Source organism: Pseudomonas sp. QD4 (assembly GCF_049199125.1).
Lineage (GTDB): Bacteria > Pseudomonadota > Gammaproteobacteria > Pseudomonadales > Pseudomonadaceae > Aquipseudomonas.
The window spans coordinates 1,375,626-1,486,868 of sequence record NZ_JBLZOM010000002.1; the positions used below are offsets into that span (position 1 = coordinate 1,375,626).

Annotated in this window: 109 protein-coding genes (2 of these 109 running past the window's edge); 61 read left to right on the forward strand and 48 right to left on the reverse strand. The window is 62.7% G+C overall.

Going from position 1 to position 111,243, the window contains the following annotated elements; genetic code table 11:
* Together ACOZJV_RS17290 and ACOZJV_RS17295 are read right to left on the reverse strand one after the other, a co-directional pair.
* Positions 1-815, reverse strand: the 5' portion of a protein-coding gene (locus ACOZJV_RS17290) for a CaiB/BaiF CoA transferase family protein (RefSeq protein ID WP_421548109.1). The gene continues 406 nt to the left of window position 1, outside the view; only the first 815 of its 1,221 coding nucleotides appear in the window; it begins with the start codon at positions 813-815; its stop codon lies off the left edge, out of view.
* 13 nt (positions 816-828) lie between these two features.
* Positions 829-2,010 carry an acyl-CoA dehydrogenase gene (locus ACOZJV_RS17295; protein ID WP_020296247.1) on the reverse strand — a complete coding sequence of 394 codons (1,182 nt, stop codon included), beginning with the start codon at positions 2,008-2,010 and terminating at the stop codon, positions 829-831.
* Positions 2,011-2,168: 158 nt separating this feature from the next.
* Here ACOZJV_RS17295 and ACOZJV_RS17300 point away from each other — a divergent pair, with 158 nt between their 5' ends.
* The 17 genes from ACOZJV_RS17300 to ACOZJV_RS17380 all read left to right on the forward strand — a co-directional run bounded on the left by ACOZJV_RS17300 (position 2,169) and on the right by ACOZJV_RS17380 (position 23,673).
* Positions 2,169-3,068, forward strand: coding sequence for a LysR family transcriptional regulator (locus ACOZJV_RS17300; protein WP_078470235.1), 900 nt, complete (start codon positions 2,169-2,171; stop codon positions 3,066-3,068).
* 451 nt (positions 3,069-3,519) lie between these two features.
* Positions 3,520-4,641, forward strand: a complete 1,122-nt coding sequence (locus ACOZJV_RS17305) for a Re/Si-specific NAD(P)(+) transhydrogenase subunit alpha (RefSeq protein WP_078470236.1) — start codon at positions 3,520-3,522, stop codon at positions 4,639-4,641.
* Positions 4,642-4,656: 15 nt separating this feature from the next.
* Positions 4,657-4,977: an NAD(P) transhydrogenase subunit alpha gene (locus tag ACOZJV_RS17310; protein WP_003187417.1), complete on the forward strand. Its 321-nt coding sequence runs from the start codon at positions 4,657-4,659 to the stop codon at positions 4,975-4,977.
* Positions 4,977-6,413, forward strand: a complete 1,437-nt coding sequence (locus ACOZJV_RS17315; protein ID WP_201128819.1) for an NAD(P)(+) transhydrogenase (Re/Si-specific) subunit beta — start codon at positions 4,977-4,979, stop codon at positions 6,411-6,413. The genes ACOZJV_RS17310 and ACOZJV_RS17315 overlap by 1 nt, the downstream gene beginning before the upstream one ends.
* Before the next feature lie 180 nt (positions 6,414-6,593).
* On the forward strand, positions 6,594-8,087 hold the full coding sequence (locus ACOZJV_RS17320) for an acetyl-CoA hydrolase/transferase family protein (protein WP_078470238.1): 1,494 nt from the start codon (positions 6,594-6,596) through the stop codon (positions 8,085-8,087).
* 319 nt (positions 8,088-8,406) lie between these two features.
* Positions 8,407-8,622: a DUF1127 domain-containing protein gene (locus ACOZJV_RS17325; RefSeq protein ID WP_020296242.1), complete on the forward strand. Its 216-nt coding sequence runs from the start codon at positions 8,407-8,409 to the stop codon at positions 8,620-8,622.
* A gap of 455 nt (positions 8,623-9,077) precedes the next feature.
* Positions 9,078-9,395 (forward strand): DUF2388 domain-containing protein, encoded by a 318-nt coding sequence (locus ACOZJV_RS17330; RefSeq protein WP_421548110.1) that lies wholly within the window; start codon positions 9,078-9,080, stop codon positions 9,393-9,395.
* 122 nt (positions 9,396-9,517) lie between these two features.
* Positions 9,518-9,811 carry a DUF2388 domain-containing protein gene (locus ACOZJV_RS17335; protein ID WP_274522637.1) on the forward strand — a complete coding sequence of 98 codons (294 nt, stop codon included), beginning with the start codon at positions 9,518-9,520 and terminating at the stop codon, positions 9,809-9,811.
* A gap of 28 nt (positions 9,812-9,839) precedes the next feature.
* The gene (locus tag ACOZJV_RS17340; protein WP_020296239.1) at positions 9,840-10,160 is read left to right on the forward strand and encodes a DUF2388 domain-containing protein; all 321 of its coding nucleotides are present in this window, start codon (positions 9,840-9,842) and stop codon (positions 10,158-10,160) included.
* Positions 10,157-12,118: a DUF4105 domain-containing protein gene (locus tag ACOZJV_RS17345; RefSeq protein ID WP_078470242.1), complete on the forward strand. Its 1,962-nt coding sequence runs from the start codon at positions 10,157-10,159 to the stop codon at positions 12,116-12,118. The genes ACOZJV_RS17340 and ACOZJV_RS17345 overlap by 4 nt, the downstream gene beginning before the upstream one ends.
* 215 nt (positions 12,119-12,333) lie before the next feature.
* Positions 12,334-13,791: a hypothetical protein gene (locus tag ACOZJV_RS17350; RefSeq protein WP_421548111.1), complete on the forward strand. Its 1,458-nt coding sequence runs from the start codon at positions 12,334-12,336 to the stop codon at positions 13,789-13,791.
* Positions 13,779-15,254 (forward strand): hypothetical protein, encoded by a 1,476-nt coding sequence (locus ACOZJV_RS17355; protein ID WP_078470244.1) that lies wholly within the window; start codon positions 13,779-13,781, stop codon positions 15,252-15,254. Before ACOZJV_RS17350 ends, ACOZJV_RS17355 begins: the two co-directional genes overlap by 13 nt.
* 32 nt (positions 15,255-15,286) lie before the next feature.
* Complete coding sequence (locus ACOZJV_RS17360; protein ID WP_078470245.1) at positions 15,287-15,703, forward strand: hypothetical protein; 417 nt, start codon at positions 15,287-15,289, stop codon at positions 15,701-15,703.
* Positions 15,704-15,816: 113 nt separating this feature from the next.
* Positions 15,817-19,494, forward strand: a complete 3,678-nt coding sequence (locus ACOZJV_RS17365) for a tubulin-like doman-containing protein (protein WP_421548112.1) — start codon at positions 15,817-15,819, stop codon at positions 19,492-19,494.
* A 22-nt stretch (positions 19,495-19,516) separates the two neighbouring features.
* Positions 19,517-20,488, forward strand: coding sequence for a hypothetical protein (locus ACOZJV_RS17370; protein ID WP_421548113.1), 972 nt, complete (start codon positions 19,517-19,519; stop codon positions 20,486-20,488).
* A 37-nt stretch (positions 20,489-20,525) separates the two neighbouring features.
* Positions 20,526-21,239, forward strand: coding sequence for a hypothetical protein (locus ACOZJV_RS17375; RefSeq protein WP_421548114.1), 714 nt, complete (start codon positions 20,526-20,528; stop codon positions 21,237-21,239).
* A 67-nt stretch (positions 21,240-21,306) separates the two neighbouring features.
* Positions 21,307-23,673, forward strand: coding sequence for a tubulin-like doman-containing protein (locus ACOZJV_RS17380; protein ID WP_421548115.1), 2,367 nt, complete (start codon positions 21,307-21,309; stop codon positions 23,671-23,673).
* Here the strand turns inward: ACOZJV_RS17380 and ACOZJV_RS17385 are convergent.
* Positions 23,670-24,071: a GFA family protein gene (locus ACOZJV_RS17385; RefSeq protein WP_421548116.1), complete on the reverse strand. Its 402-nt coding sequence runs from the start codon at positions 24,069-24,071 to the stop codon at positions 23,670-23,672. The genes ACOZJV_RS17380 and ACOZJV_RS17385 overlap by 4 nt on opposite strands.
* Positions 24,072-24,389: 318 nt before the next feature.
* Here ACOZJV_RS17385 and ACOZJV_RS17390 point away from each other — a divergent pair, with 318 nt between their 5' ends.
* The 9 genes from ACOZJV_RS17390 (at position 24,390) to ACOZJV_RS17430 (ending at position 34,564) form a co-directional block, all read left to right on the forward strand.
* A complete protein-coding gene (locus ACOZJV_RS17390) occupies positions 24,390-25,697 on the forward strand; it encodes a CitMHS family transporter (protein ID WP_020297740.1) in 1,308 nt (435 codons plus the stop codon).
* Positions 25,698-25,774: 77 nt separating this feature from the next.
* The gene (locus tag ACOZJV_RS17395; protein WP_078470251.1) at positions 25,775-26,542 is read left to right on the forward strand and encodes a TerC family protein; all 768 of its coding nucleotides are present in this window, start codon (positions 25,775-25,777) and stop codon (positions 26,540-26,542) included.
* Between the two features lie 212 nt (positions 26,543-26,754).
* A complete protein-coding gene (locus ACOZJV_RS17400; RefSeq protein WP_078470252.1) occupies positions 26,755-28,413 on the forward strand; it encodes a Na/Pi cotransporter family protein in 1,659 nt (552 codons plus the stop codon).
* Positions 28,414-28,469: 56 nt separating this feature from the next.
* Positions 28,470-29,843, forward strand: a complete 1,374-nt coding sequence (locus ACOZJV_RS17405) for a M16 family metallopeptidase (protein ID WP_421548117.1) — start codon at positions 28,470-28,472, stop codon at positions 29,841-29,843.
* Positions 29,844-29,951: 108 nt separating this feature from the next.
* Positions 29,952-30,995 (forward strand): DUF5924 family protein, encoded by a 1,044-nt coding sequence (locus ACOZJV_RS17410; protein ID WP_078470254.1) that lies wholly within the window; start codon positions 29,952-29,954, stop codon positions 30,993-30,995.
* Between the two features lie 54 nt (positions 30,996-31,049).
* Positions 31,050-32,198: an ABC transporter permease gene (locus ACOZJV_RS17415; protein WP_078470255.1), complete on the forward strand. Its 1,149-nt coding sequence runs from the start codon at positions 31,050-31,052 to the stop codon at positions 32,196-32,198.
* The gene (locus ACOZJV_RS17420) at positions 32,192-32,998 is read left to right on the forward strand and encodes an ABC transporter ATP-binding protein (RefSeq protein WP_421548118.1); all 807 of its coding nucleotides are present in this window, start codon (positions 32,192-32,194) and stop codon (positions 32,996-32,998) included. Before ACOZJV_RS17415 ends, ACOZJV_RS17420 begins: the two co-directional genes overlap by 7 nt.
* A 1-nt stretch (position 32,999) precedes the next feature.
* The gene (locus tag ACOZJV_RS17425) at positions 33,000-33,938 is read left to right on the forward strand and encodes an MlaD family protein (protein ID WP_020297733.1); all 939 of its coding nucleotides are present in this window, start codon (positions 33,000-33,002) and stop codon (positions 33,936-33,938) included.
* Positions 33,935-34,564, forward strand: a complete 630-nt coding sequence (locus ACOZJV_RS17430) for an ABC-type transport auxiliary lipoprotein family protein (protein ID WP_078470256.1) — start codon at positions 33,935-33,937, stop codon at positions 34,562-34,564. Before ACOZJV_RS17425 ends, ACOZJV_RS17430 begins: the two co-directional genes overlap by 4 nt.
* Positions 34,565-34,612: 48 nt before the next feature.
* On the opposite strand, the gene ACOZJV_RS17435 is transcribed toward ACOZJV_RS17430, so the two are convergent.
* The 5 genes from ACOZJV_RS17435 to ACOZJV_RS17455 form a co-directional block, all read right to left on the reverse strand.
* Positions 34,613-35,842, reverse strand: a complete 1,230-nt coding sequence (locus ACOZJV_RS17435; protein ID WP_020297731.1) for a nucleoside recognition domain-containing protein — start codon at positions 35,840-35,842, stop codon at positions 34,613-34,615.
* 151 nt (positions 35,843-35,993) lie between these two features.
* Positions 35,994-37,322, reverse strand: coding sequence for a glutamate/aspartate:proton symporter GltP (gene gltP / locus ACOZJV_RS17440; protein WP_421548119.1), 1,329 nt, complete (start codon positions 37,320-37,322; stop codon positions 35,994-35,996).
* 736 nt (positions 37,323-38,058) lie between these two features.
* Complete coding sequence (locus ACOZJV_RS17445; RefSeq protein WP_078470258.1) at positions 38,059-38,523, reverse strand: inhibitor of vertebrate lysozyme family protein; 465 nt, start codon at positions 38,521-38,523, stop codon at positions 38,059-38,061.
* A 2-nt stretch (positions 38,524-38,525) separates the two neighbouring features.
* Positions 38,526-38,690 (reverse strand): DUF1328 domain-containing protein, encoded by a 165-nt coding sequence (locus tag ACOZJV_RS17450; RefSeq protein ID WP_003170804.1) that lies wholly within the window; start codon positions 38,688-38,690, stop codon positions 38,526-38,528.
* 81 nt (positions 38,691-38,771) lie between these two features.
* The gene (locus ACOZJV_RS17455) at positions 38,772-39,059 is read right to left on the reverse strand and encodes a hypothetical protein (protein ID WP_421548120.1); all 288 of its coding nucleotides are present in this window, start codon (positions 39,057-39,059) and stop codon (positions 38,772-38,774) included.
* Positions 39,060-39,487: 428 nt separating this feature from the next.
* Here ACOZJV_RS17455 and algB point away from each other — a divergent pair, with 428 nt between their 5' ends.
* The gene (gene algB / locus ACOZJV_RS17460) at positions 39,488-40,834 is read left to right on the forward strand and encodes a sigma-54-dependent response regulator transcription factor AlgB (protein ID WP_201128799.1); all 1,347 of its coding nucleotides are present in this window, start codon (positions 39,488-39,490) and stop codon (positions 40,832-40,834) included.
* 10 nt (positions 40,835-40,844) lie between these two features.
* A complete protein-coding gene (locus tag ACOZJV_RS17465; protein WP_201128797.1) occupies positions 40,845-42,632 on the forward strand; it encodes an ATP-binding protein in 1,788 nt (595 codons plus the stop codon).
* Between the two features lie 6 nt (positions 42,633-42,638).
* On the opposite strand, the gene ACOZJV_RS17470 is transcribed toward ACOZJV_RS17465, so the two are convergent.
* The 7 genes from ACOZJV_RS17470 to ACOZJV_RS17500 all read right to left on the reverse strand — a co-directional run bounded on the left by ACOZJV_RS17470 (position 42,639) and on the right by ACOZJV_RS17500 (position 50,055).
* Positions 42,639-44,258, reverse strand: coding sequence for an EAL domain-containing protein (locus tag ACOZJV_RS17470; RefSeq protein ID WP_078470262.1), 1,620 nt, complete (start codon positions 44,256-44,258; stop codon positions 42,639-42,641).
* 76 nt (positions 44,259-44,334) lie between these two features.
* Positions 44,335-45,114 (reverse strand): N-acetylmuramoyl-L-alanine amidase, encoded by a 780-nt coding sequence (locus ACOZJV_RS17475; protein ID WP_201128789.1) that lies wholly within the window; start codon positions 45,112-45,114, stop codon positions 44,335-44,337.
* 105 nt (positions 45,115-45,219) lie between these two features.
* Entirely contained in the window at positions 45,220-47,397 is a 2,178-nt protein-coding gene (locus ACOZJV_RS17480) for a diguanylate cyclase (protein ID WP_421548121.1), read from the reverse strand.
* Positions 47,394-48,272: an endonuclease/exonuclease/phosphatase family protein gene (locus tag ACOZJV_RS17485; RefSeq protein ID WP_078470265.1), complete on the reverse strand. Its 879-nt coding sequence runs from the start codon at positions 48,270-48,272 to the stop codon at positions 47,394-47,396. The genes ACOZJV_RS17480 and ACOZJV_RS17485 overlap by 4 nt, the downstream gene beginning before the upstream one ends.
* Before the next feature lie 12 nt (positions 48,273-48,284).
* Positions 48,285-48,914: a thiol:disulfide interchange protein DsbA/DsbL gene (locus ACOZJV_RS17490; protein ID WP_421548122.1), complete on the reverse strand. Its 630-nt coding sequence runs from the start codon at positions 48,912-48,914 to the stop codon at positions 48,285-48,287.
* 198 nt (positions 48,915-49,112) lie between these two features.
* Entirely contained in the window at positions 49,113-49,718 is a 606-nt protein-coding gene (locus tag ACOZJV_RS17495; RefSeq protein WP_020295041.1) for a c-type cytochrome, read from the reverse strand.
* A 46-nt stretch (positions 49,719-49,764) separates the two neighbouring features.
* Positions 49,765-50,055: a c-type cytochrome gene (locus ACOZJV_RS17500; protein ID WP_078470267.1), complete on the reverse strand. Its 291-nt coding sequence runs from the start codon at positions 50,053-50,055 to the stop codon at positions 49,765-49,767.
* Positions 50,056-50,246: 191 nt separating this feature from the next.
* Here ACOZJV_RS17500 and yihA point away from each other — a divergent pair, with 191 nt between their 5' ends.
* Positions 50,247-50,888 carry a ribosome biogenesis GTP-binding protein YihA/YsxC gene (gene yihA / locus ACOZJV_RS17505; RefSeq protein WP_020295039.1) on the forward strand — a complete coding sequence of 214 codons (642 nt, stop codon included), beginning with the start codon at positions 50,247-50,249 and terminating at the stop codon, positions 50,886-50,888.
* A 326-nt stretch (positions 50,889-51,214) separates the two neighbouring features.
* On the opposite strand, the gene polA is transcribed toward yihA, so the two are convergent.
* Entirely contained in the window at positions 51,215-54,013 is a 2,799-nt protein-coding gene (gene polA / locus ACOZJV_RS17510; protein WP_078470268.1) for a DNA polymerase I, read from the reverse strand.
* A gap of 74 nt (positions 54,014-54,087) precedes the next feature.
* Between polA and ACOZJV_RS17515 the strand changes: the two genes are divergently transcribed.
* Both ACOZJV_RS17515 and ACOZJV_RS17520 read left to right on the forward strand, forming a co-directional pair.
* Positions 54,088-54,375, forward strand: coding sequence for a DUF2782 domain-containing protein (locus ACOZJV_RS17515; protein WP_020295037.1), 288 nt, complete (start codon positions 54,088-54,090; stop codon positions 54,373-54,375).
* A 61-nt stretch (positions 54,376-54,436) separates the two neighbouring features.
* Complete coding sequence (locus ACOZJV_RS17520) at positions 54,437-55,387, forward strand: homoserine kinase (protein WP_078470269.1); 951 nt, start codon at positions 54,437-54,439, stop codon at positions 55,385-55,387.
* Positions 55,388-55,489: 102 nt separating this feature from the next.
* On the opposite strand, the gene ACOZJV_RS17525 is transcribed toward ACOZJV_RS17520, so the two are convergent.
* Positions 55,490-56,419 carry a zinc ABC transporter substrate-binding protein gene (locus ACOZJV_RS17525; protein ID WP_421548123.1) on the reverse strand — a complete coding sequence of 310 codons (930 nt, stop codon included), beginning with the start codon at positions 56,417-56,419 and terminating at the stop codon, positions 55,490-55,492.
* 57 nt (positions 56,420-56,476) lie between these two features.
* Here ACOZJV_RS17525 and zur point away from each other — a divergent pair, with 57 nt between their 5' ends.
* From zur to ACOZJV_RS17545, 4 genes are read left to right on the forward strand one after another with little or no spacing between them, the layout of a single operon-like run.
* On the forward strand, positions 56,477-56,959 hold the full coding sequence (gene zur, locus ACOZJV_RS17530; RefSeq protein WP_020295034.1) for a zinc uptake transcriptional repressor Zur: 483 nt from the start codon (positions 56,477-56,479) through the stop codon (positions 56,957-56,959).
* Positions 56,959-57,747: a zinc ABC transporter ATP-binding protein ZnuC gene (gene znuC, locus ACOZJV_RS17535; protein ID WP_020295033.1), complete on the forward strand. Its 789-nt coding sequence runs from the start codon at positions 56,959-56,961 to the stop codon at positions 57,745-57,747. The genes zur and znuC overlap by 1 nt, the downstream gene beginning before the upstream one ends.
* Positions 57,740-58,528 (forward strand): zinc ABC transporter permease subunit ZnuB, encoded by a 789-nt coding sequence (gene znuB, locus ACOZJV_RS17540; protein ID WP_020295032.1) that lies wholly within the window; start codon positions 57,740-57,742, stop codon positions 58,526-58,528. The genes znuC and znuB overlap by 8 nt, the downstream gene beginning before the upstream one ends.
* Positions 58,529-58,565: 37 nt before the next feature.
* Positions 58,566-59,285, forward strand: a complete 720-nt coding sequence (locus ACOZJV_RS17545; protein WP_078470271.1) for a PA5502 family lipoprotein — start codon at positions 58,566-58,568, stop codon at positions 59,283-59,285.
* Positions 59,286-59,362: 77 nt separating this feature from the next.
* On the opposite strand, the gene katE is transcribed toward ACOZJV_RS17545, so the two are convergent.
* Positions 59,363-61,501: a catalase HPII gene (gene katE / locus ACOZJV_RS17550; protein ID WP_078470272.1), complete on the reverse strand. Its 2,139-nt coding sequence runs from the start codon at positions 61,499-61,501 to the stop codon at positions 59,363-59,365.
* Between the two features lie 270 nt (positions 61,502-61,771).
* Here katE and ACOZJV_RS17555 point away from each other — a divergent pair, with 270 nt between their 5' ends.
* Genes ACOZJV_RS17555 through ACOZJV_RS17565 form a run of 3 tightly spaced genes read left to right on the forward strand, consistent with a single transcriptional unit; the run spans position 61,772 to position 64,265 of the window.
* Positions 61,772-62,779, forward strand: coding sequence for a methionine ABC transporter ATP-binding protein (locus tag ACOZJV_RS17555; protein ID WP_078470577.1), 1,008 nt, complete (start codon positions 61,772-61,774; stop codon positions 62,777-62,779).
* A complete protein-coding gene (locus ACOZJV_RS17560) occupies positions 62,779-63,444 on the forward strand; it encodes a methionine ABC transporter permease (protein WP_078470273.1) in 666 nt (221 codons plus the stop codon). Before ACOZJV_RS17555 ends, ACOZJV_RS17560 begins: the two co-directional genes overlap by 1 nt.
* Before the next feature lie 47 nt (positions 63,445-63,491).
* A complete protein-coding gene (locus ACOZJV_RS17565) occupies positions 63,492-64,265 on the forward strand; it encodes a MetQ/NlpA family ABC transporter substrate-binding protein (protein WP_078470274.1) in 774 nt (257 codons plus the stop codon).
* A gap of 88 nt (positions 64,266-64,353) precedes the next feature.
* Here the strand turns inward: ACOZJV_RS17565 and ACOZJV_RS17570 are convergent, their stop codons facing one another.
* Genes ACOZJV_RS17570 through ACOZJV_RS17590 form a run of 5 tightly spaced genes read right to left on the reverse strand, consistent with a single transcriptional unit; the run spans position 64,354 to position 68,253 of the window.
* On the reverse strand, positions 64,354-64,986 hold the full coding sequence (locus tag ACOZJV_RS17570; RefSeq protein WP_020295026.1) for an SCO family protein: 633 nt from the start codon (positions 64,984-64,986) through the stop codon (positions 64,354-64,356).
* Positions 64,983-65,882 (reverse strand): heme o synthase, encoded by a 900-nt coding sequence (cyoE, locus tag ACOZJV_RS17575; protein ID WP_020295025.1) that lies wholly within the window; start codon positions 65,880-65,882, stop codon positions 64,983-64,985. Before cyoE ends, ACOZJV_RS17570 begins: the two co-directional genes overlap by 4 nt.
* Positions 65,870-66,949, reverse strand: coding sequence for a COX15/CtaA family protein (locus ACOZJV_RS17580; protein ID WP_421548124.1), 1,080 nt, complete (start codon positions 66,947-66,949; stop codon positions 65,870-65,872). Before ACOZJV_RS17580 ends, cyoE begins: the two co-directional genes overlap by 13 nt.
* A gap of 10 nt (positions 66,950-66,959) precedes the next feature.
* Complete coding sequence (locus ACOZJV_RS17585; RefSeq protein WP_078470276.1) at positions 66,960-67,547, reverse strand: hypothetical protein; 588 nt, start codon at positions 67,545-67,547, stop codon at positions 66,960-66,962.
* Complete coding sequence (locus tag ACOZJV_RS17590) at positions 67,513-68,253, reverse strand: SURF1 family protein (protein WP_421548125.1); 741 nt, start codon at positions 68,251-68,253, stop codon at positions 67,513-67,515. The genes ACOZJV_RS17585 and ACOZJV_RS17590 overlap by 35 nt, the downstream gene beginning before the upstream one ends.
* A gap of 71 nt (positions 68,254-68,324) precedes the next feature.
* On the opposite strand from ACOZJV_RS17590, the gene ACOZJV_RS17595 reads away from it, so the two are divergent.
* Complete coding sequence (locus tag ACOZJV_RS17595; RefSeq protein ID WP_020295021.1) at positions 68,325-68,528, forward strand: twin transmembrane helix small protein; 204 nt, start codon at positions 68,325-68,327, stop codon at positions 68,526-68,528.
* A gap of 7 nt (positions 68,529-68,535) precedes the next feature.
* Here the strand turns inward: ACOZJV_RS17595 and ACOZJV_RS17600 are convergent, their stop codons facing one another.
* The 4 genes from ACOZJV_RS17600 to coxB all read right to left on the reverse strand — a co-directional run bounded on the left by ACOZJV_RS17600 (position 68,536) and on the right by coxB (position 72,905).
* Complete coding sequence (locus ACOZJV_RS17600) at positions 68,536-69,423, reverse strand: cytochrome c oxidase subunit 3 (RefSeq protein ID WP_020295020.1); 888 nt, start codon at positions 69,421-69,423, stop codon at positions 68,536-68,538.
* Positions 69,424-69,457: 34 nt separating this feature from the next.
* Positions 69,458-70,015: a cytochrome c oxidase assembly protein gene (locus ACOZJV_RS17605; protein ID WP_020295019.1), complete on the reverse strand. Its 558-nt coding sequence runs from the start codon at positions 70,013-70,015 to the stop codon at positions 69,458-69,460.
* 84 nt (positions 70,016-70,099) lie between these two features.
* Entirely contained in the window at positions 70,100-71,695 is a 1,596-nt protein-coding gene (gene ctaD / locus ACOZJV_RS17610; protein ID WP_078470278.1) for a cytochrome c oxidase subunit I, read from the reverse strand.
* A gap of 82 nt (positions 71,696-71,777) precedes the next feature.
* A complete protein-coding gene (gene coxB / locus ACOZJV_RS17615) occupies positions 71,778-72,905 on the reverse strand; it encodes a cytochrome c oxidase subunit II (RefSeq protein WP_078470279.1) in 1,128 nt (375 codons plus the stop codon).
* 371 nt (positions 72,906-73,276) lie between these two features.
* Here coxB and ACOZJV_RS17620 point away from each other — a divergent pair, with 371 nt between their 5' ends.
* Positions 73,277-73,927, forward strand: coding sequence for a hypothetical protein (locus ACOZJV_RS17620; RefSeq protein WP_078470280.1), 651 nt, complete (start codon positions 73,277-73,279; stop codon positions 73,925-73,927).
* Positions 73,928-73,973: 46 nt separating this feature from the next.
* Here the strand turns inward: ACOZJV_RS17620 and ACOZJV_RS17625 are convergent, their stop codons facing one another.
* From ACOZJV_RS17625 to ACOZJV_RS17635, 3 genes are all read right to left on the reverse strand, one after another.
* A complete protein-coding gene (locus ACOZJV_RS17625; RefSeq protein WP_078470281.1) occupies positions 73,974-75,542 on the reverse strand; it encodes a SulP family inorganic anion transporter in 1,569 nt (522 codons plus the stop codon).
* Positions 75,543-75,632: 90 nt separating this feature from the next.
* On the reverse strand, positions 75,633-76,361 hold the full coding sequence (locus tag ACOZJV_RS17630) for a carbonic anhydrase (RefSeq protein WP_078470282.1): 729 nt from the start codon (positions 76,359-76,361) through the stop codon (positions 75,633-75,635).
* Between the two features lie 259 nt (positions 76,362-76,620).
* Entirely contained in the window at positions 76,621-77,679 is a 1,059-nt protein-coding gene (locus ACOZJV_RS17635) for a PA0069 family radical SAM protein (RefSeq protein ID WP_078470283.1), read from the reverse strand.
* Between the two features lie 137 nt (positions 77,680-77,816).
* Between ACOZJV_RS17635 and ACOZJV_RS17640 the strand changes: the two genes are divergently transcribed.
* Complete coding sequence (locus ACOZJV_RS17640) at positions 77,817-78,245, forward strand: hypothetical protein (RefSeq protein WP_078470284.1); 429 nt, start codon at positions 77,817-77,819, stop codon at positions 78,243-78,245.
* 5 nt (positions 78,246-78,250) lie between these two features.
* Positions 78,251-78,580, forward strand: a complete 330-nt coding sequence (locus ACOZJV_RS17645) for a hypothetical protein (protein ID WP_201128755.1) — start codon at positions 78,251-78,253, stop codon at positions 78,578-78,580.
* A 50-nt stretch (positions 78,581-78,630) separates the two neighbouring features.
* On the opposite strand, the gene ACOZJV_RS17650 is transcribed toward ACOZJV_RS17645, so the two are convergent.
* The 3 genes from ACOZJV_RS17650 to ACOZJV_RS17660 are packed head-to-tail and all read right to left on the reverse strand — an operon-like array spanning position 78,631 to position 82,478.
* Positions 78,631-79,935: a c-type cytochrome gene (locus ACOZJV_RS17650; protein WP_421548126.1), complete on the reverse strand. Its 1,305-nt coding sequence runs from the start codon at positions 79,933-79,935 to the stop codon at positions 78,631-78,633.
* Positions 79,936-79,947: 12 nt separating this feature from the next.
* Positions 79,948-81,732: a GMC family oxidoreductase gene (locus tag ACOZJV_RS17655; RefSeq protein WP_020295010.1), complete on the reverse strand. Its 1,785-nt coding sequence runs from the start codon at positions 81,730-81,732 to the stop codon at positions 79,948-79,950.
* Between the two features lie 2 nt (positions 81,733-81,734).
* A complete protein-coding gene (locus ACOZJV_RS17660) occupies positions 81,735-82,478 on the reverse strand; it encodes a gluconate 2-dehydrogenase subunit 3 family protein (RefSeq protein WP_421548127.1) in 744 nt (247 codons plus the stop codon).
* Between ACOZJV_RS17660 and ACOZJV_RS17665 the strand changes: the two genes are divergently transcribed.
* Positions 82,477-82,692 (forward strand): hypothetical protein, encoded by a 216-nt coding sequence (locus tag ACOZJV_RS17665; protein ID WP_201128750.1) that lies wholly within the window; start codon positions 82,477-82,479, stop codon positions 82,690-82,692. The two genes, ACOZJV_RS17660 and ACOZJV_RS17665, sit on opposite strands and share 2 nt — an antisense overlap.
* Positions 82,693-82,771: 79 nt before the next feature.
* On the forward strand, positions 82,772-83,428 hold the full coding sequence (locus ACOZJV_RS17670) for a tyrosine-protein phosphatase (protein ID WP_201128749.1): 657 nt from the start codon (positions 82,772-82,774) through the stop codon (positions 83,426-83,428).
* An 85-nt stretch (positions 83,429-83,513) separates the two neighbouring features.
* Here the strand turns inward: ACOZJV_RS17670 and ACOZJV_RS17675 are convergent, their stop codons facing one another.
* Complete coding sequence (locus ACOZJV_RS17675; RefSeq protein WP_020295007.1) at positions 83,514-83,804, reverse strand: YheV family putative zinc ribbon protein; 291 nt, start codon at positions 83,802-83,804, stop codon at positions 83,514-83,516.
* Complete coding sequence (prlC, locus tag ACOZJV_RS17680) at positions 83,801-85,852, reverse strand: oligopeptidase A (RefSeq protein WP_421548128.1); 2,052 nt, start codon at positions 85,850-85,852, stop codon at positions 83,801-83,803. The genes ACOZJV_RS17675 and prlC overlap by 4 nt, the downstream gene beginning before the upstream one ends.
* Positions 85,853-85,954: 102 nt before the next feature.
* Between prlC and ACOZJV_RS17685 the strand changes: the two genes are divergently transcribed.
* Complete coding sequence (locus ACOZJV_RS17685) at positions 85,955-86,500, forward strand: gamma carbonic anhydrase family protein (RefSeq protein ID WP_078470289.1); 546 nt, start codon at positions 85,955-85,957, stop codon at positions 86,498-86,500.
* A gap of 31 nt (positions 86,501-86,531) precedes the next feature.
* On the forward strand, positions 86,532-87,182 hold the full coding sequence (locus ACOZJV_RS17690; RefSeq protein ID WP_421548129.1) for an HAD family hydrolase: 651 nt from the start codon (positions 86,532-86,534) through the stop codon (positions 87,180-87,182).
* A gap of 143 nt (positions 87,183-87,325) precedes the next feature.
* Here the strand turns inward: ACOZJV_RS17690 and ACOZJV_RS17695 are convergent, their stop codons facing one another.
* Positions 87,326-88,402 carry an aminopeptidase gene (locus ACOZJV_RS17695; protein WP_421548130.1) on the reverse strand — a complete coding sequence of 359 codons (1,077 nt, stop codon included), beginning with the start codon at positions 88,400-88,402 and terminating at the stop codon, positions 87,326-87,328.
* Positions 88,403-88,461: 59 nt separating this feature from the next.
* On the opposite strand from ACOZJV_RS17695, the gene ACOZJV_RS17700 reads away from it, so the two are divergent.
* Both ACOZJV_RS17700 and ACOZJV_RS17705 read left to right on the forward strand, forming a co-directional pair.
* Positions 88,462-88,875 (forward strand): hypothetical protein, encoded by a 414-nt coding sequence (locus ACOZJV_RS17700; RefSeq protein WP_078470292.1) that lies wholly within the window; start codon positions 88,462-88,464, stop codon positions 88,873-88,875.
* A 42-nt stretch (positions 88,876-88,917) separates the two neighbouring features.
* Entirely contained in the window at positions 88,918-89,337 is a 420-nt protein-coding gene (locus ACOZJV_RS17705) for a hypothetical protein (protein WP_078470293.1), read from the forward strand.
* 11 nt (positions 89,338-89,348) lie between these two features.
* Here the strand turns inward: ACOZJV_RS17705 and ACOZJV_RS17710 are convergent, their stop codons facing one another.
* Both ACOZJV_RS17710 and ACOZJV_RS17715 read right to left on the reverse strand, forming a co-directional pair.
* Positions 89,349-89,582 (reverse strand): DUF1161 domain-containing protein, encoded by a 234-nt coding sequence (locus ACOZJV_RS17710; protein WP_020295000.1) that lies wholly within the window; start codon positions 89,580-89,582, stop codon positions 89,349-89,351.
* 184 nt (positions 89,583-89,766) lie between these two features.
* On the reverse strand, positions 89,767-90,198 hold the full coding sequence (locus tag ACOZJV_RS17715; protein ID WP_078470294.1) for an OsmC family protein: 432 nt from the start codon (positions 90,196-90,198) through the stop codon (positions 89,767-89,769).
* A 241-nt stretch (positions 90,199-90,439) separates the two neighbouring features.
* Between ACOZJV_RS17715 and ACOZJV_RS17720 the strand changes: the two genes are divergently transcribed.
* Positions 90,440-91,441, forward strand: coding sequence for an LLM class flavin-dependent oxidoreductase (locus ACOZJV_RS17720; RefSeq protein ID WP_078470295.1), 1,002 nt, complete (start codon positions 90,440-90,442; stop codon positions 91,439-91,441).
* A gap of 165 nt (positions 91,442-91,606) precedes the next feature.
* Here ACOZJV_RS17720 and ACOZJV_RS17725 read toward each other — a convergent pair whose 3' ends face one another.
* The gene (locus tag ACOZJV_RS17725) at positions 91,607-91,831 is read right to left on the reverse strand and encodes a DUF1161 domain-containing protein (protein WP_078470296.1); all 225 of its coding nucleotides are present in this window, start codon (positions 91,829-91,831) and stop codon (positions 91,607-91,609) included.
* Between the two features lie 133 nt (positions 91,832-91,964).
* Complete coding sequence (locus ACOZJV_RS17730) at positions 91,965-92,180, reverse strand: dodecin (protein WP_078470297.1); 216 nt, start codon at positions 92,178-92,180, stop codon at positions 91,965-91,967.
* Between the two features lie 157 nt (positions 92,181-92,337).
* Here ACOZJV_RS17730 and ACOZJV_RS17735 point away from each other — a divergent pair, with 157 nt between their 5' ends.
* The gene (locus ACOZJV_RS17735; protein ID WP_020294995.1) at positions 92,338-92,664 is read left to right on the forward strand and encodes a DUF883 family protein; all 327 of its coding nucleotides are present in this window, start codon (positions 92,338-92,340) and stop codon (positions 92,662-92,664) included.
* Here the strand turns inward: ACOZJV_RS17735 and ACOZJV_RS17740 are convergent.
* A complete protein-coding gene (locus tag ACOZJV_RS17740) occupies positions 92,661-93,554 on the reverse strand; it encodes a LysR family transcriptional regulator (RefSeq protein ID WP_421548131.1) in 894 nt (297 codons plus the stop codon). The two genes, ACOZJV_RS17735 and ACOZJV_RS17740, sit on opposite strands and share 4 nt — an antisense overlap.
* A gap of 127 nt (positions 93,555-93,681) precedes the next feature.
* Between ACOZJV_RS17740 and trpB the strand changes: the two genes are divergently transcribed.
* The 3 genes from trpB (at position 93,682) to ACOZJV_RS17755 (ending at position 96,304) form a co-directional block, all read left to right on the forward strand.
* Positions 93,682-94,917, forward strand: a complete 1,236-nt coding sequence (trpB, locus tag ACOZJV_RS17745; RefSeq protein ID WP_421548132.1) for a tryptophan synthase subunit beta — start codon at positions 93,682-93,684, stop codon at positions 94,915-94,917.
* Positions 94,917-95,729: a tryptophan synthase subunit alpha gene (gene trpA, locus ACOZJV_RS17750; RefSeq protein ID WP_078470300.1), complete on the forward strand. Its 813-nt coding sequence runs from the start codon at positions 94,917-94,919 to the stop codon at positions 95,727-95,729. Before trpB ends, trpA begins: the two co-directional genes overlap by 1 nt.
* A 119-nt stretch (positions 95,730-95,848) precedes the next feature.
* A complete protein-coding gene (locus tag ACOZJV_RS17755) occupies positions 95,849-96,304 on the forward strand; it encodes an anti-virulence regulator CigR family protein (RefSeq protein WP_078470301.1) in 456 nt (151 codons plus the stop codon).
* A 79-nt stretch (positions 96,305-96,383) separates the two neighbouring features.
* On the opposite strand, the gene ACOZJV_RS17760 is transcribed toward ACOZJV_RS17755, so the two are convergent.
* A complete protein-coding gene (locus tag ACOZJV_RS17760) occupies positions 96,384-96,710 on the reverse strand; it encodes a DOPA 4,5-dioxygenase family protein (protein WP_078470302.1) in 327 nt (108 codons plus the stop codon).
* Between the two features lie 82 nt (positions 96,711-96,792).
* Between ACOZJV_RS17760 and ACOZJV_RS17765 the strand changes: the two genes are divergently transcribed.
* On the forward strand, positions 96,793-97,446 hold the full coding sequence (locus ACOZJV_RS17765; RefSeq protein ID WP_421548133.1) for an NAD(P)-dependent oxidoreductase: 654 nt from the start codon (positions 96,793-96,795) through the stop codon (positions 97,444-97,446).
* Between the two features lie 20 nt (positions 97,447-97,466).
* On the opposite strand, the gene ACOZJV_RS17770 is transcribed toward ACOZJV_RS17765, so the two are convergent.
* Positions 97,467-98,417: a choline sulfate utilization transcriptional regulator gene (locus ACOZJV_RS17770; protein WP_421548134.1), complete on the reverse strand. Its 951-nt coding sequence runs from the start codon at positions 98,415-98,417 to the stop codon at positions 97,467-97,469.
* Positions 98,418-98,531: 114 nt separating this feature from the next.
* Here ACOZJV_RS17770 and betC point away from each other — a divergent pair, with 114 nt between their 5' ends.
* The 3 genes from betC (at position 98,532) to ACOZJV_RS17785 (ending at position 102,713) form a co-directional block, all read left to right on the forward strand.
* Positions 98,532-100,046, forward strand: a complete 1,515-nt coding sequence (betC, locus tag ACOZJV_RS17775; protein ID WP_421548135.1) for a choline-sulfatase — start codon at positions 98,532-98,534, stop codon at positions 100,044-100,046.
* 15 nt (positions 100,047-100,061) lie between these two features.
* Complete coding sequence (gene choX, locus ACOZJV_RS17780) at positions 100,062-100,991, forward strand: choline ABC transporter substrate-binding protein (RefSeq protein WP_421548136.1); 930 nt, start codon at positions 100,062-100,064, stop codon at positions 100,989-100,991.
* 153 nt (positions 100,992-101,144) lie between these two features.
* Complete coding sequence (locus ACOZJV_RS17785) at positions 101,145-102,713, forward strand: SulP family inorganic anion transporter (RefSeq protein WP_421548137.1); 1,569 nt, start codon at positions 101,145-101,147, stop codon at positions 102,711-102,713.
* A 172-nt stretch (positions 102,714-102,885) separates the two neighbouring features.
* Here ACOZJV_RS17785 and aroE read toward each other — a convergent pair whose 3' ends face one another.
* Entirely contained in the window at positions 102,886-103,707 is an 822-nt protein-coding gene (aroE, locus tag ACOZJV_RS17790) for a shikimate dehydrogenase (protein WP_078470308.1), read from the reverse strand.
* A gap of 18 nt (positions 103,708-103,725) precedes the next feature.
* Positions 103,726-104,643 (reverse strand): oxygen-dependent coproporphyrinogen oxidase, encoded by a 918-nt coding sequence (gene hemF / locus ACOZJV_RS17795; RefSeq protein ID WP_078470309.1) that lies wholly within the window; start codon positions 104,641-104,643, stop codon positions 103,726-103,728.
* Between the two features lie 168 nt (positions 104,644-104,811).
* On the opposite strand from hemF, the gene ACOZJV_RS17800 reads away from it, so the two are divergent.
* On the forward strand, positions 104,812-105,789 hold the full coding sequence (locus ACOZJV_RS17800; protein WP_201128724.1) for a quinone oxidoreductase family protein: 978 nt from the start codon (positions 104,812-104,814) through the stop codon (positions 105,787-105,789).
* Positions 105,790-106,398: 609 nt separating this feature from the next.
* Positions 106,399-107,436 (forward strand): hypothetical protein, encoded by a 1,038-nt coding sequence (locus ACOZJV_RS17805; RefSeq protein WP_153050227.1) that lies wholly within the window; start codon positions 106,399-106,401, stop codon positions 107,434-107,436.
* 108 nt (positions 107,437-107,544) lie between these two features.
* Here the strand turns inward: ACOZJV_RS17805 and ACOZJV_RS17810 are convergent, their stop codons facing one another.
* The 3 genes from ACOZJV_RS17810 to ACOZJV_RS17820 all read right to left on the reverse strand — a co-directional run bounded on the left by ACOZJV_RS17810 (position 107,545) and on the right by ACOZJV_RS17820 (position 110,381).
* On the reverse strand, positions 107,545-108,102 hold the full coding sequence (locus ACOZJV_RS17810; RefSeq protein ID WP_421548138.1) for an L-threonylcarbamoyladenylate synthase: 558 nt from the start codon (positions 108,100-108,102) through the stop codon (positions 107,545-107,547).
* A gap of 55 nt (positions 108,103-108,157) precedes the next feature.
* Positions 108,158-109,264 carry a DNA-processing protein DprA gene (gene dprA, locus ACOZJV_RS17815; protein WP_421548139.1) on the reverse strand — a complete coding sequence of 369 codons (1,107 nt, stop codon included), beginning with the start codon at positions 109,262-109,264 and terminating at the stop codon, positions 108,158-108,160.
* A gap of 88 nt (positions 109,265-109,352) precedes the next feature.
* Positions 109,353-110,381, reverse strand: coding sequence for a LysM peptidoglycan-binding domain-containing protein (locus tag ACOZJV_RS17820; protein WP_421548140.1), 1,029 nt, complete (start codon positions 110,379-110,381; stop codon positions 109,353-109,355).
* Between the two features lie 155 nt (positions 110,382-110,536).
* On the opposite strand from ACOZJV_RS17820, the gene def reads away from it, so the two are divergent.
* Both def and fmt read left to right on the forward strand, forming a co-directional pair.
* Positions 110,537-111,043: a peptide deformylase gene (gene def, locus ACOZJV_RS17825; protein ID WP_020294974.1), complete on the forward strand. Its 507-nt coding sequence runs from the start codon at positions 110,537-110,539 to the stop codon at positions 111,041-111,043.
* A gap of 69 nt (positions 111,044-111,112) precedes the next feature.
* Positions 111,113-111,243: the start of a methionyl-tRNA formyltransferase gene (fmt, locus tag ACOZJV_RS17830; RefSeq protein ID WP_421548141.1), read on the forward strand. It continues 829 nt past the right edge of the window; the window shows 131 of its 960 coding nt (coding positions 1-131); its start codon is at positions 111,113-111,115; its stop codon lies off the right edge, out of view.

The window sequence follows — 111,243 nt, forward strand, 5'->3', positions numbered from 1 at the left end:
GCCACTTCGGCAAACTTGCGGAACTGCCCGTCATTGCCCACGGTAAGGATGAAGTCGCCATCCGCCGTAGGGAAATCCTGATAAGGCACGATATTCGGATGAGCATTGCCCAGACGCTTGGGGGCAACCCCCGTAGTCAGATAGTTCATCGCCTGGTTGGCCAGACAGGCCACCTGCACATCGAGCAACGCCATATCGATATGCTGCCCACCACCGTCATGATCCCTATGGGCCAACGCCGCCAGGATCGCCACCGTCGAGTACAACCCGGTAAGGATATCGGTCAGGGCCACGCCGACCTTGACCGGCCCGGCACCTTCATCCCCCTCGGGGCGGCCGGTCAGACTCATCAGACCACCCAGCCCCTGAATCATGAAGTCGTAGCCCGCGCGCTTGGCATAAGGCCCGGTCTGACCGAAGCCGGTGATCGAGCAATAGATCAACTGCGGGTTCAGTGCCTTGAGCGATTCATAGTCCAAACCATAAGCCGCCAGGCCACCGACCTTGAAGTTTTCGATCAGGATGTCGGACTTGGCCGCCAGCTCACGCACCAGACGCTGACCTTCAGGCTGGGTGAAGTCGATGGTCACCGATTGCTTGTTGCGATTGGCCGACAGGTAATAGGCGGCCTCGCTGGTGTTCTCGCCGTAGGCGTCCTTGAGGAAGGGCGGCCCCCAGGCGCGGGTATCGTCACCATTGCCCGGGCGCTCGACCTTGATCACTTCGGCGCCAAGGTCGGCGAGTATCTGCCCGGCCCAGGGCCCGGCCAACACACGCGATAAGTCCAGTACCCGCAGATGCGATAACGCGCCCATGGTCGTTCTCCTATTAATAGAACGCCTGGAGACCGGTCTGCGCACGACCCAGAATCAGCGCGTGCACGTCATGGGTCCCTTCATAGGTATTCACCACCTCAAGGTTGACCAGATGCCGGGCGACACCGAACTCATCCGAAATGCCGTTGCCGCCGAGCATGTCACGCGCCATACGGGCGATGTCCAGGGACTTGCCGCAGGAATTGCGCTTCATGATCGAGGTGATCTCCACCGCAGCCGTGCCTTCATCCTTCATCCGCCCCAGACGCAGGCAACCTTGCAGGGCCAGGGTGATTTCGGTCTGCATGTCAGCGAGTTTTTTCTGGATCAGTTGGGTGGCAGCCAATGGGCGACCGAACTGATGGCGATCCAGGGTGTACTGACGAGCGGTGTGCCAGCAGAACTCCGCTGCCCCCAGGGCGCCCCAGGAGATGCCGTAGCGCGCCGAGTTGAGGCAGGTGAACGGACCTTTCAGGCCACGCACATCTGGGAAGATGTTCTCTTCCGGCACAAATACGTTGTCCATGACGATTTCGCCGGTGATGGATGCACGCAACCCCACCTTGCCGTGAATCGCCGGCGCGCTCAGGCCTTTCCAGCCTTTTTCCAGAACGAAGCCACGAATGTCGCCGGCATCATCTTTGGCCCAGACCACAAACACATCGGCAATCGGGCTGTTGGTGATCCACATCTTGCTGCCGGTCAGGCTGTAGCCGCCGTCGACCTTGCGCGCGCGAGTGATCATCGCACCCGGGTCGGAGCCATGGTTCGGCTCGGTCAGGCCAAAGCAGCCGATCCACTCGCCGGAAGCCAGTTTTGGCAGGTATTTCTGTTTTTGCGCCTCGGTGCCAAATTCGTTGATCGGCACCATCACCAGCGAGGACTGCACACTCATCATCGAGCGATAGCCCGAATCCACGCGCTCGACTTCACGGGCGATCAGGCCGTAGCACACATAGTTCAGGCCGCTGCCACCGTACTGCTCAGGGATGGTCGCACCCAGCAGGCCGATCTCGCCCATTTCGCGGAAAATCGCCGGGTCGGTCTTTTCATGGCGGAAAGCTTCAAGCACACGCGGCGCCAGCTTGCCCTGAGCGAACTGCTCGGCACTGTCGCGCACCATGCGCTCTTCTTCAGTGAGCTGTTGATCCAGCAGAAGGGGATCGATCCAGTTGAAGCTTGCTTTGCCGCCCATGAGTGAGTCCTCGTGAAGTAGGTCAACTATCGTGGGCTGATCCTAGGCCGGGTTGCCGTGAACGGCAAACGAGGATTCTGCATACTGTTGTGCTAATTTCTCACTCCGTAATCGCCATAAACGGCATCAGCAGGTTGCACTGAGTGAGGTAGCTGTACATGCGCAGAAAGATCCCCAGCACCGTCGCCCTGGTCAGCTTCGAGGCAGCTGCCCGCCATGAAAGCTTCACCAAGGCCGCCCAGGAGCTGTCGCTGACCCAGGGCGCGATTTGTAGGCAGATCGCCAGCCTGGAAGAGTTCCTCAGTGTCGAGTTGTTCCGGCGCTCACGGCGCGGGGTCAAGCTGACCGAGGCCGGGCTTTCCTACAGCCGCCGGGTGGCGACTCAATTGGATGCAGTTGAACGCGATACGCTGTCGGTCATGGGCCAGCAGGGCGCCAATGTGATCGAACTGGCCGTGGTACCCACCTTCGGCACCCAATGGCTGCTGCCACGGCTCAAGGACTTCCAGCAGCAGCACCCGGAGGTCACGGTCAACCTGACCAACCGCACGCGCCCCTTTCTGTTCGCCGACACCGACTTCGACGGCGCCATCTACTTTGGCGACGCCGACTGGTCCGGCACCCAGTCCCACCGCCTGATGGGCGAGAGTCCGCTTCCGGTGTGCAGCCCGGCCATGCTCGGCACCCAGGGGCAGTTAAGCGCCGCCCAAATTGCCGATCTGCCCCTGCTGCAGCAAACCACGCGGCCTTATGCATGGCGGCAATGGTTCAACGCCCAGCACATGAATATCCCTCGCGACATGACGGGCCCGCGTTACGAGCTATTCTCCATGCTCGCCCAGGCCGCCATGCATGACATGGGCATCGCCCTGATTCCGCCTTTCCTTATTCAGCGTGAACTCGCCGAGAAACGCCTGGTGATTGCCAACCCTCAGCGCCTCTCGAGCATCAAGGCTTATTACCTGATGATTCCCGAGCGCAAGGTCGAATCAGCGTCTTTACGGGCTTTTCGCGACTGGCTGATCCACCAGGCACACAGCTACAGCCTCGAAGAATAAAGGGATAGCGCCATTAGCTGACCCCGTAGTCAGTTTATTTAAAGCACTACAGATATAACTATTTGTCGCATTTAGACAGACTGTACCGACAAGCTGAACAATCGTCCTACAAGCGGCTAACCACGTGGCTTGTAGGGTTTAATTAACAGCGATAACCGAGCATTCACACCACCGATAGCAAAAATATCGTTTCCCCGGATAAATCCTTGAAAGGCACGGCCTGTAAGGGATCTAGCCGTACCATTGCGACATTCGGTCACGGGGTGACTTGTAGTTAATTTTCCGTCACGCGTCAGAATCCCTTGAAGGGTGCAAAGTTCGCCTGCAAAATGCCGCGCCCCGCCGTGATTTCGGTGGGATCGTGCTGATCGGCCGCCCCAGTCGCACCTTCCGCAGTGCGCTGGCCTTCTAAGAAAGATCGAAAGCAATAAGATCAAGCAGGAGATTTGACGTGCACATTGGTGTTCCTCTCGAAACCCAAACGGGTGAAACACGGGTTGCTGCAACCCCGGAAACCATCAAGAAGCTGATCGGCCAGGGTCATAAGGTCACTGTGCAAAGCGGCGCCGGCATTAATGCCAGCGTTGTCGACAGCGCCTATGAAGCGGCAGGCGCAAGCATTGGCAGCGCCAATGACGCCTTTGGTGCAGAGCTGATTCTCAAGGTCGTGGCCCCTAGCGACAGCGAGCTGACCCTGATCAAGAGCGGCACCGTGCTGGTGGGCATGCTCAACCCGTTCAGCAATGAAACCATTGCCAAACTGGCCGAGCACGGCATTACCGCTTTCGCCCTGGAAGCCGCGCCCCGCACCTCTCGAGCCCAGAGCCTGGATGTGCTGTCGTCCCAGGCCAACATCGCCGGTTACAAGGCAGTGCTGCTGGCAGCCCATCATTACCCACGCTTCATGCCGATGCTGATGACCGCCGCCGGTACGGTGAAAGCCGCCCGTGTGCTGATTCTCGGCGCCGGCGTTGCCGGCCTGCAGGCCATTGCCACGGCCAAGCGCCTGGGTGCGGTGATCGAGGCTTCGGACGTGCGTCCGGCAGTGAAGGAACAGATCGAATCCCTGGGCGCCAAGTTCGTCGACGTGCCCTACGAGACCGATGAAGAGCGTGAATGCGCGGTCGGTGTCGGCGGTTACGCCCGCCCCATGCCGAGCAGTTGGATGCAGCGCCAGGCCCTGGCGGTGCACGAACGCGCCAAGCAGGCCGATATCGTCATCACCACCGCGCTGATTCCGGGCCGCAAGGCTCCGACCCTACTGAGCGCCGAAACTGTCGCACAGATGAAACCCGGTTCGGTGGTCATCGACCTCGCCGCAGCCCAGGGCGGCAACTGCCCGCTGACCGTGGCCGACCAGGTGGTGGTCGAGCATGGCGTGACCATCTGCGGCCCGACCAACCTGGCCGGCGCTGTCGCCGCCGACGCCTCGGCGCTGTATGCGCGCAACCTGCTGGACTTCCTGAAGCTTGTCTTCACCAAAGAAGGGCAGTTCGAAGTCAACCTCGAAGACGACATCGTCGCCGCGTGCCTGATGTGCCGCGACGGGCAAGTCATCCGTAAAAACGCCTAAGCAGGGATTCAGACGATGGAAGAGCTTATCTCCCCCGGTATCTACAACCTGATCATCTTCGTGCTGGCGATTTATGTCGGTTACCACGTGGTCTGGAACGTCACACCTGCACTGCACACCCCCTTGATGGCGGTGACCAACGCGATTTCAGCGATCGTGATCGTCGGCGCCATGCTGGCTGCGGCACTGACCGTGACCCCCCTGGGCAAGACCATGGGCACCCTGGCCGTGGCCCTGGCGGCGGTCAATGTGTTCGGCGGCTTCCTGGTGACGCGCCGCATGCTTGAGATGTTCAAGAAGAAAGCCCCGAAAGTAAAAGAAGAGGCGCCCAAGTAATGAGCATGAACCTGGTAACGACGCTCTACCTGATCGCGTCGATCTGCTTTATCCAGGCCCTCAAGGGCCTGTCGCACCCGACCACTTCGCGGCGCGGCAACCTGTTCGGCATGCTCGGCATGGCGCTGGCGGTGCTCACCACCGTGGGCCTCATCTATAAGCTGGGCGCTGAGCTGGCCACCGCCGGTATCGGTTATGTGATTGTCGGCCTGTTGATCGGCGGCAGCGCCGGTTCGATCATGGCCAAGCGCGTCGAGATGACCAAGATGCCGGAGCTGGTGGCTTTCATGCACAGCATGATCGGCCTGGCTGCGGTGTTCATTGCTATCGCCGCCGTGGTCGAGCCGCAGTCCCTGGGCATCGTCAAACAGCTGGGGGACGCGATCCCTGCCGGTAACCGCCTGGAGCTGTTCCTTGGTGCGGCCATCGGCGCCATCACCTTCTCCGGTTCGGTGATCGCCTTCGGCAAGCTGTCGGGCAAGTACAAGTTCCGCCTGTTCCAGGGCGCACCGGTACAGTTCGGCGGCCAGCACAAGATCAACCTGGTATTGGGCCTGGCGACCCTGGGCCTGGGCCTGGCGTTCATGTTCACCGGCAACCTCAGCGCCTTCGCGCTGATGCTGGCCCTGGCGTTTGTGCTGGGCGTGCTGATCATCATCCCCATCGGCGGCGCCGACATGCCGGTGGTGGTGTCGATGCTCAACAGCTACTCCGGCTGGGCAGCGGCGGGTATCGGCTTCTCGCTGAACAACTCGATGCTAATCATCGCCGGCTCCCTGGTGGGCTCCAGCGGCGCGATCCTCTCGTACATCATGTGCAAGGCGATGAACCGCTCATTCTTTAATGTGCTGCTCGGTGGCTTCGGCAACACCGCGGATGCCGCCGGACCTGCCGGTTCGAAAGAAGCGCGTCCGGTGAAATCGGGTTCGGCTGATGATGCAACCTTCCTCCTGACCAACGCCGACACCGTGATCATCGTTCCCGGCTATGGCCTGGCAGTGGCCCGGGCGCAGCATGCGCTGAAGGAGCTGACCGAGAAGCTGACACACCGCGGCGTGACCGTGAAGTACGCGATCCACCCGGTGGCGGGGCGCATGCCCGGTCATATGAACGTACTGCTGGCCGAGGCCGAAGTGCCGTATGACCAGGTGTTCGAGATGGAGGACATCAACTCCGAGTTCGGCCAGGCTGACGTGGTGCTGGTGCTGGGCGCCAACGACGTGGTCAACCCGGCCGCCAAGAACGATCCGAAATCGCCGATTGCCGGCATGCCGATTCTGGAAGCGTTCAAGGCCAAGACCATCATCGTCAACAAGCGCTCCATGGCCAGCGGTTATGCCGGCCTGGACAACGAGCTGTTTTACCTCGACAAAACCATGATGGTCTTCGGCGACGCGAAGAAAGTCATCGAAGACATGGTCAAGGCTGTCGAGTAAAACCTGCGCCAAGGCAATACCCCAAACCTCAGCCTTTAGTAGGCTGGGGTTTTTTATTGGCTGCACAATCCCGACAAAAGGCTCTAAATCGCGGCGCTGCATTCGACCATGGTAGCGCGCCGAATTTGTTCGAAATCACTAGACTGCGCATCTTGCTTCCGTTGCCCGAGATAACAATCCATGTACCGTGATCGTATCCGCTTGCCTTCGTTGTTGGATAAGGTGATGAGCGCCGCCGACGCTGCCGCTCTGATTCAGGACGGCATGACCGTCGGCATGAGCGGCTTTACCCGCGCCGGCGAAGCCAAGGCCGTGCCCCACGCGCTGGCCGAGCGTGCCAAAGTGACCCCGCTGAAAATTACCCTGATGACCGGCGCCAGCCTGGGCAACGACCTCGACAAGCAGCTCACCGAAGCTGGCGTGCTGGCGCGGCGCATGCCGTTCCAGGTCGACAGCACCCTGCGCAAGGCGATCAACGCCGGCGAAGTCATGTTTATCGACCAGCATCTGTCGGAGACCGTGGAACAACTGCGCAACCAGCAGCTCAAGCTGCCGGACATCGCCGTGATCGAGGCCGTGGCGATCACCGAACAGGGCCATATCGTGCCGACCACCTCGGTGGGCAACTCCGCCAGCTTCGCGATTTTCGCCAAGCAGGTGATCGTCGAGATCAACCTGGCGCACAACCCGAACCTGGAAGGCCTGCACGACATCTATATCCCGACCTACCGGCCGACCCGCACGCCGATCCCGCTGACCAAGGTCGACGACCGCATCGGCAGCACCGCGATTCCGATTCCACCGGAAAAAATCGCCGCCATCGTCATCACCAACCAGCCTGACTCGGCTTCTACGGTGCTGGCGCCGGACAGCGAGACCCAGGGCATCGCCTACCACCTGATCAACTTCCTCAAGCAGGAAGTGGACGCCGGGCGCATGACCAACAAGCTCGGTCCGTTGCAGGCCGGTATCGGCAACATCGCCAACGCGGTGATGTGCGGCCTGATCGACTCGCCGTTCGAAGACCTGACCATGTACTCCGAAGTGCTGCAGGATTCGACCTTCGACCTGATCGATGCCGGCAAGCTGAGCTTCGCCTCGGGCAGCTCGATCACCCTGTCGAGCCGGCGCAATGCCGACGTGTTCGGCAACCTGGAGCGCTACAAGGACAAACTGGTGCTGCGCCCGCAGGAGATCTCCAACCACCCGGAAGTGGTGCGGCGCCTGGGCATCATCGCGGTCAACACCGCACTGGAGTTCGACATCTACGGCAACGTCAACTCCACCCACGTCTGCGGCACGCGGATGATGAACGGCATCGGCGGCTCCGGCGACTTCGCCCGCAACGCGCACCTGTCGGTCTTCGTCACCAAGTCGATTGCCAAGGGCGGGGCGATTTCCAGCGTGGTGCCGATGGTCAGCCACGTCGACCACACCGAACATGACGTCGACATCCTGGTCACCGAGATCGGCCTGGCCGACCTGCGCGGCCTGGCACCGCGGGAACGCGCCCGGGTGATCATCGACAACTGCGTGCACCCGTCCTACCGCGCCGCCCTGAATGACTACTACACCGCCGCCTGCGCACTGGGCGGACACACCCCGCACATCCTGCGTGATGCCCTGAGCTGGCACATCAACCTGGAAGAGCACGGGCAGATGCTGGTGAAGTAAATGCAACAGTTGGCCGCTGACGCAAACACAGTTTCGTCAGCTGGTCAGCCGCCTGAATAGAACCGGTAAAAACTGTACTACTGTACCGGTGATTTTCCCGCCTAAAACCCCCTCCAATCTCAGCAAACCTTACAAAACGCACTAAATAAGTGCGCATAGGTACAGTTGCCTCATTTCCGAGCAGTACAGCCCCTATAAACAGTTAACTGGTCCCTCACAATACAGGTGAACTGTATCTACAGAGTCTTGCGTCAGAGGAGGATCATTGGCATCAGTTAAACCACTACCTGATCCCGCCACAAGCGGAAGGATGTCAACCATGGAACGTACAATCAGTTCCGAACTGTTCTTCGAAGAGAAAGCTGCAAAATCCCAGGCTTCCATGCCTCTGCGCGTTATCGCCAACCTGATGCTGTGGCAGCGCCGCATCTCCAGCCGCCATCAACTGGCTCGTCTGGATTCGCGTTTGCTGGCTGACGCCGGTATCAGCGAAGCACAACGCTACGAAGAGCTGAGCAAGCCGTTCTGGCGCTAAGTTAGCGTCGCTGGCCCTGACCCACCGGGTCCACCGCCAGCACCCCAGATTAAGAAAACAGAACCCGTCGCGGGCAATCGCGACGGGTTTTGTCGTTTAAGGGGACTCAGTTCCAGTGTGCAAAAGCGATTTGCGTCAGACAGGTACAGTTTTAATATTACATATATTGAACCAATACAGTTTTAAGGTTTGGCTATCTGTATCGGTAGCTCTGTGCCGAGCACCAGCGCGCTGCAACCCCCGGGATTGAGCCCACGCAAGGCCCCTACACTCCCGCCACCCATTGGCTTGAAGGGTGCGGGGCAGGCTGTTCGAAGCCTTGGCGCAGGCCTAATATCCCTGGATTATGTGGCGAGTAATCCTGAAGGCTCGTCTGATTTATCTGAACACCTCCACCCAGGCTGTCCGGTGCCCACTCAGCGCCCCCTTATCTGCTATTTACAGGAGCTTCATCCATGATCCGTCTTCGCCTGCTCAGCGCTGCTGCCTTGCTGGCCGTGGCTGCCAACGCGCACGCCACCAGCCTTATCGTGACCACTGATGCAATTGTCGGCGCACTCAAGGCCACCACCGACGCCACGTCCGATGCCACCTCGTCGCTGCGCGACAACAAGATCGTGCGCGCGGCCCGGGACGACGCCGCCAGCTTCGTCGCCACCGATGGCGCCATTCGCGGCGTGAAACTGGAAAGCGCGTTCGAGCACATCCGCCAACAGGTTCCGCAGCTGGACGTCAGCGACGCACAGTTGGCCCAGGCCATTCTGGCGATCTGATCACAGACCGATTCCGGCTCTGCCTCGCGCACCCGGAATCCCCGGCGCTGGCCCTCGCCCGGGCATTGCGCTAGCCTTGGCGCTGTTTTTTTTCAGCTGTCGAGAGTCTGGTTTTGTTCCGAATACCGCTTAGTGTGTTGCTGTTATCCATGGTCTGTGGGGTGGGCTCGGCTCAGGCTTTTGACCTGACCACCGAAGGCCTGGTCGTCACCGGTTACGCCACCAGCAAGGTGACCAGTGCCCCCTTCGACAGAAAACTGATACTGGCGGCCCAGGATGACGCCGCGGCCTTCGTTGCCAGCGATGGCGTCATGCGAGGCGCACAGTTGGAGTCGGCCCTGGAATACCTGCGGCGCAGCCAGCCAAAACTTCATGCAAGCGACCTTGAACTGGCGCAAGCAATTCTCGTCCAATAATCATCCCCTGTTATTCCGGAGTCGTTCCATGCGCAGCCCGCTGATTGCCGCCACCCTAGGCCTGTTGTTGTTGGCCGATGTGGCCCAGGCACACACCCTGGTGGCCACCAGTAACATCATCGTCCGCGCCTTTGGCCGCACGATCGATTTCACCTCGGACACCACCACCTCCATCCGCGACTCGAAAGTCGTGCGCGAAGCCCACGACGATGCCGCCAGCTTCGTCGCCAGCAACGGCGAAATCCGTGGCGCCCAACTGGAAGCCGCCTTCGACACCTTGCGCACCCGCGTGCCGCAAGCTCGCGACGCCAGTGACCAGGTACTCGCCGAAGCTATCCTCGCACTGTGAGGCCATCAGTCGCCTGGCTGCTGGCCGGGGCCCTGTCGCTACTGTGCGGCACGGCCCAGGCCGACCTGCAACTGCGCCTCAAGACCGACGGCTTGACCCCGGCGCAACAGCAGGCCAGCCAGGCGCTGCTGGATGAAGCGATGCAGGCCCTGCCGCCGCGTTTCATCCAGCAACTGGATCGGCGCATCGATGTCGGCTGGACCGACAAGATGCCCGAAAACGCCTACGGCCAGGCGTCGCTGGTGTCCGAGCTGGACCTCAATCGCAACCTGCTCGCCAGCCTCACCGACGGCTCGGCCGCGACCCAGAAGACCTATCGCCCACACGGCACCGTGCGCCGGGAAATGCTCGCCACCGTGCTCCACGAGCTGACCCACATTTATGACCGCTCGCGCTTGTGGTCCGCCGCAGAGCGCCCGCTGATCCAGCGCTGCGCCAGACAGAACGCCAACAGCGGCCTGGTCGGCCTGCGGGATGAGTGCCGCGGCCAGACCGAGCGCCGCTTCACCCTGAGCGATGACCCGCGCCTGCTGGACCTCGCCGGCTGGCCGCAATACGTCGGCCGCCGTGGAGCGCGCGAGGAACACAACCGGCAAGTGGCACGCAGCCCGGACATCTACGAGACGACCAACCCCAAAGAGTTCGTCGCGGTGAACATGGAGTACTTCCTCCTCGATCCGAGCTACGCCTGCCGTCGCCCCGGGCTGTACCGCTATTACCAGGAACACTTCGGCTGGGCACCGCCGGCCAAGGACAGCTGCGCCAAGTCGTTCGCCTTCCTCAATGCCGGCAACGACTTTGCCAAGCAGCCCCTGGGCCAGGTCGACCCCGAGCGCGTGTATGCGGTCGATTACCTGCTGGCCGAAGCCAACCAGAACTGGGTCAGCCGCTGGGGCCACAGCATGCTGCGCCTGGTGATCTGTGCCCCGGGCCGCCCGCGCGGACCCGATTGCCGGCTGGACCTGGATCAGCACCTGGTGCTGTCGTATCGGGCCTTTGTCGGAGACGTGCAGCTGTCGAGCTGGGATGGCCTGGTGGGCAAATACCCGTCACGGCTGTTTGTCCTGCCCCTGGCCCAGGTCATCGACGAATACACCAAGACCGAGCTGCGCAGCCTGGCCTCGGTGCCGCTGAACCTGTCGCGCACCGAGATCGAGCAGGTGGTGGAACACGCCGCGGAAATGCACTGGAGCTACGACGGCAACTATTACTTCCTGTCCAATAACTGCGCGGTGGAGAGCCTCAAGCTGCTGCGCAGCGGCAGCAACAATCCGCAACTGATCGGCCTCGACAGCATCGTGCCCAATGGCCTGCTGGAGGTGCTCAAGGGCAGGGGGCTGGCCGACACCAGCGTGCTCGACGACCCCCGTGAAGCCCTGCGCCTGGGCTATCGCTTCGACTCGTTCCGCGATCGCTACCAGGCCATGTTCGAGGTCATCAAAAAGCACCTGCCGATCAAACAGACCAGTGTCGAAGACTGGCTGTCCCTCAGCGCCGAGGAACGTCGCCAATGGTTCGCCCAGGCCGACCTGCGCACCAGCGCCGCCTTGCTGCTGCTGGAACAGGCCAGCTTTCGCCGGCAATTGCTGCTGGCCCAGGATGAGGTCAAGCAACGCTACCTGGGCGCCCGCGAACTGAAAAACGGCGGCATGGACAACGCCAACAAGACCCTGCAGGAAATCCTCGCCAACAGTGGCTTCCTCAGCCGCCCGGCGGAGCTGCTGGGCAGCAGCGGCTACGGCCTGCCGCAGCCCAGTGAATGGCAGCGCCTGGAAGCGGAGAGCAGCCTGCGCCAGAAACACCTGCAAGCCCTGACCGGCGACCTGGATAAAGAAGTCCGCGCCTTGCTCGAACCTGCACGGGCTGCCGAAATTGCCGCCAACGAAGCCAACCTGAAGCAGGTGGGGGAACATTTAAGGGCATTGCACAAGGCAGCAGGGGGGCTGGAGCTGCCTTGATCCTTTGGTATAAGCAGGACTTTTGACGCCATGGAATAGTTGACAACACCCATCAATATGCCACTATTCCGCGATCGAAAAAATGGTGCCATGCCAGGCTCTGCGCCGCGTTTTTCACGGTGATCGAGCGCCTCGTACGACAATAACCCCCCTTATCAGAAGTGCTTGCCGGAGAGATCGGGCGCGGACTTTTACGCAGGTATCAGCAGGATTATATGGAGATAGTCGGTAATCGCGGCGGGTACCAGTGGCAGCTTGGCGACCAGCAATGGCAACAAACAGCAGAAGGTGGTTTTTCGCTCTCCAGCGTCGGCGGGGTAAAACCGGCAGCGACCCTGGTCGATCTCGACTATCTGGTCGGTGCGCGGCTCACTGAATCCGATACCTATCTGCCATCATCTTTCGCGTTCTGCCCGAACAGCGGCGCCGCCCTCACAGCCATCGGCTACCAGGCGCAAAATCGCTGGCTGCCGCCCTATGGCGATGGCAGCGGATCGCGGGTAGTCAATGACGCCTGCCACCTGGACGGCGCGCAACAGACCGTCAAACAACTCTTCGAACGCCTGCAGAACTCCGCCGAACGCGATCTCAATGACAGCAAGCAGATCATTGAGCTGCCGCGCAAGAATGGCCTGAGCTTCTTCGCTGCCAACCTCGGCGGCCACCGTGAGGCGCTGTTCGCCCTGGGCCGTGAAGGCAGCCTGTTTCTCTGGCAGCGCGGTTCCGAGAAGTGGCTGGAACTGCGCCCCGAAGGCCATCCGATCGGCCGCAACCGCCTGGAGAACTGGGCCAACTCGGTCAGCCTGTGCCCGGCCGAACATGGCCAGCACCTGCTGTTGGCCGGCGATGAAGGCGCGGTGCTGGTCAAGGTCGATCCGCTGAACCTCAAATACCGCTGCCAACGCCGCGATGGCCGAGCGCTGGCCGGCCCCGGCGACCTTGAGGAGCAGTCGTTCCTGCCCCTGGTGCTGGAAGACGGCAGCGTCTGCCTGGTCAGCCCCAGCGCCAACGGCTGGGAGCGCTACCCGGTAGAAGGTGCCGACGCCGCGCAGATGACCCGCCTGTCGGCGCCGATTCGTGACCACGCATCCCGCCGCCTGCTGTGGATTGGCGAGCTTGGTTACCTGAGCATGCGCCAGGGCCAGGCCCTGCAAGCGCAGTGGCACCCGTGGCCCAACGGCGCCACCGCCATGCCCGAGCAGGGGCCGCCCTTCCAGGACGGCTACGGCCTGTGGCAACTGATCTTTACCGCCGAGGGCCAGAGCTATCTGCAACTGGACCCGGGGGCTACCGACCAGCCCAAGCCGATCAAGGGCTATCGCCTGGGCACCGGGCACCTGAGCTTCAAGTACAACATTCGCCTGGAACGTCCCTGGGACACCCACGACGAAAGCATCACCCCGACCACCCGTGAGGTGGTGTACCCGTTTATCGAGTTCAGCAGCGACAAGCTCCTGCTCTCGATGCGCGTGGAGCAGAACAGCACCCTCGACGATTTCTTCAAAAGCGAACAGCCGGTGGATGCGCAGTACCGCCTCGAACAGGTCGGTGGCCGCGGTTTCGGGCTCAAGGCCCACGTCAGCCGCCCGTGGAATGCCCAGTGGTTCTTTTTCGATAACGCGCTGTGGCTGTATATCGATTCTTCCGGAGCGCTTTACCGATGGAACGCCTGACCCTGATGCTACGCCGTGGCTTGTTGCTGATTCTGGCCCTGGGCAGCGCGGGCGCTGTCGCCGAGCCGATGCGCCAGGTGTTCCTGGTGCAGAACTCCGGCTGGATGGAGCCCTTCTATCTGGACCCGGCGTCGTCGTTCAAACCGCTGGTAATCAAGCTGGCCGCCGCGGCGGCGGGCAATTCGGAAGTGGTGATTGGCGGTTTCAACCAGGCCGATGCCCAGCACCCGTCGCCGGAGTGGACTTATCGCGGTCCCGGCACCCACGACAAGCTCGCCGCCAGCGTCAATCAGCTGAACCTGGTGCGCAAGGCCGGCGGCGCCTACGCCGACACCGACTTCAAGGAAGCGTTGCTGGCGGCCATCAAGACCGGGCTCGAGGGCCGGGAAGGGATTGTCTGGATCCTCACCAACAACAAGAACAGCCCCAACAACAGCAGCGAAACCTCGCTCAAGAACCGCGAGTTCTATGACCTGCTGCACAACGAGGCCAGCATCACCCGGATCGCCGCATTCCCGCAGAAAATGCCGGTGGCAGGCCCCAACTACCAAGCCAACGGCCTGATGATTTATGCGCTGGCCTACGGCGATAACGCCGGCAAGGCCCTGGAGCAGGTCCTGGCCCAGCCGGCCCTGGCGACCCTGCTCAAGGACAACCGGGTCCGGCTCAAGCCCCTGACCCAGTCGGCGGTCCGCTTTATCCCCACCGGCGTGCAGGACACCCCGGACGTCAGTGCCGAACTGGCCCCGGACCAGCAGACCCTGATCCTCAATATCAACGTCGACAGCTCGCCCAAAACCGCGGTGCTGCTGGGCAAGTTCGAAAACCAGTTCAACCCGTACCAGATCCACGACGCGAAGATCGAGATGAACCTGGACATGCCGGGCGAAGCCCTGCAATCGAGCATCTCCCTCGACCGCCTGACGGACCTGGAACCCGGTGCGCGCTCCAGCGAAGCCGCGATCAGCCTGCAACTGCCGCCCCTGCCGTCCCAATGGTCGAGCGAGGTGATCCTCTCCAGCGGTTACCAGCGCGCCGGGACCATCGAGGTGCGCCTGAGCGAGCAGCAACTGCGTATCTCCCAGGACTTCATCGCGAAGATGAACGAACTGTTCCCTGGCGATGCGCTGCCGGACGTGTTTATCCCGTCCAGCGAAGCCAGCACTTCTTCGACCGTACTGCCGATCGTGCTGCGCATCAGCTACCCGCTGGGGCCGGTGTTGTTGCTGTTCGGGCTGTTCCTGCTGCTGTTGATCGCGGCCCTGGTGGGCAAAAGCATGATCGCCGGCAAGAAAGCCGTGACCGTGATGGTGGAGGGCGTGGCCCAGCACTATCCGCTCAAACCCTTTAGCAGTGCCAACGTCTACGACGCCCAGCAGAACAAGGTCGCGACCATCAAGCGCGGCCTGTTCGGGGTCAAGCTCCTGGACAAGGCTCCCGACACTGCTGTGCGTCTCAAGTAACCCTCACTCAAGAATCCCCAAGGAAGTTGAACATGGCCCAGACCAGCACACTGCCAGCCCCGATTGAAAGCGAAGCACCGGCAGCACCGGCCAGCACCACCAGCAGCACCTTGAGCGTGCCATCGCCGATCGGTCTGGACCTGGGTCCGAAAAAAGTCGACAGCCGCGACGCCCTGATCGGGGTGGCGGTGCTGGTGGTCCTGGCGATCATCTTCTTCGTGATCAAGAACGCCTACGCCAACTGGCGCGTACGTGAGCGTGTGGCACCGAGCCGCGCCAATGCTTCCGGCTGGTTCCTGTTCCTCGGCCTGCTGATGGTTGCGACCATGGCGGTGCTGGCGGTGATCAACTCCGGCCAGTTCCTGGCTCCGCTGTACCTGGCGCCGCTGGGCGGCGTTGCAGCCATCTCCCTGGTTGCCTGGCTGATGACCTTCTCGGCCAAGCGCTGAGTCATCGCTGCCTGATGGCCGGGGGTGCGCTGCGCACCCGGCCCGTCTCACCCCAATAGCGGATCAATTGCCAAGTTCACTTGGCCAGCCCACCCGGGCTCATGGAGTTTCTGATGAACGAGAGTGCACAACCTTCCGGCCAGGCAGCAGCCCCGCAGGTCAGTGAAAAGATCCACCCAACCTTGTTCATCGCCCTCGGCGGCACCGGCATGAAGGTCAACATCCGCCTGCGCCGGCGCATCCTCAATGCCATTTGGGGTGGCAACAACCAGGTGCAGCAGATTTCCGACTTCCCCCTGGTGCAGTTCGTCAACTTCGACCTCGATTCGGGTGAAGTGACCCAGGACGGCAAGTCGATCAAGACCGACGTGCTGGCCGAGCAGGTGGCCTTCACCTCCGAAGAAAAGATCATCGAGCCGCTCAACCTGAGCAAGTACACGCACTCCATCGATGAGCTCAACCGCCATCGCGAAGTGGCCGAGTGGTTCCCCCTGACCCCGGAAAAGATCAAGAGCCTGGGCATCGATCCGTCCAAGGGCGCCGGGCAGATCCGCGCCCTGTCTCGGCTGTACTTCTTCGACAAGTACCCGAGCATCCGCGACAAGCTGCGCAGCAAGGTCGGGCGCCTGCTGAGCAACATCGGCGCCCAGGCCGACAAGCTGAAAAAGCTCGGCCTGGAAATCGACCCGGGCAAGATCCGCGTGGTGATCACCGGCTCTGCGGCCGGCGGCACCGGTTCGGGTTCGTTCCTGGACATGGGGTTCCTGGCCAAGGCCATCCTCAAGGAAAACAACATCGCCGGTAAGGTCGACCTGTTCCTGGTGCTGCCGGGCGGCTTCGGCTCCTACAACGCCGAGCGCGTCCAGGCCAACGGCTATGCGGCGCTGATGGAGCTGGAGACCTGCATGCGCGGCAACCCGCTGCTCAAGCACTGGGACGCCACCGACAACCTGTTTATCGACAACCGTCCCTACGACGACGTGTACATCATCGATAACAGCAACGTCGCCCAGGCCAAGACCAGTGACCAGGAAGACATCTACGAGATGCTCTCGGATGCGCTGTTCACCGACTTCACCTCCCAGGATTTCGCCAACAAGAAGCGCTCGATCGCGGTCAACCAGAACCAGCACAAGATCCGCTCCTACAGCGTGAGCCTGCCCCAGGACTACGGCAGCGACACCAAGCTGCACTTTCCGCGCTCGTACTCGTCCCTGGGCCAGGCGGTGCTCGACACCCAGGTCGACGCGCGCCAGCACGTTCGCCTCAATCGCCAGGTGCAGCAGATGCTCAAGGCGTTCTTCGGGGTGGCCAACGCCAATAACGCGGTCAACGACAATCGCCCGACCGACAAGGAACGCGACGAGTTCCTGCGCGAGCAACTGAACGTCACCCCACGGACCTTCACCGAGCTGCCGGACTTCCTGTCCCGCGTCGAGTTGACCCTGGCCACGGGCGAGTTCACCCACTACCAGATCGCCGACGACCTGTTGCAGGTCGAGGGCGACAACAGCATCACCGCGCAGATCGAGCAGAAAACCGAGAGCCTGTTCGAACGCCTGCAAAACGGCGGGGCAGACAAGGACCAGTGGCTGACCCACGTGCGGGAAATCCAGCAACAGCTGGAGCGCGACACCAAGGGCAGTTCGGTGGACAGCGCCGAGCGCAACCACGAAGTGCGGATCAAGGAAAACCGCAAGAAGCGCATCGCCGAACTGGTGCGTGAAGACGCCTTGCCCGAGAAGCTGTTCCGACGCCTGGACGATGACGAGCGCGGCGGCCTGGATTACACCCTGGCGCTGGTGGAAATGCTCAAGGACCGCCTGGAAAACGAAGGCACCGGGATCATCCCGGCCCTGGAAAAGAACGCCGCGCGCTTCAAGGAACTGTCGGAAAAACTCGAGTCCTCGGAGCTGGCCCGCGAGTTCGAACGCCTCAAGGAAACCACCGGTTCAGGCCTGCTGGCGCGCCTGAGCGGCAAGGACAAGCAAGCCGACACGGTGCTGGTCCAGGTCAAGGACACCCTGCGCGAAAGCCTGCTGTTCTACGTGCGCCATGTCGCCGCCCGTGAAGCCGCACAACTGCTGCGCGAGATCTCCGAGTGGCTGGGCCGCAAGGAATCGGTGGACCAGAACGGTCGCGCGATCTGGAACGGCTTTGTCGGCCGCCTGCAGGATGGCCGCAACGCGGTCGACAGCCTGCTCAAGCGCATCGACACCGACATCACCAAGATCGACGCCAGCATCAAGGAAAAACACGCCACCCTGATTCCCCTGGCGCCAGTGCAAGGCAACGAAGAGCCGGCCGCCAATGGCGCGGATGTGCGCGAGTGGGCCAAGGACGCGTTCAAGGATTTCGGCGGCTCGAAAGTGCTGTTCGGCAAGTTGCAGACCGAAGAGGGCCAGGAAGAGCTGCTGCTCAAGCTGCGCAATAAATCCGTGCAGCAACTGCCAAAGAACGCGCAGCGCATCGATCCGCTGATGAGCGCCCTGGCGGCCCTGAACCCGGAAGAGCAGCGCGAGAAATTCCGCCAGTTGCTGCAACGGGCCATGCCGTGGGTGCCGCTGAACCTCACTGGCGGTTTCGATATCGGCCAGAAGCTCTACACCTGCCTGATCGGCGTGCATGACCATGCCGAGTTCAAGCGCGTATACGGCGCGACCCTCGGCCAATGCCTGCCACAGGGTACGGCTATCAACGCCAGCGATATCCAGTTCGTGGAGTCGGGGATCCCCGGCAAACTGATCTGCTTCACCGAATTGAGCGGTTTCCCGCTGCCGGCGCTGACCCCGCTGTCGACCTACCTGGCCAGCTACCGCAAGGAAAGCGCGGCGATCCCGCTGCATGTGCACAAGCGCATCAGCCAGTTCGTGCAGCCGATCCAGTTCACCCAGGAGCAGTACCGCCAGTTCGCCGAGGACTTCAAACTCTACCTGCACGCGATTGCCCTGGGCGTGCTCAAGCGCCTGGACAACGGCCTGTACGAGTTCTTTATCGACAAGGAAGACTTCACCATCGGCGACGAATTCTCCATTCGTCAAAGCGGCCTGAAGCCGGTGCACCGCAGTGACATCGAAGCCCAGGTGCGTGACCGCACCCTGAGCCTCAACGAGGTCCAGATCGCGGCGCTGATCGCGCTGTTCGATGACATGAGCCGCAGCGCCTACAAGGCGCAGAAGCGCATCGACGAGCAAGGCGCTTCGGAACCGTTCCAGGCCTTCCCGTACAAGATTGCCGAGCTGCTGAAAAAAGAGTACCTGGCCCGCCTCAAGCGCCAGGCCGGTGACCGCGACCAGGAGCTGGTGAAGTTGGCCGAAAGCTACCTGGGGCGCTTCAGCCAGCGCGTGATCGGCTCCCGGGCCGACGTCTACGCCGATGAAGTGCACGCCGACCACGAAGAGAAGCTCAGCGTCGCCAAGGAGTTTTTCGCCGAGGGCTGGCTGGAGAACCTGCTCAAGCCGGTGGCGGCGCCGTTTGCCGGCCAAGCGCCTGCGGCCCCAGGCTTTGCCGCGCCACCGCCGATTGCCGGCGGCGCGCTACCACCACCGGTGGCGGCGGTGCAGTACAGCTATCACCTGAACGTCGCCGGGACCAATTACGGCCCCTACACCTCGGCGCAGTTGCAGCAGTACGTGCAGACCGGGCAAGTGACCCGCGACAGCATGCTGTGGCGTGAAGGCATGGCCGCCTGGCTCAGTGCCGGGCAGATCCAGGAGCTGGCCCACCTGTTCGCCCCGGCGGCAGGCAGTCCACCGCCACTGGGCGGCCCAGCCATGCCGCCACCGCTCTGAACCAAGCGAAGACGAGAACCCTATGTCAGCGTCAGTCAAAGCCGCCGAGTTTCCCGCTACCTGCGCCAACAGCGCCTGTGGCCGGACACTCTGCGGGCCGGTGAAACACTGCCCGTACTGTGGCGTCGCCGTGCAACCGCCGATCTCGGCCAAGGCCCCCGTGGCCGTGGCCGCCAAGGAGCCTGCCAGCCCGCCGCCGGTGGTCGAACCCAAGGCCGCCGCGCTGAAGTTCGAGCTGCCGGCTGCCCCTGCGCCAGCCGCGCCGCAGCCCGTGGCACCCGCGCCGGCCGCTCCGGCAGCCGCGCCGACCCCACCCGTGGCACCGCCTGCGGATAAACCCAAGGGCCTGCTGAAAAAAATCGTGATCGGTGCGCTGGTCCTGGCACTGCTGGCGTTCTATGGCATGAACCAGCTCGGCTCGCGCAACAGTCAGCGCGACCTGGAGCAAGTGCTGCTCGCTGGCCAGCAATGCCTGCGCCAGAGCGACTACAACTGCGCGCTGGATAAAGCCGAACAGGTCCTGCAGAAAAACAGCAAGGACCCGGCGGCCCTGAGCCTGTTGAATCGGGCCAAAGACGGCTTGAAGCAGGTTCAGCGCGATAAGGACCTGGCGGAGCAGGCACGGCAGAAGGAGCAGGACCGCAAAGCTCAGCAAGACGCTGCCGACCAGCGCAAGCGCGCCGAAGAGCAGGCCCGGCGCGAGCAGGAAGCCAAGGCCGCGGCGCAGGTCCAGTCGATCCCGGCACCCGCACCGCAGCCCAGCACGCCACCGCGTTCCACCACGCGCATCGAGCAGAACAACGGCGCCGCCAGCATGGTCGGCCGCTCGCTGAACGAGGCACGCAAGGCCTTGATCCGCCGCGACTACCAGAGCGCGATCACCGTCGCCCGGCTGGTGCTCAACATGGACCCGGGCAACCGCGAGGCGCAGAACATCATCAACCAGGCCACCCGCCAGCAATCCCAGGCCCTGAACCGGACCACCATCGAATGATGACGCCGGCCTCCCTTCGAACACTTGGAAGTCATCCATGACCCAGCACCCGCGTTCCCCCAATAAGCGTTTGCTTGCCCTGGGCCTCGTATCGATCTTCGGCCTGCAGAGCTGCGCCAACATCGACTCCAAGAGCATGAACCCGACCGGCTGGAGCGCCGGCGACTGGCTCAAGTGCGGCCTGGCCATCGCGGCAGGGGCGGCAGCAGGGGCAGCGGTCAGCGGCAAGAAGGATCGCGGGGTCGGCGTCGTAGCCGGCACGGCCGCAGGTATCGCCGTGTGCTTCGTGATCAACGCCAAGTCGGTGCAGACCCAGTCGCCCCAGGAAGTCGAGGCGCAGTACCGCAAAGGCGGCAAGAAGGCCCCTGCCGAGCCGCAAGTGGTCAGCTACCAGACCAGCATCCAGCCCGGCAGCACCATCAAGCGCGGCCAGCCGATCAAAGTGGTGTCCAACATCGTGGCCATCGATGGCAGCCGCCAGGCCGTCAACGAGATCAAGGAAGAAGTGCGCCTGTATGAACCGGGCGCCACCACCGCGTTCAAGGAAGGCACCAAGGTCGCCAACGAGAAGCCCGGCAGCGGCGGTTACGAAAACACCTTCACCATCACCCTGGACAACCAGGTGCCGCAAGGCGTGTACCGCGTCGACACGTCGGTGCTGCTCAACGGCAAGCCGGTCAACACCCGCAGCAACAACGTGCAACTGGTGATGATCGACGCCGACACCTATCAGATCGCCTACCTCGACTGAAATGCCTGATGGGGGGCGCCCGTCGGGCGCCCCTGGGCAAACCGCATGGATCGCTGGAGACACACCCATGACCGAATCCGGGTATGAGGTTCGCCCCACGCTTTTTATCGCGCTGGGCAACACCGGCCGCCGGGTCGGCCTGCACCTGCGCAAGCGCCTGCTGGCCACCTCCTGGCGCGAGGGGCAACGCATCGAGCGCCTCGCCGACTTCCCCCTGGCGCGCTTTATTCGGTTCCACCCGAGTGACTTCCAGGTCTGGGAGCGGGGCCTGGAGCCCGCGCAGCCCGAAACCTGTTTTCGGGTCGATGAAATCATCAGTGGCCCGTTCGACCCCGAGGCCGAGCTGGACTCGCCCGACGTCGCCAAATGGTCGCCCCTGACCTCGCAGACCATGAAGCACTGGGGAATCGAGCCGATGAAATACCATCGGCTTCGCGGTTTTTCCCGCCTGTACTGCCTGACCCAGGCCGACCAGATCCGCGCCAGGGTGCATCAGGCCCTGCACCACCTGCACACCTGCGACCCCACGCAAGACGCCGAGGCCCAGCGCCTTGGCCTCAAGGTGAGCCGGGACTGCATCAATATCGTGATAATCGCCTCGGCGGCGGGCAGCTACGGTTCGGGGTCGTTTCTGCAGATCGGCGATCTGGTCCGGCAAACACTTGCCGAACAGAACATCCCCGGGCGTGTCGCCTTGCATCTGGTATTGGCCGGCGGGGCGATGCACATCGAACCGGAGCGGGCACAGGCCCACAGCTACGCCGCACTGATGGAGCTGGAAACTCGCGGGCATGGTTATACGACCGCGCAGGACGACAACCCGGTGGGGCCGTTCGACGACCTCTATGTGTTCGACACCTGCAACCTCGCGCAACGTCGCTGTGAGGAGCCTGAAGACCTGCCGTTGATGCTCGGCGACATGCTGTTCAACGATCTGGCCAATCCGCCGCTGAGCGAGAAAAAATGGATCATGAGCAGCATCCATCGCCAGTACACCATCCGTAGTCATAGAGTGGAACTGCCGGAAGAGTTCGAAAATACCCCCGCCCTGCGGAACCCCATGAGCTATTCCAGCCAGGGGCATGCCGAGCTGTACGCGACGTACCGGCCCGACGGCCTGGCCGACCTGCACCTGAGCGGCCACACCCAGCCGCTGCTCAGCGGGTTGATGGCGCCACAGGAGGGCGAAGACCCACTGCTCGCCCTGTTGGCCGGCCTGACTGCGCAAGACCTGCGCCGGGTATTGAGCCTGTGGCTGGAACAGGCCATGCCCTGGGCCAACCTGGAGCTTGAACCCGGCCGCGGAACCAACCCCGACGCTTACCTGTGTCTGCTCAGCGTGCCGCAACCTGCCGAGTTCAGGCGCCTGTACGGTGAGTTGCTGAGTCAATGCCTGCCCGCACTGCCAGGCCTGCGCCCGAATGACCTGCAATTCATCGATTGTCAGGTCCCTGGGCGGCTGGTCGCCTCCATGCGCTTGAGCGGCTTTGCCCTGAATGCCTTGCGCGACCTGCCCGTCTACCTGGCCAACTACCGCAAGCAGGCACAGCAGCGTCCCTTGCACGTGAACAAGCACGCCAACTGCCATCCGCTGATCTTCGACCAGGCGCACTACCTGGCCTTGGCGCGCGACCTGCGCCTGTATCTGCAAGCCATTGCCCTGGGCGAATTGACCCGCAACCCGGGGCAGGCCTACGAACTCATCGACGAAGGCGAGGCCTTTGGCATCGGCACCGAGCCGGCCATTCGCCAATACGGGCTGCGGGCCCCTCATCGGCAACTGCTCTCGACGCGGGTGCAGGCGCGTTTGAGCCAGCCGCGCCCGGCACTGCTTGCCGCGCTGTGCGCGCTGTTCGAGCACTTAAGGCACGACGCTTACAAAAGCCTGAGAGTGGTCGATGAAAAAGGGATAGCCGAGCCGGCGTGCTCATTGCCCAGGGAGCTCAGCGCCATCCTCCGCAGCGAATCCTTCAGGCTCCTGCACGAGCAGGCGCCTGAACACGCCGAAGCCCTGATCGAGCAGGCGCGAAATCACTTGCCGGCGTTCACCCGTTCGATCAGCGGCTCCAAAGGCGATGTCTATGTCTCTGAAGTCGTCCCGCACCACAGCGAGAAACTCCAGCTGCGCCCGGAGTGCTTCGACCCTGGCTGGCTGGAGGCCTTGTTCAACCCAGGCATTCATGCAGCACAGGCCGCGGCGCAGCATGCCAGGGACAATCAGGCGCGCTATCACCTCAACGTTGGCGGCGTCGAATACGGCCCTTACAGCTTTCTTGAGCTGCAACACTACGTCAGCACCGGGCAGATCACGCGCCAGAGTTTGCTGTGGCGTCCGGGCTTGAGCCAGTGGTTTGTCGCCGAGACCCAGGCGGAGCTGGCGGGCCTGTTCACACCGCCTGCGGCGCCCCCCAGCGAGCCGCCGATGCCGGGCTAGAGCTGTTCTTGCGGCTCTTGCGGTAACTGCTCATCCAGGTGCAGCCAGGGCAGGCGGCTGTCGGTCCAGATATGCCGGTCGGCCGGGGCCTGTTCCGGGTGGTCGAGGGTGGCGATGGTCACGTCGATGCTGCCCGGGCTCAGCTGGGTCTCCAGCGCCAGCTGCGCACCGCAGTTGCCACAGAACAGGCGGGTGCAGCTGGGGGAGGAGCCGTAGCGCGCGGGCGTGCCTTGGGTCCATTGGAAGGCCGGGGCGGGCAGGGTGATCCAGGTGGTCACCAGGCCGCCGCTGACCCGGCGGCAGGTCGAGCAGTGGCAATGGGCGATATTCCGCAGCGGGCCACTGAATTGATAACGCAGCCGACCACAATGACAGCCCCCGGTGTGCAGTTCGCCCATGTGCCTTTCTCCCTTGCTGTTATGGCGGTCACTGTATGCCGCTCATCGGTTGCTTGAACATCCACCCATTCCTTTCACCGGCGAAAGGTAGCTGAAAGCTTCCCCGATTAGGATCGCCTCCACTTCCGGCAATAGACCGGTTGGCCACAGTGAGCGTTGCGACGCTTCCCGGCCCAATTAACAACAACAATGGTGATTCTGATGTTTGCTCCTACCCGCCTCGCTGCACCTACTCCACCCGTACGCCTCGCGCTTCCCGTTCTGCGCTGACCCCACCGGTTCGCCATTCCCTAGCCGCGCTACGCCTGGAGTATTCCCATGCTGACTTTCCTTGGCTTTGCCATGGTCATCACCTTCATGTTCCTGATCATGACCAAGCGCCTGTCCGCGCTGATTGCCCTGATCATCGTGCCCATCCTCTTCGCCCTGTTCGGCGGCTTTGCGCCGAAGATCGGCCCGATGATGCTCGAAGGCATCACCAAGCTGGCGCCCACCGGCGTGATGCTGATGTTCGCCATCCTGTATTTCGCCCTGATGATCGACTCGGGCCTGTTCGACCCGGCGGTGCGCAAGATCCTCAAGCTGGTCAAGGGTGACCCGCTAAAGGTCTCGGTCGGCACGGCGGTGCTGGCACTGGTGGTGTCCCTGGACGGTGACGGCGCCACCACCTACATGATCTGCGTGGCCGCCATGCTGCCGCTGTACAGCCGCATCGGCATGAGCCCGCGGATCATGGCCGGCCTGATCATCCTCGCCGGCGGGGTGATGAACATGACCCCCTGGGGCGGCCCCACCGCACGCGCCGCCAGTGCGCTGCACGTGGACCCTTCGGACATTTTCGTACCCATGATCCCGGCCATGCTGGCGGGCGTGGTGGCGATCCTGGCGATTGCCTATATGTACGGCAAGCGCGAACGGGCGCGCCTGGGTGAACTGCACCTGGTGGGCGACGAGATCGACCACAGCGAAATCAGCGTTTCGCAATTCCCTGATGCCCGCCGTCCGAAGCTGATCTGGTTCAACGGCGCGCTGACCCTGGCCCTGATGTGCACCTTGATCGCCGGCTTGCTGCCGCTGCCGGTGCTGTTCATGGTGGCCTTCAGTATCGCGATGATCGTCAACTACCCGTGCCTGCAACAGCAGAAGGACCGCGTCGCCGCCCACGCCGGCAGCGTACTGGCGGTGGTCGGGCTGATCTTCGCCGCCGGTATCTTCACCGGGATCCTGTCCGGCACCGGCATGGTCGACGCCATGTCCAAGAGCCTGCTGGCGGTCATCCCCGACGCACTGGGGCCGTACCTGGCGGTGATTACCGCGCTGGTGAGCATGCCGTTCACCTTCTTCATGTCCAACGATGCCTTCTATTACGGCGTGTTGCCGGTACTGGCCGAGGCGGCCAGCCACTACGGCATCACCGCGGTGGAGATGGCCCGTGCCTCGATCGTCGGCCAACCCGTGCATTTGCTGAGCCCGCTGGTACCCTCGACCTACTTGCTGGTAGCCCTGGCCGGGATCGAGTTCGGCGATCACCAGCGCTTCACCCTCAAGTGGGCAGTGCTGGTCTGCCTGTGCATAATGTTCGCAGCCTTGCTGATGGGGATCTTTCCACTGTTCAGCACTCTATAACTGCAATGACTCTTCGCCCGGGCCGGTTGGCTGATCAACCGCCCCGGGCGATCTAACACTCGCTCAAAGGAATACACATGGAATGGCTGACCAACCCGGAAATCTGGGTTGCCTTCTTTACCCTGACCGCCCTGGAAATCGTCCTGGGCATCGATAACATCATCATGATTTCGATCCTGGTCAGCCGCATGCCCAAGCATATGCAGGCCCGGACCCGGCTGTTCGGCCTGGCGCTGGCCATGGTCACGCGCATCCTGTTGCTGTTGTCGATCACCTGGGTCATGCGCCTGACCGCCGACCTGTTCGTGGTCTTCGGCCAGGGTATTTCCGGGCGTGACCTGATCCTGTTCTTCGGCGGCCTGTTCCTGCTCTGGAAAAGCTCCCAGGAGATGTACCACGCCCTGGAAGGCGAGGACGAGACGGCGGACGAACCCACCGGCAAGGGCGGCAACTTCCTCTACACCATCATCCAGATCGCGATCATCGACATCGTGTTCTCCCTGGACTCGGTGATCACCGCCGTCGGCATGGTGTCCCATGTGCCAGTGATGGTCGCGGCGATCGTGGTCGCGGTGCTGGTGATGATGCTCGCCGCAGGCACCATCAGCGACTTCATCGACAAGCACCCGTCGCTGAAGATGCTGGCGCTGTCGTTCCTGCTGGTGGTGGGTACCGTGCTGATCGCCGAAGCCTTCGAAGTGCACGTGCCAAAAGGCTACGTCTACTTCGCCATGGCGTTCTCCCTGGCGGTGGAAGCGGTCAACATCAAGATGCGCACCGCCATCGCGAAAAAGAAAAAACAGAGCGATCCAGTGAAACTGCGCAAGGATATTCCGGGTCAGTAACCCGAGCGCGGACTGAAAGAAAGGGGCTCTCGGGCCCCTTTTTCACGTCTGCAGAAAGCTGTTTTCATGACAGTTTTATTTCAATGCGCACTTTAGCTATGCGATGCTGGCGCCCAGACCGTTAGCCAACTACAGCTTAAGTACAGAACGTAGATCGTCGCGCGGCACCGTCAACTTGCCCCTTTGGGGCGATTCACCCCAGGGGACCCTTTATGCTGACCCTGCTCAATCTGCTGTCCGCCGTGACCCTGTTGATCTGGGGCACGCATATCGTGCGTACCGGGATCCTGCGGGTCTATGGCTCGAACCTGCGTCACGTCATCGGCCAGAACATGGCCAGCCGCCCGCTGGCCTTTGTCGCCGGGATCCTGGTCACCGCCATGGTCCAGAGCAGCAACGCCACGGCGATGCTGGTCACCTCGTTCGTCGGCCAGGGCCTGATGGCGCTGACCCCAGCCCTGGCGACCATGCTCGGGGCCGACGTCGGCACCGCGCTGATGGCACGAGTGCTGACCTTTGATTTGTCGTGGCTGTCGCCGCTGCTGATCTTCCTCGGGGTCATCTTCTTCCTCTCGCGCAAACAGACCCGTGCCGGCCAGTTGGGTCGGGTCGGTATCGGTCTGGGCCTGATCATTCTGGCATTGCAGCTGATTGTCGAAGCTGCCGCGCCGATCACCCATGCCCAGGGCGTGAAGGTCCTGTTCGCCTCCCTGACCGGCGACATCCTGCTCGACGCCCTGATGGGCGCGGTGTTCGCCATGGTGTCCTATTCCAGCCTGGCGGCCGTGCTGCTGACCGCGACCCTGGCCGGTGCCGGCGTGATCAGCCTGCCGGTGGCCATCGGCCTGGTGATTGGCGCCAACATCGGCAGCGGCGTGCTGGCCTTCCTCAGTACCAGCATGCAGAACGCCGCCGGGCGCCAGGTGGCCCTGGGCAGCCTGTTGTACAAATTGTTCGGCCTGCTGTTGATCATCCCGGTGCTCGACCCCCTGGCGCACTGGATGGACAGCCTGGATTTCAGCCCGCAAGAGGTGGTGATTGGCTTCCACCTGCTCTACAACACCTTGCGCTGCCTGCTGCTCCTGCCCACGGTCGGGCCCATGGCCAAGCTCTGCGCCTGGCTGTTGCCCGAGCGCCCGCAAGACAGCGGCCGGGCCAAACCGCGACACCTGGACCCCACGGCCCTGGTCACCCCGAGCCTGGCCCTGGCCAACGCGGCGCGGGAAACCCTGCGCCTGGGCGACCTGATCGACAACATGCTCGAAGCCATGCTCGACGTGCTGCGCGGCAAACAGACCGCCGTCACCCAGGAAATGCGCAGCCTGAGCGACGATGTCGAAGCGCTCTACAGCGCAATCAAACTCTACCTGGCGCAAATGCCCCGGGAAGACCTCAGCGACCAGGACAGCCGGCGCTGGGCCGAGATCATCGAGCTGGCAATCAACCTCAAGCTTGCCGGCGACCTGATCGAACGCATGCTGCGCAAGGTGCAGCAGCAGAAAACCTCGCAACGCCGCCAGTTCTCCGAAGTCGGCCTGGAAGAGCTGGCCGGGTTGCACGCCCAATTGATCGCCAACCTGCGCCTGGGGCTGTCGGTCTTTCTCAGTGCCGATCCGGAAAGCGCGCGCCAGTTGCTGCGCGAGAAGCGTCGCTTCCGCGCACAGGAACGACGCCTGGCGCACGCCCACGTCAGCCGCCTGCAACGTAAAATCGTCCAGAGCATCGAGACCAGTTCGCTGCACCTGGAGCTGATCGCCGACATGAAGCGCTTGAACTCGCTGTTCTGCAGCAGCGCCTATGTGGTCCTGGAAACCTCCGAAACCGGTGCCCTGGCGGCGGAAGATCTCGCTGACATCACCCATTCACCCTGAACGTCCATGGTTGACTGAAGTCTGTAGAACTTACGCACGCCGTAAGGAAGCTCGCTATGCGTTGTCTGTTGTTCGCCTGTCTGTTGTTGAGTTGCGCTCACGTGTCGGCCCTGGACCGCTTTCAGGTCGAGGGCTACATGCTGCCCAACGGCCTGCAGCTGTTGCTCAAGCCCGGGACCGAGCGCGGCCATGTGGCCATCCGCCTGGTGGTCGGGATCGGCCTGGATGACTTCGACTGTGCCGACAAGGAGCTGCCGCACCTGCTGGAACACCTGCTGTTCAGCGGTATCGATGGCAGCGGCGAAGGCGGCCTGGAAGAACGCATGCAGGCCTTGGGCGGCGAGTGGAATGCCTTCACCAGCAATGCCGACACCACCTTCGTCATCGAGGCCCCGGCCAAAAACCAGCGCAAGGTCCTCGACCTGCTGCTGGCCCTGCTGACCCGCACCCAGATCGACGACAACGCCATCACCGCCGCGAAACAGGTGGTGGAGCGCGAGGACGGCGGCCATTACTCGCACCTGCAGCGCTGGCTCGATCGTCAGGACCTGGGCCACAAGGCCGGCAATCAACTGGCGGTGGAACTGGGCCTGAAATGCGCCGAGCGCGCCGAAGTCGAACACCTCACGGCCGAGCAGCTGGATCAGGTGCGCAAGCACTGGTATGCCCCGAACAACATGACCCTGATCATCGTCGGCGACCTCGACCGCCTGCTCCCGGCCTACCTGGAGCGCACCTACGGCCAGCTCGAACCGGTGGAGCCCAGCGAACACTTGGCGCTGCCGGATATCCAGCAGCCGGCAGCGGCCGAGCGCAGCCTGATCAAGGGTTGGGTCGGCAACGGCGCAACCTTGCACTGGCTGTTTGCCGAGCCGGTGCTGGACGACGAGCACGACGCCACCTTCGACCTGCTCAAGGAGTACCTGGACTGGGCGCTCTACAGCCGGCTGCGGCTCGACCACGAATTGTCATACGGCCCCTGGAGCGACCGCGAGGTGTTCGGCGGTCAGGGCTTCCTCAGCCTCAACGCCGACCTGGCGCGCGATGACCTGGAGCAGGCGCAGCAAGTGATTCGCGAGCTCAAGGCGCAGTTGCTCAAGGACGGACTGGATGCCGCCACTTTCGAGCGCCTCAAGCAGGCCGCCGTTGCCCGCCAGGCCTGGGCCGTGCAGGGCAACAGTGCCCTGGCCGACTACTACTGGAGCGCCCTGGGCGATTACGCCGATGGCCGTTTCAACGACCCGGCCAAGCGCCTGCGGGCCGTGAGCCTGGAGCAGACCAACCAGGCCATGCGCCAATTGCTGGCGGAGCCGGGCTACCTGCGCATCGAAAAACCGCTGCTCAGTGACGAGCAGGTGGTGTGGCTGCTGGGCGGGCTGCTGGCGCTGGTGTTCTTGATCGCCCTGGGCTGGCGCCTGCGGCGACGATGAACCGGGGTCGCAGGCGCACGCGGTTTAATTGCCCGGGCGCCTCGCCACACCTGCGCGGCGACGCTATCCTGTCGCCGATTTTCCCCGCCATGACTGTGAACCCGCCCAATGCCTAACTGGACTCACCATATACAGCGCATCCTCGAACTGATGAAGCGCTACCCAGGGGTGATCGCCCTCGGCGGGTTCATTTCCGGGGTCGGCAGTTTCATCCTGGTGGACCGCCAGCAAGGCCTGGCCACCTGGATCGCGGTGATCATGCTGGTGAGCTGGGTCTGGCTGATGCTGGAAAACACCCTGACCCAACTCTTCACCCGGGTCTTCAAGCGCGAAATTCCCCAGCCGCTGTTGCGCTACGCGACGCAGATGATCCACCAGGAAAGCCTGTTCTTCGTCCTGCCGTTCTTCTTTATCACCACCGCCTGGAACAGCGGCCAACTGGCCTTTACCGGGCTGCTGGGGGCCGCGGCGCTGGTCTCGATCACCGACCCGCTGTACTACAAGTGGCTGGCACCGCGTCGCTGGCTGTTCCTGGCGCTGCACACCCTGACCCTGTTCGCGGTGCTGCTCACGGCGCTGCCGATCATCCTGCACCTGACCACCTCGCAGAGCTTCAAGCTGGCGCTGGGTATCGCCATGCTGCTGTCGTTTCCGAGCCTGGCCTCGATCTTCCCGATCCGCAGCCTGCGCAGCGGCCTGGCGGTGTTGAGCATCACCCTGGCGATTGGCGGCACCGGCTGGCTGCTGCGTTCCTGGGTGCCGCCGGCGACCCTGTGGATCACCGAAGAGGCCATCAGCACCCAGTTGCAGGACCGCACGCCCGGCGACAGCCTGGAAGACATCAGCGTCGCCCAGGTGCGCAGCAACGGCCTGTACGCCTACACCGCGATCAACGCCCCGCGCGGGCTCGACGAGCGGATTTATCATGTCTGGCAATTCAACGGCAAAGAGCTCGACCGCATTGCCCTGGATATCCATGGCGGGCGCAAGGAGGGTTACCGCGCCTGGAGCCACAAGCAGAATTTCCCCGGCGACCCGGTGGGCCGCTGGCAGGTCAGGGTCCTGACCGAGGACGGGCAGGTGATCGGTGTGCTGCGCTTCAATGTCACCGGCACAGATCAAGCCGCCCCGGCTCAGGGCGAGGCAAAATAACCGGGATCGTGCTATTACGTAGCACTGCGTAACAGCCAGACAAGCACGGAGCTTATGACCAGCAGCGCAACGGCCGGCAGTGCCCAACTCGATACTTCCCAGACCCCGCCCCAGCTGCGCATCAGCGGGGACTGGACGCTTGCCCACTACACCGCACTCAAGCACCTCACCCAGCAGTTGGCCAGCCAGTACGACGCCAACACCCCTGTCGACCTCAACGCCCTGGGCGCCCTGGACACCGCCGGCGCTTCGCTGCTGGTGGAGCTGCTGGGGGCCGAGCGCCTGGGGCATAGCGCCGAGCACCAGGATTGCACCCTGTCGACCGCCGACCGCGCGCTGCTGCGCACCGTCTACTGCTCCCTGAGCGACTTCTGCATCCCGGTCAAGGAGCCGGAAGTCTCGGTCGGCATCCAACTGCTGTCGCGCATCGGCCGGGCGGTGGATGCGATCTGGCAGGACACCCTGCAACTGCTGGGCTTTGTCGGGCTGATTCTGGAAACCATCACCCGTGGCCTGCTGCGCCCCAAGCGCTGGCGCATCACGCCGATGGTGGCCCATATCGAACAGACCGGCCTCGACGCAGCGCCCATCGTGGCCCTGCTGACCTTTCTGGTGGGCGCAGTGGTGGCGTTCCTCGGGGCCACGGTGCTCGCCAGTTTCGGCGCCAGCATCTTTACCGTGGACCTGGTGGCGTTCTCCTTCCTGCGGGAATTCGGCGTGCTGCTGACCGCGATCCTGATGGCCGGGCGCACGGCCAGTGCCTTTACCGCGCAGATCGGCTCGATGAAGGCCAACGAGGAAATCGACGCGATCCGCACCCTCGGCCTCGACCCCATGGAGCTGCTGGTGGTGCCCAGGGTCCTGGCGCTGCTGGTGGCCTTGCCGATGCTGACGTTCCTGGCGATGCTTTCGGGGATCATCGGTGGCGGGGTGGTTTGTGCTTTGTCGTTGGGGATTTCGCCGGCGATGTTCCTGTCCCTGCTGCAAACCGATATCGGCGTACAACACTTCCTGGTGGGCATGGTCAAGGCGCCGATCTTCGCCTTCCTGATCGCTGCGATCGGCTGCCTGGAAGGCTTCAAGGTCAGCGGCAGTGCCGAATCGGTGGGCGCCCACACCACGTCCAGCGTGGTGCAGTCGATTTTCGTGGTGATTGTGCTGGACGCCGTGGCCGCGCTGTTTTTCATGGAGATGGGATGGTGAGTCGTCTACCTCGTGCCCCCGCCGAGGCGGTGATTGAAGTCCGTGGGCTGTGCAACCGCTTCGGCAAGCAGAGCGTGCACGAGAACCTCGACCTGGACCTGTACAAGGGCGAGATCCTCGCCGTGGTCGGTGGTTCGGGCAGCGGCAAGTCGGTGCTGCTGCGTAGCATCATCGGCCTGCGCCAGCCCAGCGAAGGTTCGGTGCGGGTCTTTGGGCAGAACCTGCCCAGCCTCTCCGAGCATGAACGCTCGATGGTCGAGCGACGCTTCGGCGTGCTGTTTCAGAAAGGCGCGCTGTTTTCATCGCTGACCGTCACCGAGAACGTCGCCTTGCCGCTGATCGAACACGCCGGCCTGAGCCGCGTCGACGCCGAACACCTGGCGGCGGTCAAGCTGGCCCTGGCCGGGCTGCCGCTGTCGGCTGCCGACAAATACCCGGCCTCGCTGTCGGGCGGCATGATCAAGCGCGCGGCACTGGCCCGGGCACTGGCCCTGGACCCGGACATCCTGTTTCTCGACGAACCCACCGCCGGCCTCGACCCGATCGGCGCCGCGGCGTTCGACCAACTGATCCTGACCCTGCGCGATGCCCTGGGCCTGAGTGTGTTCCTGGTCACCCACGACCTGGACACGCTGTACACCATCACCGACCGGGTGGCGGTGCTGGCGCAGAAGAAGGTGCTGGTGGCGGACGCCATCGACAAGGTCGCCGAGACCGACGACGCGTGGATACACGAATACTTCCATGGCCCTCGCGGCCGCGCGGCGCTTCTGGCCGCTACACAGCTCAACGAGGTATGACATGGAAACCCGAGCCCATCACGTATTGATCGGCCTGTTCACCGTGCTAGTGGTGGTCGGCGCCCTGCTGTTTGGCCTGTGGCTGGCCAAGTCCAGCGTGGACAAGGAGTTCAAGGACTACGAGATCGTCTTCAACGAGGCGGTCAGCGGCCTGTCCAAAGGCAGCGCGGTGCAATACAGCGGAATCAAGGTCGGCGACGTGGTCAGCCTGCGCCTGGACCCGAAAGACCCGCGCCGGGTCCTGGCGCGGATCCGCCTGAGCGGCGAAACCCCAATCAAGGAAGACACCCAGGCCAAGCTGGCCCTGACCGGGATCACCGGCACCTCGATCATCCAGCTCAGTGGCGGCACCCCGCAAAGCGAGCCGCTGCGGGGCAAGGACGGCAAGCTGCCGATCATTGTCGCCTCGCCATCTCCCATCGCCCGCCTGCTGAACAACAGCAATGACCTGATGACCAGCATCAACCTGCTGCTGCACAACGCCAACCGCATGTTCTCCCGGGAGAACGTCGAACACATCAACAACACCCTGGCCAATCTCGAACAGACCACCAGTGCCATTGCCGAGCAACGGGGCGACCTGCGCCTGGCCATGCAGCAGGTGGCCAACCTCGGCAAGCAAGCCAGCGGCACCCTGGAGCAGACCACCGCGCTGATGCGCACCGCCAACGGCCTGCTCAACGACCAGGGCAAGCAGATGTTCGGCAGCGCCGAGCAGGCCATGCGCTCACTGGAACAAAGCAGCGCCACCATCAACAGCTTGCTGAGCAACAACAAAGACTCGCTGAACAACGGCATCCAGGGCCTCAACGGCCTGGCGCCGGCGGTGCGGGAACTGCGCGATACCCTGAGTTCGCTGCGGGCTATCACCCGCCGCCTGGAAGCCAATCCCGGCGGCTACCTCCTGGGTAACGACACGAACAAGGAATTCACGCCATGACGCCTATTTGCCGAGCCTTTGGCCACCTCGCCCTGATCGGCGGTTTTGCCCTGAGCAGCGCCTGCTCGATCCTGCCCAAGGGCGAGCCGGTGGATGTCTATCGGCTGCCAGTGGCCCAGACCGCAGCGAAGGGCACAGGGCAGGTCCAGCACTGGTCGCTGCGGGTGGCCAAGCCGGTGGCGGGGGATGCACTGAACAATGCGCGCATCGCCGTGCTGCCCGAGGGCAACCTGATCAGCAGCTACAAGAACTCGCGCTGGAGCGATCCGGCGCCGATCTTGCTGCGCAACCGCCTGCTCGACGGCTTTCAGCGCGACGGTCGGGTGCCGTTGCTGAGCACCGACGACAGCAACCTGCAGGCGGACTTCGAACTGGGCGGCGAATTGCAGGCGTTCCAGAGCCAGTACCAGGGCAGCGCGGTGGAAGTGGTGATTGGGCTGGATGCGCGGCTGGTGCGCGGTTACGACCAGAAGATCCTCGCCAGCAAACGCTTTGAAGTGCGCCAGCCGTTGAACGACCCGAAAGTCCCGGCGGTGGTGGCAGGCTTTGGCCAGGCCGGGGATACCCTCAGCCGCCAGGTGGTGGACTGGGCCGTAGCCCAGGGCAGCGCCCTGTACAAACCCTAGTCTGATGACGCTGCAGGGGCGTTCACCCCTGCAGCGCCTTGCCCGGACTCAGCCAAAGAACCAGTAGCACACCCCAATGGCCGCCACGACCCCGGCAAACTCTGCCAGCAGGGCACAGCCCACGGCGTGCCGCGCACGCTGGATACCCACCGCGCCAAAGTACACCGCCAGCACGTAGAAGGTGGTCTCGGTGCTGCCCTGGATAGTCGCCGCCACCAGGGCCGGGAAGCTGTCCACGCCCTGGGTCTGCATGGTTTCGATCAGCATCGCCCGTGCCGCACTGCCGGAGAACGGCTTGACCATGGCGGTCGGCAGGGCGTCGACGAAACGCGTGTCCCAACCCGCCCATTCCACCAGGTAGCGAATGCCGTCCAGGCCGAAGTCCAGGGCCCCGGAAGCCCGCAGCACACCCACCGCACACAGCATCGCCACCAGGTACGGCAGCAGGTTCTTGGCGACGTCGAAGCCTTCTTTGGCGCCCTCGACGAAGGCCTCGTAGACCTTGACCTTGCGCAGCGCGCCAATCACCAGGAACAGCATGATCAAGCCGAACAGGGTGAGGTTGCCGAGGATCGACGACAGGCTGGCCAGGGCCGTGGCCGAAAGGGTCGCCAACAGGGCCATGAAGCCGCCCAGGACCAAGGCGCCGGGAATCAGGTACGCCAGCACCACCGGGTCCCACAGGCGCAGGCGCTGCATCACGGCCACCGAGAGCAGCCCGACCAGGGTCGACGCGCTGGTCGCCAGGAGGATCGGCAGGAACACCAGGGTCGGATCGGCGGCGCCTTGCTGGGCGCGGTACATGAAGATGGTCACCGGCAGCAAGGTCAGGGAGGAGGCGTTGAGCACCAGGAACAGGATCTGCGCGTTACTGGCCACGGTCTGGCTGGGGTTGAGCTCCTGCAGCGCACGCATGGCCTTGAGCCCGATGGGGGTGGCCGCGTTGTCCAGGCCCAGGCCGTTGGCGGCGAAGTTGAGGGTGATCAGGCCGATGGCCGGGTGGCCGGCGGGCACCTCCGGCATCAAGCGGCGGAACAGCGGGCCCAGGACCTTGGCCAGCCAGTCGACGATCCCGGCTTTTTCGGCGATGCGCAGAAAACCCAGCCACAGGGTCAGGGTGCCGAACAGCAGCACCATCACTTCCACCGACAACTTGGCCATGGCGAAGATGCTTTCCACCATCGCCGCAAAGATCCCGGCGTTGCCGCCGATCAGCCACTGCGCCAGTGCCGAAACGGCCGCGACGATGAAAAAGCCAAGCCACAGGCCATTGAGCATCAGTTAATCCCCCGGAAGATGCGGCGAATGATAGCGGGGCGGGCAGAAACGACAAACCCCGGATTGACCGGGGTTTGTCGAACAACGCAGTGGTCGGACTGAAGCAGCGCGCCGGACGTGAGGACCGGCGCCGCCTGCGACAGCGGCTAGATCAGCGGCTGGTTTCGCCGCTTGGCAGCGGTTCCTTGCTGCGCCAGTGCGGCAGGGAATTCCAGTAGCGCTGGCCCTTGGCGTCGTCGTACATGCCTTCCCAGCGGGAGATGACCAGCACGGCCAGGGCGTTGCCGATCACGTTCAGGGCAGTACGCGCCATGTCCATGATGCGGTCGACACCGGCGATGAAGGCCAGGCCTTCCAGCGGGATGCCAACACTGCCCAGGGTCGCCAGCAGCACCACGAAGGACACGCCCGGTACACCGGCGATGCCTTTGGAGGTGACCATCAGCGTCAGCACCAGCAGCAGTTGCTGGCTGATGGACAGGTCGATGCCATACAGCTGGGCGATAAAGATCGCGGCGATGCTCTGGTACAGGGTCGAACCGTCGAGGTTGAACGAGTAGCCGGTCGGCACCACGAAGCTGCAAATGGCTTTCGGCGCGCCGTAGGCTTCCATCTTCTCGATCACACGCGGCAGTACGGTTTCCGAACTGGCGGTGGAATAGGCGAGCACCAGCTCATCCTTGAAGATGCGCATCAGCTTGATCACCGAGAAGCCGAACAGGCGTGCGATCAGGCCCAGGACCACAAAGGCGAAGAAGGCGATGGCCACGTAAACCAGGATCACCAGCTTGGCCAGCGGCAGCAGGGAGGCGAAGCCGAAGTTGGCGACGGTCACCGCGATCAGGGCGAATACGCCGATCGGGGCGTAGTTCATGATCATGTGGGTGACTTTGAACATGCTTTCCGAAACGCCCTGGAACATCTTCACCAGGGGTTCGCGCAGGTCCGATTGCAGGCTCGACAGACCGAGGCCGAACAGCACCGAGAAGAAGATGATCGGCAGCATTTCGCCGCGAGCCATGGCCGCGAAGATGTTCGACGGGATCAGGTTGAGGATGGTCTCGATGAACGCGTGTTCATGCTGCACTTCGGCGGCGGTCGCCTGGTACTTGGAGATATCCACCGTGCCCAGGGTGCTCATGTCGATGCCGGTGCCCGGGTGGAACACGTTCGCCAGGACCAGGCCAACGAGGATCGCGATGGTGGTGACGATTTCGAAGTAGACGATGGTCTTGAGGCCGATGCGCCCCAGTTTTTTCGCGTCGCCGACACCGGCGATACCGACGATCAGCGAAGAGATCACGATAGGAATCACGATCATTTTGATCAGACGGATAAAGATATCGCCCGCAGGTTGCAGGACGTTGCTGATCCACCAGGCTTTTTCCGCACTGAAGTGGTTGAGCAGCGCACCAATTGCTATCCCCAGAACCAGACCGATGAGGATCTGCCAGGCGAGGCTAAGCTTTGCCTTCTTCATATCATTACCCTTACTTGCGTTGGACTCGGGCTGATGCGCGAACTGGAACGCTCAATGGCGGAAAAGTCTGTGCATCGGCCCCCGTATAAGGTCACCCCGAGCGCGGATTCAGGGCTCTCGGCAGGCGAAAAAAGGCGCAACTATTCCGATGCAAGGGAAGCGCGTCTAATGCCGTAAACGCCTACCCTATGCCGAATCGGCATGAGATTTTCCAAACGAAACGAACGTCCCAACCGGTTCGAATACGCCATTTCGGCAGGCAATAATGCCGCGAAACGGCCATTTCAGGCGGTGTGCAGGGCTGTCGGGAAGGTCAGGAAAGAGCCTTGGAAACTTCTGGAATGCGCTGATTAAACAGCCTAAGACTGATCCGTATTTTTTGAGAAGTTTCTGGATATACGGTCGCAGAGAAACACCGTGAAACGTTTGATCGACGTCAACGGATGTTTTATCCCAAGGGCGATGCTGTCGAATTGAAGCCCATGGCCTCAGCGCGCGACGCGGCGCGTTCAAGCACGCCGCAAGTCCGTCAAGCCACGATTGGCTTGGGAACTTGCGCCGCCGCTCTTTCCTGACCCGGCCCTTGCGGAGGCACTCCCTGTACCCCTAGGTCACTCCGATCCTGAAACAATCAGAACGTCCCGGCCCCTTGGTCATGCCCAAGCCTTCCTCAGGCCGGGGCAAGAGTCAGAAGCGCCTGGGCCGGCGCCTCTGCCTGTCAGCAAAACCTCTGAACTCAGTACCAGTTCGGGTCTTTCTTGAGTTGCTCTTTCAACAGCGCCTGCATGCCTTCGTCCGGCTTGCCGAGGAAACGGTACTCGGCATGGCGGGTGGGCGACTTGTCTGCGGGCAGGCCCGCCGGCACTTCGACCAGCATGGCGTAGGCGTGTTTCTTGTCGAAGCTGACGGCGACGATCAGGCGCTTGTTCAGGCAGGTCTGCGCGGTTTCGCACAGCGGCCCGACCAAGTACTTGTCGCCGTCTTCTGCAACGGCGTTCATTTGCTGCGCATCACCCGAGAGGTTCATCACCCACTCCGGCAACCGCTCTTCCTTGTGCACAACCCCTTGCCAGGTCTCACGGTACTGCGGGTCCGAGCTGAGCAGCTCATTGACCCGCGCCTGGCCATCGTTGGCCGCCATTGCCAGGGTGCTGCCACCCAGCAACAGCGCGGCCGTCAATGTCTTGAACGAAAAGCTCATGGTCAGCCTCGGCCGCGACGGCCAAAGAAGAAGGAAGCGATAAACATCACCAGGAACACGACAAAGAGAATTTTGGCGATACCCGTGGCGGTGCCCGCGATACCACCGAAGCCCAGTACGGCAGCGACAATGGCGATGATCAGGAATGTGATTGCCCAGCTCAACATGGTGATTCTCCTTACTCTTCTATTGGGGATGCCGCTTGTGTTGCCAGCGCCGGTGCGCTGAATGCGCGCCGGGCCTTTTGCCTAGAACACCCAGCGCTGCTGAGCGGGCGCCTCGAGCGCAGGCTGAGCCTGGTCGACTGCCATCATCTGCATCGGCGCCGAGGCGGCAGATGCGCTGCCCGCCTGGCTGAAATGGGTCTGGGTGAATTGATGAGCCGGCACACGCAGCACTTGCTGCTGCTGGGCGTGCTGCCACTGCTGAAACTGCTGACCGCCAATCAGGGTCACCAGCAACGCGAGGCTGGCGAACAGACCCTGCTGCAAGTGCAGAGGCGAAATGCGCAATTGGGCAAGGCTTTGGCGGCTCATCCTGAAACTCCTCCCACACTGTGGTGATGTTATTAGCGGGGCCGTGCAAATCGCCCCTTGATACTGACTACATTGCAGCCCCCATGCCAGCTTCGAAAATGATTAAATAACCAATAAAATCAATAGGTTATGAAATACAAAAACACCTTGTTCGCACGCATCCTGCACGATGGCCCCCGGCACGCCGTGCGAAATGCACGATTCGTCGGGTTCTGGGCGCCGCCAATCACCCCCGGGGAACTTTGCTGGCCTTGGGCCAGACTGAACAACACCCCGGCAAAACCGCGAAAAATCCGCCAATTCAGGTCATTAGCTATTAGCTCGGGAGATAACTAACCTGCATGTCCTGGAATGGATCAGAATTAACATTGCAACTTGCCCGATTTTTCCGGGACTAAATAAGACAGTTCATTTAAGGAGAGTGGGAAATGGCATCAACGCCGGAAAAGCAAGGTCGTATCCTTCTGGTGGATGATGAGTCCGCGATCCTTCGCACCTTCCGCTACTGCCTGGAAGATGAGGGCTATACCGTCGCCACCGCCAACAGCGCGGCCCAGGCCGACGCCCTGTTGCAACGCCAGGTGTTCGACCTGTGCTTCCTCGACCTGCGCCTGGGTGAAGACAACGGCCTGGATGTACTGGCGCAAATGCGCACCCAGGCGCCGTGGATGCGCGTGGTGATCGTGACCGCGCATTCGGCAGTCGACACTGCGGTGGATGCGATCCAGGCCGGCGCCGCCGATTACCTGGTCAAGCCCTGCAGCCCCGACCAACTGCGCCTGGCCACCGCCAAGCAACTGGAAGTGCGCCAGCTCTCGGCGCGCCTGGAAGCCCTGGAAGGTGAAGTGCGCAAACCCAAGGACGGCCTGGACTCCCACAGCCCGGCGATGAAGGTGGTACTGGAAACCGCGCGCCAGGTGGCCAGCACCGATGCCAACATTTTGATCCTGGGCGAGTCCGGTACCGGTAAAGGCGAGCTGGCCCGGGCCATTCACGGCTGGAGCAAACGCGCGAAAAAGTCCTGCGTCACCATCAACTGCCCGTCCCTGACCGCCGAGTTGATGGAGAGCGAGCTCTTCGGCCACAGCCGCGGCGCCTTTACCGGGGCCAGCGAAAGCACCCTGGGCCGGGTCAACCAGGCCGATGGCGGCACCTTGTTTCTGGACGAAATCGGCGACTTCCCCCTGACCCTGCAACCCAAGCTGCTGCGCTTTATCCAGGACAAGGAATACGAGCGCGTGGGCGACCCGGTGACCCGCCGCGCCGACGTGCGGATCCTCGCCGCCACCAACCTCAACCTCGAGGACATGGTGCGTGACGGACGCTTCCGTGAAGACCTGCTGTACCGCCTGAACGTGATCACCCTGCACCTGCCGCCCCTGCGCGAGCGCAGTGAGGACATCCTGACCCTGGCCGATCGTTTCCTGGCGCGCTTCGTCAAGGAATACGCGCGCCCGGCCCGGGGCTTCAGCGACGAGGCGCGGGAAGCGCTGCTCAACTACCGCTGGCCCGGCAATATCCGCGAGCTGCGCAACGTGGTGGAGCGCGCGAGCATCATCTGCCCTCAGGAACGGGTGGAAATCAGCCACCTGGGCATGGCCGAACAACCCACCAACAACGCCCCGCGCATCGGCGCAGCGCTAAGCCTGGACGAGTTGGAAAAAGCCCACATCGGCGCAGTGCTGGCTACCAGCGACACCCTCGACCAGGCGGCCAAGACGCTCGGCATCGATGCTTCGACCCTGTATCGCAAACGTAAACAGTACAACCTGTGAGCTGTATTTCATGAAGTTAGCGATGAAACTGCGCACGCGGCTGTTCCTGAGCATTTCCGCGTTGATCACCGTGGCCCTGCTGGGGCTGCTGCTGGGACTGGTCAGCGTGATGCAGATGGCCAAGAACCAGGAATCGCTGATCCGCAGCAACTTCATCACCCTGGACCTGGGCCTCAAGCTGCGCCAGACCCTGGGTGATCAACTCATCATCATGCTCGGCGACAACCCCGACCTGACCGCCCTGGAAGCGTCCAAGCAGCACTACCTGGAACTGCTCGACCAGGGCATCGAGTATCAGCGTCAGGGCGATGCGAACGGCAACTTCCATCAGGCCCGCAGCGATTACCTGGGTTTTATGGAGGCCTACCAGAATGCCGAGCACGCAACCCTGGGGATCAAAGGCAATCAGCAACTGACCGACCGCTTCAATGCATTGCGCAGTGGTTTGATCAACGAACACAAGCAAGCCCTGGACAACATCAACCACATCGAGAGCAAGGCCCGTGATCGGGCGCTGTTGATCGCCGGCCTGCTGGGGCTGGTGGGCGTGGCGGTGCTGATCATCGGCTTTATCACCGCCCATGGCATTGCCCGGCGCTTCGGTGCACCGATCGAGGCCCTGGCCAAGGCGGCCGACAATATCGGACAGGGCAATTTCGAAGTGACCCTGCCGATCTCCTCGGCGGCGGAGATGAACCTGCTGACCCGCCGCTTCGGGATCATGGCCGAGGCCCTGCGCCAGCATCAGGCGACCAATATCGACGAACTGCTGGCCGGCCAGCAGCGCTTGCAGGCGGTACTCGACAGCATCGACGACGGCCTGCTGATGATCGACCGCCAAGGCCGCCTGGAGCACCTCAACCCGGTAGCGCAGCGCCAGCTGGGCTGGGACGAGGAACGCCTCGGCCAAGGCCTGGGCAGCGCCCTGGAACGCCCGGAGCTCGACGAACAACTGCAACTGGTGCTGCGCGGCGGCAACCTGGAGCGCGCGCCAGAGGACCTGGCCATCGAAGTGGACGGGGAATCGCGCCTGCTGACCTACAGCCTGACCCCGGTCAGCCATACTCAGGGGCATATTCTCGGGGCGGTGATGGTGCTGCACGACGTGACCGAACAACGGGCCTTCGAGCGGGTACGCAGCGAGTTCGTGCTGCGTGCCTCCCACGAATTGCGCACCCCGGTCACCGGCATGCACATGGCCTTCGGCCTGTTGCAGGAACGGGTGCATTTCGCCGAGGACTCCCGCGAGGCGGACCTGCTCAATACCGTCAACGAAGAAATGCAGCGCCTGATGCAACTGATCAACGACCTGCTGAATTTCTCCCGTTATCAGAACGGCCTGCAAAAACTCACCCTGGCGCCCTGCACCATCGAGAACCTGCTGGAACAGGCGCAACAGCGCTTCGCCGGCGAGGCCCGGGACAAGGACATCGAGCTGCTGGTGGAGATCCAGGCACCGCTGCCGCGCCTGAACGCCGACCAGCAACAGCTGGAGCGGGTGCTGGACAACCTGATCGACAATGCCTTGCGGCACACTGGCCCTGGCGGGCAGATCCGCCTGCAGGCCAGGCGCCATGGCGAACGGGTGATCATCAGCGTCGAAGACAATGGCGAAGGCATTGCCTATGGGCAGCAAGGGCGGATTTTCGAGCCCTTCGTCCAGGTCGGCCGCAAGAAAGGCGGCGCCGGCCTGGGCCTGGCGCTGTGCAAGGAGATTGTCCAACTGCACGGCGGGCGCATGGGCGTCTACTCAAGGCCGGGGCAGGGCACCCAGTTCTACCTGGCGTTGCCGCTCTAGCAGGTTTCAAGCTTCGTCGTCGATACGCCTTGGCGCCAGGCGCCGGCCGCGGGTGACCAATTCGATAAACTGCATCGCCGTCAGGGCGTGGGCGAACAGCCAGCCCTGGCCGTAGCTCACCCCCTCGCTGCTCAGCAGCAACGCCTGATCTTCATACTCGATGCCCTCGGCAATCACCTTGAGTTGCAGGGCGTGGGCCATGCGAATGATATGCGGGGCCACGCCACTGCTGGCGGCGTCGTGGCCCAGAGCGTCGATAAACGCCTTGTCGATCTTCAGGCAGTCCACCGGCAGGGTCTGCAAGTACGCCAGGCTGCAATAACCGGTGCCGAAATCGTCGATCAATACCTGATGCCCGACATCGCGCAGTGCCTGCAAGTTGTCGCGGGCCACCACCACATCGATCAGCCCACGCTCGGTCACCTCGAACGCAATCTGCCGCGCCGCCACGTGATGCAAGGCCAGCAGCCGGGCCATTACCTGGCCAATGCGCGGCACCATCACATCGCAGGCCGCCAGGTTGACGGAGATGTACAGCTGCGGATTGGCCCGCAGCAGGTGCCCCAACTGCTCCAACAGGCGCTGCAGGACAAAGTCGGTGATCTGGCGGATCTGCCCGGTGTTTTCCGCCAGGGGGATGAACAGGTCGGGGCTGGTCAGGGTGCCATCCGGGCGGCGCCAGCGCAGCAGGGCTTCGGCACCGACGCAGCGGCGGGTATTGAGGTCGAAGATTGGCTGGTACAGCACCTGCAATTCATCGCGGCGCAGGGCTCCGTGCAACTCCCCACCCAACGATTGGCTCTGGCGCGCCAGTTGATAGACCAGGCCGCCGATAAAGGTCGATAACAGCAGGCTGATGGGCAGCAGCCACCACCAGTCCTCCAGCATCTCGGCCTGCATGCTCGCGCGCGGGGTGACCAGCACCAACTGATACTCGGGCGTGCGGGTGGGCATGCGATAGATCAGGCGGGTCGGGGTCACCTGCAGGGCATCGTGATTGCCCGGCGGCACCGGTTCGGCCACCGGCCATGGCAGGGCCTGGCCAAGCACCGGGATGGCGCGGGTGCCATGGTCCACTACCACCATCAGGCTGCTGTTGGCCGGCAGGTCCACGACATCGGTCAGATGCCCGCGGGAGGTGGCGACTCGGAAGTTGCCACGCCCCAGCATCAGCGCCGCCAGGTTTTCGTTGGGTTGGGTCGAGGTGTTGAGCCAGTAGCTGTAGGTCGGGCCCCTGATATCCGGGGCACGGATCGCCGCCAGGCTGTCCTGGCGCGGCCAATTGGAGCAGGCCTGGGTGGCATCGATGTAGGCCGCCTCATAAATGAAGCGGTAGTTGAAGCTCACCTGCTGCAGCGCGGCGACCATATCGCCGCTGCATTCACGCAGGGGCTGCGCCTCCAGCACATCCAGGCCTTCGCGCAACTGGCCAAAGAGTTGCTCCAGACGCTCCAGGAAGCGCTCGCCCTGGGCATTCATCTGCTCGCTTTCGCGCTGTTCGACCTGATGCATGGCCACCCCGGCGCTTCCGAGCAGCAGCAACCCCGCGCTCAACCCAGCCGCCAGCACCGCCAATAACCACGGGCGATGGAACCAGGTGCGCAATAGCTCGCGAGCAGCGGGCATGATTGGATATCCGAAGGATTACCAATGAGTTATAGCAACTGATTGAGAAAACGCCCGGACCGTCTGGCGGGCGTCATTATTTTGTCTGGTTGAGTACCTGCAGGATTGCCGCGCTTTCGGCATCGGCGATGCCATCAAAGCGCCCCGGGCGGAAATGCATCTGGAATGCCGTCAATACATGCCGGGTCGCCACGTCGAACTCGCCGGTCTGGGGGGTGGTGTAGCCCAGGCGAGCCAATTCCTGCTGGAACCAGGTCGCGCTGGGCAACGCCTGGGCAAACACCGCCTGCTGTCGCGCGACCGACTGGGCATTGGGCCATTGGCCGAGGCCGGCATCCGCCAGGCGCTTCCAGGGGAACAGCGGGCCCGGGTCGAGCTTGCGCAGGGGCGCGATGTCACTGTGCCCGATGATATGGCGGGGCGAAATGTTGTTGCGCTTGCTGATGTCTTTGAGCAGCACGATCAGGTTCTGGATCTGCGCTTCGCTGTAGGGGTACCAGACGCGGCCGGTGGGGGTATCGCGAAAGCCCGGGTTGACGATTTCAATGCCGATGGAGCTGGAGTTGAGCCAGGTACGGCCTTGCCACTCGCTTTCTCCGGCGTGCCAGGCGCGGTAATTCTCGTCCACCAGCTTGAAGATGGTGCCCGCCTTGTCGTCGCCGATCAGGTAATGGCTACTGACCTGGCCATGGGTCAGCAGTGCCAGCGAACGTTCCAGGGAGGCCGAGGTGTAATGCACGACAATGAACTGCGCGCGATTGTCGAAGTTGACCGAAGGGTGGCTGGTGTCGATTCGTGGACCACTGGCGCAACCGGCCAGCAGTAAAAACGAGAGGGCAAACACAAGAGATTTCATGGCAGAGAGCAGTACGCGGCAGACAATAATGCAACAGTGTAACGTACTGCTCCGGGCCGGGCCGGCGAAAGCCGGCGTTTTACACAAAAATAGGACAAATCCGGTTTAGCCGATCTCCACCCGGTTGCGTCCGGCATCTTTCGCCCGATACAGCGCCTGATCGGCTCTTTTCAACACCTGCTCGCTGCGTTCGCCGCTTTTGAACGCACTCATGCCGATGGACACGGTAATGGTCACGCGCTCGCCCTTGAAGTGGAACGGGCAGGCTTCGATGGCGGCGCGCAGGGCTTCCACCAGCCGCGCACCGACCGCGACAGTGGTATCGGGCATCATCAGGACAAACTCTTCACCGCCGAAGCGGGCGATGAAATCACTGCCACGCAGGCGCTTGCGCAGCACGGTGGCAATGATTTTCAGCACTTTGTCACCGGCCAGATGGCCGTAGTTGTCGTTGATGCGCTTGAAGTGATCAAGGTCGAGCATCGCCAGCAACAGGGTGTTGCCGTGCTGCTGCCATTGGGCGATTTCATGCTCCAGCCGCTCGCTCCAGGCCGCGCGGTTAGGCAGGCCGGTCAACGGATCGATCAGCGCCTTCTGCCGCTGTTCTTCCAAGTGCTCGCGATAGCCCTGGGCTTCCTGCTCCATGCTTGAGACGCGCTCGGCCAGGCTTTGCAGGCGCGCGGCCACTTCCTTCTCGCGTTCGTCCCGTTGCTTCTGGTGATGGTCCATGGTCCCCAGCAGCCCCTCGAGGTGGCTTTCCAGCACCTGCTTGAGGTCTTCCAGATCGGCTGCTTCCTGAACGCTGCTCTGCAAGCCGTCGACCTGCTCGCGGATCTGCGTATCCATGGCCCGCGCTGCGGAGTGGCTGTCGGCATGCCCATCGCTGGCGGCCTGCAGGTTGCTCTGGAACGATTCCAGGCGCTCGTTCAACTGCTTGAGGTACACCTCGAACTCATGCTGACCGCTGTCGGTGATCGCCAGCATCAACACCGCCAGATCGTCGAGGATCGGCAGCAATTCATACCAGTTGAGCCCATGTTGCAGGCGATCACGCATGGCTTCGGCCTGGGGCCGATGGCGCTCGGGCAGGCTTAGGTCGTCCAGCAGGCCAAGCAGGGTGTGTTCGATGTGCTTGGCCACCGAGCTGTAGGACGGCTCGGGGGAATCAGGCAGGGCGTAGAGCACGTCCTCTTCGGGCTGCTCGGGGTCAATCGCGGCCAGGGCTTCGGCCATCACGGCCGGCAGGGGCAGGCTGTCGATCAGCGGTACGCTCGGCACGCTGTCTTCGAGCGCCACGGTCGGGGTCAATTCGTCCGGGTTGTCGGGCTCAGGGCTGGGCACCTCTGCGGCTTCAGGCGCCACAGCGCTCTGCGCTGGCGCTTCAACCACAGGCTCGACGGGCAACTCGGCTGCGGCTGCGGCAGGCTCGCCAGGGGAGGCCAGCACCGGCGGCACGAACGCCACGACCTGCGCGGCGGGCGGCAACTGCGACGGTTCCGGCTCTTCCGGGGTCTTGGTGACGTCGGGCTCCAGGGCCGCAACGGGCGGAGCGATTTCAGCTGCGGCGGCCGGTGCCACTGTCGGAGCTGGCGCCGGCTCAGGGGCTGCAGGCACCTCGACAGCAGCCGGCAGCGCCTGGCGCGGGGCTTCAGCCGCTGGCGCAGGCGACGCGCGCTCGACCTCGCTGACCACCGGACCCGCTTCCGGTGCCGCTAGTGCCAGGCTTTGCGGCGCGGGCTCTGTGCCCTCTGGCTGGGCATCGCGATGGCCAAACAGGCGTTGCAGCAGGCCCGGCCGCTCCGGCTCGGCCGGCGCATCCAACTGGCTCAGTGCCTTGCCCTGCAAATTGCTCAGCTCGCTGAGCAGCAATGGAATTTCCCGTGCCTGCCCAACCCGACCATCCAATTGCTTGGCGAACGCCTTCAGCGGTCGGCGAACCTCTCGGGGCAACGGCAGAGTCTGGAGTTGAGCGACCAAAGCCGTCAGAGCGCTGCTCATCTGCTCGACGCGGGTCTCGCGCCGCTGCTCGGAGTCGAGCACGGCTTTTTCCAAGCGCGGTAACAGGGCGGCCAGGGCCGCGTCCATATCGTCGCTGCGCACCACGTCGCGCATTTCCTTCATGCACTGATCGACCGCGCGATCCGTACCCTCCGCCGCCAGGGTGCTGCGCACCAGCCCACGGCGTAGCAAGTCGAGGCGGGCATCCCAGCGTCGCTCGAGCTTTTCCTGTTGTTCAATGCTTTTGAGGTACTTCTCTTTCCAGCGCTGTGCGTCGTCGCTCATTCATGGGATCCGCGAGGGGCAGGACTCAACGCGGGCAATGCATCAGCCGTGAGCGAACCCGGCAGACGAATCTCTACCGCGACCGGCAGGTGATCGGAAATCGGTTGGGCCAGGACCTCGACACGCTCCAGAGTGAGGCTGGGGCTGAGCAGAATATGGTCAAGGCAGCGTTGCGGGCGCCAGCTGGGAAAGGTCGCTTGCAGTTGCGGGGCCAGCAGGCCCAGGTCGCGCAGCGGAGAACTTTCCAGCAGATCGCTGGCGTGGGTGTTCATGTCGCCCATCAGCACCTGATGGCGATAGCCGCCGATCAACTCGCGGATATAGGCCAATTGCCGGGTGCGGGCACGAGCCCCCAGAGCCAGGTGCATCATCACCACCACCAACGCCTCGGGACCCTCGCCAAAACGCACGAGAATCGCGCCGCGCCCCTTGGGCCCCGGCAACGGGTGGTCTTCAATCGCCCAGGGTTTCAAGCGGCTGAGCACACCATTGCTGTGCTGGCCGAGACGCCCCAGGTTGCGGTTGAGCTGTTGATACCAGTAAGGGAACGCGCCCAGCTGAGCCAGGTGTTCGACCTGGTTGACATAGCCGGATCGCAGGCTGCCGCCATCGGCTTCCTGCAGCGCCACCAGGTCGAAGTCCCCCAGCAGGTTACCGATCTTTTGCAGATTGTCGGCACGCCCGGTGTGCGGCAGCAGGTGCTGCCAGCCACGGGTCAGGTAATGCCGGTAACGTTCGGTGCTGATACCGACCTGGATATTGAAACTGAGTAAACGCAGGCGACTGTCGGCCGGCAGGCCGGTCGCTGCCAGATGGTCTTCGTTGACCTGCGGGTCGTGCAGGCCAACGATGCGTTCAGTGCCCCAGCGCGCCATGGCAGGCGCCGCTTACTTGGCCGCTCGCTCTTTGGCGATCAGCTGGTCAGCGACGTTCAAGGCACCTTCTGGACCTTCGGCGCTGCCCAGGTCAAAGCGATACTTGCCGTTGACGACCATGGTCGGTACGCCGGAGATCTGGTAGGCCTGGGCCTTCTTCTTGGCGTCTTCAACCTTGCCTTTGACGGCGAACGAGTTGTAGGTGCTCAGGAACTTGTCCTTGTCGACACCTTCGCCGGCCAGGAACTCGGCCATTTCTTCAGGGGTCGCCAGTTTCTTGCCGCTATGGATGGCTTCGAACACGGCTTTATGGACGCTGTGCTCGACACCCATGGCTTCCAGGGTGATGAACAGCTGGCCGTGGACGTTCCAGATACCGCCGAACATGGCGGGAATGCGTACGAAATTGACATCGGCCGGCAGCTTCTCAACCCATGGGTTGATGGTCGGCTCGAAGGCGTAGCAGTGTGGGCAGCCGTACCAGAACAGCTCGACCACTTCGATCTTTCCAGGCACCGCAACCGGAACCGCGTTGCTCAGCTCGACATATTGTTTACCGGCAACAATCGGCTCGGCGGCTTGAGCGGTCACGCCAAACAGGCTGGCGGTGACGAGAGCGGCGCTCAGAATCAGATTACGCATGCTTTACTCCTGAACAAATAAGGGCGCCTCGCGCGACCTGAGTTCAGACAGGCCATGGCGGGCTTGAGTTCGCTAGTGTAGCGGCAGACGCCATAAAAAAGGGCGGCCTGAGCCACCCTTTATCTTTGCACCGACAGATTAATCGATCATTAACGCTGCCAACGGCAACCGCCCGGGCATCGTTCGATCGCGCCGGCCTTAGTGCAGGCCTTGAATGTAGCTGGACACCGCTTCGATGTCTTTGTTGCTGAGCTTGGCCGCAATGCTGCGCATGACCATGGTGTCGCCGTCGTTGGTGCGATTGCCTTCACGGAAGTCGGTCAGCTGCTTGGTCACGTATTGAGCGTGCTGGCCACCCAGGTGCGGGAAGCCGGCAGCTGCGTTGCCCGTACCGTTTGGCGAGTGGCAACCGGTGCAGGCTGGCATGCCCTGGTCCAGCTTGCCGCCGCGGAACAGTTCTTCGCCGCGAGCCACGACCTTGGGATCTGCCGCACCGACGCTGCCTTTCTGGCTCGCGAAGTAGGCGGCGATGTCAGCCAGGTCCTGATCACTCAGGTTGGTCAGCAGGCCAGTCATTTCCAGCACCTGACGCTTTCCGGACTTGATGTCGTGCAACTGCTTGTTCAGGTAACGCTCACCCTGACCCGCCAGTTTTGGAAAGTTAGGCGCCATGCTGTTCCCATCCGGACCATGGCAAGCACCACATACAGCGGCTTTTGCCTGGCCTGCAGCAGCGTCGCCCGCAGCATGGGCCACGCCCGTGATGCCCAAGGTCAACAGCAGACTCACGATCAATTTGTTCATCAGCTAATCCAACTACGGCTAAGGGTTAAAGAGTTATGGACCGGGATCACTCGCTCATCCAAAGGATGATGACTCGGTAATCCTCGGCACTGCATTCCATGCACAAACCACGCGGCGGCATCGCCTTGAAACCCTGGGTCACGTGTTGCACCAGCGTCTCCATACCTTGCGCCAACCTCGGCGCCCAAGCTGCCTTGTCACCCTTTTGGGGAGCGTTTGGCAGCTGTCCGGCATGGCAGGCACCACAAGCACGGTTGTACATGGCTTCCGGATCCTGTGTAGCCTGAGCGCTGTAAAGCGGCATCAAGACACCGGCAGCTAGCAGCCACTTCGTCATAAAACGACCTTTTCAGGGTTTGAGAGCGTTCTGCGTTCTAATGCGCAATCAAGGTCTATCGCTCTCGTGAACTTCATCCTACGCCGGGACAAAGCACACACAAAATCTGCGACATTATATACTGGCGCTACTGAAACGGAAATGAACTGCTTGCCGCACCCATTCTCGGCACCGCCCCTATCGGAAATCCCATGCAACTGAAAAACCCCATTCTCGGCCTGTGCCAACAGTCCACCTTCATGCTCAGCGCCGCCAAAGTCGATCAATGCCCCGACGACGAAGGCTTTGAAGTGGCCTTTGCCGGGCGTTCCAACGCCGGCAAATCCAGCGCCCTGAACACCCTGACCCACGCCAGCCTGGCGCGCACCTCGAAAACTCCGGGGCGCACACAGCTGTTGAACTTCTTCAAGCTAGACGATGAACGCCGTCTGGTCGACCTGCCGGGCTACGGTTATGCCAAGGTGCCGATCCCGCTCAAGCTGCACTGGCAGCGCCACCTGGAAGCCTACCTGGGCAGCCGCGAGAGCTTGAAGGGCTTGATTCTGATGATGGACATCCGTCATCCAATGACCGACTTCGACCTGCTGATGCTCGACTGGACCATGGCCAGCGGCATGCCGATGCACATTCTGCTGACCAAGGCCGACAAGCTGACCTACGGCGCAGCCAAGAACACCCTGCTCAAGGTCCAGGCCGATATCCGCAAAGGCTGGGGCGACAGCATCAGCATCCAACTCTTCTCGGCGCCCAAGCGCATGGGCCTGGAAGAGGCCTACACCGTACTGGCGGACTGGATGGAACTGGCCGACAAAGGCGCTGAAGTCGAGGCCTGAAAGGCCGGTGGGGGCTGCCTGTGAGGTAGACGGGCAGTTTCCTGCAGGCAAAAAAAACCCCGGACTTCGTATGGGGAGGGGGAAGTTCGGGGTCTAAGGTCTGGACCGTTAGGGCGGGGTCCAGATATCTGCCAACACTTAACACAACATAGGAGCATTGAAGGGCTTCACCAGCCATTCAGTAACTCTGAGTAGCGTTTCACTGAAATAGTTCCGGGAAGGCCAAAAAACTCTTGGCGATAACCGATGAAATTTTCGGCGCTAATAGCCCTTCGCCAGCTTTTGCCGCGACACTATGCCGCGGCAAAGCCCTCGAAAAACGCCCCTTAGTGGGCCTCATCCCAGTTGTTTCCCACCCCCACTTCCACCAGAAGCGGCACATCCAGGACCGCTGCACCGCTCATGTGCACCCGGATTTCCTGGCTGACCTGTTCCACCAGGTCCTCGCGCACTTCCAGCACCAGTTCATCGTGTACCTGCAGGATCACCCGGGCATCCAGCCCCGAGTCGGCAAGCCAATTGTCCACCGCCACCATGGCTTTCTTTATGATGTCCGCCGCCGTGCCCTGCATCGGCGCGTTGATTGCGGTGCGCTCGGCAGCAGCACGCTCCTGAGGCTTGTTGGAGTTGATCTCCGGCAGGTACAGGCGGCGACCGAAGAAGGTTTCGACGTAGCCTTGATCCGCAGCCTGGGCGCGGGTGCGGTCCATGTATTCGCGCACCCCGGGATAACGGGCGAAGTAGGTATCGATATAAGCCTTGGCCTGCTTGGTATCGACGCCGATGTCCTTGCCCAGCTTCTGCGCGCCCATGCCGTAGATCAGGCCGAAGTTGATGGCCTTGGCGCTGCGCCGCTGATCCGAGGACACATCCGTCAGCTCAACCCGGAACACTTCGGCAGCCGTGGCCGTGTGCACATCGAGGTTGTTGCGGAAGGCATTGAGCAATCCTTCGTCCTTGGACAGGTGAGCCATGATCCGCAGTTCGATCTGCGAATAGTCCGCCGCCAGCAGTTTGTAGCCGGCCGGGGCGACGAAGGCCTGGCGGATTCGTCGACCCTCGGCCGTACGCACCGGGATGTTCTGCAGGTTCGGATCGCTGGACGACAAACGGCCGGTAGACGCCACCGCCTGGTGATAAGACGTGTGAATCCGCCCGGTACGCGGGTTGATCTGCTCCGGCAGGCGGTCGGTGTAGGTGCTTTTCAGCTTGCTCATGGAACGGTACTGGGTCAGCACCTTGGGCAGCGGGTAGTCATCTTCGGCCAGTTTGGCCAGCACCTCTTCGGCGGTCGAAGGCTGGCCCTTGGCGGTCTTCTTCAGCACCGGCAGACCCAGTTTTTCGTAGAGGATCGCGCCCAACTGTTTGGGCGAACCCAGGTTGAACTCTTCACCGGCAATCTCGAAGGCTTCACGCTCCAGCGCGATCATCTTCTCGCCCAGCTCGATGCTCTGCACACCCAGCAGGGCGGCATCGACCAAAGCGCCCTGGCGCTCGATGCGGGCCAGGACCGGCACCAGCGGCATTTCGATATCGGTCAAGACACTGGCCAGGCTCGGGATCGCGGCCAGCTTCTGATGCAGGGCCTGGTGCAGGCGCAGGGTCACATCGGCGTCTTCGGCGGCGTAAGGGCCGGCCTGTTCGAGGGCGATCTGATCGAAGGTCAGTTGCTTGGCGCCTTTGCCGGCGATGTCCTGGAAGCTCACGGTGCTGTGGTCCAGGTACTTCTGGGCCAGGCTGTCCATGTCGTGCCGGGTGGCGGTGGAATTGAGCACGTAGGACTCAAGCATGGTGTCGAAGGCGACGCCGCGCACCGTGATGCCGTTGGCCTGATCGCCGCCGATGGCGCAATTGGCCAGGATGTTCATGTCGAACTTGGCATGTTGGCCGACTTTGAGCTTGGCCGGATCTTCCAGAATCGGCTTCAAGGCCAGCAGCACGCGGTCGCGATCCAACTGCTCAGGCACGCCAATGTAGGTATGGGTCAACGGAATGTAGGCCGCTTCATTGGCCTTCACCGCGAACGACAATCCCACCAGCTGCGCTTGCTGCGCGTCGATACCGGTGGTTTCGGTATCAAAGGCGATCAGCTCGGCATTGCGCAGTTTCTCCAGCCAGACATCGAATCGAGCCTGGTCGAGGATGGTTTCGTACTGCGCCTCGACGGTAACCGCAGCTTCGACTTCGGCAACCGGCGCATCGGTCAGCAGGTCCGTCTGGGCTGCGGCGCTGAGCTCGGTGCGCTTGGCATCGCGTTGCAGCTCATCGAGCCAGCTCTTGAATTCCAGCAGACTGTAGAGCTCGGCCAGTTTTTCGCGGTCCGGCTCACCCAGGTGCAGGTCGTCCAGGCCGATATCCAGCGGCACGTCGATCTTGATAGTCGCCAGCTGGTAGGACAGGAACGCCATTTCCTTGTGCTCTTCGAGCTTGGCCGGCAGGGTCTTGGCCCCCCGAATCGGCAGGGTCGGCACAATATCCAACTGCTCGTAGAGCTCTTTGAGCCCGCCATTGACCCCTACCAACAGCCCCGAAGCGGTCTTGGGGCCGATACCCGGAACGCCCGGAATGTTGTCGGAAGAGTCGCCCATCAGCGCCAGGTAATCGATGATCTGCTCGGGAGCGACACCGAATTTCTCCTTCACGCCCTCCACGTCCATGCTGCTACCGGTCATGGTGTTGACCAGAGTAATGTGCCCGTCCACCAGCTGTGCCATGTCTTTGTCGCCAGTGGAGATCACCACCGGGCGGTCGGCTGCCGCGCTGCTGCGGGCCAGGGTGCCGATCACATCGTCGGCCTCGACCCCTTCGACGCACAACAGCGGGAACCCCAGGGCAATCACGCTGGCATGCAAGGGCTCGATCTGCACCCGCATGTCGTCGGGCATGCTTGGGCGGTTGGCCTTGTACTCGGCGTACATGTCATCGCGAAATGTCCCACCCTTGGCGTCGAACACCACCGCGAACGGGCTGTTTGGGTACTGCTTGCGCAGACTTTTGAGCATGTTCAACACGCCCTTGACCGCGCCAGTCGGCAGGCCTTTGGACGTAGTCAGCGGGGGCAGGGCGTGGAACGCGCGGTACAGGTAAGACGAACCGTCCACCAGGACGAGGGGGGCTTGGCTCATGAGCAGGATCAACCTTTTCGGCGGGTCCGGCGCTAGAATAGCGGGACCGTTGACGACAAAGGGACAAGGTTATCATGCGCACACTAAATCGCTTGCTGCTGGCCAGCTTGATTGCAGTGACACCATTGGCAGTAATCGCGGCAGAGGACGCGCCATCAGCGGATCCGGACGTCACCATTCGCACGGAAGGCGACAAGACCATTCAGGAATACCGCCAAAACGGTTTCCTGTACGCCATCAAGATCACACCAAAGGGCGGAAAACCGTACTTTTTGGTACGTGCCGATGGCTCGGATGGCAACTTCATCCGCTCGGATCAGCCGGATATGCTGATCCCGGCGTGGAAAATTTTCGAGTGGTAAAACGCTCTCAACTTTAATCGGCGCTGGCTGCCCAGCCGCGCCCGTACTGGCAGTTTTAACCATGTCTGTGTTCACCCCCCTGGCTCGGCCCGAGCTGGAAACCTTTCTCGCCCCTTACGGGCTCGGCCGTCTGCTTGATTTCCAGGGAATCGCCGCTGGTAGCGAAAACACCAATTTCTTCATCAGCCTGGAGCAGGGCGAGTTTGTCCTGACCCTGGTCGAGCGCGGTCCTGTCCAGGAAATGCCGTTCTTCATCGAACTGCTGGACGTCCTGCACAACGCCGATTTGCCAGTGCCGTACGCGCTGCGCACCACCGACGGCCAGGCCCTGCGCGAGCTGGCCGGCAAACCTGCACTGCTGCAGCCACGCCTGGCCGGCAAGCACATCAAGCAGGCCAACGCCCAGCACTGCGCACAAGTCGGCGAACTGCTGGGGCATCTGCACCTGGCCACCAAAGACAACATGATCAAGCGCAAGACCGATCGTGGGCTGGACTGGATGCAGGAGCATGGCAATCAGCTGCTGTCCCATCTGCCGGACGATGCACGTGAACTGCTGCAGCGGGCGCTGGATGAAATCACCGAGCAGAAGGTAAAGATCCTGGCGCTGCCCCGGGCGAACATCCATGCCGACCTGTTTCGCGACAATGCGATGTTCGAAGGCACGCACCTGACTGGGCTGATCGACTTCTACAACGCCTGCTCAGGCCCGATGCTGTATGACGTGGCAATTGCCCTGAACGATTGGTGTTCGGACGACGAAGGCGTGATCGACGGCCCTCGCGCCCGGGCCCTGCTCGGGGCCTATGCTGCCCTGCGCCCGTTCAGCGCGGCCGAGGCTCAACTGTGGCCGACCCTGTTGCGCGTAGCCTGCGTGCGGTTCTGGCTGTCACGGTTGATCGCCGCCGAATCGTTTGCCGGGCAGGACGTGCTGATTCACGACCCGATGGAGTTTCAGCAACGCCTGGCGCAGCGCCAGAGCGTCGATACCCCTCTGCCTTTCGCGTTCTGAAGGCTGGTGGCACCGGGGCCCGCTCGGGCTCCAGTGCCGCGTGGCCTGGGCATGGGACTGCTCGGTCCAGCAGGAGCAAACTCCCTCGCCACAGGCCCGGCTTTACAGCGACTCCAGGCAACCCGCCAGGTCATTGCCGAGCTTTTCCAGCACCTGCTCATAACCCTGAGCCGTAGCCGGCGTGTAGCCGCCCAAGGCATCCAGCTCTGCCAGCTTCACCGGCAACCCGGCGATCAGGGTTTCCGCCAGCCGCGGGCGTAGCGGCGGCTCGCTGAATACGCAAGTCTTGCCGACTTCCTGCAAGCGCGTGCGCATCGCCGCGACGTGCTGCGCACCGGGCTGGACTTCCGCCGCGACGCTGAACACGCCTGTGTGCTTGAGGCCGTAGGCGTCTTCGAAATAATCGAACGCTTCGTGGAACACGAAATAGGGTTTGCCGGCGATACCCGCCAGGCGCTGCTTCAGACGTGCGTCCAGGGCGTCCAGGCGGCCTTCGAAGGCGCTGAGGTTGCTCTGGTAGCGCGCGGCATTGGCAGGGTCGGCAGCGCTCAGGTCGGCGGCCATGCGTGCAGCGATCACGCGGGCGTTGACCGGGGAAAGCCAGAGGTGGGCATCCAGGCTGCCGGGGCGATGATCGTGGTCGTGTTCGTCGGCATCTTCGGCGTGGGAGTGGCTATCTTCGGCAAAACGGCGAAGCTTGAGCCCGGGAATGTCCTGAAGCGCCACGGACGGCAGGGTCCGGCCCTTGAGCACCCGAGGCAGGAACCCCTCCATGTCCGGGCCAATCCAGTACAGCAGGTCGACCGACTGCACCTTGCGCACATCCGACGGGCGCAACGCATAGTTGTGCGGCGAGGCGCCAGGCGGCAGCAGCACTTCGGGAACGGCAACGCCGTCCTGTACCGCAGCGGCAATCAACTGCAAGGGTTTGATGCTGGTCAGCACCTGAACTTCGGCCTGGGCAGCGCCGATCACGAACAGGTTGACGGTAAAAGCGACAAAAAGGGCAAAAAGTCGGGACACGATGACCACTCGAGGAGGCGAGAACAGGTAACATAATAACGTCTCTCACAACTATCGTCGCCGCTCATGCCTAAAACACCGCTCGCCAGCCGTCCCCACGACCACTCTCATTGCGTGCACAGCGCACTGTCTGAGGCCGACGCCCTGTGCGCCCGGCAAGGCCTGCGCCTGACCGCCCTGCGGCGGCGGGTGCTGGAACTGGTGTGGCAAAGCCACAAGCCGTTGGGCGCCTACGACATCCTCGCCGTACTCAGCGAGCAGGACGGCCGCCGCGCCGCGCCACCGACGGTGTACCGCGCCCTGGATTTCCTTCTGGAAAACGGCCTGGTACACCGCATCGCCTCGCTCAATGCCTTTGTCGGCTGCAACCATCCGGAGCATGCGCATCAGGGCCAGTTTCTGATTTGCCGTGAATGCCACGCGGCCATCGAACTTGAACAAGCCAGCATCAGCGACGCGATCGTCAGCAGTGCCCGCGATGTCGGCTTTATCGTCGAAGGCCAGACCGTCGAAGTCGTCGGTCTGTGCTCGGGCTGCCAGGGGGCTTGATGAGCACTGCGCTGATTCGCCTCGATCAGGTCGCCGTGACCTTTGCCGGGCAGAACGTACTGGACAATATCCAGCTCAGCGTCGAGCCGGGACAGATCGTGACCCTGATCGGCCCCAACGGCGCCGGCAAGACCACCCTGGTGCGGGCCGTGCTCGGCCTGCTCAAGCCCGACAGCGGCACAGTCTGGCGCAAGCCCAAGCTGCGTGTGGGCTACATGCCGCAAAAACTCCATGTCGACCCGACCTTGCCGCTGTCGGTCCTGCGCTTCTTGCGCCTGGTCCCGGGGGTGGACCGCCCTCGGGCCCTGGCCGCGCTCAAGGAAGTCGGCGCCGAACACGTGATCGACAGCCCGGTGCAAAGCGTGTCCGGCGGCGAGATGCAGCGCGTGCTGCTGGCCCGGGCCCTGCTGCGCGAGCCTGAACTGCTGGTGCTCGACGAGCCGGTGCAGGGCGTCGATGTCGCTGGCCAGGCCGAGCTGTACAGCCTAATCACCCGCCTGCGCGACCGCCACGGTTGCGGGGTGCTGATGGTCTCCCACGACCTGCACCTGGTGATGAGCACCACTGACCAGGTGGTGTGCCTCAACCGTCACGTCTGCTGCTCCGGGCACCCCGAGCAAGTCAGCGGCGACCCGGCCTTCGTCGAACTGTTTGGCAAGAACGCGCAAAGCCTGGCGATCTATCACCACCACCACGACCACGCCCATGACCTGCACGGGTCGGTGGTCACCACCGAGGCCGCCGCAGGCCATGTTCACGTCCATGGAGAAAGCTGCAAGCATGGCTGATTTTCTGCTCTACGCCCTGCTTGCAGGTCTTGCTCTGGCACTGGTCGCAGGCCCCCTGGGTTCTTTCGTGGTCTGGCGCCGGATGGCGTATTTCGGCGACACCCTGTCCCACGCCGCCCTGCTTGGCGTGGCCCTGGGCTTTCTGCTGGATGTCAGCCCGACCGTCGCGGTGACCGTCGGCTGCCTGCTGCTGGCCGTGCTGCTGGTCACGCTGCAACAGCGCCAGCCACTGGCGTCCGACACCCTGCTGGGGATTCTCGCGCCCAGCACCCTGTCCCTGGGGCTGGTGGTACTAAGCTTCATGCATGAGGTGCGGATCGACCTGATGGCCTATCTGTTCGGCGACCTGTTGGCAATCAGCCCCGGTGACCTGGGCTGGATCCTCGGCGGCAGCGCCCTGGTATTGCTGTTGCTGGTCGCCCTGTGGCGACCGCTGCTGGCGGTGACCGTGCACGAAGAGCTGGCACGGGTCGAAGGCTTGCCGGTAGCCGCGTTGCGCCTGGTGCTGATGCTGCTGATCGCCGTGGTGATCGCGGTCGCGATGAAGATTGTCGGGGTTTTGCTGATCACCTCGCTGTTGATCATCCCGGCCGCCGCCGCCCAGCGCCACGCCCGCTCGCCGGAGCAGATGGCCCTCGGCGCCAGCCTGCTGGGCATGCTCGCGGTGTGCGGCGGGCTGGCGTTGTCCTGGTTCAAGGACACCCCGGCCGGACCCTCGATTGTGGTCACTGCCGCCGCGCTGTTTCTGCTGAGTTTTGTCCTGCCCCGTCGAGGGGTGTAGACTTGCTCGTTTTTTGCGCAATTAGAGAGTCGCAGGAATGAAGCCGTTCGCCTCCCGTTATCTGCTCCTTGTCGCATTTTCCCTGCTACTGGGCGCCTGCCAAAGCACGCCGCCGGCGGCCACCGAGGTCCCCGACGCACGGGCCGCGGCGATCGCGCAGCTGCAACAAAACATCGCCAGCAGCGAGCTGGCCACCGCCGAGGATCAACTTGCCGCGTTGCAGGCCCAGTCGCCCAACGACCCGCAGTTGGAGCCCTATCAACGGCAATTGGCCGAAGCCTATCTGCAGCGCAGCCAGATCGTGCTGCAAAAGGGTGATGTCAACGCCGCCGCCACCGCGCTGAGCCGCGCCCGGGCGCTGATGCCGAAGGCACCGGCCCTCACCGGCGGCGTCAACAACGCCATCGCCCACGCCCGCAAGGCCGAACTTGAGCAGGCCGAAGCCGCGCTGAAAGCCGCCGAAGCCAAACCTGCGGCCAAGGTGATCGACCCGACAGCCGAAAGCACCACCGTTGCGCTGAACTTGAAGGATATTCGGCAAATGCGGCGCCAACTCGACGCGATTGCCAGCGATGTGGTGAATTATCAGTGTGACGTGAGCATCCAGGCCCCGCGCACCGAAGATTACCCCTGGCTGGCGACGTTGCTGAGCAAACGGGTTAAGAAACTCGATGCCGGTTTCGATCTGAAGATCGAACGGCAGATCCTGCGCCACATCCCCGCGCAGATCGTCTTGAGCCCACGCAAGGCCCAATAACCTTAGGCGCCAACCTCAAGCGCCGACCCGGCGTCTCCTGCTGGAGTCGTCGGGCCGGCGATAGCGCTGCAGTCAGCTCACGCCGGAATTGCCTTGGCCTTGGGCTCGCGCGCCCAGACCCGGTGCTGGGCAATCGCCGCGAAAAACGCCTTGATCGCCTTGGCATCACCGCCGACGATCAAGCCCGCATCCGCCTCCAGCTTCAGCACATCCAGCAACTGCTTGGCCTCGCCACTCAGGGCAATCGCCTTGAGGTGCTTGTAGGCTTCCAGCAGGTAATGCAGGGCCACGCCATCGCCACTCAGGGCCTGGATCGACTTGGCGCCGCCGGGCACGAATACGGCGTCAAAGGCCACTGACGGCAAGCCTTCCATCGACGCATCCACCGCCAGGCTCTTGCCATCGGCCGTGGTCACCGGCGCCGACGTCGGGCCGAGCAATTTGGCGTGGGCACCGGCAGCCTCGAGGGCTTTTTTAATGGCGGCGATCGCCGCACCGTCGACGCCATTGGCCGCCAGAATCGCGACTTTCCGAGTTTTGATATCCCCTGACAGCAGGTTGGCCTGACTCAGGGCCGGCGAGCGATCCAGGGCCGGCTCGGGCACGCCGACGGTGCCGGCTTTAGGTGCCGGCAGGCCGAGGTTCTCGGCGACCCGTGCAGCCAGGCCCAGGTCGATATTGGCCAGGATCTCGTTGACCTGGCGCTCGCGGATCCACTGGCGCTCGACCTTGCCCAGTTCGAAGCTGTAGGCCGCAATGATGTGCTCTTGCTCGTGGGCGCTCATGCTCTTGAAGAACAGCCGCGCCTGAGAGAAGTGATCGCTGAAGGATTCGCTGCGTTCGCGGATCTTGTGCGCATCGATGCGCTCGTTATAGCTCTCGAAACCGCCATCCTGGGCCGCAGGTGGCGTCTCTCTCGGCCAGCCGCCGTCGATCGAGTTCGGCTCATAGGAGGCGCGACCCTTGTCGATGGTGGTGCGGTGCATGGCATCGCGCTGGCCGTTATGAAACGGCGTGACCGGACGGTTGATCGGCAGCTCGTGAAAATTCGGGCCACCCAGGCGGCTGATCTGGGTATCGGTGTAGGAAAACAGCCGACCCTGCAGCAGCGGGTCATTGGAGAAGTCGATGCCCGGCACGATATGCCCGGGACAGAACGCCACCTGCTCGGTCTCGGCAAAGTAGTTATCCGGGTTGCGGTTGAGCACCATCTTGCCCAGGGGCGTGATGGGCACCAGCTCTTCGGGAATCAGCTTGGTCGGGTCGAGGATGTCGAAGTCGAAATTGTGCTCGTCTTCCTCGGCAATGATCTGTACGCCGAACTCCCATTCCGGGTAGTCGCCGCCTTCGATCGACTCCCAGAGGTCACGCCGGTGGAAGTCGGTGTCCTTGCCTGCCAGCTTCTGCGCCTCGTCCCACACCAGGGAGCACGTGCCCGCAGTCGGACGCCAGTGGAACTTGACGAAGTTGGACTTGCCCTCGGCATTCACCAGGCGAAAGGTGTGCACGCCAAAGCCTTGCATGGTGCGCAGGCTTTTCGGGATGGCGCGGTCGGACATGGCCCAGATCACCATGTGCGCCGACTCCGGCTGCAACGAGACGAAATCCCAGAACGTATCGTGGGCCGAACCGCCAGTGGGTATTTCGTTGTGCGGCTCGGGTTTTACCGCGTGCACGAAGTCCGGAAACTTGATCGCATCCTGGATAAAGAACACCGGCATGTTGTTGCCCACCAGGTCGAAGTTGCCCTCGTCGGTGAAGAACTTCACGGCAAAGCCACGCACGTCACGCACGGTATCACCCGAGCCACGCGGGCCCTGCACCGTGGAGAAACGGACAAAGACCGGGGTTTTCTTCCCCGGGTCCCGCAGGAAACCGGCCTTGGTCAGGGCCGAATGGTTGTCGTAGGTCTGAAAGTAGCCATGGGCGCCGACGCCGCGGGCGTGGACGATGCGCTCCGGAATGCGCTCATGGTCAAAATGCGTGATTTTCTCACGCATGATGAAGTCTTCCAGCAGCGAAGGCCCGCGGGCACCGGCCTTCAGGGTGTTCTGGTTATCGGCGACCTTGACCCCCTGGTTGGTGCGCAGGGCTTGCTCGGTGGCGTCCGAGCGAAAGGGTTCCAGGCTTTGCAGCTTGCTGTTGGTGTTGCCCCGATCCAGGGTGTCGGTCCCAGCCAGCTGGCTTTTTGCTGGGTTTGGCTTCTTGGTACTCATCAGACAAAAACTCCTCGTTTTGCGAATCCCCAGCAGGCCTGGGTTTCATGAGCAAGGTCCCCAGGCACGGCACCTGGGAGCTTTCGAGTTGCTTAAGTAGTGACTGGCGAGCCGCTGTGGCCGTTCCTTTTTTATGACCTTTGATCGCGTTATTGCCAAATCGAAGGATGAATAAGAAATAAATGCTAAGAACCTCTATACGGACAGGCTAAAATGCGCGCCCGGCTAACCGCTGACCCTTTTTCCAACGCGCCCCACAAGGTTCGCTACGTGATCGAGTTTCAAGACGTCCATAAAACCTACCGGGTCGCCGGTAAGGATATTCCCGCCCTGCATTCGACCAATCTGCGTGTCGAGGAAGGCCAGGTGTTCGGCATCATCGGCCATTCCGGCGCGGGCAAAAGTACCCTGCTGCGCCTGATCAACCGCCTGGAAAACCCCAGCGGCGGCGAGATCATCGTCGACGGCGAGGCTGTCACCCTGCTCAACGCCTATGGCCTGCGGCGCTTCCGCCAGCAGGTCGGGATGATTTTCCAGCACTTCAACCTGCTGGCGTCCAAGACCGTGGCCGACAACGTGGCCTTGCCCCTGACCCTGGCCGGCGAAATGCCCCGCAGCGAGATCGACAAACGGGTCGCCGAGCTGCTGGATCGCGTCGGCCTCGCCGATCACGCCAAGAAGTACCCGGCCCAGCTTTCCGGAGGCCAGAAGCAGCGCGTCGGCATCGCCCGCGCCCTGGCCACCAAGCCGAAAATCCTGCTCTGCGACGAAGCCACCAGTGCCCTGGACCCGCAAACCACTGCGTCGGTCCTGCAACTGCTGGCCGAGATCAACCGCGAGCTGAACCTGACCATCGTACTGATCACCCATGAAATGGACGTGATCCGCCGCGTCTGCGACCAGGTGGCGGTGATGGATGCCGGCGTGATCGTCGAGCAAGGTGCGGTGGCCGATGTGTTCCTGCACCCCAAGCACCCGACCACCAAGCGTTTCGTCCAGGAAAACGAGCAGATCGACGAAAACGAACAGCGCGACGATTTCGCTCACGTGCCGGGGCGCATCGTGCGCCTGACGTTCCAGGGCGACGCCACCTACGCGCCGCTGCTGGGCACCGTGGCCCGCGAGACCGGAGTCGACTACAGCATTCTCGCCGGACGCATCGACCGCATCAAAGACACCCCTTATGGGCAACTGACCCTGGCCGTGACCGGCGGTGACATGGAAGCGGCCTTCGCCCGCTTCACCGCGGCCGATGTGCATATGGAGGTGCTGCGCTGATGGATGCTTTCTTCGCCAATATCGACTGGATTGAAATCTGGCTGGCCACCGGCGACACCCTGATGATGCTCGGCGGCTCGCTGCTGTTCACCGTGCTGCTCGGCCTGCCCCTGGGCGTGCTGCTGTTTCTGTGCAGCCCACGGCAGCTGCTGGAGCAGAAGTCGGTGTATGCCTTGCTGTCGCTGATCGTGAATATCCTGCGCTCGCTGCCTTTCATCATTTTGCTGATCGTGATGATCCCGTTCACCGTCCTGATCACCGGCACTTCGCTGGGTGTCGGCGGCGCCATCCCGCCCCTGGTAGTCGGGGCCACGCCGTTCTTTGCGCGGCTGGTGGAGACGGCCCTGCGTGAAGTCGACCGCGGCATCATCGAGGCCACCCAGGCCATGGGCGCCACCACCCGACAGATCATTACCAATGCCTTGCTGCCCGAAGCGCGTCCCGGCATCTTTGCCGCCATTACCGTGACCGCGATTACCCTGGTGTCCTACACGGCCATGGCCGGGGTGGTGGGTGCCGGCGGTTTGGGCGACCTGGCGATCCGCTTTGGTTACCAGCGCTTCCAGACCGATGTGATGGTGGTCACGGTGATCCTGTTGCTGGTGCTGGTTCAAGTTCTGCAGACCGTCGGCGATAAGCTGGTGGTGCATTTTTCCCGAAAATAACGCATGGCCGACGCCCGGCGACGGGCGCCTCACAAGGAGTTTGCTGGATGAAAAAACTACTCGTCGCTTTCGCAGCCGTTGCCGCGTTCTCCGCGCACGCTGCCGAAACCCTGACCGTGGCCGCCTCCCCGGTGCCCCACGCCGAGATCCTGGAATTCGTCAAACCGGCACTGGCCAAAGAAGGCGTGGACCTCAAGGTCAAAGTCTTCACCGACTACATCCAGCCCAACGTGCAAGTGGCCGAAAAGCGCCTGGACGCCAACTTCTTCCAGCACCAGCCGTACCTGGATGAGTTCAACAAGGCCAAGGGCACGCAACTGGTGAGCGTGGCCGGCGTGCACCTGGAACCCCTGGGCGCCTACTCCAACAAGTTCAAGAAGCTCGACGAACTGCCAGGCGGCGCCAACGTGGTGATCCCCAACGACGCTACCAACGGTGGCCGCGCCCTGTTGCTGCTGGATAAAGCCGGCCTGATCAAGCTCAAGGACTCGACCAACATCCTGTCGACGATCAAGGACATCAGCGAGAACCCCAAGGACCTGAAATTCCGCGAACTGGAAGCCGCCACCATCCCGCGCGTGCTGACCCAGGTCGACCTGGCGCTGATCAACACCAACTACGCCCTGGAAGCCAAGCTGGATCCGTCCAAGGACGCCCTGGTGATCGAAGGCAAGGACTCGCCTTACGTGAACATCCTGGTGGCCCGTCCTGACAACAAGGACTCGGTTGCCCTGCAGAAACTGGTTGCCGCCCTGCACAGCCCGGAAGTGAAGCAATTCATTCTCGAGAAGTACAAAGGCGCGGTACTGCCAGCGTTCTGATTGCTACCGATACAAAAACGGGGCGCCTTAGGGCGCCCCGTTTTGTTTTGGCCTCGGCAGCTGCTACAGAGGCTCGGCGGTCGAATGGCTAGCGCTTCAACATCACCGGCAGTTGGACCACGAGTTTCTGGTTGTTCAGGGGTGCACGGATGAAGCCGCGCTGGGTGCCGTCCGGGCCGATCACGGCCAGGTTGCCGCTGTGGTCGACGGTGTAGTTGGGCTTGCTGGTATCCGCCGGGATAAAGGGGATGCTCACCGCGTTGGCCAGCTTCTGCAGGTCTTCCACCGAAGCGGCGGTCAGGCCCTTGAACTCCGGGTCGAAGTAACCCAGATACTGCTTGAGCTGCTTGGGGTTATCGCGGTTCGGGTCGACGCTGACCAGAATGATTTGCAGGTTGGCCACCGCCTCCTTGGGCAGCTCGCTTTTGATCTGGCGCAGCTGGGCGAGGGTGGTCGGGCAGATATCGGGGCAGAAGGTATAGCCGAAGAACAGGAGGCTCCACTTGCCCTTCAATTGGTTGACCACCACCGGTTGGCCGTCCTGATCGATCATCTGCACATCCGGCAGGTTGCGGCTCTGTGGCAGCAGGATGATCCCGGCGTCGATCAGCGCAGTCGGATCACCCTGGCCCTTGCCGGACAGCACTTTATTGACGGTGAGCCCCAGGACCAGGGCCACCAGGGCAACGAGAATAAAGACGGTTTTTTGAGTTCGAGTCATAGGTTCAACACTAGGTAGTGGTCTACGAGAAGGGCGATAAACAGCAGGAACAAGTAGTAAATAGAGTACTTGAAGGTGTTGATCGCCGCGTGCGGCCGAGTGCCACGGTACAGCACCCAGGCCCATTGCAGAAACCGCGCGCCCAATCCGAGGGCGCACACCAGGTACAGCACGCCGCTCATGTGGATGACGAAAGGCAGCAGGCTCACGGCCAGCAGGGCAAAGGTGTAGAGCAGGATATGCACCTTGGTGTAATGCTCGCCGTGGGTCACCGGCAGCATCGGGATATCGGCCTTGGCGTATTCCTCCTTGCGATGGATCGCCAGGGCCCAGAAGTGCGGCGGGGTCCAGGCGAAGATAATCAGCACCAGCAGCAGGGGTTCGGCGCTGACATGCCCGGTGGCCGCCACCCAGCCCAGCAGCGGCGGTGCGGCCCCGGCCAGGCCGCCGATCACGATGTTCTGCGGCGTGGCGCGCTTGAGAAAGCCGGTATAGATCACCGCGTAACCCAAGAGCGATGCCAGGGTCAGCCAGGCCGTCAGCGGGTTGGTAAAGGTCAGCAGCAAGGCCTGACCGGCCAGGGCAAGAGCAAGGGCAAAGGTCAGCGCCGCCGCCGGCGACACCCGGCCTTCAGCCAGCGGCCGCTTGTGGGTGCGGGCCATCACTGCATCGATGCGTCGGTCCACCACGTGATTGACCGCCGCCGCACCGCCCGCGCACAGGCCAATCCCCAGGTTGCCGAACACCAGTACCGTCCACGGCACGCCGGCGCGGGTGGCGAGGAACATGCCCACCAGCGAGGTGATCAGCATCAGCACCACCACCTTGGGCTTGGTCAGCTCCAGGTAGTCGCGCCAGATCGCCTGGCTGTGACGCTCGCCGATCAAAGTCGCCATGGCATCTCTCCTTTTATGGTTATGGGCCCAACCGGCTGTTTACGCGGGCTGAGGCGCCAGCCCAGGGGCCATTGGCGCCGAGCCCGGACCAGGCTGGTACGGGCGTGATAGTTGACCAGCACCAGGCTCAGCAGCAGCGCCGCGCCGCCGGCGTTGTGGGCGACGGCCACCAGCAGCGGCAGGTGGAACAACACGTTGCTGATGCCCAGGCCGACCTGCGCCGCCAGCGCCACCAGCACCAGCCCGGCGAGGCGAGTCATGCCCACCTGCTTGAGTTGCCAGGCCAGACCCAGCAACACCAGGGTCACCAGCAGCGCGCCGATGCGGTGGGTCAGGTGAATGGCGGTGCGGGCATCGCTGTCCAGCTGCCCACCCAGGTAGTTGGGGCCGATGTGCTGGGTCAGATGGAAGCCATTGGCGAAGTCCGCATTCGGCCACCACTGGCCGTGGCAGGTCGGCAGGTCGATACAGGCCACCGCCGCATAGTTGGAGCTGACCCAGCCGCCCAGCGCGATCTGCCCGATAACCAGCACCAGCCCCGCCGTGGCCCAATACTGCAGGCGACGCGGCACGATCAGCGCCGGCAGGACCCCGGACAGGCGCAGAGTCAGCAAAAACAGCAGGCTCAAGGTGGCGAAACCGCCCAGCAGGTGCGCCGTCACCACCTGCGGCCAGAGCTTGAGGGTCACCGTCCACATGCCGAAGGCCGCCTGGGCGAAGACCACGAACAACAGGAACAGCGGCAGCTTCAACGGCTGCCCCGGATGGCGGCGATGGGTCCAGGCGCGGGCGGCCAGGGCCACGATCAGCAGGCCCAGGGTCCCGGCGAAGTAGCGATGGACCATCTCGTTCCAGCCCTTGTGGGCCTCCACTGGCGCATCGGGAAAGTGCAGTTCGGCATGGGCCAGCTGGGCCTCGCTTTTGGGCACGCTGATAAAGCCGTAGCAGCCTGGCCAATCCGGGCAGCCCAGGCCGGCGTGGGTCAGCCGGGTGTAGGCGCCGAGCAACACCACGATCAGTGCGAGCAGGGTGGCAAACAGCGCGAGGCGAAATCCAGGTTTGGCCATGACGGTGCCCTTATCCGATGTTCGACAGTTTCAACAGGTGGCGCAGGTCGTTGAGCAGGTCCTTGCCCTTGACCCGGGCGTCGTAGCGCAGCACCAGGTTGCTGTGCGGGTCGACGATCCACAGCTGCGGCGCGCCCTGGTCATTGGCGTTGCGGCTGAAGGTCGAGAGGTCCAGCGGGTAGCGTTGCAGTTGCGGGTATTCACGTTGCAGCTTGGCGCTGTACTCGGCGCTCAGGGGCTGGGCACTGGCCAACGCATGGCTGGCCCGGGAGGCATCACGGCCGAGGGCGACCTGGATCTGCCGCGCCAGGTACACCAGTTGCTGGCAATCCACGGCACATTCTTTGGGCGCGGTGACCAGAATCTGCCAGCGCTCTTCGTCGGCCTGCACCCCGATATCGGCCCGGGTCTGGCCATTGCCGATCAGCTCGCCATGGTAGCTGCGGCTTTCCGGCACCCAGAACTGCAACTTGTACATGCCGGTGGCGAGGATCATGGGGCCGATGACCATGGCTACGATCAGGATCAGTTGCCAGCGCCCGCGGCTTTTCGTGCGCGGTGCGTCAGATGTGTTGGGTGGATTCATGGCCGTTCCCATGGTTTTTCTCCCTTGCGTTGTGCCATCCGAGGTAGAGGTACAGAGCCAGCAGCGCCAGGGCCATGGCGAACCACTGCACGGCGTAGGCCAGGTGTTTTTCCGGGCCCATGGCCACCACCGGCCATTCGGTGACGTAGGTGCCGGGGCCGCCTTCTGCGCGCAGTTGATAGCTAAAGCCGCCACGCCCCAGCTCGCTCCAGAGCCTGCCCGGATCGACCGCGGTGACCAGGCGCGGCCAGTTCGCGCCTGTCGGGTCGGCATGCAGCTGGAAGGTCGCACCGGGGCTGACGTAGACCCAGGCCTCCAGGCTCAGGCTTGAGTCAGGGGTGCTGAACACCGGCGGGGTGCGGCGGTCGGGCCAGGGCAGCCAGCCGCGATTGAGCAGCAGCCAGAGCCCGCTGGCCTGGTCGAGAAAGGGTTGCAGCAGCTCCACGCCGACCTTGCCGTCATGCATGCGGTTATCCAGCAGGAGGCTGTGGGCGGCATCGAAATGCCCGTGCAGGCGCACCCGGCGAAACGCCGGATCCTCGGTGCCATGCAGTTCATAGAGCGACATCGGCTCGGCCACCCGGCGCTCGGCGTAGCTGGCCAGCAGCTCGCGTTTCTGTTCGCCGCGCGACAGCTGCCAGAAGCCCAGGCCCACCAGCACAGGCAGCAACGCCAGCACCACCAGGGTCGGCAGGATGCCCGGGCGAAAGCGCCTCATGCTTGCGCCACAGGGTCGAGAAATCGGCTAGCTATACTCAAGCGCATCGCAGTTCCCCCCGGAGTCCGACCATGCTCAAAGCAGCGATCGTCCTGATGCTGATAGCCACGGTAATCAGCCTGTTCAGCGGCCTGTTCTTTCTGGTCAGGGACGACAGTCACTCCAACCGCGTGCTCACCAGCCTGACCATTCGCGTGTGCCTGGCCGCGATCACCGTCGGCTTGATTGCCTGGGGTTTCTTCAGCGGCCAGTTGGTGTCCCACGCGCCCTGGTAGGCGCGCCTCAGAGCACGTAGACGAAAACGAACAGACCGATCCACACCACATCGACGAAGTGCCAGTACCAACTGGCCGCCTCGAAGCCGAACTGGTGCTCGGCATCGAAATGCCCCTTCATCACCCGCATCAGCATCACAAACAGGATCAGGGTGCCGATGGTGACGTGGGCCCCGTGAAAGCCGGTGAGCATGAAGAAGGTCGCGCCGTACACGCCGGACCCCAGGGTCAGGCCCAACTCGTGATAGGCGTGGATGTACTCCTCGGCCTGGAAGCCAAGGAAGGCACAACCGAGCAGCACGGTCAGCGCCAGCCATATTTTCAGCGCGCCGCGATGGCCTTTTTTCAACGCGTGGTGGGCGATGGTCACGGTGACGCTGGAGCTGACCAGCAGCACCGTGTTCAGCAGGGGCAGGCCCCAGGGGCTGATGGTGCCTTTGGGCGCCGGGAACAGTTTGGGGTCGGGGTTGTTCAGCAGCGGCCAGACGAACTCGAAGTTCGGCCACAGCATATGGGCGATGCCTTTATGCCCCTCGCCGCCGAGCCACGGCCCGGACATATGCCGCACGTAAAACAGCGCGCCGAAGAAGGCGATGAAGAACATCACTTCGGAAAAGATGAACCAGCTCATGCCCCAGCGGAACGAGCGGTCCAGCTGGGCACTGTAGAGCCCGGCGCGGCTTTCCTTGATCACCGCGCCGAACCAGCCGAAGAGCATGTAGGCCAGCAGCAGGCCACCGACGAAAAAGATCAGCGGGCCATGGGATTCCGGGCGCGCGGCCTTGAGGTCGTTGAACCAGGTGGCCAGGCCGAACACGGTGACAAACATGCCCACCGTGGCAATGATCGGCCATTTGCTCTGGGCGGGAACGTAATAGTGCTCATGAGTCGCCATTTATTGTTCTCCTTATCGGGCACGCTAGATCGTCTTAACCGCCGGAGGGGGTGGTTACCGCGACCGGTGGATGACGCGCGGTGATATCGAACAGCGTGTAAGCCAGCGTCAGGTGCTTCACATCCTTGGGCATGTCACGGTCCACGATGAAACGGACCGGCATCTCGATCTGTTCGCCGGGCTGCAGCACCTGCTGGGTAAAGCAGAAGCACTCGGTCTTGTGGAAATACATCGCCGCGCTGCTCGGTGAAATACTCGGCACCGCCTGCGCACTCATCGGGTGATTGCTCGGGTTGCGGGCGATGAAAATCATCTCGTTGACCGCCCCCGGGTGGACCACGATGTCATCGGACTTGGGGTAGAAATCCCAGACCATGTCGATGGCATTGGTCGACAGGAACTGCACCCGGACCTGGCGCGACGCATCCACCTGCAGCTCGCCCTGCTGGTACTGGCCACCGGTCTTGCCGTTGATGCCCAGGGCCTTGCACATCACGTCGTAGATCGGCACCAGGGCAAAGCCGAAGGCAAACATCGCCAGCACCACCAGCAGCAGCCGGGTGACCAGTTTTTTCAGCGAGACCTCAGCCATGACGGCAACCTCCCGCAGCCGGCGGGCTCACGCCGGCAGTGTGCTTGAGCCACGCACGGGCGCCGGGCCCCGCGGCCATGGCTTTCATTTGACTTCCGGGGGCGTGGTGAAGGTGTGGTAAGGCGCCGGCGACGGCACGCTCCACTCCAGCCCTTCGGCACCGTCCCAGGGTTTGGCCGGTGCCGCCGGACCACCACGAATGGTCTTGATGACGATGAACAGGAAGAAGATCTGCGTTGCGCCAAAGGTGAAGGCGCCGATGGACGACACCATGTTGAAGTCGGCGAACTGCAGGTTGTAGTCCGGGATCCGGCGCGGCATGCCCGCCAGCCCGACGAAGTGCATCGGGAAGAAGGCCATGTTCATGCCGACGAAGGACAGCCAGAAGTGCAGCTTGCCCAGGGTTTCGTCGTACATGTGCCCGGTCCACTTCGGCAGCCAGTAATAGGCCGAGGCGAAGATGCCGAAGATCGCTCCCGGCACCAGCACGTAGTGGAAGTGCGCCACCACGAAGTAGGTGTCCTGGTACTGGAAGTCCGCCGGGGCAATGGCCAGCATCAGCCCGGAGAAGCCGCCGATGGTGAACAGGATCACGAAGGCCACGGCGAACAGCATCGGCGTCTCGAAGGTCAGCGAGCCCTGCCACATGGTGCTGACCCAGTTGAACACCTTGACCCCGGTGGGCACCGCGATCAGCAGGGTCGCGTACATGAAGAACAGTTCGCCCACCAGCGGGATGCCGACCACGAACATGTGGTGCGCCCAGACGATGAACGACAGGAAGGCGATGCTCGCCGTGGCGTAGACCATCGAGGTGTAGCCGAACAGCGGCTTGCGCGAGAAGGTGGGGATGATCGAACTGACGGCGCCGAAGGCCGGCAGGATCATGATGTACACCTCGGGGTGGCCGAAGAACCAGAACACGTGCTGGAACAACACCGGGTCGCCGCCACCGGCCGCACTGAAGAAGCTGGTGCCGAAATGGATGTCCATCAGCATCATGGTCACGCAACCGGCCAGCACCGGCATGACCGCAATCAGCAGGAACGCGGTGATCAGCCAGGTCCACACGAACAGCGGCATCTTCATCAGGGTCATGCCCGGGGCACGCAGGTTGAGGATGGTGGCGATCACGTTGATCGCGCCCATGATCGAGCTGATGCCCATCAGGTGGATGGCAAAGATAAAGAAGGTCACGCTTTCCGGGGCGTAAGTGGTGGAGAGCGGGGCGTAGAAGGTCCAACCGAAGTTGGGCCCGCCACCGGGCATGAACAGGGTCGAGACCAGCAGCAGGAACGCCGCCGGCAGCAGCCAGAAACTGAAGTTGTTCATGCGCGGCAGGGCCATGTCCGGCGCGCCGATCATCAGCGGGATCATCCAGTTGGCGAGGCCGACGAAGGCCGGCATCACCGCACCGAAGACCATTACCAGGCCATGCATGGTGGTCATCTGGTTGAAGAACGCCGGCTCGACGATCTGCAACCCGGGCTGGAACAGCTCGGCGCGGATCACCATGGCGAACGAACCGCCCAGGAGGAACATGCAGAAGCTGAACCACAGGTAGAGGGTGCCGATGTCCTTGTGGTTGGTGGTCAGTACCCAGCGCATCAGGCCCTTGGCCGGGCCATGGGCGTGGTCATCATGGCCGGCGTGGCCGTGGTCATCGATAACAGCACTCATGCCCTGTCTCCTGCAAACGGGTGGGCTGGACGATCAGGGGCGATGCCCCGTGACCGGTTCCGGGAATACGCAATAGACCGGCTCATTTGCTTTCCGCCTGTTTCAGAGCCAAAACCTCTTTTGGCGTGACCATGTCGCCCTTGTTGTTGCCCCAGGCGTTGCGTTCGTAGGTCACGACCGCGGCGATATCGACTTCCGACAGCTGCTTGCCGAACGCAGCCATGGCAGTACCCGGTTTGCCGTGGAACACCAGGCTCAGGTGACCTTCCTTGGGCCCGGTGGCGATTTTCGAGCCCTTGAGTGCCGGGAACATCGGCGGCAGGCCCTGGCCTTCGGCCTGGTGACAGGCGACGCAGGTGGTGTGGTAGATCTTGTCGCCGCGCTCCTTGAGCTCGTCGAGTGTCCATTCCTTGCTGGTCAGTTCCTTGAGCTTGGCGGCCTCGGCTTTGCGCTCGCCGAGCCAGGTGTCGTAGTCGGCCTGAGTCTTGACCTCGACCACGATCGGCATGAAGCCGTGGTCCTTGCCGCACAGCTCGGCGCACTGGCCACGGTAGATGCCGGGCTTGTCGACCCGGGTCCAGGCTTCGTTGACGAACCCGGGGATGGCATCGCGCTTGACCGCAAACGCCGGCACCCACCAGGAGTGGATCACGTCCGCCGCCGTCACCAGGAATCGCACCTTCGCGCCCACCGGCAGCACCAGCGGCTGGTCCACCTCCAGCAGGTAATGCTCGCCTTTGACGGCCTGGTTATGAATCTGCTCGGCCGGGGTGGCCAGGTTGCTGAAGAACTCGACGTCCTGGCCCAGGTACTTGTAGTGCCACTTCCACTGATAGCCGGTGATCTGGATGTCCACATCCGGCTCACTGGTGTCGTACATCTTGATCAGGGTCGCGGTCGCCGGCACCGCCATGGCCACCAGGATCAGGAAGGGGATCACCGTCCAGAGAATCTCGACGGTCGTGCTTTCATGGAATTTGGCAGCCACCTGGCCGGTGGAACGGCGGTGAACCATCATCGACCAGAACATGGCGCCGAAGACGATGACGCCGATCACCACACAGATCCAGAAAATGGTCATGTGCAGGTCGAATACCGCGTGACTGATTTCAGTAGCTCCAGGCGCCATATTCACGGTCCAGGCAGCGTTTGCCTGGCTGAATATCGACCACAACAGGAGGCCCATCCAGACTTGTGGATGTCGCATCATTGCGGGTTCCCCTTATCGTTCTTGTTATCCCGCCGGCTTTCACCTGCGGCAAGGGAGCGGCTGCCTAGACTACGAACTTAAACCGCCGGGCCTCGCTGCATTTGCAGTCGGGCGTCATCAGCTAACTTCATACAAGGCCGAGTATAGACAGGGCCTGTGACCTCGCAACGCGACGGGGCAAATCAGCGAAAACACTTCGGCTCAGCCGCGAAGGCCCCGGAGGGAAAGGGGTTGCGGGATCAGTGATGGCAAATCGATATAACCTGGACGACTAAGCATGAAATAATTATGACAAATGCGTCTTAGCTGGTTTCTCAAGCAGGCTAACTTATGTCTTCCCTATTTAATTGCCCTTGTTCCCTGGAGTTTTCATGAACACCGCCGCATTGCGCGAGCAGATTCACCTTGCCCATCAACATGAAGCCAGCACTGGCCAACTGACGAGCCAGCTGGAGACCCAACTGCCCCATCTTCACCCCGCTATTTCGCTGCCTGACGTCGACGCCAAGGGCGTGATGACCCGTTTCGTCACGGCCTACATCGACCAGGTTCCCGATCTGCTGGACGCCGCCAACGCCGTTGCGCGTGAAGCCGGCATCGAATCCCAGATCAAACCGGTGCTGAAAATCGCCGAACACTTCTTCATCCAGCCGCCGGCAATCATGGAAGGCCATGTCGGCCTAGACAGCCTGCTGGACGAAGCCTACCTGGCCCACCGTCTGGTGGAGGAGGTCAACGATCTCTATATCAAGCACTTCAACCAGCCCCTGATCCCGCTGGACATGACTGTCGCCAACCTGATCGCGCACCAGCTGATCGGCGAAACCTTCGCCAACCAACTGGATGAGGCCGTGCACCATGCGGTGGACTCCATGCTCGATGAGGAAAGCTTTGCCCTGGAGTCGGTCGAGGCCTACCGCGAAAAACTCGCCAGCCCCGACACCGAAGCCGCCTGGAAACGCTGGCCGTGCCTGTCGCGCCAACTGGGGGTCGAGCTGGAGCTGGACCAACCCGCCGCCTGACCTGATAAGCAAAAGCCCTCGCTAGAGGGCTTTTTTCATGGCGCGCCTACCCTCGGTCGTGACCCGCCGCAACCAGGCTGCGCGCACTGCCCACCCCGCTCGCGGTGTGCAAGCGCCCCTCCAGTCGCCGCCTGAGGCCGCGCGCCTCGATCACCAGCCGCGAACCTTTCGCTGCATTGGCCCGGTCCCATTCTTCCAGTAGCTCAAGACACGCATGGTCGATATAGCCCAGGTTGCTCAGGGGCACATGGACCGTGGTTCCGGGGGGGATGCTGCCCAGGGCCTGGGTCAGCGCCGGCACCTTAAGGAAAGTCGCCGAGCCCACCAGGCGCAGTTCCATCTCGCCTTCGGCCGGCAGGTCCACCAGGCTGATCTTCAGGCGCGACGCCCCCCACGCCAGCTTCACCAGGGTCAGGCCAAAACCGATCAAGACCCCAGTCAGCAAGTCAGTGAAGACGATGGCCAGCGCCGTCACCCCATAGATCAGCATCGGCATCGGCCCATAGCGCCCCAGCTTGCGCAGCGACTTGAGGTCCACCAGCTTGAAGCCGGTGTACACCAGCACGCCCGCCAGGCTGGCCACGGGGATGCTCTGCAACACGCTGGACAGCAACATCACGAAAGCCAGCAGCCACAGACCATGGAAAATTGCCGACAGGCGTGTGGTGGCGCCGGCCTGCACATTGGCCGAACTGCGCACGATCACCCCGGTCATCGGCAACGCTCCCAGCAGGCCGCAGAGCATATTGCCCACACCCTGGGCCGACAGTTCACGATCGAAATCCGAGCGCTGGCCGCTGTGCATACGATCCACCGCGGCCGCCGAAAGCAGGGTTTCGGCGCTGGCGATAAAGGCCACGGCGAAGGCTGCGATCAGCAAGGTCGGATCCGCCAGGTTGAGCAGATCGGCGGGGCGCAGCCAGTCGATGGCCTCGGCCAGGTTGGCCGGCACCTCGACCCGTTTCACCTGCAACGCCAGCGCCAGGCTGATGCCCGTGGCCAGGCCCACCCCCAGCAGCGCGCCGGGAATGAAACGTAAACGATGGGGCCGCACTTTGTCCCACAGGTACATCACGCCGATGGTCAGCAGCCCGAGCAGGCCTGCCTGCCAGCCCAACCCACCGCCCAGGGTCGGCCAGGCTTCGACCACGGCCTGGGGGAAGCCCGCCAGGTTATCCAGGCCCGACGCCTGGGGCTTGGCATCGAGCATCACATGCACCTGGGAGAGCACGATCAACACCCCGATCCCGGCCAGCATGCCGTACACCACCGCTGGCGCGGTGACCCGAAACCAGCAGCCCAGGCGCAAGCGGCCGGCCACCAATTGCAGAAACCCCGCCAGCAACAGGATCGGCCCCAGCATGGCGATACCGTGCTGGCGCACCAGTTCGAACACCAGCACCGCCAGGCCCGCGGCGGGGCCACTGACCTGCAACGGCGAACCGGCCAGCCAACCCACCACCAGGCCACCGATAATCCCGGTGATCAGGCCCTTGGCCGGCGGCAGGCCCGAGGCAATGGCGATCCCCATGCACAAGGGCAGGGCGACCAGAAACACCACCACGGAGGCCAGCAGCTCCCGTGGCAAAACAGCTTTGAGTTGCGCTGCACGCATGATGACTCTCCCGCGACTTTCTTCAGGCGTGGCAAAGCCCGGCCGTATAAACGGCCGTCAGGGCAGAGCCAGGCTGGGATTTAGGAGGTTTTAGAAGCGCGCTTTAGGCGTCGCGACAGGCACCGGGTGTTTGCCGTCCAGTGGCAGGAAGATGCCCTGGTCGGCGTCGTAGGCCTTGATCTCGCAACTTTCGATGTCGTAGACCCAGCCATGGATAAACAACTGGCCGTTGGCCATGCGCGAAGCCACGGAGGGGTGGGTGCGCAAATGCTGGAGCTGGGCGATGACGTTCTCTTCGGTCAGCACATGCATGCTGGCGTTTTCGTCGGCGCAATCGCAGTTCTCGTGGACCATGGTCTTGGCCACTTCGGCGTGGCGCAGCCAGGCTTTGACCGTGGGCATTTTTTCCAGGCTTTGCGGGTTGAGTACCGCACGCATGGCGCCGCAATCGGAATGCCCGCAAACGATGATGTGGTGCACACCCAGCGCCAGCACCGCGTACTCGATGGCGGTCGACACGCCGCCGTTCATTTGCCCGTAGGGCGGCACCACGTTGCCCACGTTGCGGGTGACAAACAGATCGCCGGGGGCACTTTGGGTAATCAATTCGGGAACGATCCGCGAATCGGCGCAGGCAATGAACATCGCCCGGGGCCGCTGGGCGGTGGCCAGCTTCTTGAACAACTCTTCCTGCTGCGGAAAGACTTCATGTTGAAAATGCAAAAAGCCATCAACGATATGCTGCAGCGCTGCATCGGCGCTTTCAGTGGATTGGGCTGAAGCCGACGCAGCTAGCGGCTGTTTATCCTTGTCACTCATGATTCATTCTCTCTGACGGATTAGGCAAAATTTTCCAGTTTTATCCGGCGCGAAGCCAGCACTTGATCAATAAACAACCAGCACACTGACTGCGACCCATCGGTCACTCGATGAACACGGTAGCCATGGAAACTTAACTCAAACTGAATGGAGCGCTCTAGAACGCCACTATAGGCACGGCAAAACGTGACTATGTTAGCGAACGACCTCTCGCGGTACTACGCAACCATAGGCCAATTCAACCATAGGCCCGTTGCCCTTACAGCAACGACATCTGACCGCCCGGCGGACAAAACGCACTGCAGTCGAGGTTGTAGCCCTCCCGCCGATCAAGCCCCAGGCGCTTGATGGCCTTGGTAAAACGCTGCGCCAGCAGGTCGGCGAACGGACCTTCGCCGCGCATGCGCGCGCCAAAACGGCTGTCGTACAGTTCGCCGCCACGGCTCTGGCGAATCAGGCTCAGTACATGGGCCGCTCGCTGCGGGTAGTGCGCCGCCAACCATTCCTCGAACAGCGGCGCCACTTCCAACGGCAAGCGCAACATCATGTAGGCCGCGCTCTGCGCCCCGGCTTCAAAGGCTTCGGTGAGCAGGCTTTCCAGCTCGCTGTCGTTGATCATCGGGATCATCGGCGAACACAGCACCCCCACCGGGATTCCCGCTTCGCGCATCACCCGGATCGCCCGCAAGCGCGCCTTGGGCGCCGCCGCGCGGGGTTCGAGAATGCGCTTGAGCTCGTCGTCCAGGGTGGTCAGGCTGATCATCACCGCCACCAGCCGCTGCTCGGCCAACTGCACCAGCAGGTCGAGGTCGCGCAAAATCAGCGAGCCCTTGGTGACGATGGTCACCGGATGCCGGTAACGCAGCAGCACTTCGAGGGTGCGCCGGGTCAACTGGTGCTCGCGCTCGATCGGCTGGTAGGGGTCGGTATTGGAGCCCAGGTTGATCGGCGCACAGACGTAGCCGGGTTTGGACAACTGCTGTTCGAGCACCGACGCAGCGTTGGTCTTGGCGATCAGCTTGGTTTCAAAATCAAGCCCCGGGGACAGGTCCCAGTACGCATGGCTGGGCCGGGCGTAGCAGTAGATGCAGCCGTGCTCGCAGCCGCGATAGGGGTTGATCGAGCGGTCGAAGGGCAGGTCCGGCGAGGTATTGCGGGAAATAATGGTCTTGGCCGTTTCAAACATCACCTCGGTGCCCTGGGTCAGCGGGGCTTCCTGATACCAGCCATCGTCCTCGGCCACTGAACGGCTGGGGGCGAAACGGTTGTGGGGGTTGCTCGCGGTGCCACGACCGCGAGGCGGCAAGGGGGTGAACATGAAAGGCACTCCTCAACTGTATGCACATACAGTAATGGAGCCTGCGCCCGGCGCCTAGCGCCGCCGAGCCGAAAACCCCGCCCCGGGCGGACGCAGATCGCGGTATAAGGTCGCCCTGAATCCGAAGGAGCACAGGAATGCCCGCAATCCCCAGCGCGCTGGTGCGCTTGATCGAGCGCCAGCCAGGCAGCATCCACAGAACCCACGAGGGGCCGGTGATCGAGGAGCTCCAGGCCCTGGGCGTACCCCTGGACAGTGAGTTCGGGGTGTTTTTCCTCAACTACGCCATCACTTGCTACCGCGGCCACGCCAGCGATGTAGAGCTGGTCGACATCGATGACGGCGCCATCCGGTTCGGCACCGAATTCGTGCATGAGGTGTGGGAGCTGCCGCAGCACCTGATATGCCTCACCAGTTGCCAGGGCGAAGGCTGCTACCTGTATGACCGCAACAGCGGCGCGGTGCTGGACTTCAGCCTGGCCGACCGGGAGTTGTTCCTGGCGGGCAGCGTTGCGCTGAAGTGGGATGGTTTTTTCCAGTTTTTAACCTGGTACCTGGCGGAGTAAGCGACATGGAGAAAATTTTCTACGCAGCCGATGCCTACCTGCCGAGCTACGACCAGGGCGCCGACATGATCATGGTCAAGAGCAGCGCCGGAGCGCTGTGGGGCGTGTCGTTGGAGTTTGACATCTGCACCCGGGATATCGCCCTGGCGACGGTGCCACGCAACGCCACCTTCGATGAGCACGACCCGCGCTTCGCCCAGGCGCACTGGGTCGAGTACAGCGACGCGATCGGCCTTGTCCCCGCCGGTTGGGAGGACCTGATGCACGCCGGGCTATCGGACCACGTGTGCGGCTACCAGCTGGGCAGCGAACTGGGCATCCGCCGCTTCAAATAAGCCCCAAGCACCCCGCCAACCAGCGCTGGCGGGGGTGCCGCAGGTGATCCTCAGTGGCTGGTCACTTGCCCCAGGTCGTCACCGGACGTGCTCTGCATATCGTCCTTGCGCAGGTCGGCCACGTCCCCGGCCTTGACCTTGGAACCCTGGTTGCCCCAGCTGGTGCGGATGAAATTCACCACATCCGCCACTTCCTGGTCCGACAGGCGCCAGGCGAAGGCCGGCATGGTGAAGGTCGACGGCGCGGTATGGGTCGCCGGCAAAGTACCGCCCTTGAGCACGATGTGAATCAGCGAGGTGGCATCGTCCGACTGCAACACCGGATTGCCCGCCAACGCCGGGAACACCCGGGTGTAGCCATGGCCGTCGGTGCGGTGGCAAGCCGCGCAATTGTCGATGTACACCGCGGCCCCCGGCTTGCTGTCGTCGCCTTTCCACAGGGCTTCGGCCACCTGCTTGTCGTACTGGTGCGGCTGATCCGCGGGGTCGTTGGCCGGCAAGGATTTGAGGTAGCGGGCAATCGCGGTCAGGTCGTCCTCGGACATGTACTGCATGCTGTGCACCACCACATCGCTCATGCCGCCGAAGACGGCGCTGCGATCACTGCGCCCGGTCTTGAGGAACTGCACCAGTTGCTCTTCGCTCCAGCTGCCGAGACCGTCCTTGTGGTCACCGCGCAGGCTCTTGGCGATCCAGCCCTCCAGGGGCGCACTGCCGGACAGAAAGCGGCTGCCATCGTTGGCGCTCAGGGCCTTCTCCTGCATGGTCAGGGCCCGTGGCGTATGGCAGGCGCCGCAATGCCCCAGGCCTTCCACCAGATAAGCACCGCGGCTGACCACCGGGTCGGCACCGATGTTCGGCTGCTGGGCTTCGACCTTGGGCGCGAACATCCAGCGCCAGGCGGTCAGCGGCCAGCGCATGCTCAGCGGCCAGGGGATGTCGCTGTCCTTGTTGTCCTGGGCCACCGGCGCCACGCCTTGCATGAAGTAGGCATAGAGCGCCTGCATGTCGGCATCGCTGACCCGCGCATAGGACGGGAAGGGCATTGCCGGGTACAGGGTACTGCCGCTCTTGGCCACGCCATGGCGCACGGCCTGGTCGAAGTCTTCGAAGCTGTAGTCGCCAATCCCGGTCTTGTCCGGGGTGATGTTGGTCGAGTAGATCACCCCGATCGGGGTTTCCATCGCCAGCCCACCGGCGAACGGCTTGCCGCCCTTGGCGGTGTGGCAGGCCACGCAGTCACCGGCGCGGGCCAGGTACTCACCTTGTTTGACCAGGGCAGGCTGATCGACTTCGGCCGCCTGGAGGGAGGCGCTGCCGAGCAGGGCCAGGGTCGCGATAACGAGTGCTTTCATGGTCATCGCTCCTTAAGCCTGAACCAGCGGGCCGGGGTTTTTCAGGTACTGCTCGCGAATCGCCCGCGCCGACCAGTAGGTCAGGGCCGCCACCAGGCCAGTGGGGTTGTAGCCCAGGCCCTGGGGGAATGCCGACGCGCCGGGAACAAACACGTTGTGCACGTCCCAGCTTTGCAGGTAACGGTTCAGGGCACTGGTCTTGGGGTCGGTGCCCATGATCGCGCCACCGTTGAGGTGGGTGGTCTGGTAGGACGCGGTGTTGAAGTGCTCGCCGACCTTCTTGCCTAGCAGGGCGATGGCCTTGGGGTTCATGGCTTCGGCGATCTTGCTCATTTTCTCGACCATGAAGCGGTTCATCTTGATGTCGTTTTCCTGCCAGTCGAAGGTCATCCGCAGCAGGGGAAGGCCGTAGGCATCGCGGTACACCGGGTCCAGATCGAGGTAGTTGCCCCGGTAGGACTGATGCGCGCCGTGGGCGTCCATCGATACCTGGTGGGTGTAGTAATCGGCCGTGGCCTTCTTCCATGCGCTGCCCCAGGCCGGAGTGCCGGGTGGGTTGGAAGTGCCCGCAATCGGCCGGCTGCCGGCCTGGTTGACCCACATCGGCGAACCACCGACGAAACCGTGGGGGCCGTGGTCGAAGTTGTCGGCGTTGAAGTCGTCCACTGCTACGCCATTGCCGCCAGCGCCGATGAAGTTGTTGGTGTGCACATCCTTGTCGAAGTAGGCCTTGATGGTGGCCATGTTCTGGTAGGCGAAGTTCTTGCCCACCACGCCTTCACCGCTGATCGGGTCGTAAGGCTTGCCAATGCCGGACAGCAGCATCAGGCGCACGTTGTGGAACTGGAACGCGCCGAGAATCACCAGGTCGGCCGGTTGCTCGATCTCGCGACCCTGGCCGTCGACATAGGTCACGCCGGTGGCACGGGTCTTGGTGCTGTCGAGGTTGACCTTGAGCACGTGGGAATTGGGCCGCAACTCGAAATTCGGCAGCGGCTTGAGGGCCGGCAGGATGTTCACGTTGGGCGAGGCCTTGGAATACATGTAGCAGACGTAACCGCTGCAGAAGCCGCAGAAGTTGCACGGGCCCATCTGCGCGCCGTAGGGGTTGGTGTAAGGCCCCGAGGTATTGGCCGACGGCAGATTGTAGGGTTTGTACCCGACATCCCCGGCCGCCTTCTGAAACAGCTGTGCGGAATAGGTGTTTTTCTGCGACTCCAGCGGGAATGGGTTCGAGCGATCCGGGGCGTAAGGGTTGCCGCCCTTGCCCTCGCCGACCAGTTGACCTTTCACGGTCCAGGCCTGACCCGAAGTACCGAAGACTTTTTCGGCATAGTCGAAGAACGGCTCCAGCTCTTCGTAGCTGACGCCGAAGTCCTGGATGGTCATGTCCTTGGGAATGAAATTTTTGCCGTAGCGTTCTTCGTAGTGGCTGCGCATGCGCAACTCGATGGGGTCCACCCGAAAATGCACGCCCGACCAGTGCAGACCGGCGCCGCCGACGCCATTGCCAGGCAGGAACGCGCCCAGCTGGCGGTTGGGCAGGGCGATGTCGTTGACGCTGTGGCGAATGGTCACCGTCTCTTTGGAGATGTCCTGGAAAAGTTTCTTACGCACGCTGTAGGTGAGTTCGTCGATCACCTGGGGATAGTTGCCGTCGGGGTAGGTGTCCTGCATCGGCCCGCGCTCCAGCGCCAGCACGTTGAGGCCCGCCTCGGTCAGCTCCTTGGCCATGATCGCGCCGGTCCAGCCAAACCCGACGATCACTGCATCGACCTTCTTCATTACCGTTGCCATGCTCAAGCCCTCTCGCCGCGAATCGACACTGCCGGGAAGGGGTATTGCTCGTTGCGTTCCACCCAATCCATGAAATCGGCGCGGGCGCCGGGAAAGCCGATCAGGGTCCAGCCGACCATACCTTTATTGCCACCGTGGATCGGGTCGCAGAAGAACCCTTCCTTGGTGTTTTGCAGCAGCAGGTTGAAGAAAATCTTCGCCGGAACACTGTCGAACTGCGGTTTGCCGGCTTCGAGCTGCTTGAGCAGGTCGTCCCGGGTAGCGCTGTCTTGCTCGGCAAATAGTTTGCCGTTGAAGGCTTTGGACCAGGCATCCGTGGCGGCTATGCCCAGACGGTAGATGTCCTTGGGCACCAGCTTGCTCTGCCAGCCCATTTCCGGCGCGGCGTCGGCGTTGAACGGCCCTTGCATGTACCACAGGGCGCCAGCGGCGTAGGGGGTGTTCATCTGCCGGTCGATGTATTCCGGGACACCGGCTTCCAGGGCGCCAGGGCCTTGCTCGTCGGCCGGGATCAGGCGCTCGACGGCGGCCTTGATAAAGGCCCATTCCTCGGCAGTGAAGTAACTCGGCTCATAGGCCTGGCCGGCAGGTGCCGCCTTGGCGGGTTCGACCGGCTTGGCCGGCTCCGACGCCGCCATCAGCACGGAACTGCCCAGGCCGGTACTGGCGACGGTGACCACCGGGATCAAGGTCAGGGATTTGCGCAAAAACTCACGCCGCGGGTTGTCTCGATCTTGATCAGACATGGGGGGCACCTCATCAGGCATTGATGGATTGATCAGCGGCGTCATGGCGCAGCTTGTCGTTCTGGTCGCGGTACAGGCCGGGGCAGCAGCCCCAACCTCAGCAAAATTTGGTTACAACTGGGCAAATGGTAGCAGGCTAAGCATCCAGATAAGTCGCTTCAAGGTGGAAAAAACAGTTTTTTTAGCCAACAGCCGATGCTTCACGATTCTTTGACAAAGGCCTCACGGGGCTTTGACGCCCGCCAGAACAGGCTGTGCAGCATCATCCCTCCTTCCTGAGCGTCGGCCTGCGCATGTCAAACACTCGCCTCTTTCCCGCCCTCTGCCTGTCGCTGCTGACCCTGCTCGCATGGCCCCAGGCCTGGGCCGCCGATCTGCCCAGCAGCCGCCCGAGCCAATGGGCGCAGCCGGTAGACGCGCACTACAACCTGTACCAGATGTCGCCGACCCTCTATCGCAGCGCATTGCCCGACAGCCGAGCCTTGCCCCTGCTGCAACAGTTGCAAGTGGGCACCGTGATCAACTTCCTGCCCGAGGCCGACTCCCGCTGGCTATCGGCTCCGGGGATCAAGCAGGTGCAACTGCCGTACCGCACCAATCATGTGGACGACGCCGATGTGCTGAGTGCGCTGCGGGCCATCCAGAGCGCAGAGAGCCAGGGCCCGGTGCTGATGCATTGCAAGCACGGCTCGGACCGCACCGGGCTGATTTCAGCGATGTACCGGGTGGTGATCCAGGGCTGGAGCAAAGAGGACGCCCTGAATGAAATGACCCAGGGCGGGTTCGGCGACAGTTCCCACTTCAAGGACGGCATTCGCTACATGATGCAGGCCGATGTCGACAAACTGCGTACCGCCCTGGCCAATGGCGATTGCAGTACCAGCGTGTTTGATACCTGCTCGATGAAGAGCTGGCTCGAAACCGTGAGCAGCAACAAGCCCGCCATCTGACCGCAGCAGCGGGCCGAGCGAGCTGTTTTATTGACGATGGGAAAAACAGGCCGGCTCCTTGCGGAGCCGGTGGTATGACGGGGAGTTATTGCGGGTCGTCGGTTTTTTTCTTCAACTTGGGGTTGGGGAAAAACTGCACCGACTGCACCTTGGCATCCTGCACTTTCAACGCCGTGGTATTGACCCGGGTCCCCAATTCCTTGGGCACCGACAGCCCCTGTTCATTCAGGGTGTCGGAGTAGCCGCAGGCCACGCACTCGCGATGGGGCACGTCGCCCTCGCTCCACATCATCAGCCGGTCCGGCTCGCTGCACGCCGGGCAGACGGCCCCGGCGATAAAGCGCTTCTTGGTGATCTTCACGGAACCCTCACTCATGCCGCCGCGTCCTCACTCAGGCCGCTGTGGCGCAAGAGTGCGTCAATCGACGGGGCACGTCCGCGGAAATCGACGAACAGCACCATCGGCGCCTGGGAGCCGCCACGGGCCAGGATCGCCTCGCGGAACGCACGCCCGGTGGCCGGGTTGAGCACGCCTTCCTCTTCGAACCTGGAGAACGCATCCGCCGACAGCACTTCCGCCCACTTGTAGCTGTAGTAACCCGCGGCGTAACCGCCGGCGAAGATGTGCGCGAAGCTGTTGGGGAAGCGGTTGTAGGCCGGCGGACGCATGACCGAGACCTCGTCGCGTATCCCTTCGAGCACTTGCAGCACGCTGCGCCCGTCGCCGTGGGTGGCGTGCAGCTCGAAGTCGAACAGCGAGAATTCCAGCTGGCGCACCATCATCAGTCCGGACTGGAAGTTCTTCGCCGCGAGCATCTTCTGCAACAGGTCCTCGGGCAGCGGCTCGCCGCTCTCATAGTGGCCGGAGATCAGCGCCAGGCCTTCCGGCTCCCAGCACCAGTTCTCCATGAACTGGCTCGGCAGCTCGACCGCATCCCAGGCCACGCCGTTGATCCCGGATACGCCGGCATGTTCAACCCGGGTCAGCAGGTGGTGCAGGCCGTGGCCGAATTCGTGGAACAGGGTGGTGACTTCATCGTGGGTCAGCAGCGCAGGCTTGCCGCTGTCGGCCGGGGTGAAGTTGCACACCAGATTGGCCACCGGGCTCTGCAACACGCCGTCCAGGGTGCGGCGACGGTCACGGGCGCCATCCATCCAGGCCCCGCCACGCTTGTTGGCGCGGGCATACAGGTCGAAGAAGAAACGGCCGACGTGCTGGCCGTTCTCCTTGATTTCGAACAGGCGTACATCCGGGTGCCAGGTGTCGAAGCCTTTCTGCTCGGCGATCTCGATGCCATACAGACGCTGCACGATGGCGAACAGGCCGCCCAGCACCTTGTCGATCGAGAAGTAGGCGCGCAGGGCTTCCTGGGCCACGCTGTAACGCTGCTCACGGAGTTTTTCACCGTAGAAGCCGCTGTCCCAGCTTTGCAGGTCCGGGCAGCCCTGTTCGGCGGCGTAAGCCTTGAGCTGCTGCAGGTCCTGGGCGGCAAACGGCTTGCTGCGCTTGGCCAGGTCGCGCAGGAAACTCAGCACCTGGTCGCTGGATTCGGCCATCTTGGTGGCCAGACTCAATTCGGAGAAGCTGGCAAAGCCCAGGAGCTTGGCCAGTTCCTGACGCAGGTCGAGGATCTGCTCCATCACCGGGCCATTGTCGTTCTGCCCGGCATTCGGGCCCTGGTCCGAGGCACGGGTGCAGTAGGCGGCGTAGATCTCTTCACGCAGGGCACGGTCCTGGGCGTAGGTCATCACCGCGTAGTAGCTAGGGAATTCCAGGGTGATCAGCCAGCCGTCGAGCTCTTTGGCCTGGGCGGCGGCGGCCATTTGCGCCTTGGCCGAGTCGGTCAGGCCGGCCAGGGCCGCTTCGTCGGTGACGTGCTTGGTCCAGGCCTGGGTGGCGTCGAGCAACTGGTTGGAGAAGCGGCTGCCCAGCTCCGACAGTTTGCTCTGCACCTCGGCGTAGCGCTTCTGCTGCTCCGGCGGCAGGTCGATACCCGACAGGCGGAAGTCACGCAGGGAATGTTCGAGGATAGTCTTCTGCGCCACATCGAAACCGGCGGCTTCGGGGCTGTTGGCCAGGGCTTCGAAGGCCTGGAACAACTCGCGGTTCTGGCCCATCTCGGTAGAGTAGGCGCTCAGGGCAGGCAGGCACGCCTCGTAGGCTTCACGCAGTTCGGCGCTGTTGCACACGGCGTTGAGGTGGCTGACCGGGCTCCAGGCGGCGCCCAGGCGATCATTGAGTTCGTCCATGGCCAGCACCAGGCCGGCCCAGGTCGGCTGCTGGCCTTGAGTCTTGAGGATCTGCGCGATGGCAACCCGGTTATCCGCCAGGATCTGTTCGATGGCCGGTTGCACATGCTCGGCACGGATCGCCGAGAACGGCGGCAGGTCGTAGGACTGCAGAAGAGGGTTGTTCAGGCTCACGGTTGGCACCTTGGCTGGAAGAAACGTAGCGCCATCTTAATTACAATCGATGCCCACCGCAGCTATCGACCCCATTAATAAATGTCAGAGAGGCAACCCCACGTGGCCATTCGCACCTATCAGCAGCACACGCCGAGCCTCGGTGAACGGGCCTTCGTCGACCACTCGGCGGTGGTGATCGGCGACGTCGAGATCGGCAGCGACAGCTCGATCTGGCCACTGACCGTGATCCGCGGCGACATGCACCGCATCCGCATCGGCCAACGCACCAGCGTGCAGGACGGCTGCGTGCTGCACATCACCCATGCCGGCCCGTTCAACCCCGACGGCTTCCCGCTGCTGATCGGCGATGACGTGACCATCGCCCACAAAGTCATGCTGCACGGCTGTACCGTCGGCAGCCGGGTACTGATCGGCATGGGCAGTATTGTCATGGACGGCGCCCGGGTGGCCGACGATGTGATCATCGGCGCCGGCAGCCTGGTGCCCCCGGGCAAGCAGCTGGAAAGTGGCTTCCTGTATGTCGGCAGCCCGGTGAAACAAGTGCGGGCCCTGACCGACAAGGAGCGCGCCTTCTTCACCTACAGCGCCGCCAATTACGTAAAACTCAAGGACCTGCACCTGGCCGAAGGCTACCACCTGCCTTGAATGCCCTCTGACCCCTTGCCCAGGAAACCCCATGCATTACCAGACCGTTCTATTTGACCTCGATGGCACCCTGACCGACCCACGTGAAGGCATCACCCGTTCGATCCAGTTTGCCCTGAGCAAATTGGGCATCGACGAACCTGACCTGACCCGACTCGAACACTTCATCGGCCCGCCGCTGTTGCAGGCCTTCATGCAGTTCTACGACTTCGACGAGGCCCGGGCCTGGGAGGCGGTGAAATTCTATCGCGAACGTTTCAAGATCAGCGGCCTATATGAGAACCGCGTGTTCGACGGCGTTACACCTTTGCTCGAAACCTTGAGCGGCCAGGGCCGGCAGCTGTATATCGCGACCTCCAAGCCTTGGGTATTCGCCCGGGAAATCGCCCGCCATTTCGATTTCGCCAAGCACTTCAAGGTGATCTACGGCAGCGAGCTGGACGGCACCCGCACCGACAAAGTCGAGTTGATCGCCCATTTGCTGGAACAGGAACGCCTGGATCCGGCGAACACCCTGATGATTGGCGACCGCAAGCACGACCTGATCGGCGCCCGACGCAACGGCCTGGACGCGGCGGCAGTGGGCTACGGTTTTGGCAGCCACGAAGAACTGACTGCCGAAGCGCCGACCTATCACTTCCAGACCCTGGACCAATTGCACCAGGCGTTTTTGCGCAGCTAAGGCCACACCGCCACTTGGCCTGACACACCGCAGTGGCCTGATGACGGCCGCTGCGCAGCCGAACGGGAGCAAGCGCCCTCGCCACAAAAAGCCCAGGTGCGGACCACAGAATCCCGCCCCCTCAGTGCAAAGCCTCTGGCGCCTTAGAGTTGGGCCAAGCGCCGCAGCTCTGCCTTGCGCTCGGCCGGCGGGCGTTTACCCAGGGTTTGCACCGCATCGTAGAAGGCCGGCCAGTTGCCGCCCACCTGTTTGAACAGGGCGGCAAACGCTGGCACCCACTGGTCGTAAAGGCCGAAAGGCAGCAACCGGGCGTTGTTGATCGGGGCGTTGATCCAGGCGTCGTAGCGCTTGTCGCCGTGCCATTGGCTGTCGCGCAGTTGCCGATAGTCCTGACGCAGTTGCTCGAATTGCGCCGCCTTGCGCTCACGCATCTGCTCGGCAGGCAACGCCTGGGCGTACAGATGCTCCAGGCGTTGCCGGGTATCGAGGAGCAACTGGATAAATTGGTCGCGCTGCTGCACCTGGGCTTCGCTGGCCGGGGGCAAGCCGCGATAGGCGCGCCACTGCCGGGTGCCCTGCTGCTCGACGAAGGTGGCGAAGGACTCATTGAACTCGGTGTCGTCCTGCACGTAAAACCGCTGGTGCGCCAGCTCGTGGAAGATCAGGGTCGCCAGGCGCTCGTCGCCCCAATGCATCATCGAACTGATGATCGGGTCGTTGAACCAGCCCAGGGTCGAATACGCCTCGACCCCACTCACCGCCACATCCATGCCTTGCTGTTGCAACAGGGCCGCCGCACCGCGAGCAGCACCCTGGTTGTAGTAGCCGCGATAGGCCACGCACCCGGCAATCGGGAAGCAATGGGTTTGCGCCTGCAGGGAAAACTCCGGGGTGGCGAACACGTTCCACACCACATAGGGCCGGCCGATATCGGCATACAGGCGGTAACTCTGGTTGTCCGGCAGGTGCAGGTGCTCGCTGGCGAAGGCCCGGGCCTGCTGCGATTGCTCCAGGTGCGCCCGCAGTTGCGGGTCGCGGGCCGGGTCGGCGACCACCTCGGCCACCGGGGTGCGGGCCCGCAACAACTGCCATTGGCCGCTGGCGAGCTGGCTGTAATAACCGACGCTGGCGCAACCGTTGAGCAACAAAAGCATCAGGGCCGGAAACAAAAGGCGCAAAAGAGGATCAAGTAACCCATGGCTTGAACGCGGCCTAATCAAATCGAATCATCCGTCGAGAATCGGTTCGCAAGACTATCTCGCCTGCCTGGAGTTTCGCTATGCGCGTATTGCTGTTGACCACTGGCCTGCTTGCCCTGGGTGGCTGCGCCAGCCTGCCCGACCCGGATCCGGCACAAGCCTGGATCGACCTTCACCCCCACCGCGACACCACCCTGCAGGCCCTGGAGGTCGACGAAAAGGCCGCCGGTGACAAACGCTACTTCGAGGTGGCGCCCGGCAGCCATGAGCTGACCCTGCGTTATCAGTTCGCGGTGCAGCCGACCAATATCGGGCCGGACGCAGAACCGCTGTGGCGCGACTGCCAACTGAGTCTGAAATTCAAGGACTTCAACGCCGGCCAGCGTTATCAGGTGCAAGCCGGGAATATCGGCTTCCGGCCCTGGGCCAAGCTGTATGACGAACAACGCAAAGTCGTCGGCATGGGCCAACCGGCAGGCTGCCAGCGAACCTGATCGGCGCTATGCTTCAGGTCTTTCGCTGACGTGGCCACCCTCATGCGCCAACCTTTGCTCGCTCTCTCCCTGGCCAGCCTTTGTGCCTGTTCCAGCCCCTTGCCCAACGTCGACCCGCAACAGGCCTGGGTCGACCTGGCCGCCCCCGCGCCGGGCGGCAAGCTGGTGATGGCCGAGCGCCTGGACCAGCAGCGTTTGCCCGACGGGCGCTACTTCCAGGTCACCCCGGGCAGTCACGAGCTGACGGTACGTTTCGATTTCGAGATCTATTCCGGCGGCATGGGCATGATGACCGGCACCTCGGAGCGCCTGTGCTACCTGACGGTGCGCTACGACCACTTCCAGGCCGGCCAGCGCTACCGGCTGGAGGCGCGCTCCCTGGGCTTCAACGCCAGCGCGCGGCTATACGACGCCCAGCGTCAGCTCGTCGCCGAAGACCGCATGGTCAACTGCGTGCCCTGAACCTGAATGCTTCAGCGATCGTTCTTTTGATAGATGATCTTGCGGGTGCCGTTTTCACAGCTGCCGACCACCATGTTGTTGTCGTGGACTTCGTCATTGGTGACGATTTCCAGGGTGTAGGACGCCACCCCCTGGGCCTGGATCTTGGCCTCGATCTCGGCCTTGAGCTCATCGCAGGGCTTGGGTGCCGCCAGGGCCGATGTGGCCAGCGCGCAACAAACAACCGCCAAGGCAAAACGTTTCATGATGTGGAGCTCCCTTGCTGCAGCGCCCATGGTCATGGACTGAAGCCGCAGTCACTCATTCGACCACATTTCGCAGAACCGAGTTCTGACGCGGCGCACCTGCGGATCACTGCGCTGGCTGGCCAGGCCCGCCCCGGGGAGCGGCGCCGCGCATGCCGGCGCGCGACCCCGGGAGCGGCACAGGTCAGCTGATCAGCGTAGCGTCCAGGCTGATCTTGGCATTGAGCACCTTGGACACCGGGCACCCTTCCTTGGCCTTGCGGCTCAGTTCATCGAACTGCTGCTGGCTCGCGCCCGGGATCTTGGCCTTGAGAATCAGGTGCACTGCAGTGATCGCAAAACCACCATCAACCTGGTCCAGGGTCACCTCGGCGGTGGTGTCGATGGCATCCGCCTTGAGCCCGGCATCGCCGAGGATCATGGAAAAGGCCATGGAGAAGCAGCCGGCATGGGCCGCGCCGATCAGTTCTTCCGGGTTGGTGCCTTTGCCCCCTTCAAAACGCGCCTTGAAGCCGTAGGGCGCTTCACGCAAGACGCCGGTTTCGGTCGAAATAGAACCGATGCCGGTTTTCAGATCACCTTCCCAATGAGCCGAGGCTTTCTTTTTGATACTCATCTCTGTCTCCTCAAGATCGAGCGCGAGAATTCACGCCCAACGGGTTTGCGCTACACAGGGTTCTGAGGATAGAAGGCCGGACAAAGTTCATCCTGTCTGAATTCACCACCGATCAGAGCGGCAAATTCACGCTGGCTATTGAAACTCGGGTATATGCCCACATTGCATAGACCTGGCTTATTAAATTCGGCAGGTTTTGGTTCATGACAAAAGCCTGCACGCCCTTTGGAGAAGCAGGCTTATGAAACCACTGTCCGACGTCAAGTTTTCCACCCTCGACCTGGTACCGGTACGCGCCGACGGCAGCCCCGCGCAGTCCCTGCGAAACTCCCTGGATCTGGCGCAACATGTCGAGAAGTTCGGCTATAACCGTTTCTGGGTAGCGGAACACCACAACATGGATGGCATCGCCAGCTCCGCGACCTCGGTGCTGCTCGGTTACCTGGCCGGCGGTACTTCGACCATCCGCGTCGGTTCCGGCGGGGTGATGCTGCCCAACCATGCGCCGCTGGTGATTGCCGAGCAGTTCGGCACCCTGGAAAGCCTGTACCCCGGCCGTATTGACCTGGGTCTGGGCCGCGCCCCCGGCTCCGACCAGATGACCGCCCGCGCCCTGCGCCGCGAGCGCTCAGGCAGCGCCGACGACTTCCCCGAGGATGTGGCCGAGCTGATGGCCTACCTCGGCCCACGCACCCCGGAGCAACGGGTGATCGCGGTGCCGGGCACTGGCACCCAGGTCCCGGTCTGGCTGCTGGGCTCCAGCCTGTTCAGTGCGCAACTGGCCGGCGAACTCGGCCTGCCTTATGCCTTCGCTTCGCATTTCGCACCGCGCTACATGCATGAAGCGATTCGCGTGTACCGCAACCACTTCAAACCTTCGGCCGTGCTCGACAAGCCCTACGTGATGCTCGGCGTGCCCCTGGTGGCGGCCGATACCGACGAGCAGGCCGATTACCTGGCGACCTCGGTGTACCAGCGCATCCTCGCGCTGATGCGCGGGCAGAGCCTGGTGCAGCGCGCCCCGGTGAAAACCATGGACGGCCTGTGGCTGCCCCACGAGAAAGAAGCGGTGGCGAGCTTCCTCGGCCTGGCCATGGTCGGCAGCCCGGCGAAAATCCGCGCCAAGCTCGAAGTGCTGATCGAACAGACTGGGGCCGATGAGCTGATCTTCACCTGCGACCTGTATGAACACGCCGATCGCCTGCACTCCTATGAACTGCTGGCGCAGGTGATGAAGGGCTGAAGGGTCTTTTCAGGTAATGCGGCGGTGGTGCGCAAGGCCAGCGCTGCCTTCGGCAGTGGCTCCAGCAGGCGGCTGCGCTGACGCGACCCCGCCCCGCCCCTATCTCCCAGGCATAAAAAAACCGACGCCATGGCGTCGGTTTTCTCAATCTGCATCTACAACGTCTCAACCACGTTTGTAGACGATTTCCTTGGTCCCGGCTTCGCACGAGCCCACGACTTTGCCGTCAGCGGCTGCGCCCTTGTCCACCACTTCCAGCGAGTAATGCGTGGCGCCGTTGGCGTCGATCTTCGCGGCGATTTCGCTTTTCAGCTCTTCGCACGGCTTGCCTGCGGCAAGGGCTGTTCCCGCGAGGCTGAACAATGCTGCTGCCAATATTAGTTTCTTCATCGGTCACATTCCCTGGTCGGATCAAAAGGTAAGCATCTGCGCCAGCCTTTCTCAGGCTCAAGACAGCTGTAGCGCTTTGCCATTTCCTATGGCAATCGGCCAGCGCACAAGTTCAAGAGCCTAGTCCAAGCCCTCAACTGTTGGCAATACGAAAGCCAACCTTGAGCGTGACCTGGAAATGCGCAGCCTTGCCGTCCTTGATATGGCCCCGGGTTTCGATCACTTCGAACCACTCCAGGTGCTTGATGCTTTTGCTGGCCTCGGCCAACGCGTTATTGATGGCGTCTTCGATGCTGGAGGGGGACGAACCGACGAGTTCGACTTTTTTGTACGTGTGGTGGTCAGTCATGGCGTGCTCCTTAAGGTTTGAATACAGCCTAGCAGTGATTTTTTCATACCCCTTTTCGGTGCGTCGCATACAGCAAAGTTCAGATTAACTGCACTTTCGCCAAGCGCTGGAGTCGGAACCTACACATGCCACTCATCAACCATGCAGGAGAGCCGACATGGCTAACAACTCGTTACGTAAAGCCTCACTGGAAAGTATGGAAGCGGAGATCTCGAGCCTGCTCAAGTCTCTGGAAAGCCTCAAGGACGACGCGTCTGACGAGTCGCGTAAAACCCTCAAGGCCCTGAAAACCAACGCAGAGAGCGCGCTGAAACATTCCCGCAGCCTGCTCAGCGATGCCTATGAAGAAGTCAAAGTGAAGACCCGCGAAACCGGGATCGCCACCCGCGATTACGCCCAGGAACATCCTTGGACCACGGCCGGTGTCGCGGTCGGCGCCCTGGGCCTGCTGGCGGCTTATCTGTTGTGCAAACGCGGCGATTAAGTTGCCTGGCGCAGCTCATTCCTGAGCCACTGCGCCAGTTGCCGGGCGCGCCCATCCGCGGCGCGCTTGGGTAGCCACAACGCCAGTTGCCCCGAGGTTTCACCAAAACCCCACGGGGCAACCAGGCGACCCGCCCGCAAGTCTTCGGCCACCAACGGCTCTGGCGCAATCGCCACCCCCAGCCCGGCCACCGCCGCCTCCAGCAAATAATACAAATGCTCGAACCCCTGTCCGAACTTCAATGCCTGGGCATCGAGGCCGTTTTGCCGTGCCCAACTGGGCCACGCCTGGGGCCGCGACGTGGTTTGCAGCAAGGCCTGGTCAAGCAATGCGGCAGGCGGCTGTCGACGCAGCTGCTCGTAGCCGGCAAAACGTGGGCTCATGACTGGACCGATGCGCTCGCTGGCCAATTCGTAGACCTGCATGTCCGCCGGCCACGGTGGCTCGGCGAACACCAGCAGCGCATCCAGCCCCGGGCGCCGCGGATCGAGATCGCCTTCGCCGGCTGACAGGTGCAGACGCAGGTCCGGCAGGTCGGCGTTCAGGCGCCCCAGGCGCGGGATCAGCCAGCGCGCCAACAGGCTGCCGGAGCACCCAAGGACAAACGGCGCGTCGGCGCCACCCTGGGTCAGTTCGGCGCAGACCGTGCGCAGCCGCTCAAAGGCATCGCTGCTGGCATCGCGCAGGCGCACCCCGGCATCTGTGAGTTTAAGGCCACGCCCGTCCTTGACGAAAAGGCTCACCCCGAGGTGCTCTTCCAGCACTTTCAACTGCCGGCTGACCGCGCCATGGGTGACGTGCAGCTGCTCGGCTGCCTGGCTGACGCTGCCGAGGCGGGCGGTGGCTTCAAAGGCCCTGAGGGCATTCAGCGGAGGAAGGTCGTGGCTCATGGTATCTGTGAGTTTTCCTGACAGGTTGCGGCGATCTTATCGGTTTTCAGCCTGCCCTGTCAGGGGTAGAGTGAACGCCATTGTCTTCCCATCAATTCACTCTTTTGACCTTCACCGGGAGCTTCCGATGACCCAGACCCCTTTGCGCAACGGTCCTGACACCAACGGCATGTTTGGCTCGTTCGGCGGCCGCTACGTGGCAGAAACCCTGATGCCGCTGATCCTCGACCTGGCCCGCGAGTATGAAATCGCCAAGGAAGATCCGGCCTTCCTCAAGGAACTGGCCTACTTCCAGCGCGATTACGTCGGCCGTCCGAGCCCGCTGTACTTCGCCGAACGCCTGACCGAGCACTGCGGCGGCGCCAAGATCTACCTCAAGCGCGAAGAGCTGAACCACACCGGCGCGCACAAGATCAACAACTGCATCGGCCAGATCCTCCTGGCCCGGCGCATGGGCAAGAAACGCATCATCGCCGAGACCGGCGCCGGCATGCACGGCGTGGCCACTGCCACCGTGGCCGCGCGCTTCGGCCTGGACTGCGTGATCTACATGGGCACCACCGACATCGAGCGCCAGCAGGCCAACGTGTTCCGCATGAAGCTGCTGGGGGCCGAGGTGATCCCGGTCGTCGCCGGTACCGGCACCCTGAAGGACGCGATGAACGAAGCCCTGCGTGACTGGGTCACCAATGTCGACAGCACCTTCTACCTGATCGGCACCGTGGCCGGCCCGCACCCGTACCCGGCGATGGTCCGCGACTTCCAGGCCGTGATCGGCAAGGAAACCCGTGAACAGCTGCAAGCCCAGGAAGGCCGCCTGCCGGACAGCCTGGTGGCGTGCATCGGTGGCGGTTCCAACGCCATGGGCCTGTTTCACCCGTTCCTCGACGACAAGAGCGTCGAAATCATCGGCGTCGAAGCCGCCGGCTACGGCATTGAAACCGGCAAGCACGCCGCCAGCCTGAACGGCGGGGTGCCGGGCGTGCTGCACGGCAACCGCACCTTCCTGCTGCAGGACGACGATGGCCAGATCATCGACGCCCACTCGATTTCCGCCGGCCTCGACTACCCGGGCATCGGCCCCGAGCACGCCTGGTTGCACGACATCGGCCGCGTCCAGTACACCTCGGTGACCGATGACGAAGCCCTGGCCGCCTTCCACCAGTGCTGCCGCCTGGAAGGCATCATCCCGGCCCTGGAAAGCGCCCACGCCCTGGCTGAAGTATTCAAACGCGCGCCGACCCTGCCCAAGGATCACCTGATGGTGGTCAACCTGTCGGGCCGTGGCGACAAAGACATGCAGACCGTGATGCACCATATGGAAAGCTCTCAACAAGAAAAATCCCAGCAGGAGAAACACTGATGAGCCGCCTGCAAACGCGCTTTGCCGAGCTTAAGCAACAAAACCGCGCCGCCCTGGTGACCTTCATCACCGCCGGCGACCCGGGCTACGACACCTCGCTGGCGATCCTCAAGGGCTTGCCCGCCGCCGGTGCCGACGTGATCGAACTGGGCATGCCCTTCACCGACCCGATGGCCGACGGCCCGGCGATCCAGCTGGCCAATATCCGCGCCCTGGACGCCAAGCAAAACCTGGCGAAAACCCTACAGATGGTTCGCGAGTTCCGCGAAGGCAACAGTGAAACCCCGCTGGTGCTGATGGGTTATTTCAACCCGATCCACCACTACGGCGTGCCGCGTTTCATCAGCGACGCCAAGGCCGCCGGGGTCGATGGCCTGATCGTGGTCGACATGCCGCCGGAACATAACAGCGAGCTGTGCGACCCGGCCCAGGCTGCGGGCATCGACTTCATCCGCCTGACCACGCCGACCACCGACGATGCGCGCCTGCCGAAGGTGCTCAACGGCAGCTCCGGCTTCGTCTACTACGTCTCGGTGGCCGGCGTGACCGGGGCCGGTGCTGCGACCCTGGAGCACGTCGAAGAAGCCGTGACCCGTCTGCGTCGCCACACCGATTTGCCGATCAGCATCGGTTTCGGCATCCGCACCCCGGAGCAGGCCGCGGCCATCGCGCGCCTCGCCGACGGCGTGGTGGTGGGGTCGGCACTGATCGACCAGATCGCCAACGCCACCACCCCCGAGCAGGCCGTCGATGGCGTGCTCAGCCTGTGCGCCTCCCTGGCCGAAGGCATAGGTAAAGCGCGGGTCAGTTGAAGGTAAAGTTCCTGATACAGAGGAATTAGCACCCGAAGTCACAGACTAAATAGCAAGACCCAGGGGTAGGCAGCTCAGGTTGCCTACCCCTTTTTGTTGCTCGCTGTGAGGAAGACCTGATGAAAATGCCCAAACGCCTGATTGCCGGTCTCGGTGTGCTGATGCTCAGTGCCGGCCCGATGCTGAATGTCATGGCCGATCAACGGGGTGACAATGATCGCGGCGGTGATCGCGGCGGCCCGCAACAGGGCCAGCGGGACAATCGTGGCGAAGAGCATCGCGGTCCGCAGAATGATCATCGCGGCGCGCCACCCAGGGATTTCGGCCCGGTGCGCCAGACCATCCGCGATAACCACGGTTACTTCGTGCGGGGTGCGCCACCGCCACCGGGCGTGCACCTGGTGCGTGGCCAGCCGTTGCCACGGGGCTACTACGGCGAGCGCCTGGACAACCGCGCCCTGGCCCACCTGCCGTACTACCAGGGCTACGAATGGCGGCGCATGGGCGGTGACGTGGTGTTGATCGCCATTGGCTCAGGCATCGTCTACGAGATTCTCGATGGCGTACTCAACTGATCGTTTTTTGTCCAATCGCTGACGTCCATCCCCTGACGAGTACCTGCAAGCCGATGAGCGGCTTGCAGGCCTGCTGCGCCTAAAACCCCGACAGATCCAGCGGCCGCACCGCGCCCATCCAGATGGCATGGTCGGTGTGGTCCACCAGGTCATCGCCGGTGTCCGGGTGCAAAAACACCACCAGCCCCTTGCGGTTCAACGCCAGCCACGGCAGCACCACGCCCAGGTACTGCGGTTCGAAGGCCAACTGGCAGCTCCAGTCCGGGTGCGGACCCACCGGACGTTCATGAACCCGGCCCATCTTCAATGAAAACAACTGCGCCGCCTGTTCGCACAAGCTGCGCGCCTGATCGATGGTGCTGGCGTCAAAATAGACGTGAGCGTGATAGCCCTTGATTCGTTGCATCAAAACCCCTCGCGACAAAGTCGAACCCTTGCGACCCGCCACAGGTCACACCTCATACCTGTGGAAAGAAGGAAGCTGCGCCATGAAAAATGCCGAAACCCCGGTGATCAAACTGGTGCTCTATGGTGCCATGAGTAGCCTGGGCAGTGCGCTGATGGCCGAATTCCTGCGCCGCCAGCATGAAGTCATTGCCATCCTCGACGACCTCACCGCCCTCGCGCCGCGCCCCGGGCTGCGGACCAAGAGCGGCGACCTGTTCGACGCCGAACGGGTCAAGCAAAGTGTTGCCGGCGGCGATCTGGTGGTGTGCCTACTGGACGCGCCCGGCCTGCCTATGGGCAGTGAGCAGGTGGAAAAGCTGCGAATCTGCGATTCCCTGGAGCAGGTCCGGGCCATCGATGCCTTGATCGCCGGGATGCAGGCGACCCAGGTGCAGCGCCTGTTCGTGGTCGGCGACTTCGAGGTGCTCGACAACACTCAACCCCGCGACCCATTGCAGCATCACGCCGCCCAGGAAATCCTCGATGCATTGCAGACCAGTACCTTGCGCTGGACCCTGGTCAACGCTCCACGCGGCCTGCCGGGCCTTGGCATCGAGCATTTCAGCCAGGTCAGCAGCAGCCTGGAGCCCGGGCTCGCAGAACCCCTGCAGCGACTCAACAGCGTGGCGATCGGGATCGCCGATGAACTGCGGCTGAATCTGCACCTGCGTGAGCATGTGCAATTTGTCAGCTAGGGCAGGGCGCACGCCGGGCCTCACACCGCGATTGACGGCAGCGCCATACCGGTCAGTGACTGGGCGCTGCTGGCCTGCTCGAGCATCAGCCAGTCGACGAAGCGCTGGATCAGGGCCGCGCGCCGTTTGCGTTGCGGCAACACCACGTAATAGCCGTAGCGGGACATCACCGTTTCGCTGATGGGCCGACAGAGCAAGCCCTGGGCCAGCAAGTTATCCACAAGGTGCCGCCAACCGATGGCCACGCCCTGACCGCCGATAGCCGCCTGGATCAGCAGGGTGTAGTTATCGAAACGCAACTGCCCGGGAGCCGGAGGCGTGGCAATCCCCAGTTCGCGAAAGACCCCGCTCCAGTCGAACCAGTGGCTGCTGTTTTCCCCGCGCAGATGCAGCAGGGGCATCTCCAGCAACGCCGCCAGGGGCAAGGGCGCGGCCTGCTCCTTGAGCAGCAGCGGGCTGCACACCGGGAACACTTCCTCGCTGAACAGCCAATGGCTGGCGCCCTGTTTGAAACGCCCGTCGCCAAACAGCACCGCGACGTCGATATCGCTGCGCAGCATGGTGTGGCTGCGCTCGCTGGTCACCAGGCTGACATCGACCTGGGGGTTGGCCTGGTGGAACCGATGCAGGCGCGGCATCAGCCAGTAGGCGGCGAAGGCAAAGTCGGTGGCCACCTGCAGCACCTCATGCTGATGCTGGGTGCTGATCGCGCTCAAGCCGGCGTCGATGCTTTGCAAGCCTTCCTGCACCTGCTCGAACAGCGTCGCCCCGGCCTCGGTCAGCTCGATGCCACGGTAGATGCGGTCGAACAGCCGGGTGCCCAGTTGCTCTTCCAGGCGCTTGATCTGTTGGCTGATGGCCGGCTGAGTGGTGCCCAGCTCCACCGCCGCCGCGGTAAAGCTGCGCAGGCGGGCTGCGGTTTCAAAGGCGCGAAACAGATCAAGGGACAGGTCCCCGAGCGCTTCATACATAAGCTGTACTTATCCTAGTCATTGCCCGGCATGGGCTTTACCGCAAAATGCATGGGCTACATGCTCGATCGCAGCACTTTCGCATAACTGCTTACTATGGAATGCCGCGAATACATGAAGCGCAAGAACATTCTTTTCATCATGGCCGATCAAATGGCCGCGCCAATGTTGCCGTTCTACGGTTCCTCGCCCATCAAGCTGCCCAATCTCAGTCGCCTCGCCGCCCAGGGCGTGGTGTTCGACGCCGCGTACTGCAACAGCCCGCTGTGCGCGCCCTCGCGTTTCACCCTGGTCAGCGGCCAGTTGCCGAGCAAGATCGGCGCCTACGACAACGCTGCGGACTTTCCCGCGGATGTCCCGACTTACGCCCACTATCTGCGCCGCCTCGGCTACCGCACCGCGCTGTCGGGCAAGATGCACTTCTGCGGCCCGGACCAGTTGCACGGTTATGAAGAGCGCCTGACCAGCGATATCTACCCCGCCGACTATGGCTGGGCGGTGAACTGGGATGAGCCCGATGTGCGGCCCAGCTGGTACCACAACATGTCCTCGGTGCTGCAGGCCGGTCCCTGCGTGCGCACCAACCAGCTGGATTTCGATGAAGAGGTGGTGTTCAAGGCCCAGCAGTACCTGTTCGACCATATCCGCGAAGACGGCGACCAGCCGTTCTGCCTCACCGTGTCCATGACTCACCCCCACGACCCGTACACCATTCCCAAGGCCTTCTGGGACCTGTACCGCGACGACGACATTCCGCTGCCGGAAACGCCACCACAGAGCAGCCAGGATCCCCATTCCCGGCGCCTGCTCAAGGTCTACGACCTGTGGGACAAGCCGCTGCCTGTGGATAAGATCCGCGACGCCCGCCGCGCCTACTTCGGCGCGTGCAGTTATATCGACAGCAACGTCGGCAAACTCCTGCAGACCCTGGAGGACACAGGGCTGATCGACGACACCATCATTGTGTTCTCCGGCGACCATGGCGACATGCTCGGCGAGCGCGGGCTCTGGTACAAAATGCACTGGTTCGAGATGGCCGCGCGGGTGCCGCTGCTGGTCAGCGCTCCCGGTCAGTTCACCGCCGGGCGGGTCAGCGCAGCGGTCTCGACCGCCGACCTGCTGCCGACCCTGGTGGAACTCGCCGGCGGCGAGCTGGAACCGGGCCTGCCCCTCGACGGGCGCTCGCTGGTACCGCACCTGCAAGGGCAGGGCGGGCACGACGAGGTCTTTGGCGAATACATGGCCGAAGGCACCATCAGCCCGCTGATGATGATCCGCCGCGGCGCCTATAAATTCATCTACAGCGAAGACGACCCGTGCCTACTCTTCGATGTAGCCAACGATCCCCGCGAGCTCGAAGAACTCAGCCAGTCGCCGCAGCATCGGCCGCTGTTCGAGGCCTTCCTCGCCGAAGCCCGGGCCAAGTGGGATATCCCGCTGATCCGGCAACAGGTACTCGCCAGCCAGCGGCGTCGGCGTTTCGTCGCCAGCGCGCTGACCGTGGGCAAGCTGAAGAGCTGGGACCACCAGCCACTGGTCGATGCCAGCCAGCAATACATGCGTAACCACATCGACCTCGACGATCTGGAGCGCAAGGCTCGTTATCCACAACCCTGCCAAAACCAATAACGTAAGGGGAAGAGCATGCAAAGGTTATCCACAGCAGTCGCCATCGGCCTCCTGGCCCTGGGCAGTGCGTCGGCCCGGGCCGATCAGTGCGAAACCGTGAAAATGGCCGATCCGGGCTGGAGCGACATCGCCGCGACCAACGCCATCACCGGCTTCCTGTTGAGCGGCATGGGCTACAAGGCCAAGGTCGATACCCTGGCGGTGCCGATCACCTTTGGCGGTCTCAAGGACGGCCAGGTGGATGTGTTCCTCGGCAACTGGATGCCGGCGCAGCAGGGCTTCTACGACAAGTTCGTGGCCACCGGCGATGTCACCCAGCTGGCGAAGAACCTCGACGGCACCGAGTTCACCCTGGCCGTGCCGGATTACGTGTGGGATGCAGGAGTGCACGATTTTGCCGACCTGAACACCTACGCCGAGGCGCACCCCAAGGACGTCGAGAAGAAGATCTACGGCATCGGCTCCGGCGCGCCGGCCAATATCTCGTTGCAGGAGATCATCAAGAAGAATGACTTCAACCTCGGCCAGTGGAAGCTGGTGGAGTCCAGCGAGCAGGCGATGCTGGCGGAAGTGTCGCGGGCCGTGAAGAAACAGAAGTTCGTGACCTTCCTCGGCTGGACCCCGCACCCGATGAACGTGCAGCTGAAAATGCACTACCTCAAAGGTGGCGAGAAGTATTTCGGCGACACCGGCAGCGTCTACACCCTGACCCGCAAGGGTTATGCACAGGCCTGCCCGAACGTCGGCAAGTTGCTGACCAACCTGAGCTTCACCCAGGAAATGGAGAACAGCATCATGTCCGAGGTGGCCAACAAGAAGGTCAGCAATGCGGATGCGGCCAAGGCCTGGATCAAGGCCAATCCGGGGGTGCTGGACACCTGGCTGGAAGGGGTGAAGACCCTCGACGGCAAGGATGCGCTGGCGGCGGTGAAGGCCAAGCTGTAGTGGCCTGGATGGGGACGCTGCACCCTGAAGCGCCAGCGTCTCCATCCCAGCTATTGAAGGCTGGGCTGAAGCCCGGCGCGCGCGCCATCTTGGGCAAGCGCCTGGGCAATGCTTTACCCTGACGCCCTTGAATCAATCCACCCGCGAGGAACCATGGCCTGGCCCAACCGCCATTCACTCTTTCCCTTCCTGAGCTGGCTGCCTCGGCAAACCCGCGCCAGCATCGGACGTGATCTGTTGGTGGGGCTGAGCGGCGCCATCCTGGCCCTGCCGCAATCCATTGCCTACGCCCTGATCGCCGGCCTGCCGCCGGAGTACGGCCTGTATGCCGCGATAGTGCCGGTGCTGATCGCCTGCCTCTGGGGCTCTTCCTGGCACCTGATCTGCGGCCCGACGGCGGCCATTTCCATCGTGCTCTATGCCAGTGTCAGCCCCCTGGCCGTGCCCGCGTCCCAGGACTACATCACCCTGATCCTGTTGCTGACCCTGCTGGCCGGGGTGTTCCAGTGGTTGCTGGGTTTGCTGCGCTTTGGCGCCCTGGTGAACTTCGTCTCGCACTCGGTGGTGCTGGGGTTCACCCTCGGCGCCGCCGTAGTAATCGCCCTCGGCCAATTACCCAACCTGCTGGGGCTGGACCTGCCGAACCAGGCCACCGCCCTCAACAGCCTGCTCTCACTGCTGGGCCACCTCGACGCTGTGGATAAACCCTCCTTGCTGCTCGGCCTGGGCACCTTGTTGCTGGGGGTGGCGCTGAAACTGCTGCTGCCCCGCTGGCCGAGCCTGTTGATAACCTTGGTACTCAGCGCCCTGGTGGTGTGGCTGTGGCCCGCGCTGTTCGGCCATGTGCAACTGGTCAGCGCCTTTGTCGGCCAACTGCCACCCCTCAGCCCCCTGCCGCTGGACCTGGAAATGATCCTGCGCCTGCTGCCCAGCGCCGTTGCGGTGGGGATGCTGGGGCTGGTCACCAGTTTGTCGATTGCCCGCTCACTGTCGGCCCGCTCCGAACAATTGCTCGATGCCAACCAGGAAGTGCGCGCCCAGGGCCTGTCGAATATCGTCGGCGCGTTTTTTTCCGGCTATCTGTCGTCCGGCTCTTTTACCCGCTCCGGCCTGAGCTACGAAGCCGGCGCCCATTCACCGCTGGCCGGGGTGTTTTCCGCACTGTGGGTGGCGCTGTTTGCCGTGAGTGGCGCGTCGCTGATAGCCCATATTCCGATCCCGGCCATGGCGGGCAGCATCCTGCTGATCTGCTGGGGGCTGGTGGATCATCGAGGCATCCGCGCGTTGTTCCGGGTCAGTCGCGCCGAGTTCGTGGTGATGAGCCTGACCTGCATCGCCACCTTGCTCCTGGAGCTGCAAACGGCGATTTATGCCGGGGTCCTGGCGTCGCTGTTTTTCTACCTCAAGCGCACCTCGCAACCGCGGGTGCAGCAATGGCGCGAGGGTGACGAAGACATCCTGCGGGTTGGCGGCTCGATCTTCTTCGGCGCCAGCCACTACCTGCAAGTGCGCATGCAACGCTGCCACGCGCCACGCCTGGTGATCGAGGCCCAGCACATCAATTTTATCGATTACTCGGGGGTGGAAATGCTGCACCAGGAGGCCAGGCGTCTGCGGCGCCAGGATCGCAGCCTGATCCTGCGCCGGGCGCGCCAGGCGGTGAAGGAGGAGTTGATCAAGCTCGAAGGACCGCAGCGTTGCCCGATCCACTTCGAAGACTGACCCCCAAGGTTTGATGGGGGCGCTCCCTGTGGCGAGCGAGCTTGCGCGCGCTGGAATGCGCAGCAGGCCCAAAGCCGGGCACCGTCGTCTGTCTGAAAAGCTGCGAAAGCCGGTTCTACCACCGCTGCGCGACCGAGCGCGAGCAAGCTCCTCGCCACACTGTTGCAGCCCGTTACTGCGCCAATTGCCGCCGCAACTCAGCCAGCACCGGCGCGCTGTCCGGGCGCACGCCACGCCAGAGGTAGAAGGCTTCCGCCGCCTGCTCGGCGAGCATGCCCAGGCCATCCATCACCTGCGTCGCCCCGTGCTCCCTGGCCCAACGGCAGAACGGCGTGGGTTCCTTGCCGTACATCATGTCGTAGCACAGTGTGTGGCCGGGCTCGATCAGGCTCCCGGCAATCGGCGGCACATCGCCGGAGAGGCTGGCCGAGGTCGCGTTGATGATCAGGTCCACCGACTCTTGCAACCAGTCGAAACCGCTGGCCGACACCGGCCCCAGGTCGGCGAACAACTCCGCCAGCAGCTCGGCCTTTTCCACAGTGCGGTTGGCGATGATGACCGAGGCCGGCTGTTCCGCCAGCAGCGGTTCCAGGGCACCGCGCACCGCGCCACCGGCCCCCAGCAGCAGGATGCGCTTGCCCTTGAGGCTGAACCCGGCATTGACCGTCAGGTCCCGGACCAGGCCGGCACCGTCGGTGTTGTCCCCCAGCAGGCGGCCGTCGGCGAGCTTGCTCAAGGTGTTCACCGCACCGGCCCGTTGCGCGCGCTCGGTCAGGCTGTCGGCCAGGCGATAGGCTTCTTCCTTGAACGGCACGGTGACGTTGGCGCCACGGCCCTCGGCGAAGAACGCCCGGGCGCTGCCGGTGAAGTCGTCCAGGGGTGCCAGCAGGGTGTTGTAGTCCAGTTGCTGAGCTGTCTGCTCGGCGAACAGGCGATGGATCAGCGGCGATTTGCTGTGGCCGATCGGGTTACCAAAAACGACATACTGATCCATCTGCTAAAGCCCTTTTTTTCAAGCGGAACCGGCCAGCCAGTCACGGTCTTGCAGGAAGTATTCGGTCAGGCGTGCTTCTTCGCTGCCGGGCTCGGCTTTCCAGTCATAGCCCCAACGCACCTGCGGCGGCAGCGACATCAGGATCGATTCGGTGCGCCCGCCCGATTGCAGGCCGAACAGGGTGCCACGGTCGTAGACCAGGTTGAACTCGACGTAGCGGCCCCGGCGGAATTCCTGGAACTCGCGTTGCTGCGCGGTGTAGGCCGCAGCCTTGCGGCGCTGGACGATCGGCAGGTAAGCCTCGATGTAGGCGTCACCGATGGCGCGCATAAAAGCGAAGCTGGTGTCGAAGTCCCACTCGTTCAGATCGTCGAAGAACAGGCCGCCAATGCCCCGTGGCTCGCTGCGATGCTTGATGTGGAAGTAGCTGTCGCACCAGGCCTTGTAGCGTGGATAAACATCGGCGCCGAACGGTGCGCAGGCCTTTTCGGCGACCCGGTGCCAGTGCACGCAGTCCGCTTCATTGCCGTAATAGGGGGTCAGGTCAAAACCGCCACCGAACCACCAGACCGGCTCCTCGCCTTCTTTCTCGGCGATGAAGAAGCGCACATTGGCGTGGGATGTCGGCACGTGAGGGTTGTGCGGGTGGATCACCAGCGACACGCCCAGGGCCTCGAAACCGCGACCGGCCAGCTCCGGCCGGTGGGCACTGGCCGAAGGGGGCAAACCGCTGCCGAACACGTGGGAAAAGTTGACGCCGCCTTTTTCGATCACCGCGCCGTCGCCAATCACTCGGGTGCGTCCGCCACCGCCGGCCGGGCGAGTCCAGGCGTCCTCGATGAAGCGTGCGCCGCCGTCTTCGGTTTCCAGCGCAGCGCAAATGCGGTCTTGCAGGTCGAGCAGGTAGGCTTTTACGGCCTCGGTGCGGGTAGTCATGGCATCACCTTGAATCGGGGCAAAGCTACGCGGCGCTAGAGATGAAGCAGGGGCCGGCGCAAATGGGCGCGTAGCATAACACTGCACCCCGGCCTGCCGCAGTTGACGAAGGTCAAGCAGAGGAGTCCGATAGAACACTTTCGCGACACGACCGAGGAGAGAATGCAGATGGCCAAACGTATCCAGTTCCGCGCCCATGGCGGCCCCGAAGTACTTGAATATGCGGACTACCAGCCCGCCGAGCCGGGTCCCCAACAAGTCCGTGTCAGCAACAAGGCCATCGGCCTGAATTTTATCGACACCTATTTCCGCAGTGGCCTGTATGCACCGCCGAGCCTGCCATCAGGCCTGGGCGCCGAAGGCGCGGGCGTGGTCGACGCAGTGGGCAGCGAGGTCACCCAGTTCAAGGTCGGCGACCGTGTGGCCTATGGCAGCGGCCCCCTGGGCGCCTACAGCGATGTGCATGTGCTGCCGGCGGCGAACCTGGTGCACCTGCCGGACTCCATCAGCTTCGAACAGGCGGCGGGCGTCATGCTCAAGGGCCTGACCGTGCAATACCTGTTGCGCCAGACCTACGAGCTCAAGGGCGGCGAAACCGTGTTGTTCCACGCGGCGGCCGGTGGCGTCGGCTCCCTGGCCTGCCAATGGGCCAAGGCCCTGGGGGTAAAACTGATCGGCACCGTCAGCTCGCCGGAAAAAGCCGCCATCGCCAAGGCATTGGGTGCCTGGGAGACCATCGACTACAGCCATGAAGACGTGGCCAAGCGCGTGCTGGAACTGACCGACGGCAAAAAGTGCCCGGTGGTCTACGACGGCGTGGGCAAGGACACCTGGCTGACCTCCCTGGACTGCCTGGCGCCACGCGGGCTGATGGTCAGCTTCGGCAATGCCTCGGGCGCAGTGGAGGGGGTCAACCTGGGAATCCTATCGGCCAAGGGCTCGCTGTACGTCACCCGGCCGACCCTGGCGAGCTACGCCAACAACGCGCAAAACCTGCAACTGATGGCTGATGACCTGTTCGCGATGATTGCCAGCGGCAAGCTGAAGATTGAGATCGGCCAGCGTTATCCACTGGCCGACGCCGCCAAGGCCCACACCGAATTGTCGGCGCGTCGTACCACCGGCTCGACCATTTTACTGCCCTAAACCCGGCAGGTGCGTGGCGCGAAACAACCACGGCAGGCGTATGAATCCATACATGACCTGGCTAAGTGCGGAGCGCTGCGCACTCAATACAGAGACTCACCACACCGTGGAATATCCATTGATGGAGCCCATATAAAAGCCGATTAAAAGACAAGTCTTGCTCCTCGGCCGTATTACTTTAGCCTCGCCCTGCACAATAGACTTTTACCCTAGTGGTCAGGGCGAACGACCGGGGCCCTTGGGGGTAAAGTAAATTTATTACGAACTCCCGATTGCCGCTCATTCCTCGTTACTTCATTACCGTCCGGGGCGACGTCAAGATTTAAAGTGTATCTCCAAATATTATCAAGACCTCAAACACCACGGACGGGACAATCAACGCCACGCTCACTGTCTGCATCGACATTCTGTGAATGGACGCAAGGCGCGCCAGGCACGGTTTTACATGCCTGCACCCTAGTTCTACCAACAGGACTTGTCTGAAAAAAATCCAGAAACATAAGTCGCACACCATTCAAAAATCAAAACCTGTTAGGATTTTGCCTCCTAATAACTGTAATTAGAAATGCAGAAGACAGATGATGATTTTTCATAAAAAAAGATATTCCCATGCAGTATAAAAGAATACTGATCGCTGCTTTCCTGCCCACACTTTTTCTACCCAGCCTCGCTTATTCCAATCCGCTCAACGCTCTGTGCCGCAGCAGCCCGAACGCCTCTGCAGGTAACAATCAAGCTGAAATACGTTTGACGAGCCTGAAACCGTTCAATGCAGTACCTGTCAATGGCGTATTAGGTACTGCCAACATGACCGGTTCTCTTATATGCGGCGGTAGCAACGGTAGCAGCATGTGGGGCAAAACCTTTGTCATACAAGGTTTCCCCAATAGCGGAGAAAGTGGATACGTCTGCAAGACACAACTAGACGGTGTTGGTATTCGTTATAGAAATGCTGACGGCGGTGGATATACACCCTGTAGCCGTTGGGGGGAATTTTTCAAAATAACAAACGTGGTCAATGGCCAAATATACACCATGAATACTCCACTCGTAGCCGAGCTTATAAAGACCAAGGAAAATACAACCCTACCCCCTGGTACTCATGATGTATTGATTGATCCAAAAAACTCACTCACTTCCTTCTGGCCAGGGACAACTAACAGTAGTGCCTGGGGCAAAATTGTGTTTGTGGCGAATACCAAGTTGCTGGTCAACCCGTGTCACTTCAGCAGTGCGCAAACTAACGTCAGATTTGGAACTGTGCAGGTAGATGATGTGGCAAGAGGGGCTGTAGAAAGGCCGTTCAGGCTTGAGTTCAGTGGTTGTGGCATCCAGAGTAACGCGGAATACTTCAACAACGTTGCATCACTTCGTTTTCTTTCAGCAAACATACGTGCTGATGGCAACCTCGATACCATCCCCTGCGAGAAAGGGTGTGCGAAGGGCACGGTCATTGAAGTGAAGCCTGAAGGGGGCGTAGCTATCAACCTAAATGAAAAGTTCAGACTGAAGAATGGAAACTACAGTATTGGCAATGACACGATCACCCATCAGTTCGTCGCAAAACTTAAACCTGCGACTGCGTCGTCAGTCATTACGCCCGGGCGCACGGACGCCATACTCACCCTAATCATCGATTCTCTCTAGACCGCGCTCGCCTGCATCACAGGGCAAGCAGCACCCAGCATTGCCTGATGTGCCTGCCTGCATGAGCTGGTGCCAGTGACTGTTCTCACAGGAAACTGGCCCGGCTCATCACGCTGAGCGAATGACCTTCCCGCTGGCCAGGTCACGGATAACACTCGGATTCTTGCGCCCACCCAAGCTGCCACCCAGCACCAGATCCAACTGCCCGCGAAAGTACTGCTCCACGCGGATTCGCGTGCGTGCCGCGGGACGCCCCTGGGGATTGGCCGAAGTGGAAATCAACGGACCGACCAAGGCACACAGCTCACGCACCTGCGGATGGTCGCTGACCCGCAATGCCACGGTGTCGTGGACCCCGGTAATCCATTCCGGCAACAGGTCCTGATGGGGCACCAACCAGGTGTTGGGCCCGGGCCAGGTGCTGGACATGCGCTCGATCCAGGTGTCCGGGAAGTCTTCGAAGAGAAAGTCGAACTGGCGGATGTTATCGGCGATCAGGATCAGGCCCTTGTCCACCGAACGCGACTTGATCGCCAGCAGACGATCCACTGCCTCCTCGTTCCATGGATCGCACCCCAGGCCCCAGACCGCTTCGGTTGGGTAGGCAATTACCGCTCCTGCGCGAATTTCTCGTGCGGCTTGTTGCACGCGCCAACTGTTGACCATTACTGATTCTCCGGGATTAAGGCTGTGCGCAGTTTACCGATCTTGTCTGTAAAACCTAGCTCACCCGCGCAAACCAGCGACCGGACTCACAGACGGCGCGCCCTGCCAATTCCAGCTCCGTGAGTTCACCCAACACCTTGGGCAACGCCCAGCCGCTGGCCGTGGCCAGAGCCTCGCTGGTCTGCGGCGCCGCGTGCAGCAGCTGCAGCAACGGATGCTCGGCGACAGCCGGCGGTGGCTCTGTGGATAACCCCAGGTGCTGCCAACCGCGCAGGGCTTCGAGAATGTGTTCGATGGTCTCCACCAGCACCGCGCCATCACGAATCAATTGATGACAGCCACGGGCCCCGGGGTGATGAATCGACCCCGGAATGGCGTAGACCTCACGCCCCTGTTCCCCCGCCAGGCGCGCGGTGATCAACGACCCGCTGGCGACACTGGCCTCGACCACCAGCACCCCCAGGGACAAACCACTGATGATCCGGTTGCGCCGTGGGAAGTGGCTGGCCTGGGGCCCGGTCTCCAGCGGGAACTCGGAAACCACCGCGCTGCCGCGCTCAATCATCGCCTCGGCCAGGGCCCGGTGGCGCTGTGGATAAAAATTTTCCAGGCCGGTGCCGAGCACGCCCACGGTTTGCCCGCCAACATCCAGTGCAGCCTGATGCGCCGCACCATCGATGCCCAAAGCCAAGCCGCTGGTGATGACAAAACCGGCCCCGGCGAGGCTGCGGGAAAAAGCCCTCGCCGTGTCCATCCCGGGCTTGGACGCACGGCGGCTGCCGACCATCGCCAACTGCGGTTTTTCCAGAATCCGTGGGTCACCCGCGACAAACAACAGGGGTGGAGCGTCAGACAATTGCGCGAGCAACGCCGGGTAGCCCGGCTCGCCCAACAGCAGCAAATGCTGGCCCGGACGCTCAAGCCAGGCCAATGCACGGCTGGCGCCATCCCGTACTTCGGCACTGCGCCGGGCCTCGCTACAGGCCTGGGGCAACCCCAGGGCACGCCACGCACTGGCCGGCGCGCTGATGGCCTTGGAGGCCGAACCAAAGGCGTCGAGCAAGCGCTGAAAACGCCTCGGACCTAGCTCCGGCAGGCGATGCAAACGTAAACGCGCTTCCAGTTCCGCGGGGGAAACCTGGGCAGTGACAGGCTGGGTCATAGGATCATCCTTGATCGTTATAAGCCCCGCTGTGGCGGGAATAAGCTGTGGATAACTCTGTTGGTAACTTGTTGAGGAATGGGCTGCTTCAAGGGTTGCGCAGCTTGTCCTGCACTGCCAGCGAACGCGAGGCGCTGAGCACCAATCCATAGCTGAGCCGGTCATAGGTTCGAAACACCATCAGCAGTCCGGCACGTTCGTCGGGAATCTTCACCTGTTCACCGGCGACCCGGTCACGCACGGTTTCGCCGGTCTTCATCACCGCCAGCACGTTGCCGGGTGTCAGGCCGTCCAGCCGGCCCTTGTCCAGGGTCACCACATCCATGGCCCCGACCTGGGTCACCCCACGCGGCACATCGATGATCAGGCCGTCGACGGGGCGCTCCGGCGCGCTGGGCACAAAGTTCTCTGCCGCGGGCGGGGCCTGGCTGGGGAACAGGCGATCCCCCGGGCGCACCTCCTGAGTGGTGCGTTGCAGGGCCAAGGTCGCCAGGTCACCGTCGAGCGCCAGCACCTCGCCGCCGCCGATATCGTCGGCATTGATCCCCAATACCTCCTGGCTTTGCGGATCGCGGTAGACCTTGCCCTGACGGAAGATGCCATAGGCCCCGGGCAGCGCCACGTCGAAATGCCCGCGCGCGAACACACGGTCGCCGCTGCCGGCCAGGACCCGCTCGGCATCGCCGGCAACGATATAGGGCGCCTGCCGGAAATCCTCTTCGCGCTCGATCATGCGATTGCCCAGCAGGAAGCTGTCGATGGCGTGCGGTGGCAGAGCCGGTATCGCATCCACCAGGGGCGTGCGCCGTACTTGCGGGGATAACTTGAGGGTGCCGCGTGAGGTGCCGCGCTCGAGGTTGAGCTGCGGCTGTCCGGAAGACTGGACCAGGGTCAGGACATCGCCCGGATACAGCAGGTCGGGATCACCCACCTGGGTATTGGCCTGCCACAGTGCCGGCCATTGCCAGGGATCACGCAGGAATTGGCCGGCGATGCTCCACAGCGTATCGCCCGCAGCCACCGTATAGCGCTGTGGATAACCCTCCCGAAGTGGCACCTGCGCCTGGGCGATCGCGGCCCAGCCCAACAGCAGCAAGGCGAGTAGTGATTTCCTCATGCGGTGAATCCCTTTATTATGTGCGTTCGCGTGAAACGCCAGAGCCTGCGCGGCTCGCTCCTCCTGCTGGAGCACGTTTTGCAACGGTAGCCCGGGTCCAGCACCTGCAAGGCCACCGACTCCGCCCTTACTTCACACGTGTAGCAATTACGCCTATGGCCATTTTAAACATCCTCGAATTCCCCGATTCGCGCCTGCGCACTATCGCCAAACCGGTGGACGTAGTGGACGACGAAGTGCGTCAGTTGGTCGACGACATGTTTGAAACAATGTATGAAGCGCCCGGCATCGGCCTGGCCGCGACTCAAGTCAACGTACACAAGCGCATCGTGGTCATGGACCTCTCCGAAGACCGCAGCGAACCCCGGGTGTTCATCAACCCCGAGTTCGAAGTCCTCACCGATGAGATGGAGCAGTACCAGGAAGGCTGCCTGTCGGTGCCGGGTTTCTACGAAAACGTCGATCGCCCGCAACGCGTCAAGATCAAGGCCCTGGACCGCGACGGCAAGCCGTATGAGCTGATCGCCGAAGGCCTGCTCGCGGTGTGCATCCAGCATGAATGCGACCACCTCAACGGCAAGTTGTTCGTTGACTACCTGTCCACGCTCAAACGTGACCGGATCAAGAAGAAGCTGGAAAAACAGCATCGCCAGAACGCTTGATGCCCTTCTTCCAAAGGCTTGCAGCAGCAAGCCTTTTTCTTTTCCGCATGTTTACCACCGAGAATTCCCATGACTGAGCCACTGCGCATCGTCTTTGCCGGCACCCCGGAATTTGCCGCCGAACACCTCAAGGCCCTGCTCGAAAGCCCGTACGAGATCGTTGCGGTCTACACCCAGCCGGACCGCCCGGCGGGGCGCGG

What these genes read in the sequence shown, in the direction of transcription:
- ACOZJV_RS17295 (WP_020296247.1), bottom strand. Translation starts at nt 2,010, where the DNA reads ATGGGCGGCAAAGCAAGCTTCAACTGGATCGATCCCCTTCTGCTGGAT.
- ACOZJV_RS17300 (WP_078470235.1), top strand. Translation starts at nt 2,169, where the DNA reads ATGCGCAGAAAGATCCCCAGCACCGTCGCCCTGGTCAGCTTCGAGGCA.
- ACOZJV_RS17310 (WP_003187417.1), top strand. Translation starts at nt 4,657, where the DNA reads ATGGAAGAGCTTATCTCCCCCGGTATCTACAACCTGATCATCTTCGTG.
- ACOZJV_RS17315 (WP_201128819.1), top strand. Translation starts at nt 4,977, where the DNA reads ATGAGCATGAACCTGGTAACGACGCTCTACCTGATCGCGTCGATCTGC.
- ACOZJV_RS17320 (WP_078470238.1), top strand. Translation starts at nt 6,594, where the DNA reads ATGTACCGTGATCGTATCCGCTTGCCTTCGTTGTTGGATAAGGTGATG.
- ACOZJV_RS17325 (WP_020296242.1), top strand. Translation starts at nt 8,407, where the DNA reads ATGGAACGTACAATCAGTTCCGAACTGTTCTTCGAAGAGAAAGCTGCA.
- ACOZJV_RS17330 (WP_421548110.1), top strand. Translation starts at nt 9,078, where the DNA reads ATGATCCGTCTTCGCCTGCTCAGCGCTGCTGCCTTGCTGGCCGTGGCT.
- ACOZJV_RS17340 (WP_020296239.1), top strand. Translation starts at nt 9,840, where the DNA reads ATGCGCAGCCCGCTGATTGCCGCCACCCTAGGCCTGTTGTTGTTGGCC.
- ACOZJV_RS17350 (WP_421548111.1), top strand. Translation starts at nt 12,334, where the DNA reads ATGGAGATAGTCGGTAATCGCGGCGGGTACCAGTGGCAGCTTGGCGAC.
- ACOZJV_RS17355 (WP_078470244.1), top strand. Translation starts at nt 13,779, where the DNA reads ATGGAACGCCTGACCCTGATGCTACGCCGTGGCTTGTTGCTGATTCTG.
- ACOZJV_RS17360 (WP_078470245.1), top strand. Translation starts at nt 15,287, where the DNA reads ATGGCCCAGACCAGCACACTGCCAGCCCCGATTGAAAGCGAAGCACCG.
- ACOZJV_RS17365 (WP_421548112.1), top strand. Translation starts at nt 15,817, where the DNA reads ATGAACGAGAGTGCACAACCTTCCGGCCAGGCAGCAGCCCCGCAGGTC.
- ACOZJV_RS17370 (WP_421548113.1), top strand. Translation starts at nt 19,517, where the DNA reads ATGTCAGCGTCAGTCAAAGCCGCCGAGTTTCCCGCTACCTGCGCCAAC.
- ACOZJV_RS17375 (WP_421548114.1), top strand. Translation starts at nt 20,526, where the DNA reads ATGACCCAGCACCCGCGTTCCCCCAATAAGCGTTTGCTTGCCCTGGGC.
- ACOZJV_RS17380 (WP_421548115.1), top strand. Translation starts at nt 21,307, where the DNA reads ATGACCGAATCCGGGTATGAGGTTCGCCCCACGCTTTTTATCGCGCTG.
- ACOZJV_RS17385 (WP_421548116.1), bottom strand. Translation starts at nt 24,071, where the DNA reads ATGGGCGAACTGCACACCGGGGGCTGTCATTGTGGTCGGCTGCGTTAT.
- ACOZJV_RS17390 (WP_020297740.1), top strand. Translation starts at nt 24,390, where the DNA reads ATGCTGACTTTCCTTGGCTTTGCCATGGTCATCACCTTCATGTTCCTG.
- ACOZJV_RS17395 (WP_078470251.1), top strand. Translation starts at nt 25,775, where the DNA reads ATGGAATGGCTGACCAACCCGGAAATCTGGGTTGCCTTCTTTACCCTG.
- ACOZJV_RS17400 (WP_078470252.1), top strand. Translation starts at nt 26,755, where the DNA reads ATGCTGACCCTGCTCAATCTGCTGTCCGCCGTGACCCTGTTGATCTGG.
- ACOZJV_RS17405 (WP_421548117.1), top strand. Translation starts at nt 28,470, where the DNA reads ATGCGTTGTCTGTTGTTCGCCTGTCTGTTGTTGAGTTGCGCTCACGTG.
- ACOZJV_RS17410 (WP_078470254.1), top strand. Translation starts at nt 29,952, where the DNA reads ATGCCTAACTGGACTCACCATATACAGCGCATCCTCGAACTGATGAAG.
- ACOZJV_RS17415 (WP_078470255.1), top strand. Translation starts at nt 31,050, where the DNA reads ATGACCAGCAGCGCAACGGCCGGCAGTGCCCAACTCGATACTTCCCAG.
- ACOZJV_RS17420 (WP_421548118.1), top strand. Translation starts at nt 32,192, where the DNA reads ATGGTGAGTCGTCTACCTCGTGCCCCCGCCGAGGCGGTGATTGAAGTC.
- ACOZJV_RS17425 (WP_020297733.1), top strand. Translation starts at nt 33,000, where the DNA reads ATGGAAACCCGAGCCCATCACGTATTGATCGGCCTGTTCACCGTGCTA.
- ACOZJV_RS17430 (WP_078470256.1), top strand. Translation starts at nt 33,935, where the DNA reads ATGACGCCTATTTGCCGAGCCTTTGGCCACCTCGCCCTGATCGGCGGT.
- ACOZJV_RS17435 (WP_020297731.1), bottom strand. Translation starts at nt 35,842, where the DNA reads ATGCTCAATGGCCTGTGGCTTGGCTTTTTCATCGTCGCGGCCGTTTCG.
- gltP (WP_421548119.1), bottom strand. Translation starts at nt 37,322, where the DNA reads ATGAAGAAGGCAAAGCTTAGCCTCGCCTGGCAGATCCTCATCGGTCTG.
- ACOZJV_RS17445 (WP_078470258.1), bottom strand. Translation starts at nt 38,523, where the DNA reads ATGAGCTTTTCGTTCAAGACATTGACGGCCGCGCTGTTGCTGGGTGGC.
- ACOZJV_RS17450 (WP_003170804.1), bottom strand. Translation starts at nt 38,690, where the DNA reads ATGTTGAGCTGGGCAATCACATTCCTGATCATCGCCATTGTCGCTGCC.
- ACOZJV_RS17455 (WP_421548120.1), bottom strand. Translation starts at nt 39,059, where the DNA reads ATGAGCCGCCAAAGCCTTGCCCAATTGCGCATTTCGCCTCTGCACTTG.
- algB (WP_201128799.1), top strand. Translation starts at nt 39,488, where the DNA reads ATGGCATCAACGCCGGAAAAGCAAGGTCGTATCCTTCTGGTGGATGAT.
- ACOZJV_RS17465 (WP_201128797.1), top strand. Translation starts at nt 40,845, where the DNA reads ATGAAGTTAGCGATGAAACTGCGCACGCGGCTGTTCCTGAGCATTTCC.
- ACOZJV_RS17470 (WP_078470262.1), bottom strand. Translation starts at nt 44,258, where the DNA reads ATGCCCGCTGCTCGCGAGCTATTGCGCACCTGGTTCCATCGCCCGTGG.
- ACOZJV_RS17475 (WP_201128789.1), bottom strand. Translation starts at nt 45,114, where the DNA reads ATGAAATCTCTTGTGTTTGCCCTCTCGTTTTTACTGCTGGCCGGTTGC.
- ACOZJV_RS17480 (WP_421548121.1), bottom strand. Translation starts at nt 47,397, where the DNA reads ATGAGCGACGACGCACAGCGCTGGAAAGAGAAGTACCTCAAAAGCATT.
- ACOZJV_RS17485 (WP_078470265.1), bottom strand. Translation starts at nt 48,272, where the DNA reads ATGGCGCGCTGGGGCACTGAACGCATCGTTGGCCTGCACGACCCGCAG.
- ACOZJV_RS17490 (WP_421548122.1), bottom strand. Translation starts at nt 48,914, where the DNA reads ATGCGTAATCTGATTCTGAGCGCCGCTCTCGTCACCGCCAGCCTGTTT.
- ACOZJV_RS17495 (WP_020295041.1), bottom strand. Translation starts at nt 49,718, where the DNA reads ATGAACAAATTGATCGTGAGTCTGCTGTTGACCTTGGGCATCACGGGC.
- ACOZJV_RS17500 (WP_078470267.1), bottom strand. Translation starts at nt 50,055, where the DNA reads ATGACGAAGTGGCTGCTAGCTGCCGGTGTCTTGATGCCGCTTTACAGC.
- yihA (WP_020295039.1), top strand. Translation starts at nt 50,247, where the DNA reads ATGCAACTGAAAAACCCCATTCTCGGCCTGTGCCAACAGTCCACCTTC.
- polA (WP_078470268.1), bottom strand. Translation starts at nt 54,013, where the DNA reads ATGAGCCAAGCCCCCCTCGTCCTGGTGGACGGTTCGTCTTACCTGTAC.
- ACOZJV_RS17515 (WP_020295037.1), top strand. Translation starts at nt 54,088, where the DNA reads ATGCGCACACTAAATCGCTTGCTGCTGGCCAGCTTGATTGCAGTGACA.
- ACOZJV_RS17520 (WP_078470269.1), top strand. Translation starts at nt 54,437, where the DNA reads ATGTCTGTGTTCACCCCCCTGGCTCGGCCCGAGCTGGAAACCTTTCTC.
- zur (WP_020295034.1), top strand. Translation starts at nt 56,477, where the DNA reads ATGCCTAAAACACCGCTCGCCAGCCGTCCCCACGACCACTCTCATTGC.
- znuC (WP_020295033.1), top strand. Translation starts at nt 56,959, where the DNA reads ATGAGCACTGCGCTGATTCGCCTCGATCAGGTCGCCGTGACCTTTGCC.
- znuB (WP_020295032.1), top strand. Translation starts at nt 57,740, where the DNA reads ATGGCTGATTTTCTGCTCTACGCCCTGCTTGCAGGTCTTGCTCTGGCA.
- ACOZJV_RS17545 (WP_078470271.1), top strand. Translation starts at nt 58,566, where the DNA reads ATGAAGCCGTTCGCCTCCCGTTATCTGCTCCTTGTCGCATTTTCCCTG.
- katE (WP_078470272.1), bottom strand. Translation starts at nt 61,501, where the DNA reads ATGAGTACCAAGAAGCCAAACCCAGCAAAAAGCCAGCTGGCTGGGACC.
- ACOZJV_RS17560 (WP_078470273.1), top strand. Translation starts at nt 62,779, where the DNA reads ATGGATGCTTTCTTCGCCAATATCGACTGGATTGAAATCTGGCTGGCC.
- ACOZJV_RS17565 (WP_078470274.1), top strand. Translation starts at nt 63,492, where the DNA reads ATGAAAAAACTACTCGTCGCTTTCGCAGCCGTTGCCGCGTTCTCCGCG.
- ACOZJV_RS17570 (WP_020295026.1), bottom strand. Translation starts at nt 64,986, where the DNA reads ATGACTCGAACTCAAAAAACCGTCTTTATTCTCGTTGCCCTGGTGGCC.
- cyoE (WP_020295025.1), bottom strand. Translation starts at nt 65,882, where the DNA reads ATGGCGACTTTGATCGGCGAGCGTCACAGCCAGGCGATCTGGCGCGAC.
- ACOZJV_RS17580 (WP_421548124.1), bottom strand. Translation starts at nt 66,949, where the DNA reads ATGGCCAAACCTGGATTTCGCCTCGCGCTGTTTGCCACCCTGCTCGCA.
- ACOZJV_RS17585 (WP_078470276.1), bottom strand. Translation starts at nt 67,547, where the DNA reads ATGGGAACGGCCATGAATCCACCCAACACATCTGACGCACCGCGCACG.
- ACOZJV_RS17590 (WP_421548125.1), bottom strand. Translation starts at nt 68,253, where the DNA reads ATGAGGCGCTTTCGCCCGGGCATCCTGCCGACCCTGGTGGTGCTGGCG.
- ACOZJV_RS17595 (WP_020295021.1), top strand. Translation starts at nt 68,325, where the DNA reads ATGCTCAAAGCAGCGATCGTCCTGATGCTGATAGCCACGGTAATCAGC.
- ACOZJV_RS17600 (WP_020295020.1), bottom strand. Translation starts at nt 69,423, where the DNA reads ATGGCGACTCATGAGCACTATTACGTTCCCGCCCAGAGCAAATGGCCG.
- ACOZJV_RS17605 (WP_020295019.1), bottom strand. Translation starts at nt 70,015, where the DNA reads ATGGCTGAGGTCTCGCTGAAAAAACTGGTCACCCGGCTGCTGCTGGTG.
- ctaD (WP_078470278.1), bottom strand. Translation starts at nt 71,695, where the DNA reads ATGAGTGCTGTTATCGATGACCACGGCCACGCCGGCCATGATGACCAC.
- coxB (WP_078470279.1), bottom strand. Translation starts at nt 72,905, where the DNA reads ATGATGCGACATCCACAAGTCTGGATGGGCCTCCTGTTGTGGTCGATA.
- ACOZJV_RS17620 (WP_078470280.1), top strand. Translation starts at nt 73,277, where the DNA reads ATGAACACCGCCGCATTGCGCGAGCAGATTCACCTTGCCCATCAACAT.
- ACOZJV_RS17625 (WP_078470281.1), bottom strand. Translation starts at nt 75,542, where the DNA reads ATGCGTGCAGCGCAACTCAAAGCTGTTTTGCCACGGGAGCTGCTGGCC.
- ACOZJV_RS17630 (WP_078470282.1), bottom strand. Translation starts at nt 76,361, where the DNA reads ATGAGTGACAAGGATAAACAGCCGCTAGCTGCGTCGGCTTCAGCCCAA.
- ACOZJV_RS17635 (WP_078470283.1), bottom strand. Translation starts at nt 77,679, where the DNA reads ATGTTCACCCCCTTGCCGCCTCGCGGTCGTGGCACCGCGAGCAACCCC.
- ACOZJV_RS17640 (WP_078470284.1), top strand. Translation starts at nt 77,817, where the DNA reads ATGCCCGCAATCCCCAGCGCGCTGGTGCGCTTGATCGAGCGCCAGCCA.
- ACOZJV_RS17645 (WP_201128755.1), top strand. Translation starts at nt 78,251, where the DNA reads ATGGAGAAAATTTTCTACGCAGCCGATGCCTACCTGCCGAGCTACGAC.
- ACOZJV_RS17650 (WP_421548126.1), bottom strand. Translation starts at nt 79,935, where the DNA reads ATGAAAGCACTCGTTATCGCGACCCTGGCCCTGCTCGGCAGCGCCTCC.
- ACOZJV_RS17655 (WP_020295010.1), bottom strand. Translation starts at nt 81,732, where the DNA reads ATGGCAACGGTAATGAAGAAGGTCGATGCAGTGATCGTCGGGTTTGGC.
- ACOZJV_RS17665 (WP_201128750.1), top strand. Translation starts at nt 82,477, where the DNA reads ATGGGGGGCACCTCATCAGGCATTGATGGATTGATCAGCGGCGTCATG.
- ACOZJV_RS17660 (WP_421548127.1), bottom strand. Translation starts at nt 82,478, where the DNA reads ATGTCTGATCAAGATCGAGACAACCCGCGGCGTGAGTTTTTGCGCAAA.
- ACOZJV_RS17670 (WP_201128749.1), top strand. Translation starts at nt 82,772, where the DNA reads ATGTCAAACACTCGCCTCTTTCCCGCCCTCTGCCTGTCGCTGCTGACC.
- ACOZJV_RS17675 (WP_020295007.1), bottom strand. Translation starts at nt 83,804, where the DNA reads ATGAGTGAGGGTTCCGTGAAGATCACCAAGAAGCGCTTTATCGCCGGG.
- ACOZJV_RS17690 (WP_421548129.1), top strand. Translation starts at nt 86,532, where the DNA reads ATGCATTACCAGACCGTTCTATTTGACCTCGATGGCACCCTGACCGAC.
- ACOZJV_RS17700 (WP_078470292.1), top strand. Translation starts at nt 88,462, where the DNA reads ATGCGCGTATTGCTGTTGACCACTGGCCTGCTTGCCCTGGGTGGCTGC.
- ACOZJV_RS17705 (WP_078470293.1), top strand. Translation starts at nt 88,918, where the DNA reads ATGCGCCAACCTTTGCTCGCTCTCTCCCTGGCCAGCCTTTGTGCCTGT.
- ACOZJV_RS17710 (WP_020295000.1), bottom strand. Translation starts at nt 89,582, where the DNA reads ATGAAACGTTTTGCCTTGGCGGTTGTTTGTTGCGCGCTGGCCACATCG.
- ACOZJV_RS17715 (WP_078470294.1), bottom strand. Translation starts at nt 90,198, where the DNA reads ATGAGTATCAAAAAGAAAGCCTCGGCTCATTGGGAAGGTGATCTGAAA.
- ACOZJV_RS17720 (WP_078470295.1), top strand. Translation starts at nt 90,440, where the DNA reads ATGAAACCACTGTCCGACGTCAAGTTTTCCACCCTCGACCTGGTACCG.
- ACOZJV_RS17725 (WP_078470296.1), bottom strand. Translation starts at nt 91,831, where the DNA reads ATGAAGAAACTAATATTGGCAGCAGCATTGTTCAGCCTCGCGGGAACA.
- ACOZJV_RS17730 (WP_078470297.1), bottom strand. Translation starts at nt 92,180, where the DNA reads ATGACTGACCACCACACGTACAAAAAAGTCGAACTCGTCGGTTCGTCC.
- ACOZJV_RS17735 (WP_020294995.1), top strand. Translation starts at nt 92,338, where the DNA reads ATGGCTAACAACTCGTTACGTAAAGCCTCACTGGAAAGTATGGAAGCG.
- ACOZJV_RS17740 (WP_421548131.1), bottom strand. Translation starts at nt 93,554, where the DNA reads ATGAGCCACGACCTTCCTCCGCTGAATGCCCTCAGGGCCTTTGAAGCC.
- trpB (WP_421548132.1), top strand. Translation starts at nt 93,682, where the DNA reads ATGACCCAGACCCCTTTGCGCAACGGTCCTGACACCAACGGCATGTTT.
- trpA (WP_078470300.1), top strand. Translation starts at nt 94,917, where the DNA reads ATGAGCCGCCTGCAAACGCGCTTTGCCGAGCTTAAGCAACAAAACCGC.
- ACOZJV_RS17755 (WP_078470301.1), top strand. Translation starts at nt 95,849, where the DNA reads ATGAAAATGCCCAAACGCCTGATTGCCGGTCTCGGTGTGCTGATGCTC.
- ACOZJV_RS17760 (WP_078470302.1), bottom strand. Translation starts at nt 96,710, where the DNA reads ATGCAACGAATCAAGGGCTATCACGCTCACGTCTATTTTGACGCCAGC.
- ACOZJV_RS17765 (WP_421548133.1), top strand. Translation starts at nt 96,793, where the DNA reads ATGAAAAATGCCGAAACCCCGGTGATCAAACTGGTGCTCTATGGTGCC.
- ACOZJV_RS17770 (WP_421548134.1), bottom strand. Translation starts at nt 98,417, where the DNA reads ATGTATGAAGCGCTCGGGGACCTGTCCCTTGATCTGTTTCGCGCCTTT.
- betC (WP_421548135.1), top strand. Translation starts at nt 98,532, where the DNA reads ATGAAGCGCAAGAACATTCTTTTCATCATGGCCGATCAAATGGCCGCG.
- choX (WP_421548136.1), top strand. Translation starts at nt 100,062, where the DNA reads ATGCAAAGGTTATCCACAGCAGTCGCCATCGGCCTCCTGGCCCTGGGC.
- ACOZJV_RS17785 (WP_421548137.1), top strand. Translation starts at nt 101,145, where the DNA reads ATGGCCTGGCCCAACCGCCATTCACTCTTTCCCTTCCTGAGCTGGCTG.
- aroE (WP_078470308.1), bottom strand. Translation starts at nt 103,707, where the DNA reads ATGGATCAGTATGTCGTTTTTGGTAACCCGATCGGCCACAGCAAATCG.
- hemF (WP_078470309.1), bottom strand. Translation starts at nt 104,643, where the DNA reads ATGACTACCCGCACCGAGGCCGTAAAAGCCTACCTGCTCGACCTGCAA.
- ACOZJV_RS17800 (WP_201128724.1), top strand. Translation starts at nt 104,812, where the DNA reads ATGGCCAAACGTATCCAGTTCCGCGCCCATGGCGGCCCCGAAGTACTT.
- ACOZJV_RS17805 (WP_153050227.1), top strand. Translation starts at nt 106,399, where the DNA reads ATGCAGTATAAAAGAATACTGATCGCTGCTTTCCTGCCCACACTTTTT.
- ACOZJV_RS17810 (WP_421548138.1), bottom strand. Translation starts at nt 108,102, where the DNA reads ATGGTCAACAGTTGGCGCGTGCAACAAGCCGCACGAGAAATTCGCGCA.
- dprA (WP_421548139.1), bottom strand. Translation starts at nt 109,264, where the DNA reads ATGACCCAGCCTGTCACTGCCCAGGTTTCCCCCGCGGAACTGGAAGCG.
- ACOZJV_RS17820 (WP_421548140.1), bottom strand. Translation starts at nt 110,381, where the DNA reads ATGAGGAAATCACTACTCGCCTTGCTGCTGTTGGGCTGGGCCGCGATC.
- def (WP_020294974.1), top strand. Translation starts at nt 110,537, where the DNA reads ATGGCCATTTTAAACATCCTCGAATTCCCCGATTCGCGCCTGCGCACT.